This is a genomic window from Dactylosporangium sp. CA-139114 (genome assembly GCF_050955725.1).
Lineage (GTDB): Bacteria > Actinomycetota > Actinomycetes > Mycobacteriales > Micromonosporaceae > Dactylosporangium.
Genome location: NZ_CP192080.1, coordinates 7835503 through 7946891, shown reverse-complemented (window position 1 = coordinate 7946891; position 111389 = coordinate 7835503). Strand labels below are relative to the sequence as shown.

Sequence of the window (111389 nt, the reverse complement as noted above, 5' to 3'; positions counted from 1 at the left end):
TCGCGCGACCTGGAGGAGCTGCGGGCGGTGAAGGTGCGCGGGGCGTACCTCATCCCCGAGGACGGTGAGCGGGCCCTGCGCCCGGCCGAGGAGGCGCCGACGCGGCTCGTCCGGCTGCTGCGCGAGCTGCTCACCGGCGTCGACTGCTCCGGCAACCTCGTCGTGCTGCGCACCCCGCCCGGGGCCGCGCAGTTCCTGGCCAGCGCGATCGACCGCACCGGCCTGCCCGACATCGTGGGGACCATCGCGGGCGACGACACCATCCTGGTCGTCGCCCGCGAGGCGCCCAACCCGTCCGGCGCCGGCGAGGTCCTCGCCGCCAAGCTCAGTGAGTGGGCTCAGCTCGGTTAGCTCGTCAGGGTGATCACGCCCTATGGAAGGATCGTCGCGTGTCTTCTGAAACTCCTACCCGCCTCTGGGGCGGGCGCTTCGCCGGTGGCCCCGCCGAGGCCCTGGCGCGCCTGTCCGTGAGCGTGCAGTTCGACTGGCGCCTCGCCCCGTACGACATCGCCGGCTCCCGCGCCCACGCCCGGGTCCTGGCCCGCGCCGGGCTGCTGGACGCCGACGAGCTCGGCCGCATGCTCGCCGCCCTCGACGACCTCGAGTCCGCCTGCGCGGCCGGCGACTTCCGCCCGACGGTCGACGACGAGGACGTGCACACCGCGCTCGAGCGCGGCCTGCTCGAGCGCCTCGGCACGCTCGGCGGGAAGCTGCGGGCCGGCCGTTCGCGCAACGACCAGGTCGCCACCGACCTGCGGCTCTACCTGCGCGACCACGCCCGCGGCGTCGCCTCCCGCATCGTCGAGCTCGCCGACGCGCTCATGGAGCAGGCGGCCCGCCACGTCGACACGCCCGCGCCCGGCTTCACCCACCTGCAGCCGGCCCAGCCGATCTCGTTCGGCCACCAGCTGCTCGCCCACGTCCAGGCGCTGCTGCGCGACCTCGACCGGCTGCGCGACTGGGACACCCGCTCCTCGGTGAGCCCGCTCGGCGCCGGCGCGCTCGCGGGCTCGTCGCTGCCGCTCGACCCGACCCAGGTGGCCAAGGAGCTCGGCTTCGACCACGCCGCGCCCAACTCCATCGACGCCGTCGCCGACCGCGACTTCGTCGCCGAGTTCCTCTTCGTGGCCGCGCTCACCGGCGTGCACCTGTCCCGCCTCGGCGAGGAGGTGGTGCTGTGGACGACGCCGAACTTCGGCTGGGTGCAGCTCGACGACGCGTTCGCGACCGGCTCGTCGATCATGCCGCAGAAGAAGAACCCGGACATCGCCGAGCTCGCCCGGGGCAAGTCGGGCCGGCTCGTCGGGCACCTCACGGGCGTGCTGACGATGCTGAAGGGCCTGGCCCTCGCCTACGACCGCGACCTGCAGGAGGACAAGGAGCCCGTCTTCGACGCCGTCGACACGCTCGAGCTCGTCCTGCCCGCGCTGGCCGGCATGATCTCGACCATGACGGTGCGGGTGGACCGGCTCGCGGCGCAGGCCCCGGTCGGCTACACCCTCGCCACCGAGGTCGCCGAGTGGCTCGTCCGCCAGGGCGTGCCGTTCCGGGAGGCGCACGAGATCACCGGGAAGCTCGTCGTCATCGCCGCGGCGCGCGAGGTCGGGCTGGACGAGGTGAGCGACGAGGACCTGCAGACGGTGAGCCCGCACCTGACGCCGGCCGTGCGTGAGGTCTTCTCGGTGCACGGCGCGCTCGCGGCCCGGATCACGCCCGGCTCGACCGGGCCCGGGCCGGTCTCCGACCAGCTCGCGGTGGCCGCGGACAAGCTGGACCGCTGGCGCGACTGGTCCGGGGAGCAGGTCATCCCGCGCGACTGAGGTCGCGGGGTCTTGCTGCGCGGGTGCGGCCGTCATCGCCCGCACCCGCTGCGGCGGGTGGCCGGCTTGGGCCGCTTCCGTTTCCGCTCGTGCTGCGGCGGGTGGCCGGCTCGGGCCGCTTCCGCCCCCGCTCGTGCTGCGGCGGCTGGCCGGCTCGGGCCGCTTCCGCTTCCGTTTCCGCTCGTGCTGCGGCGGGTGGCCGGCTCGGACCGCTTCCGCTTCCGTTTCCGCTCGTGCTGCGGCGGGTGGCCGGCTCGGACCGCTTCCGCTTCCGCTTCCGCTTTCGCTGCGGCGAGCGGTTGGCTCGGGCCGTTCCCGCTCTCGCTGCGGCGGGCGGCCGGGTCGGAACGCGTCCGCTGTGGCGAATCGCCCGTGGGGTTCCCGGATATTTGGGACAATTCGGGCATGTTGAAGATCGCGCAGGACGTGCTCGGGGGGCCGGAGGTGCTCCGGGTCGTCGAGGCGGACGTGCCGGTGCCCGGGCCGACCGAGATTCTGGTCGAGACCCGCGCGATCGGCGTGAACCCGGTCGACTGGAAGACGCGGACGACCGGCGGCTCCCTCGGCGAGCCACCGTTCACCGTCGGCTGGGAGGTCGCCGGGGTGGTCGCCGCGACCGGCCCCGGCGTCACGCGCTTCGCGGTCGGCGACGAGGTCTTCGGCCTGCCGTGGTTCCCGCGGGAGGCGGGGGCCTATGCGCAGTACGTGACCGGCCCCGCCCGCCACTTCGCCAGCAAGCCGCCCGGCCTCACGTTCGAGGAGGCCGGCGGCCTGGCCCTCGCGGGCCTGACGGCGCTGCAGGTCCTGTACGAGACCGCCGTCGTCCTGCCCGGCCAGCGGGTCCTGATCCCGGCCGCGGCCGGCGGTGTCGGACACCTGGCGGTGCAGCTGGCCAAGCTGCGCGGGGCCTACGTCATCGGCACCGCCTCCGCCGCCAAGCACGACCTGGTCCGCTCGCTCGGCGCCGACGAGGTGCTCGACCACCACACCGAGGACTACTCGGCGCTGCGGGACATCGACGTCGCCGTGGCCACCGTGCCCGGCCAGATCCCCGAGCTGGCCGCGACCCTGCGCCCCGAGGGGCTGGTGGTGGCCCTCAACGGCGAGGACGAGCGGGCCGTCACCGACGTCGAGGGCGTGCTCATGCTGGTCGAGCCGGACCGGGCGGGCCTGGACGTGCTGGCCGGGCACGCGCTGGAGCGGGAGATCCGGGTGCTCGTCGACCGCGTGTTCCCGCTGGCCGAGGCGGCCGCGGCGCACGAGCTGGGCGAGGCCGGCCACACGACGGGCAAGCTGATCCTCCGCCCCTGATACCGGCGGATCCCCCCGTCAGGGTATAAATCCGAAAAGTCCGATCACGAAGTGTCGGACTTTTCGGGGTTTTGGCGTTTTCGCGCGATGCGGGGCCGTCTCTGCGCGGCGTGGGCCTGGCTTTCCGCGTGGCCCAGGGTCGACTTTCCGCGCGTTTTTCTGGGCGCTTTCCGCACGTCGGCTTTTCCACGCGCCCACGTTCCTGTGCACCGGCCTTCCGTGCGCCGGCTTCTTCCGTGGGCCGGCTTTCTTGTGCACCGGTCTTTCGCGCGCCGGCCTTCCACGCGCCGGCTCCTTCCGTGGGCCGGCTTTCTTGTGCACCGGTCTTCCGCACACCGGCCTTCTTGTGTGCCGGCCTTCCATGCGCCGGCTTTCTCCGTGCGCAGGCTTTCCGTGCGGCGCCTTCGCGGTGGCTTGAGCCGGGGCGGGGCCGGGCGATCAGGGCGTCGCGCGGCGCAGGGCCAGCCAGGAGCCGCCGGCCAGGAGCAGCACGAGCAGCAGGGGCCATCCCACCGCGAGCGCGACCACGCTCGTGTGCGTCAGCCAGTGGCCGACCGCCGGCCACGCCTCGTAGTGGCCGATCAGGGCCGCGGTGCCGCCGAACAGGAGCATCAGCACGGTCACGGCGCTGAGCAGGCCGGTGGCGCGCCAGCGCAGGTACAGGGCGCCGGCCGTCGTGCCGGCCAGGGTCATCGCGAGCATGGGCACGGCGTAGACGAGGAACTGCACCGGGATCGAGTGCCGGTCGACGAAGCCGAGGCCGAAGAAGTGCAGGCGCATGCCCCAGCCGCCGGTCGCGTGCTCGATGGACTGCAGGATGACGAGGAGGGTGGAGTACACGACGACCTGGACGAGGCCGAAGAGGCTCAGGCCCGCGACGAACTCGCGGCGGGTCACGCTCAGGCCCAGGGCGAACGGGAAGTGCTGGTTCACGGCCACGGCGCCGAAGGCCAGCGCCGCGACGTAGATGCTCGCCAGGGCGCCCGTGACCGGGTCGGCCCCCATGGCGTCGGAGGGGATGGCGGCGAACATGACGACGTTCACGGTGAAGGCGATGGCGAGGATGGCGACCGGCCACACCAGCGCGTCGCGGCGGCCGAGGGCGTGCAGGCGTGCGACTGACACGATGCGGTTCACGACGCGGGCTCCTTGGCGGCGGTGGCGGTGGTGATGCGGACGACCAGCTGCTGCAGCGACACGGCCTGGAGCTCGACGCCGGCGGCGCGGGCCTCGTTCGCCTCGACCCGGCCGCGGATCGTGGCGCGGGTCAGCGGGCCGAGGCGCTCGCGGTGCAGTTCGTCGGCGTTGGCGGTCAGGGTGTCGACGGCGCCGGCCGGGCCGGTCAGGGTCATGACCTGGCCGCGCAGGGACTCGGCGCTCTCGTCGAGCACCAGGCGGCCGCGCTCGAGGAGCAGCACGTGCTCGATCAGGTCGCTGACCTCGTCGATGAGGTGGGTGGAGAGCACGACCGTGCGCGGGAACTGCGCGTAGTCGGCGAGCAGGCGGTCGTAGAAGAGCTGCCGGGCGACCGCGTCCAGGCCGAGGTACGGCTCGTCGAAGAAGGTCAGGGGAGCGCGCGCGGCCAGGCCCAGGGTCACGCCGAGGGCGGAGAGCTGGCCGCGGGAGAGCTTCTTGACCACGCGCCGCTCCGGCAGGCCGAAGTCGTGCACGAGGGCGCGGGCGAAGGGCTCGTCCCAGTGCGGGAACAGCAGCCGTCCGGCCGCGAGCGCGTCGCGGACGCGGAAGTTGTCCGGGTACCGCTGGCTCTCCTTCACGAACGCGATCCCGGCGAGGACCTTCGCGTTCTCGTAGGGCCGGCCGCCGAGCACCTCGAGGGTGCCCGAGGAGGGGATCTGCTGGCCGGTGAGGACCTGCATGAGGGTGGTTTTGCCGGCGCCGTTGCGGCCCAGCAGCCCGTAGATGCCGTTGCGCCGCAGCTCGAAGCCGACCCCGTCGAGGGCGGCGACGCCATGGAAGCGCTTGGTCAGGCCCTCGGCGCGCACCATCGCGCTCATCGGTGCATCCCCTTCGCGAGGTGCTGCTCGATCATGGACGTGAGCTCGTGGCCGTCGATGCCGAGCTTCGCCGCCTCGGCGAGCAGGGGCTCGACGTACTGCTCCGCGAACTGGTCCCGGCGGCGCTGCCGCAGCCGGGTCTGCGCGCCGGGGGAGACGAACATCCCGATGCCTCGCTTCTTGTAGAGGGTGCCGTCGTCGACGAGCTGGTTGACGCCCTTGGCGGCGGTGGCCGGGTTGATGCGGTGGAAGGCGGCGAGCTCGTTCGTCGAGGGCACCTGGGACTCCTCGGGCAGGCTGCCGTCGATGATCGAGGTTTCGATCTGCTCCGCGATCTGCAGGAAGATCGGCCGCCCTTCCTCCATCAGTCACCCATGTTCGTTGGTTCATTACTCATGTAACTAACCATGCAACCGACGAACCGCGATGTCAAGCGCTATGTTGCTGACATGACGACAGTGGGCTTCGGGCCGAAGATGGCGTGGCTGGCGGTGGCGGCCGAGCCGGCGGATGTGATGGACGCGCTGGAACTGCGCGACCTGGGGGAGGTCGAGCCGCGCACCGGTCTCGACCTCGCGCACTTCACCGACGACCGGGTGGTGGTCGCGGTCGTGGACAAGTGGTGCCTGGTGGCGGGGAAGTGGCTGTTCGGCTGGAACGGCATCGCGGCGCTGTCGATGCGGCTCGGGGCCGAGGTGCAGTACTTCGCGACCGACCGCAGCCTGGTCATGCACCGCTGGGCGCGGGCCGACGGCGCGGACGTGACCGTCTCCGACGAGGACGCGCTCATCGACGAGCAGGACGTGTTCCGCACGGCCGCGCAGTGGAGCGTGGACCCGCGGTCGCTGCCGGTGGCGTCGGTACATATCGCGGCGGTCCCTGTTCACAAGTAATCTACCGCGCGCCGACATTTACGAGCGACGATGTCGGCCATGACGAAGATGCTGAGCCGTCTCGCCGTGGCCATCGTCCTGCTGACCGGGTTGCTCGTCGCGCCGGCGACCGCCGCCGACGCGTCGGTCTACTCCTCGTGCACCATCTCGGGCTGCGCCGAGGCGCGCACGGCCCGCTCGGGGTGGGCGAGCCTGGGCTTCCCGACCACGCGGGCCTGGTACGCCTGGCCCTACGGCAAGTACAACTACGCCGGTGGCCAGTACTACAACCGCGAGGGTGAGCTGCCCTCGGGCGCGACCTACTACGAGTACGACGTGATCGCCCGCAACAAGGGCGCGGCGCGCGACGCGAAGCGCATCATCATCAACCGCAGCACCGGGGTCACCTGGTACTCCCCGAACCACTACACGGACTTCTACCGCCTGTAGGGGGGCCAGGAAGGGGGTGGGTGCGGTCCGTGAAGGCCGCACCCACGACGATCGGAGGGAGCGGGAAGCTCAGCTCCGCTTGCCCTTGCTGCGCCACGAGAAGGGGCCGGGCAGGTCGTAGCGGTGGGCGCGCGTGCGCGAGTTCCACGACCACTTCCCGATCTTGATGCTCCAGGAGGAGAAGCCCTTGGGCGTGAAGTTCAGCACCAGCGGGCCGATGCGCAAGGCCTTGCGGAACAGGATCGGCAACTCGTCCTCCGGCGTTATCGGGCGGCGTAATGCAGGATCACGTTGTGGATGTGCTGCGTCTTCTCGACGCCGCGAACGTCCACTTCGTACGTATGCGTGCCGACGTGCACGGCGATGGTACCGCTGCTGAAAAAGCTGCCCGCCCATGACTTGTTGCTCACCACGGAGACGGCCGTCACCTTCCCGTAGGGAATCGACGTGATCGCCACCCGCTTGCCCACGAACGAGCGGTCCTGCATGATGACCCGCTTGTCGGTCAGGCCGATGAAGCCGGTGCCCACGCCGACGGCGTCGTAGACGGCGATGATGGTCTCTCCCGGCAGCAGTCCGGATGCGATCTGCTCGTACTGTTCCCGACGGTCGTATTTCGCCTGCTGCGCCATGACCTCAAGATAGTCGGCGGCTTCAACCCGCCTTGCCGTCCATCGTTTCGGCCCGGCCCGGGCCGAATGCGCGACCCGTCGTGACGGCGCAATTGCTATAGGTTGCTCTCAATCTACCGTGGCGGCCACGGTGCGAGTCCGGCTGCTCGGACCGGTCGATGTGCTGGTCGGCGCCGCGCCGCCGAACGCGGCCGCCGGCGGCCGGCGGCGCGGAGATCCTCGGCGGCGGTGCGAGCCATGCTTCCGGGCGACTACCCCGCTACGGTGAGGGGATGACGGCGCTGGACACCTTACGGGCGGAACTGTCGGCCGCCGCCCCGCGGATGCGAGACGACCTGGCCGAGCTGATCGGCGTCGAGTCCCCGTCGTCCGATCCCGACGCCCTGGCCCGCAGCGCCGACGTGGTCGCCGCGCTCGGCCACCGCCTGCTGGGCGCGGCCCCCGAGCGCATCGTCGTGGCCGACCGCCCGCACCTGCGCTGGCGCTTCGGCGGCGGGCCGGCCCGGGTCGTGCTCGTCGGGCACCACGACACCGTCTGGCCGCGCGGCACCCTGGCCCGCTGGCCGTTCAGCGTCGACGGCGACCGCGCCACCGGCCCGGGCGTCGTGGACATGAAGGGCGGCCTGGTGATCCTGTTCCACGCCCTCGCCGCCTGCGCGGACCTCGACGGCGTGGCGGTGGTCGTCAACGCCGACGAGGAGATCGGCTCGCCGACCTCGGCCGCGCTCATCCAGGACACCGCCCGCGGCGCGGCCGGCGCGCTGGTGCTGGAGGGCAGCTCGCACGGCCGGCTCAAGGTCGCCCGCAAGGGCATCGCGCACTACACGGTGCGGGTCACCGGCCGCGCCGCGCACGCCGGCAACGCCCCGCACCTCGGCATCAACGCCGGCGTGGAGCTCTCCCACCAGATCCTGCGCATCGTGGAGCTCAACGCCCCCGAGCGCGGCACCACCGTCACGCCGACCGACGCGGTCGCGGGCACCACGAGCAACACGGTGCCGGCCGCCGCCCGGGTCAGCGTCGACGTGCGCTCCTTCGACCCCGAGGAGCTGCGCCGGGTCGACGCGGCCCTGCGCGCCCTCGAGCCCGTGCTGCCGGGCGCGGAGCTCGAGGTGGAGCTGGGCCCGGCCCGCCCGGCGATGCCGGAGACGGCCGCGACCGAGCTGTTCGCGCTGGCCCAGCGGCTCACCGCGCGGCTGACGGGGCAGATCGCGGTCGGCGAGGCGGTCGGCGGCGGCTCGGACGGCAACCTCACCGCCGGCGTCGGCGTGCGGACCCTCGACGGGCTGGGCGCGATCGGCGGCAACGCCCACGCCGAGGGGGAGTGGATCCAGCTGTCCAGCATGCCGGAGCGGGCCGCGCTCGTGAGCACGCTGGCGGCGAGCATCGGGCGCTGCGAGTGAGCGCTCGGGCCGACGCCGAGGCCGCCGCCGGCCGCGTCGGGGTGCGGGTGCGCGAGCTCGCCACGACCGCCGAGCTGGCCGGGTGCTCCCGGCTGCTGCAGCGCGTGTGGCGGGCGGAGCACCCGGCCGAGATCGCGTCGCCGTCGATGCTGCGCACGTGGGTCCACTCCGGCAACTACGTGTCCGGCGCCTACCGCGGCGACGTGCTGGTCGGGGCCGCGGTCGGGTTCCTCGGGCTCGACGGCGAGCACGTCCACCTGCACTCGCACCTGGCCGGCGTCGAGCGCGGCGGGCACGGCCACGGCGTCGGCTACGCCCTCAAGCTGCATCAGCGCGCCTGGACGCTGGAGCGCGGGCTGGCGGAGGTGCACTGGACGTACGACCCCCTGATCCTGCGCAACGCGTACTTCAACCTGCGCAAGCTCGGCGCGGCCGCGGTCGGGTACCTGCCCGAGTTCTACGGCGCGATGACCGACGGCATCAACAGCGGCGACCTCACCGACCGGATCCTCGTGGTGTGGCGGCTGGACCGGCCGCCGGGCCCCGCGGCGGCCCCGGACGCCGGGGCCGCCGTGCCGCTGGTCTCCCGCACGGCGGACGGCCGCCCCGAGGCCCACGACGCGCCGGCGTGCGCGGCCGTACTGTCCGTAGCGGTCCCCACCGACGCCGAGGGCCTGCGCGCGGCGGACCGGCAGGCGGCTCTGGCCTGGCGGGTCGCGGTGCGCGACGCGCTCATGGACCGGCTCGCGGCCGGCTACCGCATCACCGCCGTGACCCGTGACGGCCGCTACCTGCTGGAGCGTGCGGCATGACCGGACGGCTCCAGGGGCTCGAGCTGCGGCGGGTGGCGATGCCGCTCGTGTCGCCGTTTCGCACCTCGTTCGGCACCGAGCACGAGCGCGACGTGCTGCTCGTGCGCGCGGTCACGGCCGAGGCCGAGGGCTGGGGCGAGTGCGTCGCGCTGTCCGGGCCGCTCTACTCGCCGGAGTACGTCGACGGCGCCCAGGCGTTCATCAAGCGGTACCTCATCCCGCTCCTGCGCCGCTTCGACGGCCACGTGTACGCCCTTGAGCCGCTCTTCGAGCCGCTCAAGGGCCACCCGATGGCCAAGGCTGCGGTGCAGACGGCCGTGCTCGACGCGCAGCTGCGCGCGGCCGCCCTGCCGCTGGGGGCCTTCCTGGGCGCGACGAAGCAGCGCGTCCCGGCCGGCGTCTCGGTCGGCATCATGGACTCGGTCCCGGCGCTGCTCGACGCGGTCGCGGGCTACCTCGCCGCCGGGTACCTGCGGATCAAGCTCAAGATCGAGCCCGGCTGGGACGTCGAGCCGGTCCGGGCCGTGCGGGAGCGCTTCGGCGACGACGTGCTGCTGCAGGTCGACGCGAACACCGCGTACACCCTGACCGACGCCGAGCACCTGGCCCGGCTGGACCCGTTCGGGCTGCTGCTCATCGAGCAGCCGCTGCCGGAGGACGACATCCGCGGGCACGCCCGGCTGGCCACGATGATCCGCACCCCGATCTGCCTCGACGAGTCGATCGTCAGCGCGCGGGCCGCGGCCGACGCGATCGCCCTGAACGCCTGCCGGATCGTGAACATCAAGCCGGGCCGGGTCGGCGGCTACCTGGAGGCCCGCCGCATCCATGACGTGTGCGCGGCCAACGGGGTCGCGGTGTGGGCCGGCGGGATGCTCGAGACCGGCCTCGGGCGGGCCGCGAACGTGGCGCTCGCCGCGCTGCCCGGGTTCACGCTGCCGGGGGACACCTCGGCGTCGGACCGCTACTACGCCCAGGACATCACCGAGCCGTTCGTGCTGCAGGACGGTCACGTGGCCGTGCCGGCCGGCCCCGGCATCGGCGTCGAGCCGCTGCGCGACGTCCTCGACAGTGTGACGACCGAGACAGAGTGGCATAACTTTACAGGCGTTAGCTGACGGCTATAACCTTACGGGCGTTAGCAAACGTCTGTAAGGGAGTCCGTCATGTCCGAGTACCCGCGTCGCTGGGCCGCTCTCGCGGTGCTCAGCCTGACGCTCGTCGCCGTCACCCTCGACAACTCCGTGCTCAACACCGCGCTGCCGTCGCTCGCCCACGCGCTGCGGGCCGGCACCGCCGACCTGCAGTGGATCACCGACGCGTACACCCTCGTCTTCGCCTCCGCCCTGATCCTCGCCGGCAGCCTGGGCGCCCGGCTCGGCTCCCGCAACGCCCTGCTCGGCGGGCTCGTCGTCTTCGGCGGCGGCTCCGCGGTCGCGGCCCTGTCGGACTCGCCCGGGCAGCTCATCGCCTGGCGCGCGGTGATGGGCCTCGGCGCCGCGTTCGTCATGCCGGCGACCCTCGCGATCATCACCCGCATCTTCCCCGCCCACGAACGGCCGAAGGCCTTCGGCGCCTGGTCCGCCGCGGCCGGCATCGGCGTGCTCGTCGGCCCCGTCACCGGCGGCGCCCTGCTCGAGCACTACTCGTGGAGCAGCGCCTTCTGGATCAACGTCCCGCTCGTCGCCTTCGCCGTCGCGGCCGTCCTCGCGGTCGTGCCCGCCGTCCCCGCCGTGCGCGGCGGCCGCCTCGACGTGCCCGGCGCGGTGCTGTCCACCGCGGCGGTCGCGGCCCTGGTCGACGCCGTCATCCAGGCCCCCACGCGCGGCTGGACCGGCGCCGGCACGCTCGCCGAGTTCGCCGCCGCCGCCGTCCTCGCCCTGGTCTTCGTGCTGTGGCAGCGCCGGGCCGCGTTCCCCCTCGTGCGGCTCGACCTGTTCACCAACCGCACCTTCGCCGTGGCCGCGCTCTCCCTCGCCGTGGTGTTCTTCGTGCTCTTCGGGACGCTGTTCGAGCTGTCGCAGTACCTGCAGCTGGTGCACGGCTACAGCCCGCTCGTGGCCGGCCTCGGCGCGATGCCGTTCGCCGCGGCCATGGCCGCGACCTCGGCCACCTCGCCGCTCGTCACCCCCCGGCTCGGCACCCGCGGGACCCTCGCGCTCGGGCTGTTGCTGGTCACCGCCGGCCTGCTGGCGCTCGCCACCACGGGCGTGCACACCGAGTTCTGGAGGATCGCCGCCGGCACCGCCGTCATCGGCCTCGGCATGGGCATGATGATGGCCCCGGCCGGCCTGCAGATCAGCGGCTCCGTCCCGCCCGCGTTCGCCTCCATGGCCAGCGCCCTCAACAGCGTGATCCGGGAGCTGGGCGGCGTGCTGGGCATCGCGGTCCTCGGCACCGTGGTCTCCTCCGCCTACCGTTCCTCCGTGGCCACCGGCTCCCCGGCCGGTCTGGACCTGGGACCCGCCGGCACCGACCTGCCCACGGCCCACCGGTTCGCCGCGACCCTGCCCGCCCCGGCCGCGCAGCACGTGATCGCCGTCGCGGACCACGCCTTCACCCACGCCATGTCCCGCGGCGCCCTCATCGCCGCCGGGATCTCGCTGCTGATGGCCCTGACCGTGCTGATCGTCCGCCCGCGCCGGGTGGCCCCGGACGAGGTCCGCTCGCCGGAGCTCGTCGCGCGGACGGCATGATGAACGGTATGAAGTCGGACTCCGCGGGTTCGGCCGGTGGCGGCCGGACCCGCAACCGGCGCGGCGAGGGGGCCCTGCTGCGCGACGAGATCGTGGCCGCGGCCGAGCGCCTGCTCGAGCGCGAGGGCAACGAGGACGCGCTGACCCTGCGCTCCGTCGCCCGCGAGGCCGGGATCTCGGCGCCGTCGATCTACACCCACTTCGCCGACCGCGACGCGATCCTCGACGCGGTGCTGAACATCGCCTTCGAGCGCCTGCGGCTGCACGTGCTCGACGCCGCCGAGGGCGTGAGCGACCCGGTGGAGCGGCTGCTGGCGGGCTGCCATGCGTATGCCGACTTCGGCATGCAGGACCCCGCCCGCTACCGGGTCCTCTTCGGCCGCCGGCGCGCGGAGCGCCCCCGGGTGGACCGCGCCACCGACGTGACCGACCTGCCGGCGGTGTGGCAGGACCGCCTGGAGGCCTTCTCGGTCCTCGTCGAGGGCATCCGCGAGTGCGTGGCCGCCGGCCGCTCGAGCAGCACCGACCCGTTCGCCGACGCCTCGACCCTGTGGACCTCGCTGCACGGCGCGATCGTCATGCGCCAGTTCGTCCCCGGCTTCCCGCTGCCGCCGCTGGACCGGACGGTCGACGACCTCGTCCGGCGCATCGGCCTGATCACCTCGTGAGCCTCGCCGACGCCCTCACCGCCCCGGTCGAGCAGGCCGCGCGGGCCCTGCTCGGCTGCCGGCTCACCGCCGGCGGGGTGACGGTCCGGCTGACCGAGGTCGAGGCGTACTCCGGCACCGGCGAGGACCCCGCCTCCCACGCCCACCGCGGCCGGACCCCGCGCAACGCCATCATGTTCGGCCCGGCCGGCTACGCCTACGTCTACTTCACCTACGGCATGCACTACTGCATGAACGTCGTCACGGGCACCGAGGGCACCGCGTCGGCCGTGCTTCTGCGCGCCGGCGAGATCGTCGGCGGCGTGGACGTGGCCCGCGGCCGCCGCCCCGCCGCCCGCACGGACGCCGACCTGGCCCGCGGCCCGGCCCGGCTGTGCAGCGCACTCGCGATCGGCCGCGACTTCTACGGCACCTACCTGCTCGACGGCCTGCTGAGCGCCCCGGCCGCCCCGGTCGGCGAGATCTCCGCCGGCCCGCGCGTCGGCGTGACCGGCGCCCACGACGTGCCGTGGCGCTTCTGGCTGACCGGGGACCCGACGGTGAGCGAGTACCGCCGCCACGTTCCGAAACTGCCGAGACTGCCGAGACTGCCCCGGGCGTGACGCAGGCCCGGACCGCCGGCGGTCCGGGCCTGCCGTGTCACGCTTGGGTTCCCGTGGTCACCAGGTGGGTTCCCGGGTCGCGACCCGGTCCTCGTCGGGGAGGCGGATCGCGGTGGACTGGGGCGGGCGCGCGTACTCGGCGTCGCTCACCTGCTCGCCCCACTCGGTGCCGGGCCCGTCCGGGTCCGTCTCGTGGGTCGACACCACCGCGACGAACGTGGTCGGGGCGGCGCCGTGCCAGTGCCACTCGCCCGCGGCGACCACGACCGTGTCGCCCGCCCGGACCTCGTGGACCGGGCCGCCCCGGCGCTGGACGCGGCCGATGCCGTGCAGCACGTGCAGGACGCGGCCGTACGGGCAGCGGTGCCAGGCCGTGCGCGCGCCCGGGTTGAACTGGGCGTGGAACGTGGCCAGGCGGGACGGCTCCAGGGCGACGACGTCGCGGCCGATCCAGGCGACTCCCGAATACCGCTGCTGCGGCGCCGGACGGCTCGTGCTGGGTGCGCGGATGACCTCCATGCCGGGCTCCCCTCAGGCTTTCGTGTACTCGGACCAGGGCAGGTCCCACGCCGTCCAGCCGTCGCCGGGGTCGAGACCGACCTCGGTGCCGCGGGTGACGACCGGGTCGCCGACGAGGACCTGCTCGTAGAGCCACCGGGCGTTGTCGGTGGACACGTTGGTGCAGCCGTGCGAGACGTTGCGCTTGCCCTGGTCGGAGACGGACCAGGGGGCGGCGTGGATGTACTGCCCGCCCCAGGTGAGGCGCATCGCGTACTGCACGGTCGTGGTGTACTCCGGCGTCTTGAACAACGCCGTCGGCTCGCGGGACATGATCACCGTGGTGCCGCTCGACGTCGGGGTCGACGCCTTGCCGAGGCTCACGGGCATGCTGCGCACGACGGCGTCGTTCACCGACACCTGCATCGTCTTGGTGCTGTTGTCGATGTCGATCGTGAGCTTGCGGCCGATCGTGACGGTCGCGCTGAGGTCCTCGTCGGCGTGCCCGTTGCCGATGGCGACCCCGTTGAGGGCCTTGCGGGCCGTGATCTTCGTGCCGGGCTGCCAGTAGTGCTCGGGCCGGAACATCACCTGCCGCCCGCCGAACCAGTGCCACGCCCCCGGCTGCGGCGGGTCGCTCGTCACGAACAGGCGCTGCTGGACGGCCGCGCGGTCCTGCTGCGGTACGTCGGAACCGAACTCGACCACGATCGGCATGCCGACGCCGTAGGTCCCGCCGTTGGTGAGCATCAGGTCGCTCGTCACGGCCGAGCCGGACGGTTTCGCGGCCGTGTGGAAGGTCGTCACCTGGGTGACCGGGTGGTTGTCGGCACCGACGGCGGTCACCTTCGCGGTGTACGAGGTGTCGTACCGCAGGGACGCCGCCGGCACCCAGGTGGACCCGTCATCGCGGGGCGCCCCCGGGATCGGTTGTCCCGCGGCGTCCGCGAGCGACACCGAGGTGATCTTGCCGTCGGTGACGCTGGTGCCGATCTCGGCGCTGATCGGCACCGCGCCCGCACCCGACGCCGGTGTGATGCTCAGTGCCGCCGGCTTGAGCGGCGGCGGCTTCGGCTTCGCGGCGGCCTTCGGCGGGTCGCCGTGGCAGGCGGTCAGCCCGGCGGCCGCGAGCGCCAGGGCCGCAACAGTAGTTCGTGTGCGCATGCGGGCATCGTGCGACCCGGCCGGGCGAGACCGCTTGGCCTTCGGGGTGATATCAAGGGCTCACATGGTCGCGTCGGCGATCTGCGTGGCGAGGTCCTCCCACTTCGCGTACGCGTCCGGGAACGCCGAGCCCTGCACCATCTGGGCCGCGACGGTCACCGCGTAGTCGCCCCAGCCGGGGATGCGCGTCAGCGCCGAGTAGAACCGCCGCGCGGACTCGTGCGGGTCCATGAGCTGGTCGACGGAGCCCCAGTTCGGCCGCTGCTGGAACAGCCCGACGGAGTCGTAGTCGTAGCCGACGCCCTGGTTCGGGTGGCCCAGCGAGGCCGGGACGTTCGGGTTGGCCAGGTTGCGCAGGTGGCTCTCCTGCAGCGCGGTGGCGAGCGCGACGATGGCCGCGCGCTTGGGCAGGTTCTCGCGCTTGGCCACGTCGACGATCGCGATGGCGTTGTCCATCTCGGCGCGGCTGAGCCCGCCCACGGGGGCGACGACGGCCGGTGCCGTCGGCGTCGGGATGGGCTTCGGCGCTTCCGCGCGCTGCTCGCCGCGGGACGCCTTCGACGGCTCGGCCCGCGCGGTGGTGACCTGGGCCGCCTGCGCCTGCGGCGGTGGCTGCGCGGGCCCCGAGCCGCGGCCGGACATGACGGCGATGAGCGCGAGGGCGGCGAGCGAGGCCGCGATGCCGGCCCGGATCGGCTGCTTCGGCTCCCAGAACGGCGGCATGACCCGGCGCTGCGGCGCGCCGAGGCCGGGAATGGCCGCGGCCGCGGCCGTGATGCCGGAGCGGACCGGCTGCGTGCGCTCCCAGAGTTGTCGTGTCGGCTCCCAGAGCTGCGTCCGCTCCCAGGACGGCGCCGTCGCCCGGACCTCCGGTCGGCCCGGCGACTGCCCGGCGTGGCGGAACCGGCGGGTCCGAAGGTGACGCGGACCGCTCGTGAGCTGTTGATTTTCGTCTTGGCCGGCGAGCATGGGGCGAGACTAGGACCGGGTCGAGCAGAGGGTGATTTCAGGGATGAAATTCGGCGCCCGGGCGAGCTGCCCCGAGGCGCCCGAGCCCTGGGCGAGTGGCCCGCTGGCCGTCTCACCCAGGGGGTGAGACGGCCTTTGAGCGGCGCATTTAGGTTCGTTCCCCGTGTCGTACCTCTACCGATCCCGTCATGCGCAACGCATCCTCAGAGCGCGGCGGCTGCCGGTCGCGGTGACGTCGGCGGTTGTCGCGCTGGCGGCCGGCCTCGGCGTCGTGGCCGCCTCGAACGCATCTGTGCCGAGTGCGCCTCCCGCCGCCGCGGCCGAAGCCGTGGTGCCCCGGGAAAGCCCGTCGAAGGCCGACCGCGCCAAACGCCCGACCCCGGCCCCGACCCAATCCCAAACCCAGGCCCAGACGCAGACCCAGACCTCGGCGCCGGCCGCGCCCGTGGCCCCCGCCCAGCTGGACCTGCGGTACCAGTTCGCCTGGCAGGAGAACTACTACTTCTGCGGCCCGGCGGCGACCCGGATCGCCCTGACGGCCCGCAACCTGTTCCCGTCCCAGTCCCAGGTCGCGCAGGCCCTGGGCACGACGGAGAACGGCACGAACTCGTCGGATGACACGACGCGGGCCCTGAACGCGTACACCGGCAGCAACTTCTACACCGCCCACTTCATCCGCGGCCAGTCCGCGTCGGCGGCCGACACGGCGGAGCTGAAGCAGTCGGTCGTGCACGCGATCAGCCAAGGCTACGCCGTGGTCGCGAACATCTCCGGGTCCACAGTGGACGATGCTGGGCACAGCCACGCGTACCCGGGCGGCCACTACCTGACGATCGTCGGCTACTCCAGCAACGGCGACACCGTGCGGATCGCGGATCCGGCGGACGCGCTGGGCGTGGGCTCGTACACCCTGAGCATCCAGCGGATGGCCGACTGGATCGCCTTGCGCGGCTACGCGGCGTAGTAGCGTTCCGGCTACGACGGACAGGCCCGGTGGCCTCGCGGGGCTGTATCGCGCGCAGGCCATCGGCTCCGGCCACGCGCGCAGGCCCGGCGCGGGTTACGTGCCGAGGGCTCGCGCGCGCGACGGGGCCGGGAAAGCCTGCGCCGGCTGGCCCCGCAGCGCCGCGACCATGGTCAAGGCCACCGCCTGGTTCACGGCGCTCGACACGCCCCCGCCCACGTAGTCGTTCGGGTTGTCCGCGTTCACCGCGATCCCCGCCGCCGCGACCTGCGGTGTGAAGCCGGCGAAGGTCTCGGTCGCGTTGTTCTCGGAGCTGCCCGTCTTGCCCGCCACCGGGCGGCCGCCCAAGATCCCGGAGACGTTCTCCGCGGTGCCGCCGTCGCACTTGCCGTAGGCCGAGCCGCGGCCCACCGGGCAGCGCGCCGCGTCCGTCGCCGCCGCGGCCACGTCCGGGTCGACGACCTGGCGGCACTCGGGCGAGCCGGCGTCCAGCGACACCCCGTCGGGGTCCTTGATCGACAGGACGGGCAGCGGGGCGCAGTAGAGGCCGCCCGCCGCCACCGCGGCGTACGCGTTGGCCAGGTCCAGCGGCGTCGTCTGCGCCACGCCCAGGGTGAAAGATCCCCATTTATCGGCATTCGCGGCCAGGCTCTGATCCAGCTGCCCGCGGAACTTGATGCCCAGCCGCTGCGCCATGTCCACCGCCCGCCGCGCGCCGATGCGCTGCTCCAGCCACACGAAGTACGTGTTCACCGACCGGCCGAACCCGTTCCACATCGTGCGGTCCCCGTCCATCCACGACGGGGTGTCGTTGGCGGGGCACCAGTGGCCGCCGCAGCTGGCCGAGGCGCTGCCCGGCCAGATGGTCGTCAGGCGGGCCGGGGCGTTGAAGTGGGTGTTCAAGGGCAGGCCGCCGTCGAGCGCGGCCAGCATCGTGAACATCTTGAACGTCGAGCCCGCCTGGTAGCCCTCCACCCCGGCGCCGCCCGCGATCAGCTGGTTGACGGTGTTCTCCCGGCCCGGCGCCAGGCTGTAGTGCCGGTTCACCGCCATGGCCAGGATGCGGCCGCTGCCGGGCGTCACGACGGCCAGCGGGAGCGAGCGCGCGTTGCCGTAGCCGTAGACGCCGAGGGACTGGCTCATCGCCGCGGACTGCACGTTCGGGTCCAGCGACGTGACGATCGTGTACCCGCCCGTGCGCAGCCGCTCGTCGCGCTCGGCCGGGGTCGTGCCGAACTCGGGGCGCTCGTTCCACCACTCGCGGAAGTAGTCGCAGAAGAAGCCCCAGTCGTTGTGCTCCTGGGGCACCCCGGTGCAGTCGTTGGGCGGCCGCAGCTCGGTCAGGTGCAGGTCCGCCGTCGCGGCCGCCGCGGCGTCCTGGGCGGAGATCGTGTGCATCTTCGCCATCGAGGCCAGGGTGTACTCGCGGCGGTTCATGGCCGCCGTCCGGTCCCCGGTGAGCGGGTTGTCGATGTCGGGGGACTGCAGCAGACCGGCGAGCATGGCGGCCTCGGGCAGGGTCAGGTCGGCCGGGGACTTGCCGAAGTACGTCTGCGCGGCCGACGCGATGCCGTACGCCCCCGCGCCGAAGTAGGCGATGTTCAGGTACCGCCGCAGAATCTCGGCCTTCGAGAACTTCTTCTCGATCGCCTGCGCGTACCGCATCTCGCGCACCTTGCGCGCCGGGGTGTCGGAGAGGGCGTCGACGTGCTGCTGCGGCGTGAGGCCCGGGTCGTTCTTCAGGACGTTGCGGACGTACTGCATGGTCAGCGTCGAGGCCCCCTGCTGCGCCCCGCCGCGGCTGTTGGACACGAACGCGCGCGCCACGCCGCGGATGTCGACGCCGTGATGCTGGTAGAAGCGCGCGTCCTCGGCGGCGACGACGGCCTGTGCCATCACCGGGGCGATCTCGTCGAGCGCGACGTCGCGCCGGTTCTCGTCGTAGAACGCGGTGATGAGCGTCTTGCCGTCGTTCGCGTACACGTAGGAGGTCTGCGCGGCCCGGGGCGTCGCCAGCTGCGTCGGCAGCGACTCCCACGTGTCGCCGCCGGCCTTGGCCGCACCGCCGCCGGCGATCGCGACGGGCAGGGCCGCGGCCGCGAGCACCACCCCGCCGAGCACTCCGCACACCAGCAGCCGCACAACCCTCAGGAGCATGGCGCGCGGCTACCCGGCGCCCGGACCGCTAACCGCCCCGATGGTCAGATCACCCCGCGCCGCCCGTTGTGGCCGGGAAACGCCCAGGTTACCCCGGTCGCCGAGCCCGGGGGAGTCGTGGGATGGACGGCCCGGCATCGGCCCCGGGGCGGGCCCGGGCGGTGATCGGCTGACTGGTATGTGCGGCTTCCTGATGTACACCACCAACGACATCATCACCGCGGCGACCCTCGGCGCGATGGAGCGCCGGCTCGCCCTGCTCGAGCACCGGGGCCCCGACGACCTGGCCCTGGAGCGGCTCGGCCCCGGCACGGCCGCCGGGTTCGCGCGTCTGGCCGTCATCGACCGGCAGGGCAGCCGCCAGCCGCTGCGCTACGCCGACCGCTGGACGCTCGTGTTCAACGGCGAGGTCTACAACTTCGAGGCGCTGCGCGAGGAGCTGATCCGCGACCACGGCGCCACGTTCGCGACCGACGGCGACACCGAGGTGGTCGCGGCCGCGTTCCACGTCTGGGGCGAGGCCGCCCTGGACCGGCTGCGCGGCATGTTCGCGTTCGCGCTGTGGGACGAGGAGACGGACACGCTCTACGCGGCGCGCGACCCGTTCGGGATCAAGCCGCTCTACTACGTGGTGACCCGCGACGGCGTCTGGCTCGCCAGCGAGAAGGCGCCGCTGCTGGACTGCGCCGCCGAGGACCTCGATCCGACCGCGGTGTCGCTGTACCTCACGATGCAGTACGTCCCCGAGCCGTACACCCTCCATCGCGACATCGCCCGGCTGCCCGCCGGCGCCCTGCTGACCAAGCAGCTCGGCCGCGCCCCGGAGATCCGCCGCTGGAACCGCCCCGCGTTCCGCCCCGACCCGGCCGCCGAGGAGGCCGCCGTCGTCGCCGACCTGCGCGAGGCCCTGCGCGACAGCGTCAAGGCGCACATGCGCGCCGACGTCCCGGTGGGCGCGTTCCTGTCCAGCGGCATCGACTCGACCGCGATCGTCGCCCTGGCCGCCGAGCACCATCCGCACCTGCGGGCGTTCACCGCCGGCTTCGAGGCCGGCAACGACGAGGTCGAGATCGCCGAGCGCTCGGCCCGCGAGCTCGGCGTGGAGCTGATCCCGTCGATCGTGAGCCCGGCCGACGTCATGGAGGCGCTGCCGCGGATCGTCTGGCACCTGGGCGACCCGGTCGCGGACCCGTCGATCGTGCCGCTGTACTTCCTGTGCCGCACCGCCGCCGAGCACGTCACGGTCGTCCTGTCGGGCGAGGGGGCGGACGAGCTCGCCGGCGGCTACGCGATCTACCGCGAGCCGCAGTCCCTCGCGCCCGTCTCCCGCCGGGGCCCGTCGATCCAGCGGGCGCTGCGGCGGGTGGCCCGGGCGATGCCGGAGGGGATGCGCGGCAAGAGTTACCTGGAGCGGGCGACAACGCCACTGCGCCGGCGGTACTTCGGCAACGCCCGCATCCTCTCCGACGCCGAACGGTCCCGCCTGCTGCGCGGCGCCCCCGCGGTCGGGCACGCGCACGTGACCGCGGCGCTCTACGCGGAGGTCGAGGACCTGGACCCGGCGACGACCATGCAGCACATCGACCTCAACACCTGGCTGCCCGGCGACATCCTGACCAAGGCCGACCGCATGTCGATGGCGCACTCGCTGGAGCTGCGCGTGCCCTACCTGGATCGCCGGGTCTTCGAGGTGCTCTCGGCGCTGCCCCCGCACCTGAAGCTCCCGCGCAAGGGCAACACGACGAAGTACGCGCTGCGCCAAGCGGCCGAGGGCATCGTGCCGGCCTTCATCAAGGACCGCCCGAAGCTCGGCTTCCCGACTCCAGCCAAGGCCTGGCTGCGCTCGGAGCTCAACGAGTGGGCCCACCACGTGCTGTCCACGTCCGGCGCGAAGGCGCTGCTGGACCTCGACTACGCCCACGACCTGCTCAAGGCGCACGAGCGCGGCCAGGCCGACCACGCGCGGAAGCTCTGGATCGTCCTGAGCTTCTGCCTCTGGCACAGCATCTTCGTCGAGGGGACGGTCAGTCCAGCTCCGCTAGGGCGTCCAGGATCTGCTGCCCGAACTTAGCCAGCTTGTTCTCCCCGACACCGTTCACGGCCGACAGCTGCGCCAGCGTCCGCGGCCGGCTCGTGGCGATCTGCCGGAGGGTGGCGTCGTGGAAGATGACGTAGGCGGGCACGGACTGCTCCTTGGCTGTCGCCGCCCGCCAGGCCCGCAGGTGCTCGAACACGGGCGTCGCCGCGGCGGGCAGGGCGGCCGCCGCGTCCTGGCGTGCCGTCTTCGCGGTCTTGGCGGCCGAGATCGCGCGTTCGGGTTCGCGGCGCATCATGACCGTGCGGCGGCGGCCCAGCACCTCGGCGCTGCTCTCCGTCAGCACCAGGGTGCCGTAGTCGCCCTCGACGGACAGCAGGCGCTGCGCCAGCAGCTGCCGGATCACGGCCCGCCACTCGTTGTCGCGCAGGTCGGTGCCGACGCCGAACACGCTCAGCTCGTCGTGGTGCCACTGCACGACCTTGTCGGTCTTCTTGCCGAGCAGGATGTCGATGCACTGGCCGGCACCGAACTTCTGCCCCCGCTCCCGCTCGAGCCGGTAGACGGTCGAGAGCAGCTTCTGCGCCGCGATCGTGCCGTCCCACGACTCGGGCGGGGCCAGGCACGTGTCGCAGTTGTCGCAGGGCTTGCCGAGCTCCTGGCCGAAATATGCCAGGAGCTGCCCGCGCCGGCACTCGACGGTCTCGCACAGCGCCAGCATCGCGTCGAGGTGCCGGCCGAGGTTGCGGCGGTGGGCGGCGTCGCCCTCGGAGGTGTCGATCATCTTGCGCTGCTGCACGACGTCCTGCAGGCCGTAGGCCAGCCAGGCGACCGACGGCTCCCCGTCGCGCCCGGCCCGGCCCGTCTCCTGGTAGTAGCCCTCGATGGACTTCGGCAGGTCGAGGTGGGCGACGAACCGGACGTCGGGCTTGTCGATGCCCATCCCGAACGCGATGGTCGCGACCATGACGAGCCCGTCCTCGCGCAGGAACCGGTCCTGGTTGGTGGCGCGGGTCCGGGCGTCGAGGCCGGCGTGGTAGGGCAGGGCGGGGATGCCGTTGTCCTTGAGGAACTCGGCGATCTTCTCTACCGAGTTGCGGGACAGGCAGTAGACGATCCCGGCCTCGCCGCGGTGCTCCCCGCGCAGGAACTCCAGCAGCTGCCGCCGCGGGTCCTGCTTGGCCACGATGCGGTATTGGATGTTGGGCCGGTCGAAGCTCGACACGAAGTGCCGGGCCTCGTCGAGGCCGAGCCGGGTCGCGATCTCCTTGTGCGTGGCGCTGGTCGCGGTCGCGGTCAGCGCGATGCGCGGCACGTCCGGCCAGCGCTCGTGCAGCATCGACAGGTTGAGGTAGTCGGGGCGGAAGTCGTGGCCCCACTGCGAGACGCAGTGCGCCTCGTCGATCGCGAAGAGCCCGATCTTGCCGCGGTCCAGCAGCCGCATGGTGCTCTGCGAGGCGAGGGCCTCGGGGGCGAGGTAGAGCAGGTCGAGCTCCCCGCCGGCGAACTCGGCCTCGACCGTGCGGCGGGTGTCGAAGTCGAGGGTGGAGTTGATGAACCCGGCCCGCACGCCCAGCTCCCGCAGCGTGTCGACCTGGTTCTGCATGAGCGCGATGAGCGGGGAGATCACGACCGCCGTGCCCGGCCGGACGATGGCCGGGATCTGGTAGCACAGCGACTTGCCGCCGCCCGTCGGCATGAGGACGAGGGCGTCGCCGCCCGCGATCACGTGCTCGATGATCTCCTGCTGGCTGCCCCGGAACGCGTCGTAACCGAACACCCTGCGTAGAACATCGAGTGCACTCTCCATGGCCGCGATTCTACGGACCACCACCGACAAAACGGCGGCGGCCGATCCGCCCGGTGACGGATCGGCCGCGGCTCGGACACGCTGGGTCACTTCTCCTGGGTGTGCACGATGGCGCGCACCTCGATCGCGTTCCACTTGGCATCCGGGATCATGGCGGCGAGCTCGCACGCGCGGTCCCGGGACTCGCACTCGACCAGGTAGAACCCGGCGAGGAACTCCTTGGCCTCGACGTAGGGCCCGTCGGTGACCGTCGCCGCGCCGGAGCGCACCCGCACGACCGCGCTCTGCTCGGGCCCGCCGAGCGCGTCGGTGCGGATCAGCTCGCCGGACTCGGTGATGGTCTTGATGAACCGGTCGTGCCCGGACATCACCTCGTCGATGTCGGCCTGGGTGAGCGTCGACCACACGTCGGGGTTCATGTGGATCAGCAGCAGGTACTTCATCGCAGAAGATTCCTCTCAGGAAAGGCGTCACGAGGTGGTCGGAGCCGTCGGGTCGGTCTCTACACGACCGCCGGGCGGGGCGCGTGAACTTCCCGGAGTCGTTCGTCCTAGAGCTTGGTGGACGCCGGCAGGGGCAGCGCCTTCGTGATGTTCGTGAGGGTGGCGGCCGCCTTCGCGAACTGCGAACCATCCGGGTGTACCGACAGCACGGCCACGATGTACCGGTCGTTCTCCCCGACGGTGCCCGTGGTGTGCAGCACCTCGCCCATCATGTCGGGCGCGTTCGGCCCGGCCGCGGCCGGCACGAACCGCGCGCCGCCGTCGTAGCCGGCGCCGGCCACGCACGGGGTGGCCGGGTCGTCGCCGAAGCCCGACCAGCCCTGCTTGGCCGAGCGCGGGGCCTTGAACGCGCTCGGGATGCCGAAGGACTGGTCGTAGTGGTCGGTCCCGCACTTCGTGGTCTGGTGCAGGTTGCCCATGATGAACTCGCGCACCGGGGCCGGCGCCTCGTCGAGGATGTACTGGTACACCCGCACCAGGTCGCCCGCGCTGATCGCCGTGTAGCCCCAGTACCCCGGCTGGCTGACCGGCGGGGGTGCGGTGTCGCGCAGCCCGAGCCGCTGCACCATGCGGCTGACGATCTCGCGCTGCCCGTCGGCCTTCCACAGCCCGGTCGCGGCCGCGTCGTCGCTGCTGCGCAGCATCACCTGGAGCTTGGGCTGGTCGGCGGCCGGCACCGGGTAGGCGGGGCCCTTGTTCCAGAAGTAGTCGAGCGCGATGAGCAGCTTGACCAGCGACGCGGAGCGGAACCGCCAGCTCGGCTTCTGCTGCAGGACGTACGCGTTCGTCTGCCGGTCGTAGATCACGATGCCCGCGGTGACGCCGGCCGGGACGGCGACGGGGGCGGCGCTGGTGGGCGCGGCCGGCGGGGCGGCGCTGGACGGGGGCGGGGCGGAACTCGGCTGCGCGGAACTCGGCTGCGCGGCCGAGACCGGGGCGGAGGCGAACTGCGGCACGGCGGCCGGCGGGGCCTCCTTGCCGCCGCAGCCGGCCACGGCCAGGAGCAGGACCGCGGCCGCCAGGAGCAGCCGAAAGGGGCGCGCAGAGGGCATGCCCCATCATGCCCCGCCCGCGTAGCGTTGACCCGGTGCGGGGGCGCGGCTGGTGGCTCGGGCTCGCCGCCGCGGTACCGGTCGGGCTGCCGCTGCTCGGGCGCTGGCCCGCGGCCCTGGCCTTCGCCGGCATCACCGCGGCCGCGGTGGGCCCCGTGCTGCTGGCCCAGTGGTGGGCGCGTCGCCGGCAGCGGGCCGCGCACGCCGCCGGCGCCCTGCGCTGGTTCGGCCGCGTGCCGCTGGAGCGCGCGGCGCTCATCTGGGAGCTCGGCCCCGGCCTCGCCCTGCTGTTCGGCGGCGGCGTGCCGGTGTGCATCACGACCGGCGACGACGGCCTGACGCTGCGCCCGCGCGGACTGTCGCCGCGTCGTCACCCGTCCGTGACGGTGCTCTGGACCGACATCGCCGGGGCGCGGGCCGAGCCGGCCGGGCGGCTGACCGCCCACGGCCGGGTCGCCGCACTCCCGCTCACCGCCGTGATCCTGGATCTGCCAGGGGATACGGGCGGCCCGCTGACGGTGACCACGCACGCGGCCGGGGGACTGGTCGAGACGGTCGCCGCGCGCCACATAGCGCAGAGTGATGATCACTGAGGGTAAAACGGGGATCGGGTGATGGATTCGGCACCCAGCGTGGCTGAGTTGCGCCCATTTCCGCCGGTTCCGTAGGTTGGTCTTCCATGGCGGAGTTGATCGAGGTTGGTGTCTGGTACGAGGCCCGGCCGATCACGGTTGACCAGGGTGTCGACCGTTACGAGGCGTTGCGGCGCGGCGACGCGGAATGGGCGATCGTCGATCCCGGCGTAGAGCGCTTCGACCGCGAGGTGCGGACGGGAGTCGATCCGGCGCTGTGGGCGGAGCCGGTCGTCGGCGAGGGCACGCACGTGCTGCTGGTGCTGCACCGGGACGCGCCCGGCGAGGCGCTGCAGTTCATCCACAAGCTGGCCGACGAGTGCGAGCTGCTGTGTTTCCAGCGGCCCGGTCGCCATCAGCCTGCGGCGCTCTGGCAGCCGCGGCGGCTGCTGCGGGTGCCGGTGCCGAGAATGACGACCGAGGACGGGTCGCTGGCCCATCATCCGACCGGGGACGACATCCGCGACTTGATCGGCCGGCTCGACGAGGACAACACGTCGGCCGAGCTGTGGCGGGAGGACGGCGCCTCGATCCGGGTCGCGATCGTGCCGGGGCAGCGGCGCTGGCGCGTCTCGACCCCGGACGGCTCGTCGCACGAGCAGGAGCACCTGACCGGGGTGGCCGAGCAGTTCGAGGCGTTCGCCGCGTCCGCGTAGCGCCCCTCACTCGCCGGCGAGTATGTCCATATGCCGGCTGGTGTGGCTGTCCACGCGGACGTTGCGGGCCTACCGGGAGTCGGTCTGGCCGCCGGCTGCGATCTGGCGGCGGTGGTGGCGGCCTGCGACGACCTCGTCGAGCAGTGCCGCCGCCAGCGCCGCGTAGGTGTATCCGCCGTCACCGCTCGCCACCAGCTCCATCGGCGGGGTGACGACCACCCAGTCGACGGGCCCCTCGTAGCGGTGCAGCACCGCCAGCTCCGCGCGGCGCGCCTCCACGAACGGCCGCCAGGCGGCCGGGAAGTCCTCGGGCAGCGGCCCGAGCGTGGGGGCGAGCCCGACGACGAGCAGCCGGTGGACGCCGGCCCGCTCCAGCCCCTCGAGCAGGTGTTCCATCGCCGCCGCGTAGTCGTGCTGATCCGCGCTGTACACCGTCACGATCGCCGTGTCGTGCCCGTGCGCCGCGCGGGCCACGAGCGCCGCGTCGGTGACGTCCCCGGCCACCGCGTGCTCCAGGTCCGGGTACCTCCCCGGATCCCGCACCACCGCGGTCGCCGTGACACCGCGCCGCCGCGCCTCCGCCAGCACCGCACGACCGGCCCGCCCACCCGCTCCGAACACCACTGTCCTGGTCATGCCCGGGACCGTAGAACGGGAGACCCCGGTAACTGCAACGTAACCGGGGCGCGCGTTACCGTGAGCGCATGCGCGCACCGCTGCCGCCGGACCTGTTCGACCCGGCCTGCCCGTCGTCCGCGACGCCGTTCCAGATCGGCGACAAGTGGGCGGGCATGGTCCTGACCTGCCTGCGCGACGGCACCCCCCGCCGCTTCACCGAGCTGCGCGTGCCGCTGCGCCGCGTGTCGGCGAAGGTGCTCGCGGAGACCCTGCGCGCCCTCGAGCGCGACGGCATGATCACCCGGGCCGCCTACGACGAGCTCCCGCCGCGCGTCGAATACGCCATCACGGACCTCGGCCGCACCCTCTTCCCGGCGATGGACGCCTGCCGCGCCTGGGCGGCCGAGCACCTGCCGACCGTCGAGTCGGCCCGCGCCGCCTACGCCTCGCGCACGTCATGACGAGGGTGTACCGCCGATACGTCGCCATCGGCGACAGCACCACGGAGGGCATGGACGACCCGGACGGCCGGGGCGGCTACCGAGGCTGGGCGGACCGCTTCGCCGAGCACGTGGCGCGGTCGCAGTCCGGCGGCGGGCCGGTCCTGGAATACGCCAATCTGGCCATCCGCGGCCGCACCACGGCCCGGATCCGCGCCGAGCAGCTGGCCCCCGCGGTGGCCCTGGAGCCGGACCTGGCCACCGTCGTGGCGGGCATGAACGACATCCTCCGCGGCTCCTTCGACGTGTCCGCGGTGGCCGCCGACATCTTCGCCATGCAGGACGCCCTGGTCTCCTCGGGCGCGACCGTCCTCACCTTCACGCTGCCGGACCCGGCCCCGGTGATGCCCATCGCCAAGCCCCTGCGCGGCCGCGTCCTGGCCCTCAACGAGGCCATCCGCAAGGTGACCGCGGACAGTGGCGCGATCCTGCTGGACCTCGGCGCGCACCCGGTGGCCTCCGACCCGCGCCTGTGGAGCGACGACCGCCTGCACGCGAACAGCGCCGGTCACGAGCGCATCGGCCGCGCCCTCGCGTACGCCCTCGGCCTCCCCGGCTTCGACGACTCCTGGAACGCGTCGCTGCCGCCGCCGGTGCGCCGCCCCCGCCACCGGGCGATCACCGCGGAGCTGGCCTGGATGCGCCGGCACATGCTGCCGTGGGCCGCCCGCCACGTGATGGGCCGCAGCTCGGGCGACAACCGGGTCTGCAAGCGGGCCACCCCGGCCCCGGTGGACCTCGGCCCCTGAGCCGGCGCTCCCCGGCCGGCACTCCCCGGCTGGTGGTCTGGTGGTCCGGCTGGTGGTCCGGCGCTCCCGCCGGGTGCGCCCGAACCGCACGGCAGCGTGATCGCGTCCAGTTCGGCGTAGCCGGTGCCACCCGCGAAGGACGGCGCGCCCGTTCCCGGGCTCCCGCCCGGTTGCTCTAGCTCCCCCCGGCGGCCGGCTCCCGGGCTCGCGGCGGGGCGGTCAGATGGTGATGACGATCTTGCCGCGGACGTGGCCGGACTCGCTCAGGTCGTTCGCGGCCGCGGCCTCCTCCAGCGGGAACGTGCGCTCGACCGGCATCGAGAAGCGACCCGCGGTGTAGAGGGCGGCGACCTCGTGCATCGTCTGGTACGCGCGGCCCTCCGAGCCGTCGGTGACCCGCGCCCCGAGCTTCGGCGCGTCGAAGTCGGCGATGCTCACCACGTCCGCGGGCGTCGGGGTGAGCGTGACGAGCTCGGCGACGGCCCCGCGCCCGGCCGTGTCCAGCGCCCGGTCGACCCCGTCCGGCGCGAGCGCGCGGATGCGGTCGGCGAGCCCCGGCCCGTACGTCACCGGGATTACCCCCAGCCCCCGCAGGAAGTCGTGGTTGCGCTCGCTCGCGGTGCCGATGACCGTGGCCCCGCGAGCGATGGCGATCTGCACCGCGGCGATCCCGACCCCGCCGGCGGCGCCGTTGACGACGAGCGTCACGCCCGCGGCGGGCTGCGCGTCGTCCCGGCGGGCCGCACGCTCCTCGCGACCCGATTCACCGCTGGTTGCTGCGCCGCCTGGTACGCCGCTGGTTGCTGTGCCGCCGGCTGGCGCAGCGGCAGTGGTGGGTGTCGGGGAACTGGGGGCCGCCGATGCGCCGGTCCTGGCGTCGCCCGTGCTCGCGGCGTCGCCCGTGCTCACCCCGCCGTGCGCGGTTGCCCCGCCGTGTGCGGTCGCGGGCGGCTGGGGCCGGCCGAGGCCGAGCAGGTCCAGGGCGCGGCCGGCGGTCTCGACCACGTTGGGCAGACCCGCGGCCTCGGTGAAGCTCAGGGCCCGGGGCTTCGCCGTCCAGTGGCGCAGGATCGCGTGCTCGGCGGCCGCGCCGCCCTCGGCCACCCCGAACACCTCGTCGCCGACCGCCACGCCCTCGACGCCCTCGCCCAGGGCCTCGACGACCCCGGCCGCGTCCGAGTGGGGGATCATCGGGAGGCGCTGCGGAGCAGTGCCGAAGGCGCCGCTGCGCACCTTCCAGTCGAAGGGGTTCACCCCCACGGCCCGTACGGCGATGCGGATGCGCCCGGCCGGCGGCTCCGGCTCGGCGCGCTCGACGATGTGCAGGACGCTCGACGGCCCGTACTCGGAATACTGCAACGCCTTCACGCTGTGCCCCCCGATCTGTCGGTGGTCGCCCGGCCGCGCTCGCCGGGCCGGGATGCGGGCCGGCAGCGCCACGCGGCCGGGCCTGAGTCTGAGTCTGGGCGGGTCGGACGGGTCATGCCGGAGTCGCGCACGGGCGGCGGCGGGTGCGCGGTCGGCCCGCGACGCCCGTGGCGGCCGTGGTGTCAGGTGTTCAAGGGGCGGCGGGCGACCAGCAGGACGTGGGTGTCGGGCCAGTCGAGCGGGTGGCCGTCCAGTGTGGACAGCCGGGCGTAGGGGCGGATGCGGTGCTCGACGATCCAGTCGTTGCGCCAGGAGTGCGACGCCGGGTCGACCTCGAAGCCGACGTCGGTCAGCAGGGCCTTCCAGTCGGCGAACTCCAGGCCGCAGAACTGCTCGTGGGCCTCGGAAAGCCAGTTGTCGGGGTAGTCCTTGTGGGTGAGGAACTCCATGGCGTCGGACAGGGCGATCTCGACCGCGCCGGGGTCGGAGGGGTCCTCGAGGTCCTTGTAGGGCAGCGGGAAGTGGAAGTCCGCGGCGAAGCGGTCCAGCCGCGCCCGGGTGGAGAGGGCCTCGACGTGGGCCGCGATCTCGTCCCGGCTCAGCTCGTCCAGGGCGGCGGGATCGGGCTGCGCCGTGGGCGCCGGCGGGCTGCCCTGCAGCGACAGGCGGACCCGCAGCGCGCGGTTGTCGGGGCCGCAGACGTCGGAGTTGATCCAGACGCCGCCGGGGACCGTGTGGTCGTAGATGGCCTGGGCGAACGCGCGCAGCGAGTCCATCTGGTGCCCGTAGGACCAGATCTCGTGCGTCAGCGCGAACGTCAGGGTCGTGTCGATCGAGCGCGGCGGGAAGACGGCGCCGCCGAGGACGTTGCGGCAGTAGAAGTACACGTTGGGGTTGGTGAACCAGCCCTGGGCCTTGCGGTGCACGCACTCCTCGTAGAGGTGGCGGGCGACCTCGACGCCGATCAGGTCGCTCTCGCGCAGGGCCGGCTCGCGGTCGGCGAGGGCGAGCACGGCGCCCGCGCCGCAGCCGACGTCGACGATCCGGCCGGGGCGGACGTGGCGCTTGACGAGGTCCCACTTGCGCTCGGCGCTGGCCTCGAACGCCTCGGCGTAGGTGCGGTAGTCGCGGGTCGTGGTCAGCCCGCCCTCCTCGCCGACGACGGGGTCGTTCACCACGAGGGCGACCTGCTCGCCGAGGCGGTAGCGGTCGTAGACGTCCAGCGTCGCCGGGTGCGCCGCCTCGCGCCAGGACGGGTCGCCGCCGGCCAGGCGCAGGAGCACGTCCCACGGCCGCTCGGGCACCGCGGCCGGGTGAGGCTCGGGCGAGCCTTCGGTGCCTTCGGAGCCGGGCGTGTGGACGCTCGCGGTCGGCCCAGGCTCGTCGGGCGTGTCGACGGCGGCGGCGGGCCCAGGCTCCTCGGGCGTGTGGACGGCGGCGGCGGGCCCAGGCTCCTCGGGCGTGTGGACGGCGGCGGCGGGCCCAGGCTCCTCGGACGAATGGGCGGTGGCGGTGGGACCGGCCTGCGCGGGCGAGGTGGCGGCGCGCTCGGGGCCGGGCGGCGTGATGGTGGCGATCGGGCCGGCCCCCGGGGGCGAGGCGGTGAACGCCGTGTCGGCCTCCACCGGGGCGATGGGGAAGCCGAGGGCCGAATACAGCGCGGCGACCTCGGGCGTCGAGCAGGCCACCACGGTGTCGTCCGGCGTCAGACGGTGACCCAGGACCGACTCGACGCTCTTGAGCGTGACTTCGGCGAAGCGATCGGTGGGCGCGGTGTCGAAGACCGGCACGACCAGCGAGCGCAGGCCCTCCTGGACGCTGAAGCGCTCGATGGCGGCCTCGCGGCGGTCATACGACACCGGATTGCGCTTGGTGTTCTGGTGGTTGGCGCTCGTCACCGCCCAGACGATCGTGGGAGGCGAGGCGGCGGATTCACCGGCAGTACCGATGCCGTCCTCGCTCTTCACCAAGGCTCGCAGGTAAGCCGCCTGGAAACGGGTCAGCAGGTGATGGCGGCCGGGGAAGAGGACGAAGCGCGCCATGGTCAGTCCCGCGGGTCCGCGTGCTCGACGACCTCGAACTCCAGCAGGCTCGCGCCCGTCGCGACCGGGCGGCCACGCTCACCCGCGTGGGCCTCGCGGGCCGGGCCGCTGGACCAGGCCTGGAAGTGCTCCTCGGACTCCCACTTCGTGTAGACGAAGTAGCGGGTCTCGCCGGCCATTGGACGCAGCAGCTCGAAGCCCAGGAAGCCCGGCTGGCCCTCGACCGCGCCGTGCCGGGCGGCGAACCGGCGCTCCAGCTCGGGGCCGGCGCCCTCGGGAACCTCGATCGCGTTGATCTTCACGACTGCCATGCCCCAACCCTAGCGACCGGGTACGACAAAACTCCTTCACCCTGGCCGGACCGAATGCAGTGGGAGCCGCCCGGGTGCTGGTGGGACAATCGCGCCCATGACCGATGTGCTCGAAGATCTGCAGTGGCGCGGCATGATCGCGCTCTCGACCGACCTCGACGAACTCCGCAAGGAGATGGCGAAGGGGCCGATCACCTATTACTGCGGGTTCGACCCCACGGCGCCGAGCCTGCACATCGGCCATCTCTTCCAGGTGCTGACGGTACGCCGGCTGCAGCTGGCCGGGCACCGGCCGCTCGCCCTCGTCGGCGGCGCGACCGGCCTGATCGGTGACCCGCGACCGTCCGCCGAGCGGCAGCTGCACTCGGTCGACCAGGTCGCGGAGTGGGTCGAGAAGCTGCGTGGACAGATCGAGCCGTTCCTCGACTTCACCGGCAGCAACGCCGCCCGGATGGTCAACAACTACGACTGGACCGCGTCCATGTCGGCGATCGACTTCCTGCGGGAGATCGGCAAGCACTTCCGGGTCAACAAGATGCTCACCAAGGACGCGGTGAGCGCACGGCTCAACTCCGATGCGGGGATCAGCTACACCGAGTTCAGTTACCAGATTCTCCAGGGAATGGATTTCCTGGAGTTGTACCGCCGGTATGACTGCCGTCTCCAGACCGGCGGCAGCGACCAGTGGGGCAACCTCACGGCCGGCACCGACCTGATCCATCGCGTGGAGGGCGCCTCCGTGCACCTGCTGGCCACGCCGCTGCTGGTGAACTCCGCGGGGGAGAAGCTCGGCAAGTCCACCGGCGGCGGCAGCCTCTGGATGGACGCCGAACTGACCAGCCCCTACGCGTTGTACCAGTACTTCGTGAACCTCGAGGACGCCGTCGTCGGCAGCCTGTTGCGCAAGCTCACGTTCCTGGAGCGCGAGGAGATCGAGGCCATCGAGAAGGAGACCGCGGAGCGACCCGCGGCCCGGCTCGGGCAACGGCGCCTCGCGGAGGAGATGTCCAAGATCGTGCACGGACCCGGGGAGACCGCGCAGGTGATCGCCGCGAGTCAGGCGCTGTTCGGCCGGGGCGCACTGGGCGAACTGTCGGCGTCGACGCTGCGGGCCGCGCTGAGCGAGGCCGGCCTCGTGCAGGCCCCGCCCGGCTCGACGGTTGCGGACCTGTTCATCGCGGCCGGGCTGGCCTCCAGCCGCAACGAGGCACGGCGCACGGTGTCGGAGGGCGGTGCGTACGTGAACAACGAGCGCGTGTCCGATCCCGAGGAGGTCGTGGCCGCGGAGCGGGCCCTCGCGGGCGGGCTCCTGGTGCTGCGCAAGGGGAAGCGCACGTTCGCCGGCGTCGAGCTCGCCGGCGGATGACCTCGATTTGACTCCCGCGCCGGGCGCCGCGTAGCTTCTGTCCTCGCTACAGGCGCCCGGCGCGCCCGTCAACACCGAAGAGAGCGATCGATTTGGTGGAGATCGGAAGGCCGGGTAGGGTAGAGGACCGGCAGGGAAACGGACGAGATAGCGGAGCGCCAGTCGCGCCGCGGCGGTCGTCCTGTCGAAACCAAATCGATCATAAAACCGGGTGACCGGCGAGTGATCGTGCCCGCAAAACGGCCGGCAGACACGATTTGGATGTTGGCCGAGGAGCGGGTAAGGTTCTTCCTCGGCAGGGAAACGGACGAAGACCGCGGGTCGCGAGAGTGAGCCGCAGCGGACGTCTTGCCGACAGCCTACGACACTCGGCCGGGTATCCGGAAGGGTTGTTGTGCGTTCGTGAAACTGGACAAAGTCCCGTAAGACGGACTTGACACAACGAAGCGGACATGCTAGACTAGAATGGTACGAAATGCCCCGGGCGGGCGGTGCTGGAAACGGTGCGGCTCGGCGGTGTGTGTTGGTTGTTTGAGAACTCAACAGGGTGCTTGTTAAGCCAGTGCCAAATGATTTTTACCCCGTGGCATGGGCGCGCTTCTTCGGGAGTGTGTTGCGTGTCTGGGATTCCTTTGGTGACAACATGTTTGTTGCCGGGTGATTGATTCACCAACGTAGGTTTTGTTGGAGAGTTTGATCCTGGCTCAGGACGAACGCTGGCGGCGTGCTTAACACATGCAAGTCGAGCGGAAAGGCCCTTCGGGGTACTCGAGCGGCGAACGGGTGAGTAACACGTGAGTAACCTGCCCCAGGCTTTGGGATAACCCTCGGAAACGGGGGCTAATACCGAATATTCATGCCCTACGGCATCGTGGGGTGTGGAAAGTTTTTCGGCTTGGGATGGGCTCGCGGCCTATCAGCTTGTTGGTGGGGTGATGGCCTACCAAGGCGACGACGGGTAGCCGGCCTGAGAGGGCGACCGGCCACACTGGGACTGAGACACGGCCCAGACTCCTACGGGAGGCAGCAGTGGGGAATATTGCACAATGGGCGGAAGCCTGATGCAGCGACGCCGCGTGAGGGATGAAGGCCTTCGGGTTGTAAACCTCTTTCGACAGGGACGAAGCGCAAGTGACGGTACCTGGAGAAGAAGCGCCGGCCAACTACGTGCCAGCAGCCGCGGTAAGACGTAGGGCGCGAGCGTTGTCCGGATTTATTGGGCGTAAAGAGCTCGTAGGCGGCTTGTTGCGTCAGCTGTGAAAACCCGCAGCTCAACTGTGGGCTTGCAGCTGATACGGGCAGGCTTGAGTTCGGTAGGGGAGACTGGAATTCCTGGTGTAGCGGTGAAATGCGCAGATATCAGGAGGAACACCGGTGGCGAAGGCGGGTCTCTGGGCCGATACTGACGCTGAGGAGCGAAAGCGTGGGGAGCGAACAGGATTAGATACCCTGGTAGTCCACGCTGTAAACGTTGGGCGCTAGGTGTGGGGGGCCTCTCCGGTTCTCTGTGCCGCAGCTAACGCATTAAGCGCCCCGCCTGGGGAGTACGGCCGCAAGGCTAAAACTCAAAGGAATTGACGGGGGCCCGCACAAGCGGCGGAGCATGCGGATTAATTCGATGCAACGCGAAGAACCTTACCTGGGTTTGACATGTACGGTAATCCGGCAGAGATGCCGGGTCCTTCGGGGCCGTTCACAGGTGGTGCATGGCTGTCGTCAGCTCGTGTCGTGAGATGTTGGGTTAAGTCCCGCAACGAGCGCAACCCTTGTTCGATGTTGCCAGCGGTTCGGCCGGGGACTCATCGAAGACTGCCGGGGTCAACTCGGAGGAAGGTGGGGATGACGTCAAGTCATCATGCCCCTTATGTCCAGGGCTTCACGCATGCTACAATGGCCGGTACAAAGGGCTGCGATACCGTGAGGTGGAGCGAATCCCAAAAAGCCGGTCTCAGTTCGGATCGGGGTCTGCAACTCGACCCCGTGAAGTCGGAGTCGCTAGTAATCGCAGATCAGCAACGCTGCGGTGAATACGTTCCCGGGCCTTGTACACACCGCCCGTCACGTCACGAAAGTCGGCAACACCCGAAGCCGGTGGCCCAACCCTTGTGGAGGGAGCCGTCGAAGGTGGGGCTGGCGATTGGGACGAAGTCGTAACAAGGTAGCCGTACCGGAAGGTGCGGCTGGATCACCTCCTTTCTAAGGAGCACCTTCGGTCGAAAGACTGTAAGGAGCCCGCGCCAGCCGAGTGTGCTGGTGGGGTGCTCAATGGCGGAGACACTGGCGACATTCCTGGTTGGCAACGGCCGGCTCGTTAGTACTGCTGCAGTGATGTGGCGTGGAACGCGTGGTTGGTGCGGCGGCTGGGGAGTATAGGCACCCTGTTGGGTCCTGAAACAACCAACGGTTTGTTTCGGACATGGATCCTGGACGGTTCCGAGGACCGCGGTCGTGGGTGGCCGGAGGCTTGGGCTGATACGACGTTCAGGGTTTGGTGTTGGTTGAGAATTGCACAGTGGATGCGAGCATCTTTATTGCTTTGTGGTCAAGTTGCTGAGGGCGTACGGTGGATGCCTTGGCACCAGGAGCCGATGAAGGACGTGGGAGGCCGCGATAGGCCTGGGGGAGCTGTCAACCGAGCTGTGATCCCAGGGTGTCCGAATGGGGGAACCCGGCACCAGTCATGTGGTGTCACTCCTGCCTGAACACATAGGGCAGGTAGAGGGAACGCGGGGAAGTGAAACATCTCAGTACCCGCAGGAAGAGAAAACAATTGTGATTCCGTGAGTAGTGGCGAGCGAAAGCGGATGAGGCTAAACCAGGCATGTGTGATACCCGGCAGGGGTTGCATGTCTGGGGTTGTGGGGCGTGTCTGCACTGGTCTGCCGGCTGGTGGCACAGTCAGAAAATCGTGGGTTAGTCGAAGTCCGCTGGAAAGCGGCACCGTAGACGGTGAGAGTCCGGTAGGCGAAAACTTGCGGTCTGTGTTGGCGTGTTCCCGAGTAGCGGCGGACTCCTGTAATCTGCCGTGAATCTGCCAGGACCACCTGGTAAGCCTAAATACTCCCTGGTGACCGATAGCGGACGAGTACCGTGAGGGAAAGGTGAAAAGTACCCCGGGAGGGGAGTGAAATAGTACCTGAAACCGTGCGCCTACAATCCGTCGGAGCGTCCTGGCTTTATGTCGGGGGTGACGGCGTGCCTTTTGAAGAATGAGCCTGCGAGTTAGTGATACGTGGCGAGGTTAACCCGTGTGGGGGAGCCGTAGCGAAAGCGAGTCTGAATAGGGCGTTCAGTCGCGTGTCCTAGACCCGAAGCGGAGTGATCTAGCCATGGGCAGGCTGAAGCGCGGGTAAGACCGCGTGGAGGGCCGAACCCACCAACGTTGAAAAGTTGGGGGATGATCTGTGGTTAGGGGTGAAAGGCCAATCAAACTCCGTGATAGCTGGTTCTCCCCGAAATGCATTTAGGTGCAGCGTCATGTGTTTCTTGCCGGAGGTAGAGCACTGGATGGCCTAGGGGGCCCACAAGCTTACTGAAGTCAACCAAACTCCGAATGCCGGTAAGTGAGAGCGTGGCAGTGAGACTGCGGGGGATAAGCTTCGTAGTCGAGAGGGAAACAGCCCAGATCACCAGCTAAGGCCCCTAAGCGTGTGCTAAGTGGTAAAGGATGTGGGGTCGCATAGACAACCAGGAGGTTGGCTTAGAAGCAGCCACCCTTGAAAGAGTGCGTAATAGCTCACTGGTCAAGTGGTTCCGCGCCGACAATGTAGCGGGGCTCAAGCACACCGCCGAAGCTGTGGCATTCACACGTGTACCAGGCCTTTGTGGTCCAGGTGTGTGGATGGGTAGGGGAGCGTCGTGTCACCGGTGAAGCGGCGGAGTGATCCAGCCGTGGAGGTGACGCGAGTGAGAATGCAGGCATGAGTAGCGAAAGCAGGGTGAGAAACCCTGCCGCCGGATGACCAAGGGTTCCAGGGCCAGGCTAATCCGCCCTGGGTGAGTCGGGGCCTAAGGCGAGGCCGAGAGGCGTAGTCGATGGACAACGGGTTGATATTCCCGTACCCGCGTAGAAGCGTCCATGCTGAACCTGCTTGTACTAACGTCACAATGGTCTGAACCTTTCGGGGGGATGGCCGGCGTTTCGGAACTCGGGTGGTAGTAGGCAAGCGATGGGGTGACGCAGGAGGGTAGCTGGGCCCGGCCGGTGGTTGTGCCGGGGCAAGCGTGTAGCCCGTGCTGTAGGCAAATCCGCAGCACATGAGGGTGAGGCGTGAAGCGGAGCCGTTTCAGGTGAAGCCAGTGATCCCATGCTGCCGAGAAAAGCCTCTAGCGAGTTTCGAGCGGCCCGTACCCCAAACCGACACAGGTGGTCAGGTAGAGAATACCGAGGCGATCGGGCGAACTGTGGTTAAGGAACTCGGCAAATTGCCCCCGTAACTTCGGGAGAAGGGGGGCCACCGATGGTGAGACCACATGCTGGTGGAGCGGTTGGTGGCCGCAGAGACCAGGGGGAAGCGACTGTTTACTAAAAACACAGGTCCATGCTAAGTCGTAAGACGACGTATATGGACTGACGCCTGCCCGGTGCTGGAACGTTAAGGGGACCTGTTAGTCCTTCGGGGCGAAGCGGAGAACTTAAGCGCCAGTAAACGGCGGTGGTAACTATAACCATCCTAAGGTAGCGAAATTCCTTGTCGGGTAAGTTCCGACCTGCACGAATGGCGTAACGACTTCCCCACTGTCTCAACCACAGGCCCGGCGAAATTGCACTACGAGTAAAGATGCTCGTTACGCGCGGCAGGACGGAAAGACCCCGGGACCTTCACTATAGCTTGACATTGGTACTCGAATTCGATTGTGTAGGATAGGTGGGAGCCTATGAAACCCTCACGCCAGTGGGGGTGGAGGCAAGCTTGAAATACCACTCTGTTGGATTTGGGTATCTAACCTTGGACCGTGAGCCGGTTCAGGGACAGTGTCTGGTGGGTAGTTTAACTGGGGCGGTTGCCTCCTAAAATGTAACGGAGGCGCCCAAAGGTTCCCTCAGCCTGGTTGGCAATCAGGTGTTGAGTGCAAGTGCACAAGGGGGCTTGACTGTGAGACTGACAGGTCGAGCAGGGACGAAAGTCGGGACTAGTGATCCGGCACTGGCAGGTGGAAGCGGTGTCGCTCAACGGATAAAAGGTACCCCGGGGATAACAGGCTGATCTTCCCCAAGAGTCCATATCGACGGGATGGTTTGGCACCTCGATGTCGGCTCGTCGCATCCTGGGGCTGGAGTAGGTCCCAAGGGTTGGGCTGTTCGCCCATTAAAGCGGTACGCGAGCTGGGTTTAGAACGTCGTGAGACAGTTCGGTCCCTATCCGCCGCGCGCGTAGGATACTTGAGAAGGGCTGTCCCTAGTACGAGAGGACCGGGACGGACGAACCTCTGGTGTGCCAGTTGTTCTGCCAAGAGCACGGCTGGTTGGCTACGTTCGGAAGGGATAACCGCTGAAAGCATCTAAGCGGGAAGCTCGCTTCGAGATGAGGTATCCCACCCCTTGAGGGTTAAGGCCCCCAGCGAGACCACTGGGTTGATAGGCCGGAAGTGGAAGCCTGGTAACAGGTTTGAGCTGACCGGTACTAATAGGCCGAGGACTTGACCTACAACATCAAGCTGTAAAGACTTGCATCCACTGTGTGATTCTGAACCAACACCGAACGCACCCCAATGGCGGGAGACCGTCTGGGTGTGCGGGGTTGACAGGTTCATAGTGTTACGGCGGCCATAGCGGAGGGGAAACGCCCGGTCCCATTCCGAACCCGGAAGCTAAGCCCTCCAGCGCCGATGGTACTGCACCCGAGAGAGTGTGGGAGAGTAGGACGCCGCCGGACAATCATTCGATCAAGGGCCGCCCGTCTGGGCGGCCCTTGATTCGTTTTACCGGGTCGAACGCATACGGCGTACCCCGGTCGGGAAGGATGAAGTCGTGAACATGCCACACGACGGCGACGGCCAGGAGCGCCGGCCGCGCCGGGATGACTCTCGCTCCCACGGCGGTGATCGGCCGCGGGGGAACGCTCGCGACGATCGGGCCGGCGGCCAGTCGCGGGATGACCGCGGCCGGGGTGATTTCCGGGGTGGGCGTGACGGTGACCGTCCGTTCCGGGACCGCGGCGAGCGGCCGAATCGTGACGGCGGCGGGTACCGCGGGGACCGGCCCAGCGGCGGCGGTTTCCGTGACCGTGACCGGGGCGACCGCCCGACCGGCGGTGGGTTCCGCGACCGGGGCGACCGCCCGACCGGTGGCGGCTTCCGTGACCGTGACCGGGGTGACCGGCCCACCGGTGGCGGGTTCCGCGACCGTGGTGACCGGCCCACCGGCGGTGGTTTCCGTGACCGTGACGGTGGAGCTCGTGGGGAGCGGCCGTCCGGCTTCCGGGACCGCGATGGTGGCCCGCGTGGGGATCGGTCCGAGCGGCCGTACCGCGGGGATCGGGACGGTGGCGGGTACCAGCGGCGGGACCGTGACGGGGACCGGCCCACCGGTGGCGGCTTCCGCGACCGCGATCGCGGCGACCGGCCGGCCGGTGGTGGGTTCCGTGACCGGGGTGACCGGCCCACCGGTGGTGGGTTCCGTGACCGGGACGGTGGCGGGTACCAGCGGCGGGACCGTGACGGCGACCGGCCCAGCGGTGGCGGGTTCCGCGGCGACCGTCCGAGTGGCGGCGGGTTCCGCGATGGCGGGGACCGGCCCAGTGGTGGCGGGTTCCGCGATCGTGGGGACCGGCCTGAACGGCCGTACCGCGGGGATCGGGACGGTGGCGGGTACCAGCGGCGGGACCGTGACGGGGACCGGCCCAGCGGTGGCGGCTTCCGCGACCGCGACCGTGGAGACCGGCCTACCGGTGGCGGGTTCCGTGACCGGGGTGACCGGCCCACCGGCGGTGGGTTCCGCGACCGTGGCGACCGGCCCACCGGCGGTGGGTTCCGCGACCGTGGCGACCGGCCGAGTGGCGGCGGATTCCGTGACCGCGATGGCGGGCCGCGCGGGGATCGGCCGTTCCGGGATCGGGACGGTGGCGGGTACCAGCGGCGCGATCGTGATGGGGATCGGCCCTCGGGATTCCGGGACCGTGACCAGGGTGACCGTCCGAGCGGTGGCGGCTTCCGCGACCGTGGCGACCGTCCGAGCGGCGGCGGGTTCCGTGACCGTGGCGACCGGCCCAGTGGCGGCGGGTTCCGCGATCGGGGCGAGCGGCCCAGCGGTGGCGGGTTCCGCGATCGGGGCGAGCGGCCCAGCGGTGGCGGGTTCCGTGACCGTGACCGTGGCGATCGTCCCACTGGCGGCGGGTTCCGCGACCGGGGCGAGCGGCCCAGCGGTGGCGGGTTCCGTGACCGTGACCGTGGCGATCGTCCCACTGGCGGCGGGTTCCGCGACCGCGGTGACCGGCCCAGCGGTGGCGGCTTCCGTGACCGTGACCGTGGCGACCGTCCCACTGGCGGAGGCTTCCGCGACCGGGGAGACCGGCCCAGCGGTGGCGGGTTCCGTGACCGGGATCGCGGGCGGGACACCGGCGATCGGGCCGGCGGGTTCCAGCGGTCCGAGGGGCTGCGGCGCAGCGATGCCGGTGGGTATCGGCCGCGCAGCAATGACCCCGGCTTCGTCAGCAGCGAGGACAGTGGCGACGAGGCCGTCAGCCGCGTTGCGGACCCGGTGCTGGCCGACGACATCGACCCGTCGGAGCTCGACCGTGAGGTGCGTTCGGAGCTCAGTTCGCTCGCCCGCCCGGTCGCCGAGGAGGTCGCGCGCCGGCTCGTTGCCGCCGGGCAGCTGATCGACGACGACCCGGAGCTGGCGCTCGCGCACGCGCTCGTCGCGCGGCGGAAGGCGTCGCGGATCGCCGTCGTGCGGGAGGCCGCGGGGCTCGCGGCGTACCACGCGGGCGAGTGGCAGACGGCGCTCGGGGAGCTGCGGACGTACCACCGGATGACGGGCAAGCAGACCCACATCGCGGTGATCGCGGACTGCGAGCGGGCACTCGAGCGGCCGGAGAAGGCGATCGACCTCTTCCGGACGGCGGATCGGGAGCGGCTCTCGGCCGAGGAGATCGTCGAGCTGCTCATCGTCGCCGCCGGGGCGCGCGGGGACCTCGGGCAGACGGACGCGGCGGTGGCGATGCTGCAGGTGCGCGAGCTGACGTCGGCGCCGGATGCGCCGTGGGCGGCTCGGCTGCGGTACGCGTACGCCGATGCGCTGCTGCGCGCGGGACGGCGGGAAGAGGCGCGGGAGTGGTTCGCCCGGGCCGCGGACCTCGACGAGGACCTGCGCACCGACGCGGCCGAGCGGCTGCTCGAGCTCGACGGGATCACGCTCGACGGCGACGCCGACGCGGATGACGACGAGGAGCTCGAGGGCGGCGAGGGCGGTGCGGCCGGCCGCGACGGCGACTACGACGCGGACGACGATGACGACCGCGACGATGACGACGCAGACGACGACGGTTACGACGACGAAGACGATGAGGACGACGACCTCGACGACGAAGACGACGAGGACGCGGACGACTACGACGACGAAGAAGACGACGACGTAGACGACGAAGACGACTACGACGACGACCTCGGCGACGATGAAGACGGCGATGAAGACGGCGACGAGGACGACTACGACGACGAGCCGGACGGTGACCACGACGACGCCGGCCAGGCGGCCGCGGACTCCGAGGACGCCGCCGGTGACGACGACGATGACGATGATGAGGTCGACGGGGACCACGACGGTACGGACGAGCAGGAGGCGGCCGGCAAAGACTCCGGCGGCTCCGACGCGGACGACTCCGGCACCAAGGGCGGGGACACCGGCGGCGGGAAGGGCCGGGCGTGAGCGACGCGCAGGCGGGTGATCTGGTCGGGCACTACGACCTGGTGATCTTTGATCTCGACGGGGTGCTGTACCTCGTCGACCAGGTCATCCCCGGCGCGGCGGAGGCGTGCGCGAAGCTGCGCGAGCGGGGGATCCCGAGCGCGTACGCGACGAACAACGCCTCGCGGCTGCCCGGCGACGTCGCGGCGCTGCTCACCCGGATCGGCATCCCGGCGCAGACGCGCGAGGTCGTCACCTCGGCGCACGCGACCGCGCTGCTCATGGCGGAGCGGTTCGAGCCCGGCACACCGGTGCTGATCCTCGGGGCGCCGGCGCTGCGCGAGGAGATCGTCGCCGTCGGGCTCACGCCCGTCACGGAGGCGGAGCAGGCGCGGGTCGTGGTGCAGGGGTACGGGCCGGACGTGCGGATGCGCGATCTCGGCGACGCCGCCGTGGCGATCCGCGGCGGTGCGGCCTGGATCGCGACCAACGCCGACAAGACGCTGCCCTCGCCGCGCGGGCCGGTGCCCGGCAACGGGTCGCTCGTGGTGGCGATGGCCACGGCGCTGGGGCGGCAGCCGGACACGATCGTGGGCAAGCCGGACCCGGCGCTGTTCGTGGAGGCGGCCCGGGAACGGGGGGCCCAGCGCCCGCTCGTGGTCGGGGACCGGCTCGACACGGACATCGAGGGCGCGTACCGGGCAGGGATGGACAGCCTGCTCGTGCTCACCGGGGTGTCCGACGCGGCGGAGCTGCTCGCGGCTCCGGTCGAGCGGCGCCCCACGTTCGTCGCCGAGGACCTCGGCGGGCTGTTCGAGGACGCGGCGGCTCAGCCGTCGGGATGGCGGGTCGAGGATCGTGACGGGCAGTGGCGGCTGTCGGGTGACGGCCGTCGCGTGGACGCCCTCAACGCACTGTGCCAGGTGGCTTGGGCGGCGGGGGAGGTGCGGCCGATCACCGGGGAGGGTGAGGCCGCGCAGGCCGCGCTCAAGTGGCTGAAGCTGGGGTAGGACGAGCTGTGACCGGCCGGGCGCGGGCGCCGGGCCGGTCGGGGCATGCCGGCTCAGAGGAGCTTGCGCAGCTTCAGCAGGTCCATCATGCCGGCTTCGATCTTGATGCGGCCGCTGGTCCAGGCCTGCATGGCGTTGAGCCGGCCGTTGACGAGCGCGACGAGGTCGTCGCCGGTCGAGGTCAGCTTGATCTTCGCGCGCGGGTCGTCGCCGTCGGTCAGGTCGGTGATCTGGCCGTCCTGGAGCCGGCCGTGGAAGGCCACGTTCAGGTCGGTGACGCGGCACGCGAGGGTCCGGTCGAAGTCGAGCTTCTGCCGGGCCTGGGCGGCGTTGGCGGCCAGCCGTTCCGCGAGCTTCTCCAGAGCGGCGCGACACTCTTCAACCGTTGCCATGCGCGAAAACCCCGCCTTTCGCCGGTGCTGTGGAATGTGACGGTACCGTACGGCTTCGCGGCACGCCCGGTAGCGTGATGGCGTACACCACTTGGAGGAGAGACGCAATATGGCGCAGGAAGCATGGCGGGCGTACCTGGAGCTCGCCTACGGCATGACCGAGGCCACCACGAAGAAGGCGACGAAGACGGTCCGGCGCCTGGTCGGCAAGAGCGGCGCGACCGCCGAGCAGCTGCAGACGATGGCCGAGGACCTGCTCAAGGCCGGCTCGGCGAACCGTGATGCGCTGACGAAGCTGGTGCGGTACGAGCTGGATCGGGCTCTCGGCGCTGTCGGACTGGCCACCGCGGACGAGGTGTCGGCGCTGACGTCGCGGGTGCACGAGCTCGAGGCGCAGCTGAAGGAGGCGACGATCGCCGCGGTCGCGCCGTCGCACGAGCCCGCGCCGCCGGTCGGCGCCGAGGCGATCGCGGAGGCTCCGGCCGTCGCCGCCGCGCCTGCGACCGTCGCCGAGCAGGCCCCGGCGGCCCCGGCGAAGGTCGCGAAGAAGACGGCGGCGAAGAAGGTCGCGCCGGCGGCTCCGTCGACGCCGCCCGCGAAGGCCGCACCGGCGAAGAAGGCGGCGGCGAAGAAGGCGATCGAGACCGTCGCGGCGGCCTCTGAGGTCGGGCCGGCGTCGGACAAGCTGCCCGTGAAGAAGACCACTCGCGCGCCCCGGAAGAGCACGTCGTGACCGCGCCCGTGCCTGGTCCCGGCCCCGCGCCGGTGCCCGGGCCGTTGCCGGGGCCGCCCGGTGCCGGGGTGCTGGGCCGGGTCGAGGCGGCGGTTGCGGCGTTGGGCGAGGTAGCGTCGCTTCCGCTGCGGCAGCAGGTTTCGGTGTACACCGATGCCCATCGCACGCTGCAGGAGACGCTGGGCACGATCGAGGAACGCTGAGCTTTCAGGGAGCTGCTGGCAGATGGCCCGCCGGAACCGACTCGACGCGGAGCTCGTGCGCCGGGGCCTGGCCCGCTCCCGGGAGCAGGCGGCGGCGCTGATCGCCGCCGGCCGGGTGGAAGTGCGGGGTACCGCCGCCGGGAAGGCCGCGGCCCAGATCGACCCGGCGGACCCGGTGCGGGTGCTGGAGGCGGCGGAGGACGAGTACGTCTCGCGGGGCGGGCACAAGCTCGCCGGGGCGCTGGACACGTTCGCCGGGCTGCCGGTGGCGGGCCGCCGCTGCCTCGACGCGGGCGCGTCCACGGGCGGGTTCACCGACGTGCTGCTGCGCCGGGGTGCGGCCACGGTCGCCGCCGTCGACGTCGGCTACGGCCAGATCGCGTGGTCGCTGCGGACCGACGAGCGGGTGACGGTGATCGAGCGGACGAACGTGCGGACGCTGGAGCCGGAGCAGATCGGCGGGGTGTGCGAGCTGACGGTGGCCGACCTGTCGTTCATCTCGCTGAAGCTGGTGCTGCCGGCGCTGGCGGCGTGCACGGCCGCGGACGGGGATCTGGTGCCGATGGTGAAGCCGCAGTTCGAGGTGGGCCGGGAGGCGCTGGGCGAGCGGGGTGTGGTGCGCTCGCCGCAGCTGCGGACCGCGGCGGTGCTCGACGTCGCCGCCGCGGCCGCCGGGCTCGGTCTCGGGGTGGCCGGGGTCGCGCGCAGCCCGCTGCCGGGGCCGCAGGGCAACGTGGAATTCTTCCTGTGGCTGCGCCGCGACGCGCCGCCGGTCGACCCGGCCGTGGTGCAGCAGGTCGTCGAGGGGGTTGGGGCATGAGCGGTGGTCGTGAGGCGCTTCTCGTCGCGCACACGGGCAAGGCCAGCAACAATGATCATGCCCGGACCGTGGCGGCGGATCTGCTCGACAACGGTTTCACGGTACGGGTCCTGGCCGACGAGGCTCCCGAGCTGGCCATCCCGCGGGCCGTGCCGGTCAGCGGGGAGGCGGCCGCGGAGGGCGTCGAGATCGTCTTCGCGCTCGGCGGGGACGGCACGCTGCTGCGCGCGGCGGAGCTGGCCCGCCCGGCGAAGGCGCCGCTGCTGGGTATCAACCTCGGCAAGGTCGGGTTCCTGGCCGAGGCCGAGATCGGCGACGTCGACAAGGCCGTGCGGGAGATCGTCGAGGGCACGTACACGGTCGACGAGCGCCTCACCATCGACGTGACCGCCGAGCACACGGGGCGCCTGGTCGGCAACTCCTGGGCGCTCAACGAGGTGACCGTCGAGAAGGGCGCCCGGGAGAAGATGCTGGAGCTGCTCGTGGAGGTCGACGGGCGGCCGTTGTCGCGGTACGGCTGCGACGGGGTCGTCTGCGCGACGCCGACGGGCTCGACGGCGTATGCGTTCTCGGCCGGCGGGCCGGTGGTGTGGCCGGAGCTGGAGGCGCTGCTGCTGGTGCCGATCTCGGCGCACGCGCTGTTCAGCCGGCCGCTGGTCATCTCGCCGGACTCGACGATCACGGTCAACGTGGAGCCGTTCACGAGCTTCGCGCTGCTGTCGTGTGACGGCCGGCGGGTGATGGATCTCGCGCCCGGCTCGACGGTGACGGTACGGCGCGGAGCCCTCCCCGTCCGGGTGGTCCGGCTGCGTGAGCGTCCGTTCACGGATCGGCTCGTGGCGAAGTTCGGGCTGCCCGTGGAGGGCTGGCGGCACAACAAGCGCCACAGCTGACGCGCCTGCGTGCTGCGCCTGAGTGAGCTTCTGTTCACGCACCGTAGTGAGTGGGCCGCGGCCACAACAAACGGCACGGCTGACGGCACGGCTGAGTGGAGAACTGTCGTACCCCGCAGCTAGTGTTCCTTCCGTGCTGGAGGAACTCCGCATTACCGGACTCGGCGTGATCGAAGACGCCACCCTGCCCCTCGGCCCGGGCCTGACGGTCATCACGGGCGAGACCGGCGCGGGCAAGACCATGGTCGTGACGAGCCTCAACCTGCTCTTCGGCGGCCGTGCCGACGCGGGCCGGGTGCGCGCCGACCCGGGCCGGGCCACCGTCGACGGCCGGTTGACGCTGCCCGCGCACGTGCGGGCCGCGGTGGAGAGCCGCATCGCCGACGCGGGCGCCGGGGTCGACGACGACGGCACCCTGCTCATGAGCCGCACGCTGACCGCCGAGGGCCGTTCTCGGGCGCACGTCGGCGGCCGGACGGTGCCGGTGTCGCTGCTGTCGGAGGTCGGCGAGCGGGTGTTCGCCCTGCACGGGCAGTCGGACCAGCTGCGGCTGCTGCGCCCGGCCGAGCAGCGGGCGTCGCTGGACCGGTATGCGGGCCCGGAGCACGAGAAGCTGCTGGGGCAGTTCGCGGAGCTCTACAACCGCTGGCGGGCCGTCGAGGACGACCTGGCCGACCGGCGGGCCAACGCCCGGCAGCGCAGCCAGGAGGCGGAGCTGCTCAAGCTCGGCCTCGACGAGATCACGCGGGTCGACCCGCAGCCCGGCGAGGACGAGCTGCTGCGCGAGGAGGCGCAGCGGCTCGAGCACGTCGAGGGGCTGCGCTCGGCGGCGCAGCTGGCGCACGTGGCGATGTCCGGCACCGGCGACGGCGGCGACGAGGTCGCCGACGTGCTGAGCCTCATCGCGACGGCCCGGCGCACCCTGGAGGCCCAGGCGGGCGTCGACCGGGTGCTGGGCGAGCTCGCGGCGCGCCTCGACGAGGTCGCCACCCTCGCGGGGGACGTCTCCACCGAGCTCGGCACCTACCTGGCGTCCCTCGACGCCGACCCGGGCCGGCTCGAGGAGGTCTACGAGCGGCGGGCGGCGCTGCGGGCGCTGACCCGCAAATACGCGGAGGACGTCGACGGGGTGGTGGCCTGGGCCGATCACGCCCGGACCCGGCTCGCGGAGCTGGACACGTCCGACGAGCTGCTCGAGGAGCTCGACCGGGAGCGGCAGCGGCTGCACGGCGAGGTCGCGGAGCTGGCGGCGGTGCTGTCGGCGGCCCGGCACGAGGCCGCGGGCCGGTTCGCGGCGGACGTGACCGTGGAGCTGGCCGGGCTGGCGATGCCGCACGCGCGGATCGAGGTCGTGGTGGGGCCGAAGCCGGCCGGGAGCGGGCCGAGCATCGCGACGGCGGCCGGGACGGACATCGGGGTCGGGCCCGACGGGGCCGACGACATCGAGCTGCGGCTGCTGCCGCACCCGGGGGCGCCGTCGCAGCCGCTGCAGAAGGGCGCGTCGGGGGGCGAGCTGTCGCGGGTCATGCTGGCGATCGAGGTCGTGTTCGCCGGGGTCGGCGGGCCGCCGACGCTGGTCTTCGACGAGGTCGACTCGGGCGTCGGTGGCACGGCCGCGGTGGAGATCGGCAAGCGGCTGGCCCGGCTGGCGCGTGACCATCAGGTCCTGGTGGTGACCCACCTGCCGCAGGTCGCGGCCTTCGCGGACCGGCATCTGGTGGTCGCCAAGGACACCGGGGGTGCCGTGACGACCAGTGGCGTGACGGTCGTGGAGCACACGGACCGGGCGCGGGAGCTGGCGCGGATGCTGGCCGGCCTGCCGAACTCCGATCTGGGCATCGCCCACGCCGAGGAGCTGCTGTCGGTGGCGGACCGGGAGAAGGCGCAGGCCTAGGTTTTCACCCGTGCCGCCGCGGCGCTGCCGCTGGTCGCCGCCGAGGCGCTCCGGAGGCGGTCAGCCGCGGCCGACCAGGAGGTTGACGCGGGTGCCGACGGGCGCGACGGTCAGCGCCAGGGTGGACTGCTCGAGCACGATCATGGCGCCGGCCGGGCCGATCTCGCGGACCACGCCGAGCTCGAGTCCGGCGGCGCGTAGGGCGGCTGAGGCCTCGGCCGGGGTCTTGCCGGCGAGGTTCGGCACGCGGGTCAGGCGGATCGACGACAACATCCCCATCGGGTGGCCCCCTCGGTTTCCTGCGGTGCAGACGAGAGGGGTCCGTGGGGGTCGTAAATACGCGCCCGGAGTGTCGGGTGGGCGACATTCGTCGCGGACATCGAGGGTGACCGGCGTCACGCGGAAACGTGAAATAGGGCGTACCACCTGCTCGTGGACATGTCGTGCGCGCCTTTCGGCGGCCGTCCATGCCAGGATGGTGCTGATGCGACTTCCAACCTTGCGCCGCACCCGGGCCGCCGAGCCGGGTGCCATCGCCGGCGTCGTGCGGCTGGATCGGCGGACGAAGCGCCTGGTGGGGCGGCTGCGGCCGGGTGACATCGCGGTCATCGACCACGTGGACCTGGACCGGGTGGCGGCCGACTCGCTGGCCGCATCCGGGGTGGCGGCTGTGCTCAACGCGAAGCCGTCGGTCTCGGGGCGGTACCCGAACCTGGGGCCCGAGGGGCTGGTCAAGGCCGGTATCCCACTCGTCGACGACCTCGGCGAGGAGCTGTTCGACCGGCTGCGCGAGGGCGACTCGGTGCGCATCGAGGGCGACACCGTGTTCGTCGGCGAGGAGGCCGTGGCCAAGGGCGTGCGGCAGGACGCCGAGACCGTCGCCGAGTCGATGGCCGACGCCCGCGAGGGGCTGTCGGTGCAGCTGGAGGCCTTCGCGGCCAACACGATGGAGTATCTCAAGCAGGAGCGGGCGCTGCTGCTCGACGGTGTCGGCGTGCCGGAGATCCAGACGCAGATCGCCGGGCGGCACTGCCTCATCGTGGTCCGCGGCTACGACTACAAGGCCGACATCGACGTGCTGCGGCCCTACATCCGCGAGTACAAGCCGGTGTTGATCGGGGTCGACGGCGGCGCGGACGCGCTGGTCGAGGCCGGGTACACGCCGGACATGATCATCGGCGACATGGACTCGGTCAGCGACGACGTGCTGCGCTGCGGGGCCGAGATCGTCGTGCACGCCTACCCCGACGGACGGGCCCCGGGTCTGGCCCGGGTGCAGCGCCTCGGGGTGGAGGCGATCACCTTCCCGGCCGCGGCGACGAGCGAGGACATCGCGATGCTGCTCGCCGACGAGAAGGGGGCGTCGCTGCTGGTCGCGGTCGGCACCCACAACACCCTCATCGAGTTCCTCGACAAGGGCCGCGGCGGGATGGCCTCGACCTTCCTGACCCGGCTCAAGCTGGGCGGCAAGCTCGTCGACGCGAAGGGGGTCAGCCGGCTGTACCGCCAGAGCCTCTCCGGCTCCTCGCTGGTCCTGCTGCTGGCCTCGGCGATCGCCGCGATGGCCGCGGCGCTCGCGGTCACCACGATCGGCCGGGCGTATCTCAGCGTCATCGCCGAGTGGTGGGACAACCTGATCTTCACGCTGTTCTCGTAGACGGGGCTCGCTTTGATCAACTTCCGGTACCACGTGGTGTCGCTGGCGGCGGTGTTCCTGGCCCTGGCCATCGGCCTCGTCGTCGGCACCGCGGCGGCCAACGGCCCGTTGACCGAGAACCTCAACGAGCAGGTCAACACGCTCACCGACGACAAGCAGCAGCTGCGCGACGACCTGGAGCAGTCGCGGGCGGAGCTGAAGAAGAACGCCGACTTCGCCAGCGAGGCCGCGCCGGCGCTGCTGGCCGGGAAGCTCCCGAACAAGAACGTGCTGCTGGTCAAGCTCGACGGCAGCGACGGCAGCGACGTGAACACCGCCACCGACGGGATCGCCGCGATGCTCGGCACGGCCGGCGCCAAGGTCGCCGGGACGGTCACGATCAAGGACAAGTTCACCAACCCGGCCACCAGCGCGCTGCTGCTCGACACCGCCGAGTCCTCGGCCCCGGCGGGCGTCAGCGGCGCGCTGCCGAACCAGTCCAACCCGGTGGACACCGCGTCGGCGCTGCTCGCCGCGGTGCTGTTCGGCAAGGCCGGCACCCCGCAGGTCGAGGGCACCCGCACGGTGCTGTCGGCGTTCGAGAGCGGCGGGTTCATCGGCCTCGACGGCGACTTCAAGGCCCCGGCCGAGGCCGCGATCATCATCGCCGGGGCGCCCGCGAGCGGCAAGGACGCCAAGGACCGCAACGCCGCCGTGCTGGCCCTCGCCACCCGCTTCGACATCTCCGCCCGGGTGGTCGTCGCCGGCCTGTCCGCCAACGGCCTGGTCTCCACCGTCATCGGCGACGCGACCGTGGCCAAGTCGATCTCGACTGTGGACAACGCCGTCACGGCCTACGGCCAGGTCGCGGCGGTCATGGCCCTCGCCGAGCGGATCGGCGGCAAGAACGGCCACTACGGCAGCGGCACCGGCGCGACCAGCCTGCTGCCGAAGACGGCGAGCGTGACCAATGGCTCGTAGGGTCATCCTGGGCGCCCTGGCCGGGCCGGTCGGCGGCGGTGTCGCCCGGGCGGTGCTGCGCGCCCTGCAGGGCCACCCGACGCTGGCCCGCACCAACTTCCGCGGCCGCGGCGTGTCCCTGGCGGGCGGGCCGGCGCTGGCCGCCGGGGCGACCGCCGGGGCGATCGTGCACCGGCCCGAGCACGCGGCCGCGAGCGCGATCGCGGGGCTGGGGTCGGGGGCCGTCGGGCTCTACGACGACCTGGTCGGCGGCCGGCCCGAGCACGCGGCCAAGGGCTTCCGCGGCCACCTCGGCGCGCTGCGGGAGGGCCGCGTGACCAGCGGCCTGGTGAAGATCGCCGGGGTCGGCGTGGCCGGGCTCGCCGCCGCCGCGCTGCTGCCCCGCAAGCGGGCCGTCGACGTGGTGCTCGGCGCCGGCGTGATCGCGGGCGCGGCCAACCTGTTCAACCTGCTGGACCTGCGGCCGGGGCGGGCCATCAAGGCCGGCATCGCCGTCGGCACCCCGCTGGGCGCGTCCGGCCCCCTCGGCGCCGCCGGGGCGCTGCTGCCCGCGGACCTCGACGAGGAGATCATGCTCGGCGACGCCGGGGCGAACGCGCTCGGCGCGCTGCTCGGGGTGGCGTACACGGCGCGGACCGGCACGCTCGGGCGCCTCGCGGCCCTCGCCGGGATCGTGGCCCTGACGGCCGCCAGCGAGAAGGTCTCGTTCACCAAGGTGATCGAGGCCAACCCGGTGCTGAACCGGATCGACCAGTGGGGCCGCCGGAAACCCTCCCCGTATCCCCGCTCGCGCGGGTGACGAGGAGCAGGATCTTCGGGGCGGCGGCACTCGTCGCGGGCCTCACCCTCCTGAGCCGGATTGCCGGATTTGCTCGCATTCTGGTGTTCAACGCGTCCGTCGGGCCGACCCGGCTCGGCGACGCGTACCAGGCCGCCAACACGATCCCGAACATCATCTTCGAGCTCGTCGCCGGCGGCGCCCTGGCCAGCCTCGTCGTGCCGATGCTCGCCGGCCGGGACAAGGCGGCCGTCGAGCGGACGGTCGGGGCCCTGCTCACCTGGGTCGTGCTGATCCTGACCCCGATCGCGCTGGTCGTCGCCCTGCTCGCGCATCCGCTGGTCGGCCTGCTCACCAGCGGGCAGCCGGCCGAGGTCGTCGACGCCGGCGCGAGGATGCTGCGGGTCTTCGCGCCCCAGCTGCCGCTCTACGGTGTCGGGATCGTGCTCACCGGGGTGCTGCAGACGTACCGCCGCTTCGCCTGGCCGGTCATCGCGCCCCTGCTGTCGAGCCTCACCGTGATGGCCGTGTACGTCGCCTTCGGCGTGCTCGCCGGGCGCGGGGCGGCCCTGTCGAGCGTGAGCGGCCCGCAGCTGCTGCTGCTCTCCGGCGGTACCACCCTCGCCGTCGCGGTGCTGTCACTGTGCCTGGTGGCCCCCGTGAGCCGGCTCGGGCTGCGCATCCGGCCCACGACCCGCCTCGACGTCGGCGCGATGGCCACCCTGCGGCCGCTGGTCGTCGCCGGGATCGTCACCGTCGGCACCCAGCAGCTGGTGCTGGGCCTGGCCATCAACCTCGTCAGCTACAGCCCGCAGGACGGGGCCATCGTCGTCTACAGCCTCGCCCAGACGATCTTCCTGCTGCCGTGGGCGGTGCTCGCGGTGCCGGTGGCCACGACGGCGTACCCGGCGCTCGCCGAGCACGGCAAGGCCGGCGACCGGGCCGGGTTCGCCGCGGCCCTCGCCCCGGCCGTGCGGGCCGTGGTCCTGCTGTGCAGCCTCGGCGCCGCCGCGCTCATCGTGCTCGCCCGGCCCATCGCGGTCCTGCTCGCCGCCGCCTCCTCGCACCCGCCCGCCGTCGGGCCGCTCGCCGACGGGATCGCCTGGTTCGCGCCCGGGCTGCTCGGCTACGGCCTGTTCGCCCTGCTGTCGCGGGCCCTCTACGCGGGCGGGAACGCGTACCCGGCGGCCGTGGCCACCGCCGTCGGCTGGGCCGCGACCGCCGCCGCGGCCCTGAGCCTGGCGAGCGCGCTGCCGATCGAGCGGCGCATCGCCGCCGTGGCCGCCGCGAACTCCATCGGCATGCTCGTGCTCGGTGCCGCGCTGCTCGTCGCCGTCGGCCGCCGGGCCGGGCGCGCGGCCCTCGCCGGCACGGCACGCACGGTATCGATCGGCGTCGCCGCCGCGGCCGTCGCCACCTGCGCCGGGCTGGTGCTGCGCTCCCACCTGGTAACCCCGGGTGCGGGCGGGGCCGTCGTGCAGGGCATGCTGTGCGGAGTCGTGGTGGCGGTGGTATTCCTCGCCGGGGCGGCCCTCGCGGACCGGCAGACCCTGCGGCGGCTTGTCAGACGAAGGGATGGGTAGTGGGCGCCCGCATCGCGTTGGTCCTGGCCTCCAGCACGGGCGGCATCGGCCGGCACGTCGGCATGCTCGCCGAGGGCCTGGTCGCACGCGGCCACGAGGTCAGCGTGCACGGCCCGGCCGCGACCGAGGAGGCCTTCGGCTTCGCCGCCCGCGGCGCGCGGTTCGTGCCCGTGGAGATCCCGGCCAGCCCGCAGCCCGGCGACGTGCTCGCCGTGCGCGCCCTGCGCCGCAGCGTCCGCGACGCCGACGTGATCCACGCCCACAGCCTGCGCGCCGGGCTCGTCGCCGCGCTCGCCCGCGCCGACGCCACCCCGCTCGTGGTCACCTGGCACAACCTCGTCCTCGCGACCGGCCTGCGGGCCCGGCTCTACCACCCGCTCGAGCGCCGCGTCGCCCGCGCCGCCGACGTCACCCTCGCCGTGTCCAGCGACCTCGCCGCCCGCGCCACCGAGCTCGGCGGGCGCGACGTGCGGCTGGCGAAGGTACCGGCGCCCAAGCCCCGGCCCGTCGCCCGCACCCCGGAACAGGTCCGCGAGGAGCTCGGGGCCGAGCCCGGGCAGCCGCTGATCCTCGCGGTCGGGCGGCTGCACCCGCAGAAGGGCTTCGAGACCCTCGTCTCCGCCGCGGCGCGCTGGCGCGACCGGGACCCGGAGCCGTTCACCGCGATCGCCGGCAGCGGTCCGTCCTACATGTCGCTGGCCCAGCGCATCTCCGTCGAGCACGCCCCGGTCCACCTGCTCGGCCACCGTGACGACGTGCCCGACCTGCTCGGCGCGGCCGACCTGGTCGTGGCGACCAGCGTGTGGGAGGGCCAGCCGCTGTTCATCCAGGAGACCCTCGCGGCGGGGGTACCGCTGGTGTCGACCGCCGTCGGCGGCGTGCCCGAGGTCGTGGGCTCCGCCGCGCGCCTGGTCGAGCCGGCCGACGTCGACGCCGTGCACGACGCGGTCGTCGAGCTGCTCGCCGACCCCGAGGCCCGCGCCGAGCTGGCCCGCCGCGGCCTGGACCGCGCGGCCGGCTGGCCCACCGAGCGCGACACGATCGACCAGGTCGAGGCGGTGTACGCCGAGCTGCGCGCCGCCCGCGGGGCGAGCTGATGCGCCTCTGGCTGCACCGGTTCTCCCCGGCGCTGCTGGCGCTGCTGGCCGGCCTCGCCGGCGTGGCCGGACTCATCCCGCGCCCGGCCGCCGCCCCGGCCCAGCCGACCGCGGACTACGTGATCGTCGTCGGCGTCGCCGGGCTGCGCTGGGACGACGTGAACGCGTCCGACACCCCGGCGATGTGGCAGATGGCCCAGGGCGGCGCGATCGGGGCGCTGTCGGTGCGCTCGGCCCGCCGGATCACCTGCGCCGGCGACGGCTGGCTGACCCTCGGCTCGGGCAACTTCGCGATCTACACCCCGGGCGCGGTCACCCCCGTCTGCCCCGCGCTCAACGTGTCGATCAACCAGAACGTGACCAGCGCGACGCTGCCCGACCAGAGCGACATCGTCGCCCGCAACCGCAACCTGCACTGGGGCGCCCAGCCCGGGGCCCTGGCCGAGGGCGTGCGCTGCACCACCGCGATCGGGCCGGGGGCGGCCCTGGCGGCGGCGCGACCGTACGGCCGGATCGACAAATACTCCGAGGGCCTCGACGACAGCCTGCTCGACGCCTGCGCCCTGACGATCGTGGACCTCGGCGAGATCGCCGGCGACGACCCCGTCTCCCGGGCCACCGACGCCCGCCGCGCCGATGCCGCGCTCGCCGGCATCCTCGCCGCCCGCCCCGAGCACTCGGTGGTCGTCCTCGCCGGGCTGTCCGACCTCGACGCCACGAGCCGGCTGCACGTCGCGATCGCGCAGGGGCCCGGGTTCACGGGCGGCTGGCTGACCTCGCCCTCGACGTCGCGGCCCGGGTACATCCAGGTCGTCGACCTCGCCCCGACCGCCCTCGCCGCCCTCGACCGCCCCCTGCCCGGGCGGCTCTTCGCCGGCGGTGCCGCCTCGACCAGCGCGAGCGGCCGGCCGTCGGACGTCGCCGCGGCCGTGAGCCGGCTCGCCGACGCCGACCGCGAGGCGAGCGTCCAGCGCCGGGTCGGCACCAACTTCTTCACCACCCTCGTCGTCGCCGAGCTGCTGCTATTCCTGGCCGTGGTACCGCTGCTGCAGCGCGCCCGCCGCCCCGCCGGCCCGCTCACCCACAAACCGATCCCGCGCGCGGTCGTGCGGGCGGCCGAGGTGCTGCTCATCGCCGCGTCCCTCGCCGTGCCCGCCGCGCTCGTCGCCGACCTGCTGCCCTGGTGGCGCTGGTCGCGGCCGGGCCTGGGCTTCGGCGGGGTGACCCTCGCCGCGACCGGCGTGGCGACGTTCGCGGTCGCGTTCCTGAGCCGCCGCAGCCGCGCCATCGCGCCGCTGGGCGGGGTCGCGGCCGTCGCCGCGCTCGCCGTCGCCTTCGACGTGCTGACCGGGTCGCGGCTGCAGCTCAACGGGGTGGCCGGCTACTCGGCGGTGGTCGGCGGCCGGTACGCCGGCGTCGGTGTCATCGGCCTGGGCCTGCTCGTGACCGGCGCGCTGCTCGGCGGGGCCGCGCTCGCCCAGCGCTTCGAGCGCCGGTGGCGGCCGTTCGTCATGGCCGTGATCGGGGCGGTCGGGATGGTGGTGATCGGCAGTCCGTACCTCGGCGCGGACGCGTCCGGCGCCGTGGCCCTCGCCGCCGGCATGTGCGTGGCCGCCGCCATGGCCGTCGGCGGCTGGCTCACCATCACACGCCTGCTCTGGGCCGCGGCCGCGGCGCTCTTCGTGAGCTCGGGCTTCGCGATCCTGGACCTGTTCCGGCCGGAGGAGCAGCGCAGCAGCGTCGGACGCCTGCTGGTGCGCACCCAGGACGGGACCGCCGGCTTCATCGCCCGGCGCATCGCCGAGGCGGACGTGGTCACGACGGTCACCAGTCCGCTGACGGTGCTGGTGCTCGGGTGCGTGCTGTATGCGACGTTCGTCCTGCTGCGCGACTGGGGCGGGCTGCGGCGGCTGCTGGGCGTCTTCCCGCCGGTCCGGGCCGCCCTTTCGGGGCTGGTGGTGGCGTGCCTGCTGGCCGGGGTCGTGGAGGGGGTGTCGTTCAACGTGCTCGGCGCCGCGCTGGCCACGGCGCTGCCGCTGGTGGTGCTGTCGTGCCTGCGGGTTCTCGAGCACGCCGACGACCGGACTCCGGCGCCGCGCGTGTCTGAGGCGGCACTGGAGAGCTGAGGGCCGGGCGTGCCGCGTGTCGCGTTCGGGCATTCCCGATATATGTCGGGCGCTCCGCGCCGCGACCGCTCCGGCATTCCCGATGTGTCGGGCGCTCCGCGCCGTGACCGGTCGGGCATTCCCGATGTGTCGGGCGCTCCGCGCCGTGACCGGTCGGGCATTCCCGATGTGTCGGGCGCTCCGCGCCGTGACCGGTCGGGCATTCCCGATGTGTCGGGCGCTCCGAACCGTGACCGCTCCGGCATTCCCGATGTGTCGGGCGCTCCGCGCCGCGACATATCGGATTTATCGCCTGACCGGGTATAAATGCGAAATGTCCGATCGCGGAGCGTCGGACATTTCGAGCAACCGTCAAGCGCCCAGGATCGGGCGGGTGGAGCTGCGCGAGCGGCCGCGGAACTCGGCCAGCACCGTCCCGTCCGCTCGGCTGACCGTCACGTCGTAGAGGCCCGAGCGCCCCCGCCGGCTGCGCTCCACCGCCGTGGCCGTCAGCTCGTCGCCCGCCCGCGCCGGCTCCAGGAAAGACACGTCCGCGCCCGCCGCCACCGTCACGCGGTCGTAGGTGTTGCACGCGAACGCGAACGCGGTGTCGGCGAGCAGGAAGACGTAGCCGCCGTGGCCGATGGCGTGGCCGTTGAGCATGGACCCGGTCACCGTCATCCGCGCCGTGGCGCGGCCCGGGGCCACGCCGCCGATCGTGATGCCCAGCGACCGCGAAGCGGTGTCCGTGGCGAACAGGGCGGCGGCGCAGGCCTCGGCGAGCTGCTGGGGTGTCACTCGGCGTCGGTGGCGGGGCGCAAGGTCTTCCAGTCGCGGGCGCGGCCCTGGGCGGCGCCGAGGACGCCGATCACGCACGCGGCGTTGGTGATCTCGCCGGACAGGGCCATCGTCACGGCCTCGTCCAGGTCGATCCAGTGCAGCTCCAGGTCGGCCTCTTCGTGGGTGCGCTCGTAGGTGTCCGAGTCCGGCTTCGGGCCGACCTCGCGCGCCAGGAAGATGCGGATCTTCTCGTTGGAGCAGCCGGGCGTGGTGTGCACCTCGGCCAGCAGGTCCCACCGGGCCGCGACCAGGTCGGCCTCCTCGGCCAGCTCGCGGGCGGCCGCGTCGACCAGGGCCTCGCCGGGCACGTCGATCAGGCCGGCCGGCAGCTCCCAGAGGACCTGGCGGACGGCGGGGCGGTACTGCCGCACGAGCGCGACCCGCCCCTCGCCGTCGAGGGCCACGACGCCGACCGCGCCGACGTGGACCATGTAGTCGCGGTCGGCCACCTCGCCACCGGGCATCTCCACGGCGTCGGTGACGACGGAGAAGACGCGGTTGCGCAGGCGCTCGGTGTGCGAGTGCACGTCGTAGGCGCTCACGCGTCCACCGTCTCCAGCTCGACCGGCAGGCGGTCGGCGGCGTTGTAGGTCACCGCGGCGCCGACGAACGCGGCGAACAGCGGGTGCGCCCGGGTCGGGCGGCTCTTGAGCTCCGGGTGGGCCTGGGTCGCCACGAAGAACGGGTGCTGCTCGCGGTCGAGCTCGACGAACTCGACCAGCCGGCCGTCGGGGGAGGTGCCCGAGATGCGCAGCCCGGCGCCGGTCATGGCGTCGCGGTACGCGTTGTTGACCTCGTAGCGGTGCCGGTGGCGCTCGGAGACCTCGGTCTCGCCGTAGGCCTCGGCGGTCAGCGTCCCCGGGGCGAGCACAGCCGGGTAGGCGCCCAGCCGCATGGTGCCGCCGAGGTCGCCCTTGCCGGCCACGATGTCGTGCTGGTCGGCCATGGTCGAGATCACCGGCTCGCTCGCCTCCGGGTCGAACTCCAGCGAGTTCGCGCCCTTGATCCCGGCCACGTTGCGCAGCACCTCGATCGTCATGCACTGCAGGCCCAGGCACAGGCCGAGGGTCGGGATGCCGCGCTCGCGGGTGTACTGCGCCGCGCCGATCTTCCCCTCGATGCCGCGCACGCCGAAGCCGCCCGGGATGATGACGCCGTCGACGCCCGCGAGGGCCTGGGCCGCGCCGGCCGGGGTGGTGCAGGCGTCGCTGGGCACCCAGCGGATCTCGACCCGGGCCCGGTGCGCGAAGCCGGCGGCGCGCACGGCCTCGGTGACCGAGAGGTACGCGTCGGGCAGGTCGACGTATTTGCCGACGATCGCGACGGTGACCGTCTGGCGCGGGTGGTGCACCCGGTCGAGCAGGTCGTCCCACTTCTTCCAGGCCACGTCCCGGAACGACAGGCCCAGGCGCCGGACCACGTAGGCGTCCAGCCCCTCCTCGTGCAGCACCCGCGGGATGTCGTAGATCGAGGGCGCGTCGGGGGCGGAGACCACGGCCTCGGCGTCGACGTCGCAGTACAGACCGAGCTTGTTCTTGGTCTTTTCCGGGATCTCCCGGTCGGAGCGGCAGACCAGCGCGTCGGGCTGGATGCCGATGCTGCGCAGGGCCGCGACCGAGTGCTGCGTCGGCTTCGTCTTCAGCTCGCCGCTCGGGGCCAGGTAGGGCACCAGCGACACGTGCAGGAAGAAGCAGTTGTCGCGGCCGATGTCGTGCCGGACCTGCCGGATGGCCTCGAGGAACGGCAGCGACTCGATGTCGCCGACGGTGCCGCCGACCTCCGTGATGATCACGTCGGGCGTGACGCCGTCGGCGTCGGGGGCGGACATCGCCCGGATGCGCGCCTTGATCTCGTTGGTGACGTGCGGGATGACCTGGACGGTGTCGCCGAGGTATTCGCCGCGGCGCTCCTTGGCGATGACCGCCGAGTAGATCTGGCCCGTGGTCACGTTCGCGTTGCGCGAGAGGTCCTGGTCGAGGAAGCGCTCGTAGTGGCCGATGTCGAGATCGGTCTCCGCGCCGTCCTCGGTGACGAACACCTCACCGTGCTGGAAGGGGTTCATCGTGCCGGGGTCGACGTTCAGGTAGGGGTCGAGCTTCTGCATGACGACCCGCAGCCCGCGAGCGCTGAGCAGGCTGCCCAGGCTGGACCCCGTGAGGCCCTTGCCGAGTGAGGAGGCGACGCCCCCGGTGACGAAGATGTGCTTAGCCTGACGGCTGGCACCGGTCCGAGCTACAGAGGACAAAGCCTGCTCCCGTGGGGTCTGTCACGCTGCCGAGTCAGCGATCCACGGGAGTCCAGCCTAACAGCAGGTAAACGGCGGTGCAGAAGGCGCACCGGACGTCACACGCGTCACACGACCGAGCGTGTCCGTCCGGTCACTGGGCCGCGGCGATGTCGCGGCTCTCCCAGACGCGCCGATCCGGGCGGGTGCGGGCCACGACGAGCATCGCCCGGCCGAGCTGGTCGGTGCTCGTGGCGATGCCCGGCGCGAAGCGGACCAGCAGCGCGGCGAGCGGGGCGAGGGCGGTGTAGGCGATGCGGTACCACCGCACGCGGGACTGCGCGCCGTGGCGGGGCTGGATGAAGCCGGGGCGGAACGCGTAGCCGGTCAGGTCCAGCGCGGCGACGTCGTCCTCGGTGCGGCCCTTGACCCGCTGCCACATCTGCCGACCGGCGCGGTTGGTGCCGGCCCCGGAGACGTAGACGAAGACCATGCCCGGGCTCTGCGCGGCCATCCGCCGGGCCGCGGCCAGCGTGAAGTCGTAGGTGATCCGGGTGTACCGCGCCTCGTCCATGCCCACGGAGCTCGCGCCCAGGCAGAAGAAGCAGGCGTCGTACCCGCTGAAGTCCACGGATCCGAAGTCCGCGAAGTCGGCGTGGACCACCTCGCGCAGCTTGGGGTGCGTCACGCCGGTCGGGGTGCGGGTCACCACCAGGACCTCGGACACGTCCGAGGCCAGCAGGCACTCGTGCAGCACGCCCTGGCCCACCATGCCGGTGGCGCCGAACACGATCACCTTCATGCCCATCATTGTGCCTTGATCGCCGAGAGGGTCGCGTTCTCCAGCGTGGTGTAGAGGTCCGAGTCGGTGAAGCCGGGGCCCGTCTCCTCGCCGATGTACACGTCCACGTGCTTGTCCCCGCCGAGCCCGGGAGTGAACTCGTCGACGATCGTCCACGTCGGCGCCTTGAGCTTCGCGCACACCTCCGCGGTCACCTCGGCGGTGCCGCAGCGCTGGACGGTGAACCGGCTGCCGGCCTTGAGCGCGCCGGCGTCGGCGGCGGCCGAGATCCAGGGGCGCAGCGGGCGGCCGGCGGTGTCGCGGGGGGCGGTGTCCATCCAGTAGCCGGTGTCGTAGGACCAGTTCAGGTACCGGCCGTCGCTCGTGCGGCCCGTGCCCTCGTCCTTGACCGCCTTGACGAACGAGGCCGGGAAGGCGCCGAGCCGCTGCTGGTTGCGATTCTTCCCGCAGTCGATCGTGGGGCAGCCGGTGACCTCGGTGCTCGTGTCCGTGTGCAGGCTCTCGACCGCCGTGTAGTAGACGGTCACCTCCCAGCCGGTGAGCTCGACGGTCCGGCCGGTGACCGCCGGGATCGGCGGCGCGCTCGACTCCCCGGGGTAGGCGCCGGTCTCGGGGGGATGGCCGGGCGGCTCGCTCGCCAGGGCCGCGGGCTGCTCGTCACCGCCGCATCCGGCCAGCAGGAGGGCGATGAGCGGAATGAGCAGTTTGCGCATCACATCCGGATTTTGTCACTCTTCGGGTGGGCGGCGTTGCTGCTTGCGCCGGGCCGTGTGCCGCTTGGCCTCCAGGCGCCGCTCCACCGCGCCCTTCGACGGCTTTGTCCGTTTGCGCGGCCGGGGCGGCGGGGCGATCGCGGCCGCGATGGCCGCGACCAGGCGCTCCTCGGCCGCGTGGCGGTTCTGCAGCTGCGAGCGGTGCTCCGATGCGGTGATCGACAGGACGCCGTCGACGAGCCGGCCGGCCAGGCGCTCCAGGGCCCGCGCCTTGAGCGGCTCGGGCAGCGCACCCGTCGCGAGCAGGTCGAAGCGGACCTCGACGCGCGAGTCCGTGGTGTTGACCGACTGGCCGCCGGGGCCGCCGGAGCGGCTGAACCGCCAGCTCAGCTCGGCCCGGGGCAGCGAGATGTCGTCCGTCACCCGCAGGTCGTCATCCATGGCTCCAGCATGCGTGTCGCGAGATGCACCTTGCACCCCAGGGTGACTTGACCGCGGGCCGCCGGAAGCTCGATGTACGCTCAGCGAGGCGAGACGCAGCGGAAAGGTGACACCGTGGCTGAAGCCGTTCAGACGACGGCGCTGCTGGTCGAGGACTTCGACGTCGCACTGATCACCCCTGTGCGTCACGCCGTGAACCGCGGCGCCGCCGCAGCGGGGCTGACCGGGCAGCGGCTCGAGGACTTCGTGCTCGCGGTCAACGAGATCGTCACCAACGCCGTGCGCCACGCGGGCGGGGGCGGCACCCTGCGGATGTGGGTGGCCGACGGGGTGCTCGTCTGCGAGGTCGTGGACAAGGGCGCCGGCATCCCCGAGGAGCGGCTCAGCGGCGAGGCCGCCCTGCCGCCGAGCAGCGCGATCAGCGGCCGCGGGCTGTGGCTGGCCCGGCACCTGGTCGACGACGTGCTCGTGACGACCGGCGAGGCCGGAACAATTGTGCGGCTGAGCAGTGCGGTGTCCGACTAGGCTGCGCGGGTGCTGCGACCCGACTACCCGATCCGGACCGAGCGGCTCACGCTGCGCCCCTTCGCCGACGGCGACTACGACGACCTGCACCTGATGACCGGCGACCCCGAGGTGGTGCGCTACCTCTACTGGGAGGTGCACACCCCGCAGGAGACCCGGGCCGCGCTCGAGCGGCGCAAGGGCCAGGCCGCCCTGACCGAGGAGGGCCAGTGGCTGACGCTGGCCATGCAGGCCGAGCCGGAGGGGCGGCCGCGGGTCGTCGGGCAGGTGGTGCTGCGCTGGGCCAGCGTCGCGCACCGGCAGGGCGAGCTCGGCTTCACGCTCAGCCCCGCCTTCCAGGGGCGCGGCTACGCCCGCGAGGCCTGCGAGGCGATGCTGCGCCTGGGCTTCGAGGGCCTCGGCCTGCACCGGATCTACGCCGCCTGCGACACCCGCAACACCGCCTCGTGGGGACTGCTCACCCGGCTCGGCATGCGCCGCGAGGCACACTTCGTCGAGGACGAGATCTTCAAGGGGGAGTACGGCGACCAGTACGTCTACGCCATGCTCGACCGCGAGTGGCGCAGCCGTCAGACCTCGTCCACGTAGCGCCAGGCCCCGCCGACCTTCTCGAACCGGCTCCGGTCGTGCATCTTGCCCGGCCGGCCGTCGGCGACGAACCGCGCCTGGAACTCCACGATGCCCTCGGTGTCGAACAGGCCGCCGCCGGACCGGTCGAGGATCGTCAGCCCCTGCCAGTTCTGGTCGGCCTCCAGCGTCAGGGCCCGCGGCCTGGTCTTCTCGCTCCACGTGCGCAGCAGGAACCGGCGGTCGCCGACGACGTAGGCCGAGTACCGGGCCCGCATCAGCAGCTCGGCGCTCGGCGGCTCCGCGCCGCGGTGGTACTTCCCGCAGCACTCGTCGTACGGCTCGCCGAGGCCGCAGGGGCAGGTGTCGGGCAGGCCGCCCGGGCCGGTCGAAGTCATGCCGAACATTGTTCCCGATGGGTCTGGGGCGACACCCCGCGGACACGCTTGAACGCGGCGCTGAGCGCGAACGCGCTGCCGTAGCCGACCCGCCGGGCGACCGCGGCGAGCGTCGCGTCCGGCTCCAGCAGCAGGTCCGCGGCGAGCGCGAGGCGCCAGCCGGCCAGGTAGGCCATCGGCGGCTCGCCGACGAGCTCGCCGAAGCGCCGGGCCAGCAGCGCCCGGGAGACGCCGACCTTGGCCGCGAGGCCGGCGACCGTCCAGGACAGGGCCGGGTTGTGGTGCAGCAGCCGCAGGGCCGGGCCGACGATCGGGTCGGACTGGGCGCGGTACCAGCCCGGCGCCCCCGAGCCCGGCCGGGCCAGCCAGGTGCGCAGCGCCGTGATGAGCATGAGGTCCAGCAGCCGGTCGAGCACCGCCTCCTGCCCGGGCCGGTCCTTGGCGATCTCGTCGGCCAGCAGCGCCACCAGCGGCGTGTCCCACTCCTCCCGGGCCACCACGAGCACCCGGGGCAGGGCGGTGAGCAGCCGCCGGCTCACCTCGCCGGCGAGCTGGTAGGCGCCGGTGAGGATGAGTGTCGGGCCGTCGGGATCAGTACCCCACGTGCGCACCCCGAGATGCATCTCCTCGGCCAGGTCCACGCCGCCCGGGGTGGTGCAGCGCTGCCCGGGGTGGATCACGATCTGCGGGGCGGTGCCGGGCGGCTCGGCGACCGTGTACGGCTCCGGGCCGCGGATCACCAGCACGTCCCCCGGCCCGGCGAGCGCGATCTCGCCGTCGTCGCCGACGTAGGAGGCATTGCCGCGCACCACTGCCGCGACGGTCAGCGCGGCCTCGTCCCGGATGCGCAGCGACCACGGCGGCGTCAGGACCGAGCGGAGCAGGAAGGCGCCGCGGGCCCGGGGCCCGTCGAGCAGTGCGGTGAGCGCGTCCATCCGGTCACCGTAGACGGTGGCGCATGCATCGGCGCGTCTCGGCCATGGTGCGTCTCGGCCCGGGCCGATGCACTGGAATGCATGCGAAACGTCCTCCTCGCCGCCACCACCGTGCTCGTGGGCCTCTCCGCCGGCGTCTTCTTCGCCTACTCCACCTCGGTCATGCTGGCCCTGCACCAGGTCGAGGACCGGACCTTCATCGACGTGATGCAGCGGATCAACCGGGTCATCCTCAACGGCTGGTTCATGACCGCGTTCCTCGGCGCGCTGCTGCTCGCCGTCGTCGCGGTGCTGCTGCACCTGTCGCCCGGCCACCGGGGACCGCTGCCCTGGCTGGTGGCGACGGCGGTGCTGTACGCCGTCACCGTCCTCGTCACCGTGGCGCTCAACGTGCCGATGAACACCACGCTCGAGGCCGCCGGCCCGGTCGCGCGGATCGCCGACCCGGCCGCGGTGCGCCAGGCCTTCGAGGGCCCGTGGACGGGCTGGAACCTGGTGCGCACCGTCGTCTCGGCCGGCTCCCTGCTCACGCTCGCGCTCGCCCTGCTGCGGGCGTGACGGCCCGCGCTCAGCCGAGGGGCTGGAACTTGTAGCGCTCGTCGGCCTGGCCGTTGCAGTCGAAGATGCGCGCGACCGCGCCCGGCTGCGGGTTGCCCCCCTCGATCGTCAGGCAGCGGTTGCTGTTGGGGTTGAGCAGGCGGTACCCGCCGTTGTCGGGCACCAGCTTCCACAGCTGGCCGATGTCGGCGTGGCAGTCCCACAGCCACACCTGGGCGAAGTTGTCCTTCGAGTTGTTGCTCACGCTCAGGCACCGGTTGTCGGCCGCGTTGACGAACTGGAACGTGTCCTGTGAGCCGCCGATCGCCTGCGGCACCCACATCTCGGTCGGGTTGTTGCCGTCGCAGCCCTGCTGGGTGGTGTTGCCGCCGTTGCCCCCGTTGGCCTGCAGGCACAGCTGCGAGTGGTCGGGGCGGATCAGCGACGGCTTCGCGGCCAGCAGCGCGGCCTTCGGCGGCGTCGGTGACGGCGTCGGGCTCGCGGTGGGGCTGGGCGGGGGCGCGGCCGAGGGCGGGGGAGCCGGGGCGGAGGAGTCCTCGCCGGCGCTCAGCGGGGCCTGCGTCGCGCCGGCCGCCTGGGGATCGTCGGACATGAACGCCCGGGCCCCGAGGATGATGCCCACGATGACCGCCAGCACGGCGATCGCGGCCGCGCCGAGCAGGACCTTGTCGTGCTTCGGCCCGGGCAGCGAGGGGCGGGGCCCGCCGTAGACGGTCATGGCCGCACAGCATAGATCACCGTCCGCCCCGGACAACCTGTCAATCCCGCTGCTCAGGAGTTCACACTGTGCGGCCGACGGGTAGTGGGAGAGGGCCATAAACTCCGCCTTGGACACACAGTGCAATGACGCGCTGCGTGGAGAGGGGTCAACGTGAAGGTCGCAATTCCGCGCGAGGTCAAGAACCACGAGTACCGCGTGGCGATCACGCCCGCCGGCGTCCACGAGCTCGCCGCGAACGGGCACGAGGTCTTCGTCGAAACCGGGGCCGGCGAGGGCTCCACGATCACCGACCAGGAGTTCCGCGGGGCCGGCGCCACCATCCTGCCGTCCGCGGACGACACCTGGGCCGAGGGCGAGCTCGTGCTCAAGGTCAAGGAACCCATCGCCGAGGAGTACCACCGGATGCGCGCCGGTCAGGTGCTCTTCACCTACCTGCACCTGGCCGCGTCCAAGGCCTGCACCCAGGCCCTCGTCGAGCGCAAGGTCACCGGCATCGCCTACGAGACCGTCGAGCTGGCCGACCGCTCACTGCCGCTGCTCGCCCCGATGTCCGAGGTCGCCGGGCGCCTGGCTCCGCAGGTCGGCGCCTACCACCTCATGCGCGCGGGCGGCGGGCGCGGCGTGCTGCTCGGCGGCGTCCCCGGCGTCCACGCGGCCAAGGTCGTCGTCATCGGGGCCGGCGTCTCCGGGCTGAGCGCGGCCGCGATCGCGCTGGGCATGCACGGCGAGGTGCTGCTGCTCGACAAGAACATCGCCCGGCTGCGCGGGGCCGACGCCATCTACCAGGGGCACCTGCAGACGATCGCGTCGAACGGGTACGAGATCGAAAAGGCCGTGCTCGACGCCGACCTCGTGATCGGCGCGGTGCTCGTGCCCGGGGCGAAGGCGCCCAAGCTCATCAGCAACGAGCTGGTCAAGCGCATGAAGCCGGGCAGCGTGCTCGTCGACATCTCGATCGACCAGGGCGGCTGCTTCGAGGACTCGCGCCCGACCACGCACGACGATCCCACCTTCCGGGTGCACGACTCGGTCTTCTACTGCGTGGCGAACATGCCCGGCGCGGTGCCGCACACCAGCACCTACGCGCTGACCAACGTCACCCTGCCCTACGCGCTGGAGCTGGCCAACCGCGGCTGGCGCGAGGCCCTGCGCCGCGACCCGGCCCTGGCCCTCGGCCTCAACACGCACGACGGGCACGTCACCTACGGCCCGGTCGCCGACGCGCACGGCATGGAGCACGTCGCCCTGCAGGACGTGTTGACAGGGAACCCGGCATAGGACGCATGGTGGACCCGCGCCGCGCCGTCGACTCATACCTCGACCACCTCACGGTGGAGCGGGCGCTGGCCGCCAACACCCTGGCGTCGTACCGCCGCGACCTCGACCGGTATGTGGACTGGCTGGTCGCGGCGGGCATCGCCGACCTGGCCGACGTGACCACGCGCGACATCGCCGCCCACGTCGCCGACCTGCGCGCGCCCGCCGGGGACGCCGTGGCGCTCTCGGCCTCCTCGGCCGCGCGCGCCGCCAGCGCCGTGCGTGGCCTGCACCGCTTCGCCCTGCTCGAGGGCCTCACCCCGAGCGACCCGTCCCGCGAGGTGAAGCCGCCCGCGCTGCCCAAGCGGCTGCCGAAGGCGCTCGACGTCGACCAGGTCGCGCGGCTGCTGGCCGTGCCCGGGGCCGCCCTCGGCGGGCCGCTCGACCTGCGCGACGCGGCGCTGCTGGAGGTGCTCTACGGCACCGGCGCCCGCATCTCCGAGGCGGTCGGGCTCGCCGTCGACGACCTCGACCTCGACGCCCGGCCGGGGATGGCGACCCTGCACGGCAAGGGCGGCAAGACCCGGCTCGTGCCCATGGGCAGCTACGCGCGCTCGGCGCTGGACGCCTACCTGGTCCGCGCCCGCCCCGCCCTCGCCGCCCACGGCACCGGGGCGCCGAACGTGTTCCTCAACGCCCGCGGGGGAGCGCTGTCGCGGCAGAGCGCCTGGACGATCCTGCGCAAGGCCGCCGATCGGGCCGGGCTGCCGGTGGACGGGCCGTCGGGGGTGTCGCCGCACACCCTGCGGCACTCGTTCGCCACGCACCTGCTCGACGGCGGGGCCGACATCCGGGTCGTGCAGGAGTTGCTCGGGCACGCCTCGGTCACCACGACGCAGGTGTACACGCTGGTGACCGTCGACCGCCTGCGCGAGGTGTACGCCACCGCCCACCCCCGCGCCCGGTGACTTGGAGGCCAACGCTTGTTGGCCTAAGGTCGCGGCTGTGACCGTTCGCCGCTCGGATGCCACCCGCGCCGCCATCCTGCACGCCGCCCGGGTCCGCTTCGCCGAGGACGGCTACCAGCGCGCCACCATCCGCGCGATCGCCGCCGACGCCGCCATCGACCCGTCGATGGTGATGCGCTACTACGGCAGCAAGGAACGCCTCTTCGCCGCGGCCGTCGACATCGACCTGCGCATGCCCGACGTCTCGGCCATCCCGCCGGAGCGGCTCGGGCCGGAGCTGGTGCGGCACTGGGTGCGCCGCTGGGAGGAGGACCCGACCGGCGACGTGCTGCTGACCCTGCTGCGCTCGGCCGCCACCGACGAGACCGTCGCCGAGCGGGTCCGCGGCGTCTTCGCCGAGCAGATCGTGCCCATCGTGCGCCGGCTCTGCGGCGGCGACGAGGCCGAGGCGCAGCAGCGGGCCGGGCTGCTCGCCACCCAGATGCTCGGGCTGGCGATCTGCCGGCACATCCTGCGCATCCCGCCGGTCGCGCACATGCCGGTCGAGACGGTGGTCGAGCGGATCGGGGCGACGGTGCAGCAGTACCTCACCGGCGCCCCGTGACACCCTCGCTCACTTGTGGCGGTTGTACATCCTCGGCGCCTGCGGGTTGCCGCCCTTGCCGATGCCCCGGCCGCCCCGGCCGCCCCCGGTCGGGAACGTGCGGTTGGCCTGGGCCCGGCGGATCGCCTCGAGCGGGTTGGCCGGCTGGTCCTCGGGACTCTCGGCGGCGGTTGCGGCCTCGGTCGCCTCGGTGGTGGTGTCTTCCGGTTCGTGGTTCACGGCAGGCATGAGCGTCTCCTTCGCGGACGGCGGGCTGGCTGGGTGGGCAGACTGCGGCCGCGCGACGAAGCGGGAAGAGATGAACCCACAACGGGGGCCGTCCGGCTGGACCGGCTCAGGCGGTCAGCGGCGGCACGCGCGGCGTCGATGGGCTCAGAAACGCATGGACCAACGGTAACAGCACCCCGGCCGCGCGCGCACGCGCTTTTTTCCGCGGCCGGGGTGCCGTCATGACCGGCTCAGTTCGCGAACACCTTCGCGGCGGGTGGCCAGGTGCCGCTCTCGCCGAGATCGCCCTCGAGCCTGATGCCGAGCGCCAGCTGGGTGAGCGGGGCGCTGAGCTTCGTGTTGCCGGCCTCGGCGTAGACGTAGGTCTTGCCGGTGTCGGCCACCTTCGTGCAGCGGATCTGCCCGTCGCAGTCGAGCCGGCCCGCCAGCTTCGGCCCCGCGTCCGTGTGCCCGGCCGCCAGGGTCAGCACCGGCAGGTCGTCGAAGACGTACGGCTGGTAGATCGGCAGCGCCGGGGGCTTCGCGGTCAGCCGTGCGGCCGAGACCACCTCGTCGCCGGTGACCACGTCGCCGCCGTAGCTCACGGACAGCAACTGGTAGCCCCGCGGTACCGTCGCCGGCTGGAACGCCACCGGGAACTGCCGCGGCACCGAGGGCGTGAGCCCGTCGGCGATCGCGAGCAGATGCTCGCGGTCGGGCACGTTCTCCCACGCCGACCAGTAGATCGCCGCCCAGGCGTCGCCGGTGTACTGCCAGGCGAGCGTCGGCACCAGGCCCGCGCGCCCGGCGATCGCCTGGTTGCCCGGCGTCACCGGCGGCGCGTTCACGGTCCCGGCGTAGGCCAGCAGCCCGGAGCCGCCGTCGCGCAGCCGGACCTTCTCGCCGCCCTTCTCGAACAGCAGCGGCTCGAAGGCGCCCGGGCGGTACACCACGAGGATCCCGCCGGCGGGGATGTCCCTCGCCTTCGCCGCCGCGCCCGGACCGGCCGAGCGCACCGGGTTCGCCGCCTCGGCCGACTCCGACTCCGACGGCGTCGGGCCGGCGCCGGGCACCGTCGCGATCGTGGACTGCTGGTAGGCGTTGGTCACCAGGTCGGGGTCGCCGACCTGATACGGCCCGGCCTTGTAGCCCTGGTAGGTCGTGCTGAACGCGGCCGCCTCGACGAACGCGGTCGGCGCCGGCGCGACGGGGCTGGCCAGCACGCTCGGGTCCACGGCCGGGGTCAGCGCGCGGGGCGAGCCGGTGAGCATCAGCACCGCGGTGAGGGCCGCGACCGCGGTGACCGCGCCGCCGCCGACGGAGGAGAGCAGGGTCAGCCGCCGTCGGCGCCGCACCAGGTGCCGGCCCGCGGCGGTGATGTCGTCAACGCTGAGCCGCGGTGGCGGCGCGTCGTCCCGGACCGACGTCAGCAGCGTGTGCAGATCCTGTTCCATGCCCTTCCCTCCCGTCCTGCTCGCGGCCGATGCCGACACCACCCGCTGGAGTGCCCTGCGCAAGGTCGTCGCGGACACGGAGCTCGTCCGTGCCCAGGAGCGCGCGGAGCGCGGCGAGCCCGCGGGCGGTCTGACTCTTGACGGTCCCCGGCTGGCGGCCGAGCACCTCGGCGGTCTCCTCAACGCTCAGCCCCTCGTAGTACCGCAGGACCAGCACGGCGCGCTGGCCCGGTGCCATACGGGCGAGCGCGGCGCGAATCCGGAGCCGCTCGTCGACCTGATCGGCGTGGTCGGGCCCGGGCAGCTCGGGCAGCGCGTAGCCGGCCGACCGCTCGCGGCGCCGCCAGGGCCGCCGCGACTCGTCGACCAGCGCGTGCACGATCGCCCGCCGCACGTACGCCAGCGGGGTGTCGACCTTCGTCCAGCGCACGTACAGCTTGGCCAGGGACGCGGCCACCGCGTCCTCGGCGGCGTGCCAGTCCCCGCACGTCAGGTAGGCGAGGGAGCGAAGCCCGTCGAATCGCGCGGTGACGAATTCGCGGAAGTGCGCCTCGTCGTCTTGGTTCACCCGTTCGGGCTCCCTTCGTTCGGGGGTAGACGCAAGCGCCCCGGGAAGGGTTGCACACGATCGAAGGAATTTTCGTCGCCTATTTGTCCGGATTCGGCCCCGGTTCAGCGGTTGTCAGGCCCCGCGGTTGCCCGCGCCGTTGCCCGCGCCGTTGCCGCCGGCGTTCGTCGCCTCGGCCGAGACCGGGGGCGGGGTGGCGGCGTCCGTGGTCGGCGGGGGCGGGGTGGTGGTCCTCGTCACCGGCGGGGCCGAGGACACCGGGTTGTTCCCGGGCGCGGGGGAGCTGGGCGGGGCCGTGTTCGTCGCGCTGGTGGCCTCGGCCGAGGCGCCCGGGGTCGGGTTGTGCGACGCGATCGGGACGCCGGGGGCCTTGGCCGTCTCCGAGGCCGCCGGCGTGGCCGACACGGTGGGGCGGGCGTCCGGGAAGCTCGGGTCGAACGCCTTGCGCGACAGCGCCACGACCGCCAGGATCACGCCCGCGACCAGGGCGATCACGGCGGCGGTGGCGGCGATCGGCATCCAGACCGGCCGGCCGGGGACGTCCCCGTCGGCGGGGGTGGCGCCCGGCGCGGCGATCACCGTGGTGGGCGCGGAGGCGCGGACCGCCGGGGCGAGCGCCAGGTCCTCCGCGGTGCCGTCGCGCGCGGCGCGGGCCGCGGCCGCCATCGCCGCGGCGGTCGGGAACCGGTCCGCGGGGTCCTTCGCCATCGCGCGCTCGATCAGCGCCCGGGTGGCCGGCGGGAGGGTGGCGGGCAGCGGCGGCGGCTCGTCCTGCAGGTGCTTGATGGCGATCTCGAGCGGAGAGTTGCCGGTGAACGGCGGGGCGCCGGTGACGCAGTGGTACGCCACCACGCCCAGCGCGTAGATGTCCGCCGACGGCGAGATCGGGTGGCCCGAAGCCTGCTCCGGCGACATGTACAGCGCGGTGCCGATCACCGCGTTGAGCTTCGTCACCGCGGTCACCTGGGCCGAGCGGGCCACGCCGAAGTCGACCAGCGTCACCGCCCCGTTCTCGCCGACCAGGAGATTGCCGGGCTTGACGTCGCGGTGGATGATCCCCATCTCGTGCGCGGCGTGCAGCGCGTCGGCCGCCTGCGCCACGACGTCGAGGGTCTCGCCGACCGACAGGGTGCCCTCGGCCGCGATGCGCTCGCCCAGGGGCCGGCCGTCGACGAACGCCATGACCAGGAACATCGTGCCCTCGGGGGTCTCGCCGTAGTCGTAGACCCCGACGACGCCCGGGTGGCCGATCGAGGCCATGATCCGCGCCTCGGAGCGGAAACGGCTGCCGAACTCGTCGTTGCTGCCGTGGCCCGGGAGCAGCACCTTCACCGCGACGGTACGGCCGAGCGTCTTGTCGGTGGCGCGGAAGACCTGCCCCATGCCGCCGCTGGCGACGAACTCATCGAGGCGGTACCGGTCGCCGAGCACGTCCCCTGGTCCCAACACGGCAATGACCGTACCCAACGATGAGCTTCGCGACACGCCGGGCGCGCGGCGCGGTATGTACGCTGCAGGGACGGTAGAGTCGGGCAACGGCTGACTCGCTCCCCCTGAAGACCGGACGCCGATTTCGGTCCCCGGGGCGGAGACAACGCCGCCGGGAGGGGCGAAGACAGCGATGACAGGCATGGGCGACCAGGCGGAGTCGTGGACCACCACGATGCGCGCCGAGCAGGCCTCGCTTGACCTCGGTGCGGAGCTCGGGCCGGCGGACCCGACCGCGTACACGATGCGCAAGCCGATCCCCGAGCCGATGCCGATGGACCGGCACGGCCCGGCGCGGATCATCGCCATGGCCAACCAGAAGGGCGGCGTGGGCAAGACCACGTCGACCATCAACCTCGGCGCGGCGCTCGCGGAATACGGCCGGCGGGTGCTGCTCGTCGACTTCGACCCCCAGGGCGCCCTCTCGGTCGGCCTCGGCGTCAACCCGCACAACCTCGACCTCACGATCTACAACATCCTGATGGACTCCGACGTGACGGTCGAGGACATCCGGATCAAAACGGACATCGCCGGGCTGCACCTGCTCCCCGCGAACATCGACCTCTCGGCGGCCGAGATCCAGCTCGTCACGGAGGTCGCGCGCGAGATGGCGCTGGCCCGCGTGCTGCGGCCGGTGCTCAAGGAATACGACTTCATCCTGATCGACTGCCAGCCGTCGCTCGGCCTGCTGGCGATCAACGCGCTCACCGTCGCGCACGGCGTGATGATCCCGCTGGAGTGCGAGTTCTTCTCGCTGCGCGGGGTGGCGCTGCTGCTGGACACGATCGACAAGGTGCGCGAGCGGCTCAACTTCGACCTGGAGCTCGAGGGCATCCTCGCGACCATGTACGACAGCCGGACCACCCACTGCCGCCAGGTGCTGCAGCGCGTGGTGGAGGCGTTCGGCGACAAGGTGTACCAGACCGTCATCACGAAGACCGTGAAGTTCCCGGAGTCGACGGTCGCGGGCGCGCCCATCACCACGCTCGACCCGGCCTCGTCCGGCGCGCGCAACTACCGGCAGCTGGCGCGGGAGGTCATCGCGCAGCAGGCCGAGCGGCGTCTCTAATAGGGGCTTTTCGCTGTTCGTGCGCTAGGTTCTTCGCGTGACTGAGCCGGTTGTGGAGTCCTCGGCGCCCGCGGTGGTGGACGCCGAGGCGCCGGTGCTCGCGGACGCGCCGGCTCCCGACGAGCCGGCTCCCGACGCGCCGGCGCCTGAGGCGCCCACACCGGACGTGCCGCCGGCGACGCCGGCCCCCTCGGGCTTCCAGGTGAAGCTGTCCAACTTCGAGGGGCCGTTCGACCTGCTGCTGCAGCTCATCGGCAAGCACAAGCTCGACGTGACCGAGGTCGCGCTGCACACGGTCACCGACGACTTCATCTCCTACATCCGCGCGATGGGCGACGACTGGGACCTCGACGAGACCTCCGAGTTCCTCGTGATCGCGGCCACGCTGCTGGACCTGAAGGCGGCCCGGCTGCTGCCGTCGGCCACGGTCGAGAACGAGGAGGACCTCGCGCTGCTCGAGGCGCGGGACCTGCTGTTCGCGCGGCTGTTGCAGTACAAGGCGTTCAAGGAGGCGGCCGCGCACATCCAGGGGCTCGAGGCCATCGGGGCGCGGCGGTACCCGCGCGCGGTCTCCCTCGAGCCGCAGTATGCGGAGGCCCTGCCCGACCTGGTCCTCGGCATCGGTCCGAAGCGGCTGCTCAAGCTCGCCGTCCGGGCGTTCACCCCCAAGGTGCCGCCGGTGGTCTCGGTCGCGCACATCCACCAGGTGCGCGTCAGCGTCCGGGAGCACGCCAACCTGCTGCGCGACCGGCTGTTCGAGCGCCGGGTGGCGACCTTCGCCGAGCTCTGCGCCGACTGCGAGACGACCCTCGAGGTGGTGGCCCGCTTCCTGGCGCTGCTGGAGCTGTACCGCGAGAACCTCGTCGGCTTCGAACAGGTCCAGGCCCTCGGCGAGCTGATCGTGCGCTGGACCGCGGCCGAGGACGCGAACGTGGAGATCCAGGTCGAGGAGTACGAGGGGTCGCCGGCGCCGCCCGCCAAGGAGCCGGAGCCGGGCGACGCCGCAGAATCCCTGGACGATGCCGCCGGTTCGGTGGAAGCTTCGGAGTCGCCGGGGGCGGAGCGCGCTTCGGCTGCGGCGGACGTGGAGCTTGCTTCGGCTGCGGCGGACGTGGAGCTTGCCGCGGCCGCGGCGGACGTGGACAACGAGGTGGACGAGTGAACGAGGACGACAAGCCCGCCGGGTCGTTGGCCGACCAGGCCGCGAGCTGGGTGCCGCCGTGGGCGCGTCCGAAGCCGGAGCCGCCGGCCGCTCAGTCGTTTCCCGAGCTCCAGTGGCAGTCCGACGAGGCCGAGCCCTCGCCTTCAGCTGCGCCGTCGGCTGCGCCTTCGCCGTCGCCATCACCATCGTCTGAGCCTTCGCCTGAGCCTTCGCCCGAGCCTGAAGCTGAGGGCGAGGTTGAGCCTGAAGCTGAGGTTGAGCCCGAGCCGGTCGCCGTTGAGCCTGGGCCCGAGGCGGAAACGCGGCCCGTGCCCGAGGCGGAAGCCGAGTCGGTCGTCGCTGAGCCTGGGCTCGAGGCGGAAACGCGGCCCGTGCCCGAGGCGGAAGCCGAGTCGGTCGTCGCTGAGCCCGAGGTTGAGGTAGAGCCGGAGCCGCAGCCCGAGGCGGAAGCCGAGCCGGTTGTCGTCGAGTCTGAGCCCGAGGTTCAGGCCGAGCCGGAGCCGCAGCCCGAGCTGGAGACGCAGCCTGAGTCCGAGGTGCAGCCTGAGTCCGAGGTGCAGCCTGAGTCCGAGGTGGTTGCTGACACGCTGCCGGGGCTTGCGGTGCCGGTCCCCGAGGCGGCCACGGAGCCCGGTGCCGGGGACGCCAAGCCCGAGATGGGTGACGCCGAGCTGCGTGGGGCCGTCGAGGCCATTCTGCTCGTCGTCGACGAGCCGACCAGCGAGGTCACGCTCGCCCAGGTGCTCGACCAGCCCGTCGAGCGGGTGGTCGGGGCGCTGGAGGAGGCTTCAGCGCAGTACACGCGGCTGGGTTTCGGGTTTGATCTTCGGCGCGTGGCCGGGGGCTGGCGGCTCTACACCCGGCCCGAGTATGCGGCCTATGTCGAGAAGTTCGTGCTCGACGGGCAGCAGATCCGGTTGACCCAGGCGGCGTTGGAGACACTCGCCGTGATCGCGTACAAGCAGCCGGTGACGAGGTCGCGCATTTCCGCCATCCGGGGTGTGAACTGTGACGGCGTGGTCCGTACGCTGGTAACGCGGGGCCTGATCGAGGAGATCGGCAGCGAGCCCGAGAGCGGCGCGTTCCTCTACAAGACGACCACGCTGTTCCTGGAGAAACTCGGCCTGGACAGCGTCGAGCAGCTGCCCCCGCTCGCCCCGTTCCTGCCCGACGACATAGATGAGATCGCCGATGCCCAGCGTTGACCCGTCCGTTGACTCCGCCTCCGTGCCCGCCCCCGGGTTCGCCGGACCCGAGTTCGAGGGCTCAGCCTTCGACGCCCCGCCCGACGCCGAGGCGCCGCGGCGCGAGGAGCGGCTGCAGAAGATCCTGGCCGCCGCCGGGCTCGGGTCGCGCCGCGCCTGCGAGCGCATGATCGACGAGGGCCGGGTCACGGTCAACGGCCGCGAGGCGAGCCTCGGCGACAAGGCCGACCCGAGCCGCGACGCCATCCACGTCGATGGGCAGCGCCTGGTGACGGACACCCGGCTGGTGTACATCGCGCTGAACAAGCCGCGCGGCGTCGTCTCCACGATGGACGACGAGAAGGGCCGCAACGCGATCTCGGACCTCGTGCCCAACATCGAGTCGCGGGTGTTCCACGTGGGCCGGCTCGACCAGGACAGCGAGGGCCTGATCCTGCTCACCAACGACGGCGGGCTCGCGCACAAGCTCATGCACCCGTCCTACGAGGTGGCCAAGACCTACCAGGTGGAGATCCCCGGCCCCGTCCCGCGCGCGATGGGCCGCGAGCTCAAGTCCGGCGTGACCCTCGAGGACGGCCCGGTGAAGGTCGACTCGTTCCGGGTCGTGGACGCCTACGGCAAGGTGGCCCTCGTCGAGGTGGTCCTGCACGAGGGTCGCAACCACATCGTCCGGCGCATGTTCGACGCCGTCGGCTTCCCCGTGCAGCGGCTCATCCGCACCCAGATCGGCCCGATCCGCCTCGGCGACCTGCGGCAGGGGCGCACGCGGCACCTGTCGCAGGCCGAGATCGGGGCGCTCTTCAAGGCGGTCGGGGAGTAGTTTTCCGCGTTCGCCGCGGGCCAGGATCCCGCGTCCGCTGCGGGCGGGGATTCCGTGTTCTGTCGCGGAGGTGGATGCCGTGTTCGCCGCGGGCCGGAATTCCGTGTTCTGTCGCGGGCGGGGATTCCGTGTTCTGTCGCGGAGCGGGATGCTGTGTTCGCTGCGGGCCGGGATTCCGTGTCTGCCGCGGAGCGGGATGCCGTGTTCGCCGTGGGCCGGGATGAGGACAGCCTCTGTCCTGTACGCGGGCAATACTGAGCCCATGCTCGAAACCTCGGCGCGACTGCTGGCCCTGCTGTCCCTGCTGCAGGCCCGCCGCGACTGGCCCGGCCGGACGCTCGCCGAGCGGCTCGAGGTTAGCCCGCGCACGGTTCGCCGGGACGTGGACCGGCTGCGCGAGCTGGGCTACCCGGTGCAGGCGACGCGCGGGCCGGACGGCGGCTACCGGCTCGACGTCGGCTCCGAGCTGCCGCCGCTGCTGTTCGACGACGACCAGGCCGTGGCCGTGGCCGTCGCCCTGCAGACGGCGACGATGTCGGTCCAGGGCGTCGAGGAGGCGGCGCTGCGGGCCCTGGCCACGGTGCGCCAGGTGATGCCCGCGCGCCTGCGCCACCGCATCGACGCCCTGCAGGTGACGCGCGTGACGAAGACCTCCTGGCGCGAGGGCGACATCGACGCCGGGCACCTGCTCGCGATCGGCGCGGCGGTTCGCGCGCGCGAGGTGCTGCGCTTCGACTACGAGGGCCGCCGCGAGCTGATCGAGGGCCCGGACGACCAGCGCCCGCCGCGCCGCACCGAACCGCACCACCTGGTGACGTGGGGCGGGCGGTGGTACCTGATCGGCTGGGATCTCGACCGTGCGGACTGGCGCACGTACCGCGTCGACCGCATGACCCCGCGCACCCCCAACGGCCCCCGCTTCCAGCCGCGGGAGCTGCCGGCCGCGGACGTGACCGACTTCGTGGCGCAGCGCTTCGAGCGCCAGGACCTGTCCCCGTGCAGGGGCACGGCGATCCTGCACGTCACGGCCGCGGCGGCGAACGAGTGGGTTCGCGGGCAGGCCCTGGTCGAGGACGTCGGCCCGGACCGCTGCCGGGTGACGGCCGGCTCGTGGTCGTGGACGGGGCTGGCCGCGTGGTTCAGCATGTTCGGCACGGACTTCGAGCTGGTGGGGCCGCCGGAGCTGATCGAGGCGGGGGCGGCCCTGGCCGGGCGGTTCGCGCACGGCTCGGGCCGCACCAGCACGTCGCCGAACTAGTGTGCCGCGCCACAAGTTCGCCTTATAAATAGGTGTAGGGTGATGGGATGCCGAGGACCGGGCGTCCCACCCCGCCGCTGGTGTTGTCCGACGAGGAGCGCGCGACGTTGGTCCGCTGGTCGCGGCGGGCGAAGTCGGCGCAGGTCCTGGCGATGCGGGCGAAGATCATTCTGGCGTGCGCCGAGGGCACGTCGAACACTGATGTGGCCACGGCTTTGGGTGTGCATCTGTCCACTGTGGGCAAGTGGCGGCGGCGGTTCCTGGCCGAGCGTCTGGACGGGCTGATCGACGAGCAGCGGCCGGGCCGGCCGCCGTCGATCAGCCTGGACCGGGTGGAAGAGGTGGTGGTGGCCACCCTGGAACAGACGCCGCGCAACGCTACCCACTGGTCGCGCACGTCGATGGCGCAGCGGTCGGGGCTGTCGAAGTCCACGATCGGACGGATCTGGCGGGACTTCGGGCTGAAACCGCACCGGGCGGACACGTTCAAACTGTCGACCGACCCGCTGTTCATCGAGAAGGTCGTTGACGTGGTCGGGCTCTATCACAACCCACCGGAACGGGCGGTGGTGCTCTGCGTTGACGAGAAGTCCCAGATCCAAGCGTTGGACCGTTCGCAGCCGGTGCTGCCGATGATGCCGGGCATGCCCGAGCGGCGTACCCACGACTACGCCCGTAACGGGATCACCAGCCTGTTCGCCGCGTTCAACGTGGCTGACGGCACTGTGATCAGCCAGCTGCACCGCCAGCACCGTGCCGCCGAGTTCCAGAAGTTCCTGGTCGCGATCGACAAGACCGTGCCGGCGGAACTGGATGTGCATCTGATCTGCGACAACTACGGCACCCATAAGACCCCGGCCATCCGGGCCTGGCTGGCCCGCCACCCCCGCTTCCACATGCACTTCACCCCGACCGGCTCGTCCTGGATCAACCAGGTCGAACGCTGGTTCGGGTTCCTCAGCGAGCAGAAGATCCGCCGCGGCGTCCACAAGAGCGTCCAAGCCCTGGAAGCGGACATCCGGGCGTGGATCGCTGACTGGAACAGCAACCCACGCCCGTTCATCTGGACCAAGACCGCCGAGGAGATCCTGGAGTCACTCGCTCGATTTTGTAGGCGAATTTCTGACGCAGGACACTAGCTCGTCGCGTCCACGAGTTGCGCATCGCCCCGGCGCAGTAGCACGGACCCCTTGCCGCGTCGGCGCTTGCTGCGTCGCCCCTTGCCGCACCGGCGCTTGCTGCGTCGCCCCTTGCTGCCTCGGCGCTTGTGGCGTCGACTGTTCCTGCCTCGGCGCTTGTCGCGTCGACCCTTCCTGCACCGAACAGTCGAATCGGATATGTCGGGCGCTGGCGCGCCGCGACATATCCGACATTTCGTATATACGAGCTAGGCGGCCTTGCGGACGGTCGCCAGGGCCTTGCCCCACGCGATCGTCTGGTCGAGGACCGTGGTGAGCGAGGACTCGTGCTGCGGGCCCGGCTTGAAGACCGAGAAGTTCTCGAAGTCGGTGAAGAGCGACAGCGCGACCTGGGCGCGTACGTCGGCGATCTGCAGCTCGCCCGCGATCAGGCGCAGGTGCTCGACGGCGCGGGTGCCGCCCGCGGAGCCGTAGCTCACGAAGCCGGCCGCCTTGTTGTTCCACTCGGTGTAGAGGAAGTCGATCGCGTTCTTCAGCGCGCCGCTGGTCGAGTGGTTGTACTCGGGCGTCACGAAGATGTAGGCGTCGAACTCGGCGATCTTGGCCGACCACTGCTTGGTGTGCTCGTTGGCGTACTGCCCGAAGGACGGCGGCGCGGCCTCGTCCAGGTGCGGAAGGTTGTAGTCGAGCAGGTCGACCAGCTCAAACTCCGCGTCCGAGCGACGGCTCGCGATGTCGTAGACCCACTTGGCCACGGCCTCGCCGTTACGGCCCGGACGCGTGCTGCCGAGGATGATTCCGACCTTGGTCACAGCGTGGTTCCTCTTTCTGGGTGGCGCCACCCGGAAGGGTGACGTGTCACCAAGACGATAGCTCACGGCAAAGGTGATGTGTCACCCACGCCCGTAGACTTCCGGTGTGACGGACGCACGGTGGCTGGACGAGCGGGAGCAGCGGGCGTGGCGCGCGTACCTCGCCCTCAACGCCGAGGTTCAGCGCCGCACGGCCCGGCAGTTGCTGCGGGAGACGGGGCTCACGATCGCGGAGTACGCGGTGCTGGCGAGCCTGTCGGAGGCGCCGGGCGGGCGGCTGCGCGTGTTCCAGCTGCGCGTCGCGGCCGACTGGGAGAAGACACGGCTCACGCACCAGATCACGCGGATGACGGCGCGGGGGCTCGTGGCCCGGGAGCCGTGCGCCGACGACCCGCGCGGGGCGTTCGTGGTGCTGACCGAGGCCGGCTGGCAGGCGGTGGCCGCGGCGGCGCCCCGGCACGTGGCGCACGTGCGGCACTGGTTCTTCGACGCGCTGGCGCCCGAGCAGGTGGACGCGCTGCTGGGCATCGCCGACTCGGTGCTGTCACGCCTGCCCGAGGCCGACCGCACGATGGGCGAGCCGTGCACGAGGCGCCCCGTTTGCGCGGCCGAATCCGACATTTCGGAAATGACGGAATGCTCGCCCGGCGAGAGCGGGATGACGGCATGCCCGCCCGGGGAGGATGACGGAACGCTCGCCCAGGGAGAGTGAGATGACGGCATGCTCGCCCGGGGAGACCGAAATGTCGGAATGCCCGCCCAGGGGTGACGCACGCGTGATCCGGCGACGCTGAGGCCGTCGGCAACAAGATGTGCCCCGCGGCATGGCTGTGGCCTTCGCAACGACAAGCAGCACAGCTGTGACCTCGCAAAGACAGGATGTGCCACACGGGACAGCTGTGGCCTTCGGCACGAACTGTGCGGTGTGGCCTTCCGGAAGCGACGCGAGCGTGCGCTGTGCCATCCCAGTGGAAGAGAGCGTGCGCTGTGCCATCCCAGGGAAACCGGATGTGACGGCGGCCTCCCGTGGGCGGGCGGCATCGGTGGGTCAAGTACTGTTTTGCAGGGCTTCATCGAGGCAGAGGAGACGGGCGTGCACGACGAGGGCCGGCAACTGGTGATTGCCGTCGACGGGCCGTCCGGCTCCGGCAAGTCCACCATCTCCCGCCGAGTTGCCCAGGCGCTCGACGCGCGTTACCTGGACACCGGCGCCATGTATCGCGCGGTGACGTACGCCGTGCTGCGCGACAACGTCGACCTGGGCGACGCCGACAAGATCGCCGCGGTCGCCGACGGTGTCGAGCTGGTCGTCGGCACGGATCCGGCGAGCCCGCACGTGAGCGTCGACGGCGTCGGTGTCGACCGGGAGATTCGCGGACCGGAGGTCACCCGGGCGGTGTCGGCCGTCTCGGCGGTCCCGGCCGTGCGCGCCCGGCTCGTCGCCCAGCAGCGCGCGATCATCGCCCAGTCCGCTCGGATCGTCGTCGAGGGACGCGACATCGGCACTGTCGTCGCGCCCGAGGCCGACCTCAAGGTCTACCTCACCGCCGACGCCGAGGAGCGCGCCCGCCGCCGCAGCAGCGAGAACGCGACCGATCGGGCCGCGACCGCCGCCGACCTCGCGCGGCGTGACCGGCTCGACTCGACCCGCGCCGCCGACCCGCTGCGCCAGGCCGACGACGCGGTGGTGCTCGACACCACCGCGCTCGGCATCGACGAGGTGGTCGAGCGGCTGCGACGCATGCTCGACAAGGTGACGGCGTGAAGGCAACGCCCGCGGACGTCTCCCGCGAGGTTCTCGACGAGAGCGACGAGAGGGACATGGAGATCAGCCTGCCGATCGTCGCCGTGGTCGGCCGCCCCAACGTCGGCAAGTCCACGCTGGTCAACCGAGTCCTCGGGCGCCGCCAGGCGGTCGTCGAGGACGTCGCCGGGGTGACCCGGGACCGGGTCGCCTACGACGCGGAGTGGACCGGCCGCAACTTCACGATCGTCGACACGGGCGGCTGGCTGCCCGACGCCCGCGAGCGGGCCAAGGCCATCGCGACGCAGGCCGAGATCGCCGCGCAGACCGCCGACGTGGTGCTCTTCGTCGTCGACGCCACGATCCCGCCGACCGCCGACGACGAGGCCGCGGTGCGCATGCTGCGCCGCAGCGCGAGCAAGGTGATCCTCGTCGCGAACAAGGTCGACAACGACCGGATCGAGGGCGAGATCGCCAGCCTGTGGGGGCTCGGGCTCGGCGAGCCGTTCCCGGTCTCGGCGCTGCACGGCCGCGGCTCCGGCGACCTGCTCGACAAGATCCTCGAGCACCTTCCCGCGGCCCGGCCGGTCGAGCCGCGCGAGGCCGGTCCGCGCCGCATCGCGCTCGTCGGGCGCCCCAACGTGGGCAAGTCCAGCCTGCTCAACAAGCTGGCGAAGGAGGAGCGCGCGGTCGTCGACTCGGTCGCGGGCACCACCGTCGACCCGGTGGACAGCCTCGTGGAGTTCGGCGGCGAGACCTGGCACCTGGTCGACACCGCCGGCCTGCGCAAGCGCGTCTCGCACGCGAGCGGCACCGAGTACTACGCGTCCCTGCGCACCAACGCGGCCATCGAGGCCGCCGAGGTCGCGATCGTGCTGCTGGACGCGAGCGAGGTCATCTCGGAGCAGGACCAGCGCATCATCACCATGGTGATCGAGGCCGGCCGGGCGCTCGTGATCGCGTTCAACAAGTGGGACCTGGTCGACGAGGACCGGCGCTACCAGCTCGGCAAGGAGATCGACCGCGAGCTGCGCCGCGTCCCGTGGGCCGTGCGGGTGAACGTCTCGGCACTGACCGGGCGCGCGGTGGACAAGCTGGCGCCGGCCCTGCGCACCGCGCTGACCAACTGGGAGCGCCGGGTGCCGACGGGCCAGCTCAACCAGTGGCTCACCGCGCTCGTGCAGGCGACCCCGCACCCGGTGCGCGGCGGCCGTGCCCCGCGCGTGCTGTTCGCGACCCAGGCCGGCGTCTCCCCGCCAAAGTTCGTGCTGTTCACGACGGGCGCGCTGGACCCGGGCTACGTCCGCTTCGTCGAGCGCAAGCTGCGCGAGGAGTTCGACTTCACCGGCACGCCGATCCACATCACGGTGAAGCCGCGGAAGAAGAACAAAAAATAGAACAAGGAACAACGCGGCGGAGGAAGCAGCAGCAGTAGCGTCAGGGGCGTTCGGTGTGGAGGCGATCGGCCAGCACCGTGAGCCGTTCGGCGTGGTGCTCGATGGCCCGGATCATCCGCCGGTCGTCGTCGCCGCTCACGCGGTCGCCGAGGATCTCCGCGTAGCCGCGGATCGGCGCCAGCCCGGAGCGCAGCACGAACGAGAGGTCCTCCGGCTCGGCGACTTCGGGGGCGGGGCGGTTGCGCCGGGGGAGCAGCGCCTCGGCGCCGGCGGCGAGCACCACGAGTACCACGAACACGGTGAGTCCCAAGGTGCGCTCCCTGTCGAAGTCCGGCCGGATCCAGGGCTGACTTCGGCGTGCGCGGGGCATCCGTGAGCGCCGGGCACCGGACCGCACCCGGCTGACCCCCGAGATCAGTCGGCTGACGCCTCGGTCAGTCGGCCAGGGCGAAGATCTCCGCGTGCATCTGGGTCTTGGGCACGCCCAGCTTGCGCAGCGATGCGAGGACCGTGTCCGTCATGGCCGTCGGCCCGCAGACGTACACGTCGCGCCGGCGGATGTCGGGCACCAGCGTGGTCAGGTGCTCCGGGCTCAGCGGCGGCGGGTTCGTGTCCTTGGTGCGGCCCACGACGAGCATCAGCGTCGCGCGCTTCGCGCGCGCGAGGTCGCGCAGCTCGCTCAGCAGCGTGGCGTCGGCCTCGGAGCGGACGCGGTACATGAGCACGATCGAGCCCTCGAGCACCTCCAGCAGCGACCGGATCGGGGTGATGCCGACCCCGCCCGCGATCAGCAGCGTCGAGGACTTCGTGCGGTGCTTGGCGGTGAACGCGCCGTAGGGGCCCTCGACGAAGACCCGGGTGCCGACGCGGAGCTTGCGCAGGCCCGCCGTGCCGTGCCCGACGGCCTTGGCGGTGAGCCGCAGGGTCCGACCGTCCGGCGCCTGCGACAGGGAGAACGGGTTGACCTGCCACCAGCGGCCCGGGGTGAGGAAGCGCCACAGCATGAACTGCCCGGCCTCGGCCGGCATGCGGTCCAGGCCCCGCCCGGTGACGTAGACCGAGGTCACGTCGTCGGACTCGGCCACGACGGCGGACACGCGCAGGCCGTGGCGGAGGTTGCGCCACAGCGGCAGCGCCATGCGGCCGAGCACGAACAGCCCGATCGCGACCGTCCACAGGACCCACCAGTAGACCTTCGCCCACGTGGCCGGCTGGGAGATCGGGTTCTCGATGGTCTGGTGCACGATCGCGAACCCGACGACCGCGTAGGTGCCCAGGTGGACGAGGTGCCACAGCTCGTACGGCAACCGCCGCCGCACCGCCCGGGTGGAGGCGAGCACGACGAGGAACAGCAGGGTGCCCGAGATGACGCCGGCGAGGGTTCCGAGCGAGCCGAGCCACTTGTCCGCGAGGGTGCCGAACGGCCAGTGGTTGATGCGGGCGTACGCCCACGAAGCGAGCGTCGCGTGCACCACGATCGTCCAGGCGAGCCCGATGCCGACCCAGCGGTGCCAGGCGGTGAGCTGGCCGAGCCCGAGCCGCCGGTCCAGCCACGGCACCCGGGCCACGAGCACGAGCTGCAGCGCGAGCAGCACCGCGGCGTGCAGGCCGAGGAAGCGCCCGGCGGCGAGCATGGCGCTCGGCGCGCCGGTCGCGGTGAAGAACAGCGCCTCGACCACGGCCGCGTTGGCGAGCGCGACGGCGACGAGCGCGAACGTCGCCCGCTGGGGCCCCGTCCCGCCGCGCGGCCGCCGGTGCCGCTGCACCCGCTCCGAGACGGCGGCCCGGGGGTCGTGCATCCGGATCGGCGCTTCCACGCTGCTCGTGGGGGTGCTCATCAGGCCTCGAATCGCTCGGAAAGGGCGTAGCGCAGGAGCACCACGTCGTCCATCTGCCGCACGTCCACCACCGTGGCGCGGTGGCCCGGGTGCCACGGGAAGCGGCCGTCGCCGACGAACCGCGGGGCCCGCCCGTCGCCGACGAAGAACGGTGCGATCACGAGGTGCAGCTCGTCGACGAGCCCGGCGGTGAGGAACATCGTGTGGATCGTGCTGCCGCCCTCGACCAGCAGGCGTCCCACCCCGCGGGCGGCGAGGTCCTCGAGCACGAACGCGGCGTCGACGGGCTCGCCGCCGTCGACGACCTCGGCCCGGCCGCCGAGCCGGGACCGGTTGTGGCGGGCGGTCGTCGTCGCGCAGTACACGATCTTCTCGGTATCGCCCTCGGTGAAGAAGCGCGAGCCGGGGTCGACGTCGCCGTGGCCGAGGATCGCGACCTTCGCCGGGGGCGGCAGCCCGTCGCCGGCCCGCCGCTCCCGGCGCTCGGCCGCGCGCACGAGCAGCCGCGGGTTGTCGCGGCGGATGGTGTTGGCCCCGACCAGGATCGCGTCGCAGCCGGCCCGCATCGCGTCGACCCGGTCGAGGTCCTCGCTGTTGGAGAGCACCAGCCGCTCGTCGGTCGCGTCGTCGAGGTAGCCGTCCAGCGACATCGCGCAGCTCACCAGCACGTAGGGCCGCGCCCGCGAAGTCTGCACGGCCGCATTGTCCCAAGGGGCGAGCGTCGCCTCACCGAGCGGCGGCACGGCTCGCCTTTGCCGCGAGGTACCCCGCGTTGGCCGGGCTGAGGAACACCCCGGTCGGCACCGAGTCGGCCACCGTGATCCCGAGCCCGCCGAGCTGGTCGGCCTTGTCGGGGTTGTTGGTCAGCAGCCGGATGCGGTCCACGCCGAGCGCGTCGAGCATCTGGGCGGCCGCGGAGTAGTCCCGCTCGTCCTCGGCGTGCCCGAGCGCGATGTTGGCCTCGAAGGTGTCCAGGCCGGTGTCCTGCAGTGCGTACGCGTCGAGCTTCGAGTACAGCCCGATGCCCCGTCCCTCCTGCCGCAGGTACAGCAGAAAGCCCCCGGCCTCGGAGATCCGCTCGATCGCCTCGCGCAGCTGCGGCCCGCAGTCGCAGCGCTCACTGCCGAAGATGTCCCCGGTCAGGCACTCGCTGTGCAGGCGGACCAGCGGCGCGGCGCCCCCGTCGCCGCTGCGGCGCAGCGCGCCGGCCCAGTCGCCGAGGCCGAAGGCGACGTGCTCGCGGCCGTCGACCAGGCCGTGGAACGTGAACAGGCGGGCGGTGGTGCGGTACCCGTCGAGGAGCCGCAGCGGCACGGTCACCTGCGTGCGCATGGTTGCCCCAGGCAGTGTTTCGAACATCCCTCTCCTTCAGCTGGCCACGGTGCGTCGGCGGAACAGCAGGACCGCGACGCCGGGAAGGCTCGACACCAGCACCAGTACCCCATAGACGGTCGCCGTCGCGACGCCTTGCGCGGCGGTCAGCCCGGCGGCGGCGAACGCCCAGGCGGCGACGCCCTCCCGCGGCCCGAACCCGCCGATGTTCGCGGGCACCCCCATCGCCAGCAGCGCCAGCAGCGTCAGCGGCAGCAGCTGCCCGGCCGGCGCGGTCAGGCCGGCGGTGCGGGCGGCGACGATGAAGGTGACGAGATGACCGGCGACCGCGACGGCGGAGAAGAAGACGACCCCGGGCCAGATCCGCCGGGCGAGCAGCACCTCGCGGACGTCGGCCCGGGCCGTGCGCACGGCCCGGCGCCACCACTGCGGCCCGCGCCGGCCGGCGACGAGCGCGAGCACGACCACGACCAGCGCGAACGCGGCGGCGACGGAGGCGATCCGGGGCATCAGCGGGCGCACCGGCGAGGGCAGCGCCCAGAGCAGCCCGGCGGCGAGGGTGAGCTGGACGACCTGGCCGGCGGTGCGCTCCCACACCACGGCGCGGATGCCGCGGCCGACGTCGCCGTCCTCGCGCCCGTGGCCGACGGCGCGGTCGACGTCGCCGAGCACCCCGCCCGGCAGCGTGGAGTTGATGAGCACGGCCCGGTACAGCTCCGCGACCGCCGTGTGCAGGGGCAGCCGCAGGCCGAGCCCGCGGGCGACGAGCCGCCAGCGCCAGGCGCACGCGACGATCGTGGCCGCCCCGACGCCGACGGCGGCGACGATCGCCCACGCGTCGATCATGCGCAGCCCGGCGAGGAAGGGGCCGCTGCCGACCCGCCAGACGAGCACCGCGAGCACCGCGAGGCCGGCCAGGGTCCGCACGAGCCCCCAGTTGATCGCCCGGCGACCCGTCGTGGGTACGGCGACGGTGGCGTTGGCCATGGGGGCTCCCTTCCGGACGATCTCTCTTGTCATACGCCGTCCGGACCGATCGGGTTCAGTCCACCGCCGCGTGTCGGAAAACCGCCTCGATCGCGCGGGCGGTGTCGTCCCACCCCGTGAGCGTGGCCCGGCGGGCGAGCGCGGCGGTTCGCAGCCGCTCGCGCAGCGCCGCGTCGTCGAACCAGTTCCGCAGGGCGCCGGCCAGGGCGTCGGGGTCGCCGGGCGGCACCAGCCAGCCGGGCGGCGCGGCGGCCCCGATCGCGTCGGGCAGCCCCTGCGCGGTCGTGGCCAGGACGGGGACCCCGCGGGCGAGGGCCTCGGCGGCGACCATGCCGTAGGTCTCGCCCCGCGACGGGTGCACCAGCAGGTCCGCGGCCGCGTACAGGCCGCCGACGGCGCGCGGGCCGGCCAGCTCGATGCGGGAGCCGAGACCGAGCGCGTCGATGCGCTCGCGCAGCGTGGCGACGAAGTCCGCGTGGTGGTCGAGGGAGCCGGCGCAGACGCACGTCCAGTCCCGGTCGGCGACCCGCGCGAGGGCCTCGACCAGCACGTCGTGGCCCTTGTGGGCGCCGACGACGGCGACGCACAGCAGCGACCCGGCGCCGCCCGAGCCCTCCGCGAGCGGTGCCGGATCGACGCCCGGGGTCGCCACATGCACGTCGTCGGGGCTCAGGCCGTGCAGCTCGATGAGCCGGCGACGGGTCCAGCCGCTGGTCGCGATGACCCCGCTCGCCGCGCGCAGCGCCCGGGCCTCGGACGCTCGGAGGTCGTCGAAGGGCATGTGGACCAGCACGACCAGCCGCAGCCGGGCCGTGTGCGCCTCCAGCACCGCGGGCGCGCACGACGCGACCAGGCCGTCGATCAGCACCGCGGAGCCGTCCGGAATCCCGGTCAGGAGGGTGCCGAGCGCCGCGAGCTCCGCGGCGCTCGGCTCCGGCCACGCACCGAAGGCCGGTCGTTCGAGGACGGTCAGCCGGTCGCAAATTTCGCGGTCGTACCGGTTGCCGCCGCTCGGCGAGCCGGGGTCGTCGATGTCGTTGGGCAGGACGGCGAAGATCACAGAGCGCGCTCGTACGTGGCCCAGGCGACGTGGGACTCGCGCAGGGTCACCGACAGCCGCTCCAGCCCGGCCCCGCCCGCCCCCAGCGCCCCGGCGGCGACCCGCTCGGCCAGCCGGTCGGCGACCACCGCGGCGAGCATCTCGGTCGACGTGTTGACGCCGCTGAAGTCGGGCTCGTCGTCGAGGTTGCGGTAGTTGAGCGCGGCCAGGACGTCCTTGAGCTCCTGCGACGCCAGCCCGATGTCCACCACCAGGTTGTCGGCGTCGAGCTGCCGGCGGAAGAAGGTCACGTCCACGACGTAGGTCGCGCCGTGCAGACGCTGGGCGGGCCCGAAGACCTCGCCGCGGAAGCTGTGGGCGATCATCATGTGGTCACGGACGGTGAGGCTGTACACGCGGCATGCTCCTGTTCAGTAGGTGATCACGTGGCCGAGGGCCGGCAGCGTCCCGTCGGCGAGCCGGGGCAGCACCGCCGGCAGCTCGGCGAACGGGGACTCGCCGGTGATGAGGGCGTCGAAGACGGGGTCGCGCAGCAGGCGCAGCGCCAGGGCCATCCGGTCGGCGTAGGTGCGGGTGGCGGCCCGGGCCGGCGAGACGGTGCCGACCTGGCTGCTGCGGATCGTGAGCCGGCCCGAGTGGAACGCCCCGCCCAGCGCGAGGGTGACCGGGCGGTCGCCGTACCAGCTCAGCTCCACCACCGTCCCCTCGGCGGCCAGCAGCCCGAGCGCCGTCTGCAGCCCCCGCTCGGACGCGCTCGCGTGGACGACGAGGTCGCGGCCCCCGGCGGCCTCGTCCGGGCCGGCGAACGCGACCCCGAGCGCGTCCGCGACGGCCCGGCGGGACGGGTCGGTGTCGACCAGCTCGACCTCGGCCCCGGGCAGGCGGCCCAGCAGCGCGGCGACGCTGCAGCCGACCATCCCCGCGCCGACCACGCTGACCCGGTCGCCGATCAGCGGGGCCGCGTCCCACAGCGCGTTCACGGCCGTCTCCACGGTGCCGGCGAGCACGGCCCGGCGCGGCGGCACCCCCTCGGGCAGCGGCACCACCGACGCGCGCGGCACCACGTACTCGGTCTGGTGCGGATACAGGCAGAACACCGCCCGGCCGCGCAGGTCGGCCGGGCCCGCCTCGACCACGCCGACGTTGAGGTAGCCGTACTTCACCGGGAACGGAAAACCGCCCTCCTGGAACGGCGCGCGCATGGCCTCGTGCTGGTCGGGCGGCACCCGCCCGGCGAACACGAGGGTCTCGGTGCCGCGGCTCACGCCGGAGTACAACGTCCGGACCAGCACCTCGTCCTCGCCCGGCGCGGGCACCTCGACCGGGCGGATCTCGCCCCCCGACTCGGTGGTCCAGAACGCGTACGCCACTGGCATGCGAAAACTCCCTGGAATCGTGCAGATCGAACCGTCACGCCCGAATGCGCGTATGCACTGTCGGGTCCATGGTCAGCAAGCACAGCCTCGTACACGGAGCGACGATGCCGAAGGTTCGAACCGGTCCGGTCATTGGACTGATCTTCCATGTTGCCGTGCTCGGCGTCCTCTCGGGGACGGTCGGGCTGGGCACGGCGGGCTGGGCGGTCGGTCTCGCCGGTGGCCTGGTCGTCTCGATCGCACTCGAGGCGGGCCTGCAGCGCTGCGGGGCCGAGGCCTTCGGCGCCGCGAACTGGGTGACGCTGACCCGGGCCGGGCTCGCCGGGGGCGTGGCCGCGCTCACCGCCGACTCCTTCACGCGGCCCGTGTCGATCCCGGTGCTGTGCGTGCTCACCGCGGTCGCCCTCGCCCTGGACGCCGTGGACGGCAACGTCGCCCGGCGCACCGGCGGGGTCACGCCGCTCGGCGCGCGCTTCGACATGGAGACCGACGCCTGGCTGATCCTCGTGCTCAGCGCGTTCGTGGCCGAGTCCGTCGGGCCGTGGGTGCTCGCGATCGGGGCGATGCGCTACGTGATCGGGGTCGCCACGTGGCTCGTGCCCTGGCTGCGCGGGCCGGTCCCGCCCCGCTACTGGCGCAAGGTGGTCGCCGCGATGCAGGGCGTGACCCTCGCCGTCGCCGCGTCCGGGGTCCTGCCGCTCGCGGTCACGACCACCGTCGTGGCCATCTCGCTGCTGTTCCTCGTCGAGTCGTTCGGCTCCGAGGTGCTGTGGCGCTGGCGCCGGCAGTCGCTGCGGATCGCGGTGTCATCCTGATGTCCGTGCTGACACCCGACGTCGAGACCTCCGCGCCGCCGTCGCCCCCGGCGCGGCGGTCCCGGCTGCGCACCGCCCTGGTGTGGGCGGGCACGCTGCTCGGGGCCGCGGTGGTGCTGTTCACGCTGGTCACGCCGGATCGGCTCACGCAGTACTCCTCCGGGGCCTTTCTGCGGATCCCGATCGAGGGTCTGCTGCTCGTCGCGCTGTTCCTCGCCGTGCGCGGCCGGGCCCGGACCGTGGTGCTCTGGGTCGCCGGAGTCCTGCTCGGCGCGCTGTTCATCATCCGGCTGTTCAACCTCGGCTTCTACACCGCGCTGTCGCGCCCCTTCGACCCGGTGCTCGACTGGGTGCTGCTCGACCCGGCGTACGGCCTGGTCAAGTCCTCGCTCGGGCAACCGGCCGCGATCGTGATCACGGTCATCCTCGGCCTGGTCGCGCTCGGCGTGCCCGTGGTGATGACGCTCACGCTGCGCCGGCTCGCCCGCCTGGCCGTGCGGCACCAGGTGGCCACCACCCGCGCCACCGCGATCCTGGCCGCGGCCTGGGCGGTGTTCGCGGTCTTCGACGTGCAGGCCGCGAGCGGGGTGCCGGTCGCCTCCGACGGGGCCGTCGGCGCGCTCGGGACCCAGGTCTCGCTCGTGCGGCGCGACCTCGACGACAGCGAGAAGTTCGGCCGGCAGTCGCAGGTCGACGCGTTCCGCGACGTGCCCGGCTCGCAGCTGCTCACCGCGTTGCGCGGCAAGGACGTGCTGCTCACGTTCGTCGAGAGCTACGGGCGCGACGCGGTGCAGAACCCGCAGTACGCCCCCCAGGTCGGCGCGGTGCTCGACGACGGCACGACGCGGCTGGCGGCGAAGGGCTTCCAGGCCCGCTCGGCGTTCCTGACCTCCCCGATCACCGGCGGCGGCAGCTGGATGGCGCACGAGACGCTGCTGTCGGGCCTGTGGGTCGACAACAACCAGCGCAGCTCGTCGCTGCTGGCCGGCGACCGGTTCACGCTCAACGCCGCGTTCCGCCGGGGCGGCTGGCACGTCGGCGGGATCATGCCGGCCAACGACCGCGACTGGCCCGAGGGCCGGTTCTTCCAGTACCACGACCTCTACGACTCGCGGAACATGGGCTACAAGGGCCCGAAGTTCAGCTACGTGCCCGTGCCCGACCAGTTCACGCTCGCGGCCTACCAGCGCCTGCTGCGAGCGCCGGGCCACCGGCCGACCTTCACCGAGATCCCGCTCGTCTCCAGCCACGCGCCCTGGACGCCGATTCCGCAGCTGGTCGGCTGGGACGAGGTCGGCGACGGCAGCGTCTACCGCTCGATGAGCACCGAGGGCGACCCGCCGGACTCCGTGATCCGCACCTCGGAGAAGATCCGCACGGCCTACCGCAACGCGATCGTGTACTCGCTGAGCTCGCTGATCTCCTACGTGGAGACGTACGGCGACGACAACCTCGTGGTCGTCTTCCTCGGCGACCACCAGCCGTCGCCGGTCATCGTCGGGGACACCGCGAGCCACGACGTGCCGATCACGATCGTCGCCCGCGACCCCGCCGTGCTCGCGAAGATCTCGGGCTGGGGCTGGCAGGACGGCCTGCGGCCCGCGGACGGCGCGCCAGTGTGGCGAATGGACCAGTTCCGCGACAAGTTCCTGACCGCCTACCGCTGACGGCGCTTGCGTATCCTCGACGGATGTCGAGAGGAACGCGCCGGATCGCCGAGCGGGGGCGGATCGGGCCGTTCCCGGTGTGGGCGGTCATCGCGGCGGCCGTGGTGGTGCTGGTCGGGGCCGGAGTCGCCTTCGCGGTGTCCGGGGGCGACGGCTCCCCGCCGCCGGGGGCGGTGGCGTCCGAGGGCGGCTCGGCGCGTGCGAGCGCCGCGGCGCCGGCGTCGTCCGCCGCCGCGGGGTGCGCCGAGTCGGTGGTCGCCAAGCTGCCGCTCGAACTGCAGGCGGCCCAGTTGCTCATGATCGGCACGCCGCTGAGCTCGCCGCTCGGGGCGACGCAGACGCTGCGGCAGTACAAGCTGGGCGGTATCTTCCTCGCCGGGCGCTCCTCGGCCTCGGCGGCCACGCTGCGCCAGCAGATCGCCCAGCTCCAGGACGCGGCCCGGGCCGGCGGCGGGCTCGCGCTGCAGGTCGGCATCGACCAGGAGGGCGGCCAGGTCCAGACGCTCAAGGGCGACGACTTCCCGGCCATCCCGACCGCGGTCAGCCAGGGCCGGCTCGACGCCTCGACGCTGAACAGCCGCACCGCCGAGTGGGCCGGGCGGCTCAAGGGCGTCGGGATCACGATCGACCTCGCGCCGGTCGCCGACGTGGTGCCCGCGGACGTGGGCAAGAGCAACCCGCCGATCGGGGGATTCGAGCGGCAGTACGGCTCGACGCCCGGGCCCGTCGCCGAGGACGTGGCCACGGTGGTGACCGCGATCCAGGGCGCGGGTGTGCAGACCACGCTCAAGCACTTTCCCGGCCTCGGCCGCGTGCGCGTGAACACCGACACCTCGGCGGGCGCGCGCGACGACCTGACGACCGCGGACGACGCGGTGCTGCAGCCGTTCGTGAGCGGCATCAAGGCCGGGTCGGCCGCGGTGATGATCTCCTCGGCGACGTACCCGAAGCTCGACTCGAAGAACGTCGCCGCGTTCTCGGCGCCGATCGTGACCGATCTGCTGCGGGGGAAGCTCGGCTTCGACGGGCTCGTGATGTCGGACGACCTCGGCGCGGCGGTCGCGGTGTCCTCCGTCCCGGTGGGGCAGCGGGCCGTGAAGTTCGTGCAGGCCGGCGGCGACATGCCGCTGAGCGTGCGGCTCTCCGACGCCGGGCCGATGACGGATGCGCTCGTCACCGCGGCGAAGGCCGACCCGGCGTTCGCCCGGCGCGTGAGCGAGTCCGCGACCCGCGTGGTGCGCAGCAAGGTCCGCGCCGGGCTCGTGACCTGCGGCTGAGGCCCGTCTCACCCCAGGACCCGGCCCGGGTCGTCCGCGACTCGGTGTGCACAAGCGGGTTCAGTCGAGGTCGACGACCTCGCGGCCCAGGGGCCAGAACGCGGCCGGCACGAGCTTGAAGTGCGCGATGCCGAACGGGATGCCGATGATGGTGACGCACAGGGTGATGCCGGCCGAGATGTGGGTCAGGGCGAGCCACCAGCCGGCGAGCACCACCCACAGCACGTTGGCGAGGCCGGTCGCCACGCCGGAGCCGCCGGACCGCGCCCGCACCGTCCGGCCGAACGGCCACAGGGAGTACACCGCCAGCCGCCACGACGCGATCGCGAACGGGATCGTCACCACGAGCACGAGGCAGATGAGCGCGGCCAGGGCGTAGCCGAGGAACAGCAGGAGCCCGCCGCCGAAGATGACCCACAGGACGTTGAGAACGAAGCGAACCACGCCTCGATCATGACGTAGCGCCGCAACCGCGCACAAAGTCACCGGGCCCAGAAGGACGTTGCGCGCCGGTCGTCCGGCCGCCTTCGAGCATCTCGGGCTTCTCGGGTTCCGTCATCGGCCGGACACTACGCGCGGGCCGCCGGACCCATCCGATGTTCCGCGGCGAGGGTCCCGTGCGCGGCCTTCGTGGCAGTTTTCCGATCAGATTTCCGACTTGAGTAAGGATCCTTTGTTGCCGTACGACAAGGTCAACGCAATGTGATCATGGCAGCGCGGAATGTGAATTTCCACGCAGCCCCGGGCCGTAGGCGCTCAGTGATCCACACCGATACACTTCGCGGCGACATTTATCACATTGACTATCGTGGCCGGATCGCATCCGGCCCGTCGAAGCCTTGGAGAGCGCGCCGCGATGCGTCCTTCCGCTACACCCGTGCCCGCAACCCGGAACAACTCCACTGTGGACGGTGGGGTCCGGTGACGACGCAAGGACTCACCCGCCGCAAGATGAGCGGCGGGGGTGTGTGGCTCTTCCAGGTCGGCGCGAGCTCGCCGATGGCCGTGCTCGCCGGCGGTATCGTCGCCACCTACGCGGCCACCGGACTCGTCGCCACCCCGCTGACGTTCCCGCTGCTGGGCGTCATGCTCGGGCTCCTCGCGGTCGGATACGTGGCCATGTCGCGCACGGTGCCGCACGCCGCACCGGCCTACGCGCTGCTCGCGCACGCCTTCGGGCCGGTGGCCGGGCTCACGGGCGGGGCGCTCGCGCTGGTGTTCTACTCGGCCATCCAGATGAGTCTGTACGGCCTGATCGGCGTCACGATCGCGGGCCTGGTCGGCGGAGCGTGGCTGATCTGGGCCGCGGTCATCTGGCTCGTCGTGGCCATCTGCGGACTGCTGCACGTCTCGCTGTCGGCGTTCGTCGTCGGCAGCGTGCTCTGCGTCGAGCTCGCGGTCATCACGCTGTTCGACATCGCGAGCTTCACGCACCCGTTCGGCGGGTCGATCACCACGGCGCCGATCACCCTCAGCGGCCTGTGGGCGCCCGGCATCGGCGGTGCCTTCGCGCTCGGCATCGCGGCGTTCATCGGCTTCGACACGGCCCCGGCCTACTCCGAGGAGGTCCGCACGAGCCGGAGCATCGGCCGCTCCACGCTGGCCGCGGTGCTGTTCATGGCCCTGTTCTACGGGGTCTCGGCCTGGGCGCTCGCGGTGGCCGTCGGCGACCGGCAGATCGGCGCGACCGCGGCCAACCCGGACTCGGGCCTGCCGTTCTCGCTGTTCGACCAGTGGTACGGCAGCGGCCTGAGCCTGCTCGCGACGCTCCTGCTCGTCACGAGCGTGACGGTGGCCATGCTGTCGTTCCACAACACGATCGCGCGCTACCTCTTCGCCATGGCCCGCGAGGGCGTGCTGCCGGCGTGGCTGGCCCGCACCGGCACCAGTGGCCGGGCCCAGGGCGCGCCGACCGGCGGCTCGCTCGTGCAGAGCATCTCGGCCCTGCTCGTGGTCGGCCTCTTCGCCGCGGCCGGGGCGGACCCGATCGGCGTCATCTTCACCTGGTTCTCCGCGGCCGGCGCCGTGGGCATCCTGGTCATGCTCGTGCTCATCTCGACGGGCGCGATCCGCTTCTACCGCCGCGGCGGCGGGAGCACCGAGGGCCTGTTCGTCGCCACGGTGCTGCCCTCGCTCGGCGTGGTCGGCGGCCTGGTCGTGCTCGCGGTCATGGTGTCGCACCTGTCGTCGCTGCTGCAGATCGCCGAGAGCTCGCCGCTGCAGGCGATCATCCCGGCCATGGTGGTGCTGACGGTCGTCGTCGGCATGGTGTGGGGCTTCGCGCTGCGGGCCCGCAAGGCGCCGGTGCTCGCCGAGGTCGGCAAGGGCCGGCCGGACCCGCTGCGGGTGCTCGACCAGCGGCTGCAGGACCTCGATGTCTGACCCGCGCATCAGCCCCCCGCCGCCCCCCTCCTCGCCCGTGCCCTGGTGGGCGCTCGAGCGCACGAGCGAGGGGCCGACACCGCCGCCGGGCCACCCGCCCGAGCCCGAGACCCGCGCGCCCGGCCCGCGGCACATGCAGAGCGTGCCGACCGGCCCCGAGGCGGGACCGCCGCCGAGCGTGGACATCACGCCGACGTATCGGGGTGCGGTCGTGGCGCGGCTGCGGCGCTTCTCGTTCCTGCACGCGCGGCACGCCTGGGAGCGTCGCCGCCGCGATCCGCTCGCCCCGCACGGGGTGGCCCTGTTCTACAGCGAGCCGGAGCGCCGGTTGTACGACCAGCTGCGCACGGCCACCCGGATCTTCCTCGCCGACGACGAGGCCGCCTCCCTGCCGCACCTGCTGTACGGCATGGCCCAGCACGCCCGCGAGGGCTACGCCGCCGATCCGCGCTTCGATCCGCGCACGGCCATGTGCAACAAGACGGACTCGATGTCGGGCCAGGCCGTGTTCGCCGGCATCGGGGTCGTCACGCTCGACACGCAGTACGGCGACTGGGCCACCGCCCAGCGCACCGCGCGCAGCGAGGCCGACCTGCCGGGCCGCTGCTACGCCCGGCTCATCGACGGCACGATGCTGGTGCTCGACCGCGGCGGGGAGCTGCAGTTCAACGCGCTCACCGTGGACTGCTCGGTGCGGGACGGCAACACGCAGTACGGCACCCCGAGCATGCACTGGCGCTGGAACCCGGCGCTGGCCGAGACGCCCGAGTCCGACCCCATCTACCACGTGTGGCGGTGGATGGGCGAGATCGGCCGGATCGTCGACCACGGGTCGCGGCCGCGATGACCCCGGGGTCTCCGGCCGACCCGACGGTGACGGGCCGGCTGGACCAGCTGCACGCCGACCTGCTCCAGCACCGCGACTACGACCTCGGCTTCCCGGGCGCGACCGACCTGCCGGACGTGAGCGCCCTGGTGCCGTTCGAGCGCCTGCTGCTCAACAACGTCGGGCACCCGTTCGCGCCCGGCGGCGCGTACCGCCTGCACACCAAGCACCTCGAATACGAGGTGGTCGGGTTCCTGGCGGACCTGTTCGGGGCGCCGCTGGACAACCGGCACGGGTACGTCACCACCGGCAGCACCGAGAGCACCCACTGGGCGCTGTGGCAGGCGCGGCGGCAGCTCGCGGCCGCGACCGTCTACTGCTCCTCGTCGGCGCACTACAGCGTGGCCAAGGCCGCGGAGCTGCTGCGGCTGCGGCTGCGCGAGATCCCGGCCGACGAGCGCGGGGAGATGCGATACGAACTGCTCCACGCGGCGGTGAGCCGGGACTCGCGGCACCGCCGCGGCACCGGTGTCATCGTGGTGGCCTCGATCGGCACGACGATGACCGAGGCGGTGGACGACGTCGCCCGCATCGGCACGGCCCTCGACGCCGCCGGGGTCGAGCCGCGGCGGCGCTGGATCCACGCCGACGCCGCGCTGGCGGGCGTACCGCTGGCCCTGGACGAGGCCGTCGGCCGCCCCGCGTTCATGTTCACCGACGGCGCCCACAGCATCGCCGTCAGCGGGCACAAGTTCATGGCGGTGCCGTTCCCGTGCGGGGTGGTCGTGGCGCTCGCGGACCGGCACACGGGCCGGGGCGACATCACGTACACGGCCGCGCCCGACAGCACCATCACCGGCTCGCGCTCGGGGCACGCGCCGCTGTGGCTGTGGTACCTGCTGCGGCACTGGGGCCCGGCCGGCCTGCGGGCGCGGGCGGAGGGGGCGCGGGCGCTGGCGCGCTACACCGAACAGCAGCTGCGCGGCGTCGGCTGGCCGGCCTGGCGCGCCCAGCCGCGGGCCTTCACCGTGGTGTTCCCGCGCCCGCCGCAGCCGCTGCTGGACCGGTGGCCGCTCGCGACCGACGAGCGCGGCAACGCCCACGTCGTGCTGATGCCCGGCGTCCCGCCCGAACGCGTCGACCGCTTCGTCGCCGACCTGCGCGAGACCGTCGCCGCCGCGTCCGGGCTGCTGCCGGGCGCCCTGGCGAGCTGAGTCCGTCAGTCTGAGCGGCGCCGACCCTCCGGCCCGGGCGCCCGCACCCGAGACGGCGCCGCTGTCACCTGAGGCTTCGGCCCGCCCCTTGCTACTCGTCGAGCCAGGTGATCGTGCGCGGCCGGGGCTTCGGCGCGAGCGGCTTGAAGATCGGCCGCGGCGCGGGCCGGGGCACGGGCGGCCGGGGCGGCTCCGGCGGCGGCTCGGTGCACCAGGGCGCGGCGGTCTCGAACTCGAACCCGTCGATCGGCACCGGCTCGACCCGGATCGTGGTGACGGCCGGCGCCGGCTCCCGCAGCGGCCGCACCGACAGGTGCGGCGGCGGAGGCTCCGGCTCGTGCCGCGCCCCCGGTGGCTCGGGCGGGATCGCGGGCGTGATCCGGGGCGCGATCGTGGGCGGTGGGCGGCTGAAGAGCCCGGCGGCGGTCTCGCGGTTGGCGTAACGATCCCCGGCGGCTCCGGGCCCGGGGTCGCGGTCCGCGTCCGCGGCGCGTCTGCTGAATCGGACCACGTGCGGCACCTCCTCACCCCGGTGTACGGAGCGGAGGCGGCCCGGGATCAGTGCAGCCCGGTTCGGTCAGCCTGATTCGATCAGCCCGGTTCGGTCAGCCTGGTTCGGTCAGCCGGCGGGCGTAGGCGGCCATCGACCGCTGGTAGCGCGGCAGGTGCGCGGCGAGCGCCGCGACCGCCACCGAGACGGCCTCCCGCTCGCGGCCCGTGTCGACCAGGCACAGGGCGAGGGTCGCGCTGATGGCGTCGGCCAGGCCGCGCGTCGGCTCGTCGAGCCCGGCCGGGTCGAGGGCCCGCTCGGCCTCCAGTAGCGTCACCGCCGTGCCGGCCTGGCCGATGTTGCGCAGCGAGCTGGACATCTGGATCACCGCGCGGCGCCGCCGGTAGCCGGTGAGGCCGTGCTCGAGCGCGAAGCGGTAGAGGGGCACGGCCCGGTCGGAGTGCCCGGTCGAGTCCCAGGCGCAGGCCCGCTCGAACGCCGCGACCGGATCGTCCGCGGGCAGTTCGTCCGCGAGCGCGTCGATGCGGGCCCGGAACGCGTCCTGCCGGCCCTCGTAGTCGTCGATCGCCGCCCAGGCCGCGCCGATGCGCCGCTCCCAGTCGCTCACGCCGATTCGGTCGGGGCCGCCGCCGTGTCGAGGGCGGCCCGCAGCCGGCCCAGCCACTGCGCGAACGCCTCGACGCCGTCGAACGTGCGGGTGGCGACCTCGAGCAGGTCCGGCGGCGTCTCCGGGCCGTGGGTCACCACCAGCGCGTGACCGCCGCCGGCGACCGCCGCGCGCAGGGCCGGGAGGTCCCCGAGGTCGTCGCCGGCGTAGACGACGCGGGCCAGCCCCAGCCGCTCGACCAGCCGCGCCAGCGCGGTGCCCTTGTCCTGCCGGACGGGCGGGATCAGCTCGACGACGAGCTTGCCGGGCTCCGCGACCAGGCCGGTGCGCTCGGAGATCTCACGCACGGCCGACGCCACGGCCGCGGCGGCCGCGGTGCGGTCCGGGGCCAGCCGCCAGTGCATCGCGACCGAGACGGCCTTGTCCTCGACCTTCACGCCGTCCTCGTTGTCGAACTCCCGGTGCAGCCGCGCGCTCGCCTCGTGCACCGCGGGCAGCCAGGCCTCGATGGCCGGCTCGGTGTGGGTGACGCCGTCGCGCAGCTCCTCCAGGCCGTAGGAGCCCAGGAGCGCCACGCCGTCGACCGGCGCCCGGTCGCGCAGGAACGCCAGGGGCCGGCCCGAGATCAGGGCGACGAGGTCGAGGCGCCGGGCGAGCCCGGCGAGCAGGTCGTTCGTGCCGTCGAGCAGACGGCTCGAGGCCGGGTCGGTGACGATCGGTGAGAGCACCCCGTCGAAGTCCATCACGAGTCCGGCGCGCCCGGGCGCCGCGGTCAGGAGCTCGATCGTGGCGTCCGGTTCCGTCATCTGGACCTCACATCCGTCGGTCGCCATCGCGCCATTTTAGATCGCTTTCGTGTCGAGCAGGGGCACAGCGGCATCGGTGGCGTGCAGCAGGTCGGTGAGCTCGGCCACGCGGGCCGCGACGTCCGTCAGGTGGGCGTTGCGGCCGAAGGAGCGCGGCCGGGGGATGTCGACGGTGATGATGCGCTGCACCCGGCCCGGGCGGCTGCTCAGCACCGCCACGCGGTCGGCCAGCAGCACCGCCTCCTGGATCGAGTGGGTCACGAAGATCGTGGTCGGGCGCAGCTCCATGTGCACCTGCTGCAGCTGCCCCGCCAGCTCCTCCCGGGTGAGGGCGTCCAGGGCCGAGAACGGCTCGTCCATGAGCAGGACGCTCGGGCGCTGGATGAGGGCGCGGCACAGGGCCACGCGCTGCTGCATGCCGCCCGAGAGCTCATGGGGCAGGCGCCGGTGGAAGCCCGCGAGGCCGACCGCGTCCAGCAGGGACTGCGCGCGGGCGCGGTCGGGCGGGCGGACCCGGCCGCGCAGCTCCAGCGGCAGCAGGACGTTGCCGAGCACCGAGCGCCACGGCAGCAGGGCCGGGCGCTGGAACATCAGGGCGACGTCGGGGCGGGGGCGGGTGACCGGGGCCGCGCCGACGGTGACGCGCCCCGCGGTCGGGGCCAGCAGGCCGGCCACGAGCCGCAGCAGGGTCGACTTGCCGCAGCCCGAGCGGCCGATGACGGCCAGGAACTCGCCGGCCGCCACGGTCAGGTCGATCGCGCGCAGCGCCTCGACGTCGCCGGAGCGGGTGCGGAAGACCCGGGACACCCCGTCCAGCTCGATCATGACCCCTCCAGGAGAACGCGGGAACCGCTAGGCGGAGATCGCGCGGGCCCAGGGCAGCAGCAGCCGCTCCAGGCCCACGACGAGGTAGAACAGCGCGATGCTCAGGATCGCCAGCAGGGTGATGGCGGCGAACGCGAGCGGGGTGTCCAGCGAGGTGCCGGAGAGCACGACGACCGCGCCGAGGCCGCCGTTCGGGTTGCTGATCTCCGCGACGACGGCGCCGATGACGGCCAGCGAGATGCCGAGCTTGAGCCCCACGAACACCTGGGGGAGGGCCCAGGGCAGGCGCACCTTGAGGTACGCCTGCCACCACGACGCCGACAGGGACGTGGCCAGCTCGCCGAGGTCGGCCGGGGTCGAGGACAGCCCGGCGGCCGCCGACACCGCGATCGGGAAGAAGCTGATGAGCACGATCATCACGATCTTCGGGCCGGGGCCGTAGCCGAGCCACACGATCAGCAGCGGCGCGAGGGCCACCTTCGGGATCGAGTTCAGGGCGACCAGCAGCGGCAGGGTGGCCCGTTCGACCGCCCGGGACATGGTCAGCAGCATCGCGATGAGCAGCCCCGCGACCAGCGCGATCAGGAACCCCAGGGCCGTCTCGCGCAGCGTCGCCCCGGCCTCGGCGAGCAGGTACCGCGGCTGCGCGCGAAACGCCGAGACGACATCCGGGGGCGAGGGCAGGAAGAAGGACCGGATGCCGAAGAGCGCGGTCGCACCCCACCACAGCCCGACGGCCACCGCCGCCCCGGCGAGGGGCAGCGACAGCCCGGCCCAGCGCGAGCTCATGACCCGTCCGGTCGCCGGCCGATGGTCGAATACGTGAAATGGCTCCGGACGACCAGGCGGGGATCCCGCACGGCGGAGTACAGCTGCCGGATCCGCTCCGGCGTGAACCCCGCGGCGATGAAGTCCTCGCGCAGCTGGGCCACGTTGACCGCGATCAGCACCGCCCCCGGGCTGCCCCCGGGCCAGGCGGCGGCGTTGATGACGGTGTCGACCCCGGTCAGCCCGTGCGCGAGCATCACGGCGTGCACCCGCGCGGCCCAGGTGGGGTCGTTGCCGCGGGCCGGGAGCACCCGGTTCACGAGGATGTCGCGGTACTCCTCGATGAGCTGCGCCGTCTCGCGGTCCGGCGCGGCCAGGCACAGGTTGCCGAACTCCGTCGCCCAGTCCTCGATCACGAGCGCCCCGCCCGGGGCCAGCGCGGCCGCGAGCCGTTCGAGGACCGCCTCGCGCTCGGGGATGTGCAGCAGCACGAGCCGGGCGTGGATGAGGTCCCACGGCCCGTCCGGCACCGGCTCGCGCACCAGGTCGTGCCGCAGCACCCGGAACCCGGCGCCGAGCGGTAGGTGCCGGACGTTGAGGTCGGTGGCCAGCACGTCCGCGCCCCGCTCGGCGAGCCAGCGGGCCACGCTGCCGCCGCCCGCACCGACCTCGAGGCAGCGCCGACCGGCCAGGTCGCCGAGCGAGCCGAGGCGCTCGAAGGTGAACGGGTCGAGGATGTCCGACAGGTGACTGTGCCGGCCGACGGACTCGGGGTCGTCGTTGTCGAACGAGTAGCGCGACGGGCCGGGGTCGATGAATGTGCTCACGGCTCAGGCCTTCGGGGTGAGCGAGAAGTCGACGACCGCGTCCGGGGTCAGGCCGGCCGGGATGAGCCCGGCGGCCTGGAGGGTGGCGATCGCCCGGGCGACCCGCTCCTGCTCCATCACGCCGATCGCGCTGCCGGAGCTGACGTACGGCGTCATGAGCGTGATCTCGCCGACGGCGGCGGTGACGTCCGCGGCCGGCTGCGCCTTCTTGAGGATCTGCGCGGCCTCGTCGGGGTGCTCGATCGTGTACCTGAGCGCCTTGAGGCACGCGTCGCGGAACCGGCGGGCGAGGTCCGGGCTGTCCTTGGCGATCTTCGCGGTGGTGATGATGCCGTTGCCGTACAGATCGCCGAGGTACTTGCTGTAGGGCAGCACGACGGCCTTCTTGCCGCCGGCCGCCTTCTCGATGCCCTTGGACCCGATGAGGAACGTGCTCAGCGCCTGCACCTGACCGCCGGCCAGCAGCGCGGGGAGCTGGGCGGGCTGGGCGTTGACCCACTGGATCCTGCTCGGGTCGATCCCGGCCAGCTTGGCGTAGCCCGGGAACAGCAGCTGGTTCACCGAGCCGGTGGCGGCGCCGAGCTTCTTGCCCTCGAGGTCCTTGGGCGCGGAGATGCCGGAGCCCTCCAGCGCGATGATGGACACGAGGGTCTGCTGGTGGATCGCGGCGATCGTGCGGAAGTCCTTGTACTCGCCCTTGCCCGCGAGGATCCAGGCGCCGATCAGGTCGAGGTTGGCGAACTGCGCCTGCCCGGAGGCGAGGCCCTTGAGGTTCTCGCCCGTCGCCGCGCCGAGCTGGATGGTGACGTCGAGGCCGGCCTCCTTGAAGTACCCCTTGTCCTGGGCCACCCACGCGAACGCGTCGCGGCCGACCGCGCCGAACGCCGTCAGGTAGGTGACCTTGTCCGCCGGTCGCCCCGCGTCGGCCGCCCTGGGCTGCGGCTGCGAATCCGATGAGCACCCGGCCGTGCCGATCATGACGATGGCGAGCGCCGACACGAGCAATGTGCGATAACGCCTCACTGCCTGGACCCCCAAATTGAGTTTTCGAAAACTGATCTAGCCGAGCAGACGCCACCGGCCGCCGCGCGCCTCGAGCATGGTCAACGATTGCGGCGTGAACCCGGAATGATTGTCTGGCGTAAATCGAATGGAGCCGCTGAGCCCGTCGGTCTGCGCCGATTCCAGCCGGGCCCGCAGGGTGGGCCCGTCGAGCGATCCGGACTGCACCACCGCATTCGCGATGAGTTGTAAGGCGTCGGCCGCGAATGAGGCATGACCGTGGTAGGTGCCGTAGCGGGACGTGTAGTCCTGAAACCATTGCCGCCGGGCCGCCTTCGCGGGCGTGGTCGCGATGACGTCGTCGATGGCGAGCGTCGGCGTGAAAACCAGGGCGGTGGCGTCGGCGCCGGCGAACGGGCCGCCGAGGAAGAGCTCGCCCGCGGCGGCGGCGTCGAGGTAGACCTGGCCGTGGTAGCCGGCGTCGCGCACCGCCCCGAGCGCGAGCGCCGCCTGGGACGGAAAGCCCCAGATCACGACCGCGTCCGGGCCGCCGGCCAGCGCCGAGCGCGCGGCCTTGCCGAGGTCGGTGCCGGCCGGCGCGAACTGGGCGCGGCCGACGACCTTCGCGCCGATCTTGCCGGCCTCGCGGGCCGTCGCGTCGGCGCCGTATCGGCCGTAGGCGTCGTCGCTGCTCAGCAGCGCGACCTTGCGCTGGCCGGCCCGGCCGAGCTCGCCCGTCAGCACGACGGCGTCGTCCTCGGCGCCGGGGGCGAGGCGGAAGATGTACCGCCGCTCGGCCGGCGGCGCGATGACGTCCGCGACCGGCGACAACGCGATCGTCGGCACCCGCCGCTCCTCGATCGCCCGGGCCGCCCCGGCGGTGCACTCGGCGCAGGTCCCGGTGACGATCGCGGTCACGGCCGGGTCCGCGGTGAAGGCCGTGAGCTGGCTGAGCGCGGTCGCCGGGTCGCCCCGGTTGTCCTTGATCCGCACCGTCAGCCGGCGCCGCCCGAGCAGCCCGCTCGCGTTGATCTGGGCCGCCCGCAGCTCCAGCGCCCGCTGGTAGGCCACGCCGACGTCGGCCGCGCTGCCCGACAGCTCGAGGCTCGCCGCGACGAGGATGCCGGCCTCGGTCCTGGCGTTGGCAGGCGTGCACGCGCTGGTCGATATCAGGGCCACCGCCAGCATCGCCGCAACATAGCGCCAGCGCCGCAAGTCGATTCCCCTCGATCGAATCCCCGTGCATTCGGATGCACACCTTGCCAACTCGCGCCAGGTCGGTCAAGTGGGTCGAAATGCGCCGTGTTAACTTCTCCGACATCCTTCATGTAGTGGTAACAATGAATGCGCTGGTTACGCTGGTGATCGACATTGCTCGCTTGATCAACAATGTGCCCGATGGGCTTGCCGGGGTTTCCGAGATCGTGCCGTTCATGGTGGAATGCCGTGTCCTGCGCCCCGGCACCCGCTCATTGGCGGCCACGAGTACGCGGAGAACTCGCGCATGCCCGTATCGAACAGGCCTGCCGGTGGTGGGTTTCGCATCCGCCGGCCGCGGCTGGCCAACGCCCGCATCCGCTCGAAGCTCGGCCTGATCCTGCTGATCCCGCTGCTGGCGATCGTCACGCTGGCCGCGCTGCGGCTGCACGACGCGGCCGCCCGGGCCAGCGACGCCGACACGGTCGGGGCCCTGACCCGGCTCTCCGCCGACGTCTCCGCCCTCGCCCAGGAGGTGCACCTCGAGCGCATGGCCGCCGCGGCGCTGCTGTCCGCGCCCGATGCGAAGCCGGACGCGTACAACCGCCAGATCGAGCGCACCGACGCCGCCGTCGCCGCGTACACCAAGCGCCGCGACTCCCTCGGCGCCGTGCCGGCCGGTGTGCGGGACCGCCTGGAGCGCATCGACGCCCAGCTCGACGTGCTGGCCGCGATCCGCAAGGACGTCGGCGGCGGCCGGGGCGCGTCGGTCGCCGAGGTGCTGCTGCGCTACGGCGTCGTCGCCGACGACCTCGTCTCCTACCGGGAGGCCGTCGCCCAGGTCCGCACCGACCAGGCGCTCGCCGACGAGCTGCGGGCGGCCGCGGCGTTCTCCAAGGCCAAGGCGCGGGTCGCCGAGCAGGAGGCGGTCTGCTTCGCCGCCCTGAAGACCGGCTCCCTCGACGCCCATCAGCTCTCGGCGCTGCTGGCCACGCTCACCGGCCAGCAGGAGGCGTTCGTCGCGTTCTCGCTCTCGGCCAGCGTGCCCCAGCGCCGCATCGTCGAGTCCGCCATCGCCGGAGACGCGACCCAGATGGCCGACGACCTGACGAGCACCCTGCGGCGCACGGCCGGCCAGCCGCGCACGGTCGGCGCCGAGGACGCGCGGGCCGTCTTCGGCGCCGTCAACGACCTCATGCGCTGGACCGAGGCGCGCCTCGACGACCAGCTCGTCGGCGACGCCAAGGCCGTCGGCTCCACGGTGCGCCGCCAGGTCGTGCTCGAGTCCGCGGTGCTCTTCGCGATCCTCGCGCTCGTGGCCGGCCTGGCCTTCGTCACCGCCCGCTCGATGGTCCGCTCGCTGCGGGGGCTGCGGCAGACCGCGCTCGGCGTTGCCGAGCACGAACTGCCCGAGCTCGTTCTGCGGCTGCGCGACGCGCGGACCGTCCAGGAGCGCTCGCCCCGCCAGATCGCCGCCGAGATCCGCAACCCGGCCGGGCTCGACCGCCGCGACGAGATCGGTGAGGTGGTGCGCGCCTTCGACACCGTGCACCGCGAGGCGGTCCGGGTCGCGGCCGAGCAGGCCGTGCTGCGCGACAGCGTCTCGGCGATGTTCCTCAGCGTCGCCCGCCGCAGCCAGACCCTCGTGGACCGGATGATCGGCCAGCTCGACCGGATCGAGCGCGGCGAGGACGACCCGAAGCGGCTCGCCCAGCTGTTCCAGCTCGACCACCTCGCCACCCGGATGCGGCGCAACGACGAGAACGTGCTCGTCCTGGCGGGGGCCGACACCGCGCCGCCGCGCCGCCAGGACGCGCCGCTGCTCGACGTGATCCGGGCCGCCCAGTCCGAGATCGAGCTCTACGAGCGGGTCGAGTTCGCCGAGACCGACGCGGACGTGCTCGTCGCCGCCCCCGCCGTCAACGACGTGGTGCGGCTGCTGGCCGAGCTGCTGGACAACGCGACCCGCTTCTCGCCCCCGCACGCCCCCGTCGTGGTCTCCGGCCGGCGCATCGGCGACCGCACGATCGTGCGCGTCGAGGACCGCGGCCTCGGCATCGACCCCGCGGCGCTGAGCGACCTCAACCGCCGCCTGGCCGAGCCGGCGCCGGTCGACGTCGGCGCGTTCCGGCTCATGGGCATCGCGGTCGTCGGCCGGCTCGCCGCCCGGCACCGCATCACGGTGCGGCTGGGCGACAACGCCGGCGGCGGGACCGTCGCCGAGGTGGTGCTGCCCGCCGGCGCGCTCGTGCGGCGGCGGGACGAGCGGCGCACGGCGCTGCCGACCCGGCGCCCGGCCGCCCCGCCGCCCGAGCCGCCCGCCGCCGGGCCGCGGCAGGTGGAGTGGCGGGAGGAGCGCCGGGCGGATCCCCTGGGCGCAACCGCGGGGCCGTCGGCCGGCGATGACACCACGGAGCTGCCGATCTTCCGGGCGATCGAGGACACCTGGTTCCACGAGCACGGCCACAGCGCGCTCACCGGACCGCCGCCCGCGCCCGCCGCGGCACCCGCCGGCGGTGCGGCCAGGGGCGGCTGGCGGACGCGGGCCGACGAGGGCTGGCGGGCGGCCGCCGCGGCGCAGCACCCGCGCACCGACGCCAGCACCCGCTCCGGCCTGCCGATCCGCTCGCCGCAGGCCCAGCTCGTGCCCGGCGGCGTGCCCGCGCGCCCGGCCAAGCTCAAGCGGCCCAGCGCCGAGGAACTGCGCGGGCTGTTGTCGTCGTACCAACGGGGAGTCCAGCGCGGACGTCAGGCCGGTGCGGCCGCGACGGACCACGCCCAGCCAGCGGAGGAGAACCACAGATGAGCGGGTCCGGCGCACTGGAGAGCCTGAGCTGGCTGCTGGACAGCTTCGCCCAGCCCCTGACCGGGGTCGCGCACGTCATCGCCGTCTCGGCCGACGGCCTGCTGCTGGCCGCGACCGGCGACCTCCCGCCGGACCGGGCCGAGCAGCTCGCCTCGATCACGGCCGGGCTGGTCAGCCTCACCTACGGCGTCGGCCGGCACTTCGAGGGCGGCCGGGTGCGGCAGACGATCGTGCACATGGAGGCCGGCTACCTGATCCTCATGGCGATCAGCGACGGCTCGTCGCTCGTGGTGCTCGCGGCCCGCGACTGCGACGTCGGCCACGTCGGCTACGAGATGGCGCTGCTGGTCGAGCGGGTCGGCAAGTCGCTGGTGTCACCGCCGCGGGAGACGGTGGCCCCGTAGATGGTCCAGGGCGGCGATGAGGACCCGCGCGGAGCCCTGGTGCGTCCGTACGCGGTGACCCGCGGCCGGACCGAGCCCACGCGCGAGATCGCGATCGAGGCGGTGCTGCTCACGGTGCGGCAGGGGGCGGAGGCGAGCCGGTACGCCGGGCGGGAGTGGCGGCTCATCGCGAACCTGTGCGCCGACCGGCCGCAGTCGCTGGCCGAGGTCGCGGCGTGCCTGCGCGTCCCGCTCGGCGTCGCCCGGGTCCTGGTGGCCGACATGATCACCGAAGGGATCCTGACCCTGCACGAGCCGCTCGAGGCGGGCGACTCGCAGGAGCGGATCCATGTCCTGGAAAGGGTTCTCGTTGGACTCCGCAACCTCTGAGCGCCGCCGCCCGGGCGCGAGCCGCGTCACCGCCGTGAAGATCCTCATCGCGGGAGGGTTCGGCGCCGGCAAGACCACGCTCGTCGGCGCGATCTCGGAGATCCCCCCGCTCACCACCGAGGCGATCATGACCGCGGCCGGCGTGGGGGTCGACGACACGGGCGGCGTGCCGGGCAAGAGCACCACGACGGTGGCGATGGACTTCGGGCGGATCACGATCGCCGAGGACCTGATCCTGTACCTCTTCGGCACCCCCGGCCAGAACCGCTTCTGGTTCATGTGGGACGAGCTGGCCCGGGGCGCCCTCGGCGCGGTCGTCATCGTCGACACCCGCCGCATCGAGGACAGCTTCGCCGCGCTCGACTTCTTCGAGCACCTGGGGCTGCCGTACCTCGCCGCCGTCAACTGCTTCGAGGGCGCGCCGCGCTACGACGCCGAGGAGGTGCGCCAGGCGCTGGCGATCGCCGGGCACGTGCCGCTCGCCCTGTTCGACGCCCGCTCGCGGGACTCGGTGCGCCAGACGCTGATCGCCGTCGCCGAGCACGCGCTGCGGACGCTGACCGCGGGCCGGCCCCGTCCCTGACGGAGCCGGCCCGCGGGTGCGGGTCAGGCGGCCGGGTCGAACGGGATCCCGGTGGGCTTGGACGCGGTGAGCAGCGGCACGAACCGGCCATCGTTGATCTTGATGGTGGCCGAGCCGAAGTCGGCGGTCATGAGCCGGTCGCGCAGCGCCGTGCTGGGCCAGCCGTTCCAGTCGACCAGCGGCGGGTAGCGCCAGGTGTGGTAGTGGTTCTCCGGCGGCTCGTCGTTGCCGTTGGCGAGCCGGAAGAAGTGGGTCGAGGCGCCGTCCTTGTGGTAGACGGTCTTGGGGTGCGAGCCGTCGAAGCGGACCTGCGAGCGCGGGTAGGTCACCTGGCTGCTGTGCTGCGTCGTGGTCACGTACTCGACCTGGTTGGTCGCCTGGTTGACCCAGGAGATGACGTGCTCCCAGTCGTGCCGGTGGCCGCCCAGGCTGATGCCGGGCAGCGCCTGGTCCTTCTCGAAGTAGCTGGCGTAGACGATCGCGCACCAGCCGTTGTTGCACTTCGAGCGGGCGTAGGTCTGCGAGCGGTCGAGGTCGGACTGGTCCCGGCAGTTGCCGTTGAGCGCGCCGGTCGGGTTGAGGCCCGGGTTGAGGGTGCCGGTGGGGCTGATGGCCGCCACGGCGTAGCAGCCGTCGGTGTCGTAGTCGTAGGCGGGGGAGAACGACTGCTCGTACCCGCCCGCGTTCTGCGGCAGGTTCGGCAGCGAGTCGGCGAAGGCCGCGGTCGCGGGCAGCAGGACGACGAGTGCGGCCAGGCCGGCCACGATCATCGACGCGCTACGACGATGCCTGGGTTTCAATGCTTCCCCTTCGTGGGTCGTCAGGTACGCCCAAAATATTGATGCAGGCGAGTATCTCGCGCGACCGGCCGGGTGTGAACATCGAGGCGTTCCCGGGTGAACCGCGGACGGGCGGACGGCGCGGTTCCGCGGCCGTCCGGTCACGGTGGGCAACCGAAACGACGACGTTTTCGTGACGCGGGGCCGTATTGGCCGGGCCGGGCCAAGCGGATCGTTCGCCGCGGCGGCGCGCTTGCCTGGTCAGGGCCGCGAGACCGCGAAACCTCTCACCGGCTCACGGGCACGGCGAATCATGTCGGCCGGGTGACGTACGGACGTCCGGCACCGGGCAGCGTTGGCTTCGCGACATATCCACGCACGGGCGACACGGAGGCACACATGACCGCAGGCACCGCTGAACGATCCCGACAGCAGACCCAGGGTCAGGAAGGAGAGGGCGAAGAACAGAGCATGCTTCCCCTCCTGCTGATGGCGCTGATGGCGCGCCGGCAGCGGCAGGGCGAAGGCCTGATCGAGCACCCGCTGCTGCTCGCGGCGCTGGCGAATCGGCGGCAGGAGGGCCGGAACATCTTGGAGAACCCGCTGTTCATGGCCGCGCTGATGCGCAACCGGCAGGAGAGCGGCGAGGAGGGTATCGAGCACCCGCTGCTGCTGCTCGCGGCGCTGGCGAGCCGGCGGCAGGAGGGCCGGAACATCTTCGAGCACCCGCTGTTCATGGCCGCGCTGATGCGCAACCGGCAGGACGGCGGCGAGGAGGGTATCGAGCACCCGCTGCTGCTGCTCGCGGCGCTGGCGAATCGGCGGCAGGAGGGCCGGAACATCTTCGAGCACCCGCTGTTCATGGCCGCGCTGATGCGCAACCGGCAGGAGAGCGGCGAGGGCATCGAGCACCCGCTCCTGGCCGCGGCCATGATGGCCGGCCGCTGACGGCTCGGCACGCGATCCGCCCTTCGGCCGCGGGTGTTGGGCGGGATCGTGCCGAGTCCGATTCGAGTCCCGACAAACGCTGAGGAGTCATCGTGGCCGAACGAGGGTCGAAGGAAGAACCCGCGCACGAGTCACCCGAACCGATCGAGTCGCTGATCGACGACGCCATCCGGGAGATCCTCGAGGAGGCGGGCACGCCCGGGGCCGCGCACGCCAGGTCCACGGCGCCGCTGCTCGACGCGATGGTGTCGACGACACGCGCGCGCGGCGGGCAACGGGGATCGGTGATCGAGCGCGTCCTGCTCGCCGAGGCCTTGGCGGGCGCCCTGGCCGACGCGCTGGCGCCCGCGCTGGCCGCGGTCCTCGCACCGAGGATCGTGGACATGCTCGAAGGCGGCGGGCAGGACGCCGAACCGCCGCACCGGGAGCAGGCGGCGGCCGGCCGCACCCGCAAGTCCGACAGCAAGTGACACCAGCTCGCCGGCCTGCGCGCGGGTAACGGCGCTCGCCGGTCACCCGCGCGCCCGCATGGCGTCTGCGCCGTCCGACGCCACCGAACCACATTGCCGTCGCCCCCTCCGGTCACGCAGGCCCGCAGACCGTTCACACGACGCGGGCTAACCCACAACCATCAGCGTCGAACGCCGGGCGCCGCGGGTCATCCTTCTTTGAAGATGAAACCGTCACCCTGCGTACCCGCCGCGGCGACCCGCGCTTGTGGCCGGCGCCGAACCATGCCCCGAGGGTGAGGCGCGGCACGTCCCGACCGGCGGAGGGTGATTTTGAAGTCCGCCGCGCGTGATGCGGGCGAATCCGTTCGGAGGTGGACGATGACGACCACGCACTGGTATCAGCGCCGCGCCTGGAGGCACTCCGGTTCGGCCACCGCGGCCGAGCCCGTCTGGCAGGTGATGATCCTTGGAGCCGTCACGGTGTGCTTCGGCATCGTCGTGCTCGTCTGGCCGGGGGAGACGCTGCGCCTGCTCGGGCTGGCCACCGGAGTCTGGCTCATCGTCGCGGGCGCGACCCGTGCGTTCGCCGCGTTCGACCGGGACCGCGGCGCGACGCATCGGGTGCTGGCCGCCGTCGTCGCGGTGATGCTGGTCGCGGCGGGCGTCGCGTGCCTGCGCAGCGCCGAGGGCGGCGAGCGTGTGCTGGCCGCGCTCATCGGGCTGTCCTGGCTGGTGAGCGGCTTCGTCCAGCTGACGGTCGCGATGCTTGCGAGCGGCCCGGTCCGCACCTGGCTCGCCATCCTCGGCGGTGTCTCGGCCGTGGCCGGCCTCGTGTTCATCCTGTGGCCCGGCCCGTCGCTCATGGCGCTGATCCTGCTGACCGGCATCAGCGCGCTGCTGATCGGGGCCGGCGAGATCGGATTCGCGCTGCGACTGCGGTCGGGCGGCAAGCACGCGGTGTCCGAGCTGACGGGGTCCTGACGCCTGGGGTGCCGGTCGGGCGCTTGTCGCCCGACCGGCGTTGTGCGTCCAAGGGCGCGGACGCCGTGCCCCCGGGGCCGGGCGGTCGCTAGATCTGGCTCGCGCCGCCGTCCACGTAGATCTCGGCGCCCGTCATGAACGCGCTGGCGTCCGAGGCGAGGAAGACCACGGCGTCGGCGATCTCCTCGGGCCGGCCGAGCCGGTTCATCGGCACCCCGGCGGCCAGGCTCTTCAGCAGTTGCTCGGCCGAGCCGGGGTCGCCGGCCAGGCCGCTGAGCCCGGGCGTCTCGATCGGGCCGGGCGCGATGGCGTTGACCCGGATGCCCCGGCCGACCAGCTCGGCGGCCCAGCTGCGGGTGAACGAGCGCAGGGCCGCCTTGCTGGCCGCGTAGACGCTGAACGACGGGGCCCCCTTGACGTCGATGTTGGAGCCGGTCAGCACGACCGACGCGCCCCGGTTGAGCAGTGGCAGGACGGCCTGGACGGTGAACAGCGTGCCGGCGACGTTGGTGTTGAACGTGTCGGCGTAGTGCTGCCAGGTGATGTCGCCCAGCGCGGCGAACTCGCCGCCCCCGGCGTTGGCGAACAGGATGTCGAGCCCGGCGCCGCGCTCCCGGATGGCGGCGGCCACCCGCTCGAGGTCGCCCGCGTTCGCGACGTCGGCGCGGATCCCCGTGGCGTTGCCGCCGAGTCCGGCGACGGCCTCGTCGAGCGCGTCCTGGCGGCGGCCGGTGAGGAACACGTGCGCGCCCTCGGCGGCGAGCCGCTTGGCCGCGGCCAGGCCGATACCCGAGGTGGCTCCGGTGACGAGGGCGGTCTTTGCGGTGAACATGGTTCCTCCTGAGCGAGCTAGTTCTGTACCGTTCGGTAAATAAATGGAACGCTAGCATCGTGGAGATATTTCTGTACCGACCGGTTGGATGAGGTGTGTCACCATGACCCCAGCGCCGGGCCGGCCTCGCGGCTTCGACGCCGACGCGGCCCTCGACCGGGCGATCGAGGTGTTCTGGCGCCACGGTTACGAGGGTGCCTCGCTCGCCGACCTCACCGAGGCCATGGGCATCAACCGCCCCAGCCTGTACGCCGCCTACGGCAACAAGGACGAGCTGTTCCGCCGCGCGGTCGCCCGCTACGCCGAGGCCGACATGGCCTACGCCCGCCGGGCCCTGGCCGAGCCCACGGCGTACGCCGTCATCGAGCGCTTCCTGCGCGACAACGCCGACGCG

At 72.4% G+C, this 111389-nt stretch carries 112 protein-coding genes and 3 rRNA genes (2 of these 115 only partly in view); 63 read left to right on the top strand and 52 right to left on the bottom strand.

What is annotated here, in order from left to right; all coding sequences use genetic code 11:
* From argR to ACQP2P_RS35410, 3 genes are all read left to right on the top strand, one after another.
* Window positions 1–351, top strand: the 3' portion of a protein-coding gene (argR, locus tag ACQP2P_RS35420; RefSeq protein ID WP_433608418.1) for an arginine repressor. The gene continues 135 nt to the left of window position 1, outside the view; only the last 351 of its 486 coding nucleotides appear in the window; the start codon falls outside the window, past its left edge; the stop codon is at window positions 349–351.
* 38 nt (window positions 352–389) lie between these two features.
* A complete protein-coding gene (gene argH, locus ACQP2P_RS35415; protein ID WP_433608416.1) occupies window positions 390–1820 on the top strand; it encodes an argininosuccinate lyase in 1431 nt (476 codons plus the stop codon).
* 405 nt (window positions 1821–2225) lie between these two features.
* Window positions 2226–3131, top strand: a complete 906-nt coding sequence (locus ACQP2P_RS35410) for an NADP-dependent oxidoreductase (RefSeq protein WP_433608414.1) — start codon at window positions 2226–2228, stop codon at window positions 3129–3131.
* Window positions 3132–3569: 438 nt separating this feature from the next.
* Here ACQP2P_RS35410 and ACQP2P_RS35405 read toward each other — a convergent pair whose 3' ends face one another.
* Genes ACQP2P_RS35405 through ACQP2P_RS35395 form a run of 3 tightly spaced genes read right to left on the bottom strand, consistent with a single transcriptional unit; the run spans window position 3570 to window position 5511 of the window.
* Window positions 3570–4256 (bottom strand): hypothetical protein, encoded by a 687-nt coding sequence (locus tag ACQP2P_RS35405; protein ID WP_433608412.1) that lies wholly within the window; start codon window positions 4254–4256, stop codon window positions 3570–3572.
* A gap of 8 nt (window positions 4257–4264) precedes the next feature.
* Window positions 4265–5146, bottom strand: coding sequence for an ABC transporter ATP-binding protein (locus ACQP2P_RS35400; RefSeq protein ID WP_433608410.1), 882 nt, complete (start codon window positions 5144–5146; stop codon window positions 4265–4267).
* The gene (locus ACQP2P_RS35395) at window positions 5143–5511 is read right to left on the bottom strand and encodes a GntR family transcriptional regulator (protein ID WP_433608408.1); all 369 of its coding nucleotides are present in this window, start codon (window positions 5509–5511) and stop codon (window positions 5143–5145) included. The genes ACQP2P_RS35400 and ACQP2P_RS35395 overlap by 4 nt, the downstream gene beginning before the upstream one ends.
* A gap of 84 nt (window positions 5512–5595) precedes the next feature.
* On the opposite strand from ACQP2P_RS35395, the gene ACQP2P_RS35390 reads away from it, so the two are divergent.
* Both ACQP2P_RS35390 and ACQP2P_RS35385 read left to right on the top strand, forming a co-directional pair.
* Window positions 5596–6039, top strand: a complete 444-nt coding sequence (locus ACQP2P_RS35390; RefSeq protein ID WP_433608406.1) for a hypothetical protein — start codon at window positions 5596–5598, stop codon at window positions 6037–6039.
* 39 nt (window positions 6040–6078) lie between these two features.
* The gene (locus tag ACQP2P_RS35385; protein WP_433608404.1) at window positions 6079–6468 is read left to right on the top strand and encodes a ribonuclease domain-containing protein; all 390 of its coding nucleotides are present in this window, start codon (window positions 6079–6081) and stop codon (window positions 6466–6468) included.
* A gap of 69 nt (window positions 6469–6537) precedes the next feature.
* Here the strand turns inward: ACQP2P_RS35385 and ACQP2P_RS35380 are convergent, their stop codons facing one another.
* Window positions 6538–6717: a DUF4236 domain-containing protein gene (locus tag ACQP2P_RS35380; RefSeq protein WP_433078112.1), complete on the bottom strand. Its 180-nt coding sequence runs from the start codon at window positions 6715–6717 to the stop codon at window positions 6538–6540.
* Window positions 6718–6731: 14 nt separating this feature from the next.
* Window positions 6732–7100: a PH domain-containing protein gene (locus ACQP2P_RS35375; protein ID WP_433207543.1), complete on the bottom strand. Its 369-nt coding sequence runs from the start codon at window positions 7098–7100 to the stop codon at window positions 6732–6734.
* A 272-nt stretch (window positions 7101–7372) separates the two neighbouring features.
* Between ACQP2P_RS35375 and ACQP2P_RS35370 the strand changes: the two genes are divergently transcribed.
* Genes ACQP2P_RS35370 through ACQP2P_RS35345 form a run of 6 tightly spaced genes read left to right on the top strand, consistent with a single transcriptional unit; the run spans window position 7373 to window position 13281 of the window.
* Window positions 7373–8503 carry a M20 family metallopeptidase gene (locus ACQP2P_RS35370; protein ID WP_433608401.1) on the top strand — a complete coding sequence of 377 codons (1131 nt, stop codon included), beginning with the start codon at window positions 7373–7375 and terminating at the stop codon, window positions 8501–8503.
* Complete coding sequence (locus ACQP2P_RS35365) at window positions 8500–9315, top strand: GNAT family N-acetyltransferase (RefSeq protein WP_433608399.1); 816 nt, start codon at window positions 8500–8502, stop codon at window positions 9313–9315. The genes ACQP2P_RS35370 and ACQP2P_RS35365 overlap by 4 nt, the downstream gene beginning before the upstream one ends.
* Entirely contained in the window at window positions 9312–10433 is a 1122-nt protein-coding gene (menC, locus tag ACQP2P_RS35360; RefSeq protein ID WP_433608397.1) for an o-succinylbenzoate synthase, read from the top strand. Before ACQP2P_RS35365 ends, menC begins: the two co-directional genes overlap by 4 nt.
* A 48-nt stretch (window positions 10434–10481) precedes the next feature.
* Window positions 10482–12011: an MFS transporter gene (locus tag ACQP2P_RS35355; protein WP_433608395.1), complete on the top strand. Its 1530-nt coding sequence runs from the start codon at window positions 10482–10484 to the stop codon at window positions 12009–12011.
* 8 nt (window positions 12012–12019) lie between these two features.
* A complete protein-coding gene (locus tag ACQP2P_RS35350; protein WP_433608393.1) occupies window positions 12020–12679 on the top strand; it encodes a TetR/AcrR family transcriptional regulator in 660 nt (219 codons plus the stop codon).
* Window positions 12676–13281, top strand: coding sequence for a DNA-3-methyladenine glycosylase (locus ACQP2P_RS35345; protein ID WP_433608391.1), 606 nt, complete (start codon window positions 12676–12678; stop codon window positions 13279–13281). The genes ACQP2P_RS35350 and ACQP2P_RS35345 overlap by 4 nt, the downstream gene beginning before the upstream one ends.
* 57 nt (window positions 13282–13338) lie before the next feature.
* Here the strand turns inward: ACQP2P_RS35345 and ACQP2P_RS35340 are convergent, their stop codons facing one another.
* From ACQP2P_RS35340 to ACQP2P_RS35330, 3 genes are read right to left on the bottom strand one after another with little or no spacing between them, the layout of a single operon-like run.
* A complete protein-coding gene (locus ACQP2P_RS35340; RefSeq protein ID WP_433608389.1) occupies window positions 13339–13800 on the bottom strand; it encodes a cupin domain-containing protein in 462 nt (153 codons plus the stop codon).
* Between the two features lie 12 nt (window positions 13801–13812).
* A complete protein-coding gene (locus ACQP2P_RS35335) occupies window positions 13813–14943 on the bottom strand; it encodes an Ig-like domain-containing protein (RefSeq protein WP_433608387.1) in 1131 nt (376 codons plus the stop codon).
* Between the two features lie 60 nt (window positions 14944–15003).
* On the bottom strand, window positions 15004–15912 hold the full coding sequence (locus tag ACQP2P_RS35330) for a hypothetical protein (protein WP_433608385.1): 909 nt from the start codon (window positions 15910–15912) through the stop codon (window positions 15004–15006).
* Between the two features lie 163 nt (window positions 15913–16075).
* Between ACQP2P_RS35330 and ACQP2P_RS35325 the strand changes: the two genes are divergently transcribed.
* Window positions 16076–16876: a C39 family peptidase gene (locus tag ACQP2P_RS35325; protein WP_433608383.1), complete on the top strand. Its 801-nt coding sequence runs from the start codon at window positions 16076–16078 to the stop codon at window positions 16874–16876.
* Window positions 16877–16972: 96 nt separating this feature from the next.
* Here the strand turns inward: ACQP2P_RS35325 and ACQP2P_RS35320 are convergent, their stop codons facing one another.
* The gene (locus ACQP2P_RS35320) at window positions 16973–19033 is read right to left on the bottom strand and encodes a transglycosylase domain-containing protein (protein WP_433608381.1); all 2061 of its coding nucleotides are present in this window, start codon (window positions 19031–19033) and stop codon (window positions 16973–16975) included.
* Between the two features lie 178 nt (window positions 19034–19211).
* Here ACQP2P_RS35320 and asnB point away from each other — a divergent pair, with 178 nt between their 5' ends.
* Entirely contained in the window at window positions 19212–21104 is a 1893-nt protein-coding gene (asnB, locus tag ACQP2P_RS35315) for an asparagine synthase (glutamine-hydrolyzing) (RefSeq protein WP_433608379.1), read from the top strand.
* On the opposite strand, the gene recQ is transcribed toward asnB, so the two are convergent.
* From recQ to ACQP2P_RS35300, 3 genes are all read right to left on the bottom strand, one after another.
* On the bottom strand, window positions 21058–22878 hold the full coding sequence (recQ, locus tag ACQP2P_RS35310; RefSeq protein ID WP_433608377.1) for a DNA helicase RecQ: 1821 nt from the start codon (window positions 22876–22878) through the stop codon (window positions 21058–21060). The genes asnB and recQ overlap by 47 nt on opposite strands.
* An 86-nt stretch (window positions 22879–22964) precedes the next feature.
* Window positions 22965–23321, bottom strand: coding sequence for a YciI family protein (locus tag ACQP2P_RS35305; RefSeq protein WP_433608375.1), 357 nt, complete (start codon window positions 23319–23321; stop codon window positions 22965–22967).
* Between the two features lie 107 nt (window positions 23322–23428).
* Window positions 23429–24433 (bottom strand): hypothetical protein, encoded by a 1005-nt coding sequence (locus tag ACQP2P_RS35300; protein WP_433608373.1) that lies wholly within the window; start codon window positions 24431–24433, stop codon window positions 23429–23431.
* A gap of 35 nt (window positions 24434–24468) precedes the next feature.
* Here ACQP2P_RS35300 and ACQP2P_RS35295 point away from each other — a divergent pair, with 35 nt between their 5' ends.
* Both ACQP2P_RS35295 and ACQP2P_RS35290 read left to right on the top strand, forming a co-directional pair.
* A complete protein-coding gene (locus tag ACQP2P_RS35295) occupies window positions 24469–25026 on the top strand; it encodes a hypothetical protein (RefSeq protein ID WP_433608371.1) in 558 nt (185 codons plus the stop codon).
* A gap of 86 nt (window positions 25027–25112) precedes the next feature.
* Complete coding sequence (locus ACQP2P_RS35290) at window positions 25113–25721, top strand: hypothetical protein (RefSeq protein WP_433608370.1); 609 nt, start codon at window positions 25113–25115, stop codon at window positions 25719–25721.
* 69 nt (window positions 25722–25790) lie between these two features.
* On the opposite strand, the gene ACQP2P_RS35285 is transcribed toward ACQP2P_RS35290, so the two are convergent.
* The gene (locus ACQP2P_RS35285) at window positions 25791–26357 is read right to left on the bottom strand and encodes an NAD(P)-dependent oxidoreductase (protein ID WP_433608368.1); all 567 of its coding nucleotides are present in this window, start codon (window positions 26355–26357) and stop codon (window positions 25791–25793) included.
* Window positions 26358–26425: 68 nt separating this feature from the next.
* Here ACQP2P_RS35285 and ACQP2P_RS35280 point away from each other — a divergent pair, with 68 nt between their 5' ends.
* Window positions 26426–26800, top strand: a complete 375-nt coding sequence (locus ACQP2P_RS35280) for a winged helix-turn-helix transcriptional regulator (RefSeq protein WP_433608366.1) — start codon at window positions 26426–26428, stop codon at window positions 26798–26800.
* The gene (locus ACQP2P_RS35275; protein ID WP_433608364.1) at window positions 26797–27588 is read left to right on the top strand and encodes an SGNH/GDSL hydrolase family protein; all 792 of its coding nucleotides are present in this window, start codon (window positions 26797–26799) and stop codon (window positions 27586–27588) included. The genes ACQP2P_RS35280 and ACQP2P_RS35275 overlap by 4 nt, the downstream gene beginning before the upstream one ends.
* A gap of 219 nt (window positions 27589–27807) precedes the next feature.
* Here ACQP2P_RS35275 and ACQP2P_RS35270 read toward each other — a convergent pair whose 3' ends face one another.
* The 3 genes from ACQP2P_RS35270 to ACQP2P_RS35260 all read right to left on the bottom strand — a co-directional run bounded on the left by ACQP2P_RS35270 (window position 27808) and on the right by ACQP2P_RS35260 (window position 31309).
* The gene (locus tag ACQP2P_RS35270) at window positions 27808–28947 is read right to left on the bottom strand and encodes an NADP-dependent oxidoreductase (RefSeq protein ID WP_433608362.1); all 1140 of its coding nucleotides are present in this window, start codon (window positions 28945–28947) and stop codon (window positions 27808–27810) included.
* 191 nt (window positions 28948–29138) lie between these two features.
* On the bottom strand, window positions 29139–30998 hold the full coding sequence (locus ACQP2P_RS35265) for a class I SAM-dependent methyltransferase (protein ID WP_433608360.1): 1860 nt from the start codon (window positions 30996–30998) through the stop codon (window positions 29139–29141).
* A 2-nt stretch (window positions 30999–31000) separates the two neighbouring features.
* On the bottom strand, window positions 31001–31309 hold the full coding sequence (locus ACQP2P_RS35260) for an antibiotic biosynthesis monooxygenase family protein (RefSeq protein ID WP_433608358.1): 309 nt from the start codon (window positions 31307–31309) through the stop codon (window positions 31001–31003).
* Between the two features lie 97 nt (window positions 31310–31406).
* Between ACQP2P_RS35260 and tyrS the strand changes: the two genes are divergently transcribed.
* The 4 genes from tyrS (at window position 31407) to rrf (ending at window position 38551) form a co-directional block, all read left to right on the top strand.
* Window positions 31407–32675, top strand: a complete 1269-nt coding sequence (gene tyrS / locus ACQP2P_RS35255; RefSeq protein ID WP_433608356.1) for a tyrosine--tRNA ligase — start codon at window positions 31407–31409, stop codon at window positions 32673–32675.
* A 681-nt stretch (window positions 32676–33356) separates the two neighbouring features.
* Window positions 33357–34871 (top strand): 16S ribosomal RNA (locus ACQP2P_RS35250).
* Window positions 34872–35215: 344 nt separating this feature from the next.
* Window positions 35216–38323: ribosomal RNA gene (locus tag ACQP2P_RS35245) — 23S ribosomal RNA — on the top strand.
* Between the two features lie 111 nt (window positions 38324–38434).
* Window positions 38435–38551, top strand: a 5S ribosomal RNA gene (rrf, locus tag ACQP2P_RS35240).
* Together the 16S, 23S and 5S rRNA genes form the textbook arrangement of a ribosomal RNA operon.
* Before the next feature lie 2 nt (window positions 38552–38553).
* On the opposite strand, the gene ACQP2P_RS35235 is transcribed toward rrf, so the two are convergent.
* Window positions 38554–40527: a hypothetical protein gene (locus ACQP2P_RS35235; protein ID WP_433608354.1), complete on the bottom strand. Its 1974-nt coding sequence runs from the start codon at window positions 40525–40527 to the stop codon at window positions 38554–38556.
* On the opposite strand from ACQP2P_RS35235, the gene ACQP2P_RS35230 reads away from it, so the two are divergent.
* Together ACQP2P_RS35230 and ACQP2P_RS35225 are read left to right on the top strand one after the other, a co-directional pair.
* Window positions 40417–41544, top strand: a complete 1128-nt coding sequence (locus ACQP2P_RS35230) for a hypothetical protein (RefSeq protein WP_433608352.1) — start codon at window positions 40417–40419, stop codon at window positions 41542–41544. The two genes, ACQP2P_RS35235 and ACQP2P_RS35230, sit on opposite strands and share 111 nt — an antisense overlap.
* A complete protein-coding gene (locus tag ACQP2P_RS35225) occupies window positions 41541–42533 on the top strand; it encodes an HAD-IIA family hydrolase (RefSeq protein WP_433608350.1) in 993 nt (330 codons plus the stop codon). Before ACQP2P_RS35230 ends, ACQP2P_RS35225 begins: the two co-directional genes overlap by 4 nt.
* Window positions 42534–42586: 53 nt before the next feature.
* On the opposite strand, the gene ACQP2P_RS35220 is transcribed toward ACQP2P_RS35225, so the two are convergent.
* The gene (locus ACQP2P_RS35220; protein WP_433608348.1) at window positions 42587–42925 is read right to left on the bottom strand and encodes an SCP2 sterol-binding domain-containing protein; all 339 of its coding nucleotides are present in this window, start codon (window positions 42923–42925) and stop codon (window positions 42587–42589) included.
* 109 nt (window positions 42926–43034) lie between these two features.
* Here ACQP2P_RS35220 and ACQP2P_RS35215 point away from each other — a divergent pair, with 109 nt between their 5' ends.
* The 5 genes from ACQP2P_RS35215 to recN all read left to right on the top strand — a co-directional run bounded on the left by ACQP2P_RS35215 (window position 43035) and on the right by recN (window position 47468).
* Complete coding sequence (locus ACQP2P_RS35215; RefSeq protein WP_433608346.1) at window positions 43035–43658, top strand: phasin family protein; 624 nt, start codon at window positions 43035–43037, stop codon at window positions 43656–43658.
* Window positions 43655–43861: a hypothetical protein gene (locus tag ACQP2P_RS35210; RefSeq protein ID WP_433078046.1), complete on the top strand. Its 207-nt coding sequence runs from the start codon at window positions 43655–43657 to the stop codon at window positions 43859–43861. The genes ACQP2P_RS35215 and ACQP2P_RS35210 overlap by 4 nt, the downstream gene beginning before the upstream one ends.
* A gap of 22 nt (window positions 43862–43883) precedes the next feature.
* A complete protein-coding gene (locus tag ACQP2P_RS35205; protein ID WP_433608344.1) occupies window positions 43884–44681 on the top strand; it encodes a TlyA family RNA methyltransferase in 798 nt (265 codons plus the stop codon).
* The gene (locus ACQP2P_RS35200) at window positions 44678–45574 is read left to right on the top strand and encodes an NAD kinase (RefSeq protein WP_433608342.1); all 897 of its coding nucleotides are present in this window, start codon (window positions 44678–44680) and stop codon (window positions 45572–45574) included. The genes ACQP2P_RS35205 and ACQP2P_RS35200 overlap by 4 nt, the downstream gene beginning before the upstream one ends.
* Window positions 45575–45707: 133 nt before the next feature.
* Window positions 45708–47468, top strand: a complete 1761-nt coding sequence (recN, locus tag ACQP2P_RS35195) for a DNA repair protein RecN (RefSeq protein WP_433608340.1) — start codon at window positions 45708–45710, stop codon at window positions 47466–47468.
* A gap of 60 nt (window positions 47469–47528) precedes the next feature.
* On the opposite strand, the gene ACQP2P_RS35190 is transcribed toward recN, so the two are convergent.
* Window positions 47529–47747, bottom strand: coding sequence for a PASTA domain-containing protein (locus ACQP2P_RS35190; RefSeq protein WP_433608338.1), 219 nt, complete (start codon window positions 47745–47747; stop codon window positions 47529–47531).
* Window positions 47748–47952: 205 nt separating this feature from the next.
* Between ACQP2P_RS35190 and steA the strand changes: the two genes are divergently transcribed.
* Genes steA through ACQP2P_RS35160 form a run of 6 tightly spaced genes read left to right on the top strand, consistent with a single transcriptional unit; the run spans window position 47953 to window position 55669 of the window.
* Complete coding sequence (steA, locus tag ACQP2P_RS35185; RefSeq protein WP_433608336.1) at window positions 47953–49125, top strand: putative cytokinetic ring protein SteA; 1173 nt, start codon at window positions 47953–47955, stop codon at window positions 49123–49125.
* A 12-nt stretch (window positions 49126–49137) separates the two neighbouring features.
* Entirely contained in the window at window positions 49138–50085 is a 948-nt protein-coding gene (locus ACQP2P_RS35180; RefSeq protein WP_433608334.1) for a copper transporter, read from the top strand.
* On the top strand, window positions 50075–50884 hold the full coding sequence (locus ACQP2P_RS35175; RefSeq protein ID WP_433608332.1) for a hypothetical protein: 810 nt from the start codon (window positions 50075–50077) through the stop codon (window positions 50882–50884). Before ACQP2P_RS35180 ends, ACQP2P_RS35175 begins: the two co-directional genes overlap by 11 nt.
* The gene (gene murJ / locus ACQP2P_RS35170; protein WP_433608330.1) at window positions 50881–52446 is read left to right on the top strand and encodes a murein biosynthesis integral membrane protein MurJ; all 1566 of its coding nucleotides are present in this window, start codon (window positions 50881–50883) and stop codon (window positions 52444–52446) included. The genes ACQP2P_RS35175 and murJ overlap by 4 nt, the downstream gene beginning before the upstream one ends.
* Window positions 52446–53543, top strand: coding sequence for a glycosyltransferase family 4 protein (locus tag ACQP2P_RS35165; RefSeq protein ID WP_433608328.1), 1098 nt, complete (start codon window positions 52446–52448; stop codon window positions 53541–53543). Before murJ ends, ACQP2P_RS35165 begins: the two co-directional genes overlap by 1 nt.
* The gene (locus ACQP2P_RS35160) at window positions 53543–55669 is read left to right on the top strand and encodes a hypothetical protein (RefSeq protein WP_433608326.1); all 2127 of its coding nucleotides are present in this window, start codon (window positions 53543–53545) and stop codon (window positions 55667–55669) included. The genes ACQP2P_RS35165 and ACQP2P_RS35160 overlap by 1 nt, the downstream gene beginning before the upstream one ends.
* Window positions 55670–56020: 351 nt before the next feature.
* Here the strand turns inward: ACQP2P_RS35160 and paaI are convergent, their stop codons facing one another.
* The 6 genes from paaI to arfB form a co-directional block, all read right to left on the bottom strand.
* On the bottom strand, window positions 56021–56446 hold the full coding sequence (gene paaI, locus ACQP2P_RS35155) for a hydroxyphenylacetyl-CoA thioesterase PaaI (protein ID WP_433608324.1): 426 nt from the start codon (window positions 56444–56446) through the stop codon (window positions 56021–56023).
* Entirely contained in the window at window positions 56443–57030 is a 588-nt protein-coding gene (locus ACQP2P_RS35150) for an NUDIX domain-containing protein (protein ID WP_433608322.1), read from the bottom strand. Before ACQP2P_RS35150 ends, paaI begins: the two co-directional genes overlap by 4 nt.
* Window positions 57027–58733, bottom strand: coding sequence for a CTP synthase (locus ACQP2P_RS35145; RefSeq protein ID WP_433608320.1), 1707 nt, complete (start codon window positions 58731–58733; stop codon window positions 57027–57029). The genes ACQP2P_RS35150 and ACQP2P_RS35145 overlap by 4 nt, the downstream gene beginning before the upstream one ends.
* Before the next feature lie 133 nt (window positions 58734–58866).
* The gene (locus tag ACQP2P_RS35140) at window positions 58867–59514 is read right to left on the bottom strand and encodes an epimerase (RefSeq protein WP_433608318.1); all 648 of its coding nucleotides are present in this window, start codon (window positions 59512–59514) and stop codon (window positions 58867–58869) included.
* 5 nt (window positions 59515–59519) lie between these two features.
* Entirely contained in the window at window positions 59520–60227 is a 708-nt protein-coding gene (locus ACQP2P_RS35135) for a hypothetical protein (protein WP_433619385.1), read from the bottom strand.
* A gap of 15 nt (window positions 60228–60242) precedes the next feature.
* Window positions 60243–60668, bottom strand: coding sequence for an alternative ribosome rescue aminoacyl-tRNA hydrolase ArfB (arfB, locus tag ACQP2P_RS35130; protein ID WP_433608316.1), 426 nt, complete (start codon window positions 60666–60668; stop codon window positions 60243–60245).
* A gap of 114 nt (window positions 60669–60782) precedes the next feature.
* Between arfB and ACQP2P_RS35125 the strand changes: the two genes are divergently transcribed.
* Both ACQP2P_RS35125 and ACQP2P_RS35120 read left to right on the top strand, forming a co-directional pair.
* Entirely contained in the window at window positions 60783–61193 is a 411-nt protein-coding gene (locus tag ACQP2P_RS35125; protein ID WP_433608314.1) for an ATP-binding protein, read from the top strand.
* A 9-nt stretch (window positions 61194–61202) separates the two neighbouring features.
* Complete coding sequence (locus ACQP2P_RS35120; protein WP_433608312.1) at window positions 61203–61781, top strand: GNAT family N-acetyltransferase; 579 nt, start codon at window positions 61203–61205, stop codon at window positions 61779–61781.
* On the opposite strand, the gene ACQP2P_RS35115 is transcribed toward ACQP2P_RS35120, so the two are convergent.
* On the bottom strand, window positions 61763–62158 hold the full coding sequence (locus ACQP2P_RS35115; protein ID WP_433608310.1) for a YchJ family protein: 396 nt from the start codon (window positions 62156–62158) through the stop codon (window positions 61763–61765). The genes ACQP2P_RS35120 and ACQP2P_RS35115 overlap by 19 nt on opposite strands.
* A complete protein-coding gene (locus tag ACQP2P_RS35110; RefSeq protein WP_433608308.1) occupies window positions 62155–63093 on the bottom strand; it encodes an AraC family transcriptional regulator in 939 nt (312 codons plus the stop codon). The genes ACQP2P_RS35115 and ACQP2P_RS35110 overlap by 4 nt, the downstream gene beginning before the upstream one ends.
* An 81-nt stretch (window positions 63094–63174) precedes the next feature.
* Here ACQP2P_RS35110 and ACQP2P_RS35105 point away from each other — a divergent pair, with 81 nt between their 5' ends.
* The gene (locus ACQP2P_RS35105; RefSeq protein WP_433608306.1) at window positions 63175–63651 is read left to right on the top strand and encodes a DUF1772 domain-containing protein; all 477 of its coding nucleotides are present in this window, start codon (window positions 63175–63177) and stop codon (window positions 63649–63651) included.
* Window positions 63652–63661: 10 nt separating this feature from the next.
* Here ACQP2P_RS35105 and ACQP2P_RS35100 read toward each other — a convergent pair whose 3' ends face one another.
* Window positions 63662–64369: an RICIN domain-containing protein gene (locus ACQP2P_RS35100; RefSeq protein WP_433608304.1), complete on the bottom strand. Its 708-nt coding sequence runs from the start codon at window positions 64367–64369 to the stop codon at window positions 63662–63664.
* 153 nt (window positions 64370–64522) lie between these two features.
* Here ACQP2P_RS35100 and ald point away from each other — a divergent pair, with 153 nt between their 5' ends.
* The 3 genes from ald to ACQP2P_RS35085 are packed head-to-tail and all read left to right on the top strand — an operon-like array spanning window position 64523 to window position 67201.
* Complete coding sequence (gene ald, locus ACQP2P_RS35095; RefSeq protein WP_433608302.1) at window positions 64523–65650, top strand: alanine dehydrogenase; 1128 nt, start codon at window positions 64523–64525, stop codon at window positions 65648–65650.
* Between the two features lie 5 nt (window positions 65651–65655).
* Window positions 65656–66597 carry a site-specific tyrosine recombinase XerD gene (locus ACQP2P_RS35090; RefSeq protein WP_433608300.1) on the top strand — a complete coding sequence of 314 codons (942 nt, stop codon included), beginning with the start codon at window positions 65656–65658 and terminating at the stop codon, window positions 66595–66597.
* Window positions 66598–66634: 37 nt separating this feature from the next.
* Window positions 66635–67201, top strand: coding sequence for a TetR family transcriptional regulator (locus ACQP2P_RS35085; protein ID WP_433608298.1), 567 nt, complete (start codon window positions 66635–66637; stop codon window positions 67199–67201).
* 9 nt (window positions 67202–67210) lie between these two features.
* Here the strand turns inward: ACQP2P_RS35085 and ACQP2P_RS35080 are convergent, their stop codons facing one another.
* The 4 genes from ACQP2P_RS35080 to ACQP2P_RS35065 form a co-directional block, all read right to left on the bottom strand.
* The gene (locus ACQP2P_RS35080) at window positions 67211–67429 is read right to left on the bottom strand and encodes a hypothetical protein (RefSeq protein ID WP_433608296.1); all 219 of its coding nucleotides are present in this window, start codon (window positions 67427–67429) and stop codon (window positions 67211–67213) included.
* A 230-nt stretch (window positions 67430–67659) separates the two neighbouring features.
* Window positions 67660–68862: a hypothetical protein gene (locus tag ACQP2P_RS35075; protein WP_433608294.1), complete on the bottom strand. Its 1203-nt coding sequence runs from the start codon at window positions 68860–68862 to the stop codon at window positions 67660–67662.
* The gene (locus tag ACQP2P_RS35070; RefSeq protein ID WP_433608292.1) at window positions 68792–69430 is read right to left on the bottom strand and encodes a SigE family RNA polymerase sigma factor; all 639 of its coding nucleotides are present in this window, start codon (window positions 69428–69430) and stop codon (window positions 68792–68794) included. The genes ACQP2P_RS35075 and ACQP2P_RS35070 overlap by 71 nt, the downstream gene beginning before the upstream one ends.
* Window positions 69431–69544: 114 nt before the next feature.
* Window positions 69545–70879 (bottom strand): protein kinase domain-containing protein, encoded by a 1335-nt coding sequence (locus ACQP2P_RS35065; protein ID WP_433608290.1) that lies wholly within the window; start codon window positions 70877–70879, stop codon window positions 69545–69547.
* A 172-nt stretch (window positions 70880–71051) separates the two neighbouring features.
* Between ACQP2P_RS35065 and ACQP2P_RS35060 the strand changes: the two genes are divergently transcribed.
* The 6 genes from ACQP2P_RS35060 (at window position 71052) to ACQP2P_RS35035 (ending at window position 77571) form a co-directional block, all read left to right on the top strand.
* The gene (locus tag ACQP2P_RS35060) at window positions 71052–71987 is read left to right on the top strand and encodes a ParA family protein (RefSeq protein WP_350621314.1); all 936 of its coding nucleotides are present in this window, start codon (window positions 71052–71054) and stop codon (window positions 71985–71987) included.
* Window positions 71988–72060: 73 nt separating this feature from the next.
* Window positions 72061–73149 (top strand): segregation and condensation protein A, encoded by a 1089-nt coding sequence (locus ACQP2P_RS35055; RefSeq protein ID WP_433619383.1) that lies wholly within the window; start codon window positions 72061–72063, stop codon window positions 73147–73149.
* The gene (gene scpB / locus ACQP2P_RS35050; protein WP_433608288.1) at window positions 73146–74354 is read left to right on the top strand and encodes an SMC-Scp complex subunit ScpB; all 1209 of its coding nucleotides are present in this window, start codon (window positions 73146–73148) and stop codon (window positions 74352–74354) included. The genes ACQP2P_RS35055 and scpB overlap by 4 nt, the downstream gene beginning before the upstream one ends.
* Window positions 74341–75174: a pseudouridine synthase gene (locus ACQP2P_RS35045; protein WP_433608286.1), complete on the top strand. Its 834-nt coding sequence runs from the start codon at window positions 74341–74343 to the stop codon at window positions 75172–75174. The genes scpB and ACQP2P_RS35045 overlap by 14 nt, the downstream gene beginning before the upstream one ends.
* A gap of 262 nt (window positions 75175–75436) precedes the next feature.
* The gene (locus tag ACQP2P_RS35040) at window positions 75437–76432 is read left to right on the top strand and encodes a helix-turn-helix transcriptional regulator (protein WP_433608284.1); all 996 of its coding nucleotides are present in this window, start codon (window positions 75437–75439) and stop codon (window positions 76430–76432) included.
* A gap of 47 nt (window positions 76433–76479) precedes the next feature.
* Window positions 76480–77571 carry an IS630 family transposase gene (locus tag ACQP2P_RS35035; RefSeq protein ID WP_433608031.1) on the top strand — a complete coding sequence of 364 codons (1092 nt, stop codon included), beginning with the start codon at window positions 76480–76482 and terminating at the stop codon, window positions 77569–77571.
* Window positions 77572–77819: 248 nt separating this feature from the next.
* Here the strand turns inward: ACQP2P_RS35035 and ACQP2P_RS35030 are convergent, their stop codons facing one another.
* Entirely contained in the window at window positions 77820–78383 is a 564-nt protein-coding gene (locus tag ACQP2P_RS35030) for an NADPH-dependent FMN reductase (protein ID WP_433608282.1), read from the bottom strand.
* Window positions 78384–78489: 106 nt separating this feature from the next.
* Between ACQP2P_RS35030 and ACQP2P_RS35025 the strand changes: the two genes are divergently transcribed.
* The 3 genes from ACQP2P_RS35025 (at window position 78490) to der (ending at window position 81524) form a co-directional block, all read left to right on the top strand.
* Entirely contained in the window at window positions 78490–79095 is a 606-nt protein-coding gene (locus ACQP2P_RS35025) for a MarR family winged helix-turn-helix transcriptional regulator (RefSeq protein ID WP_433608280.1), read from the top strand.
* Between the two features lie 381 nt (window positions 79096–79476).
* Window positions 79477–80148, top strand: coding sequence for a (d)CMP kinase (cmk, locus tag ACQP2P_RS35020; RefSeq protein WP_433608278.1), 672 nt, complete (start codon window positions 79477–79479; stop codon window positions 80146–80148).
* A gap of 56 nt (window positions 80149–80204) precedes the next feature.
* Window positions 80205–81524, top strand: coding sequence for a ribosome biogenesis GTPase Der (gene der, locus ACQP2P_RS35015; protein ID WP_433619381.1), 1320 nt, complete (start codon window positions 80205–80207; stop codon window positions 81522–81524).
* A 40-nt stretch (window positions 81525–81564) separates the two neighbouring features.
* Here der and ACQP2P_RS35010 read toward each other — a convergent pair whose 3' ends face one another.
* The 8 genes from ACQP2P_RS35010 to ACQP2P_RS34975 all read right to left on the bottom strand — a co-directional run bounded on the left by ACQP2P_RS35010 (window position 81565) and on the right by ACQP2P_RS34975 (window position 88117).
* Window positions 81565–81834, bottom strand: a complete 270-nt coding sequence (locus ACQP2P_RS35010; protein ID WP_433077978.1) for a hypothetical protein — start codon at window positions 81832–81834, stop codon at window positions 81565–81567.
* A gap of 124 nt (window positions 81835–81958) precedes the next feature.
* Window positions 81959–83362: a ferredoxin reductase family protein gene (locus ACQP2P_RS35005; protein ID WP_433608275.1), complete on the bottom strand. Its 1404-nt coding sequence runs from the start codon at window positions 83360–83362 to the stop codon at window positions 81959–81961.
* Window positions 83362–84012 (bottom strand): RibD family protein, encoded by a 651-nt coding sequence (locus tag ACQP2P_RS35000; protein ID WP_433619379.1) that lies wholly within the window; start codon window positions 84010–84012, stop codon window positions 83362–83364. The genes ACQP2P_RS35005 and ACQP2P_RS35000 overlap by 1 nt, the downstream gene beginning before the upstream one ends.
* 76 nt (window positions 84013–84088) lie before the next feature.
* Window positions 84089–84721, bottom strand: coding sequence for a GTP cyclohydrolase II (locus ACQP2P_RS34995; protein ID WP_433608273.1), 633 nt, complete (start codon window positions 84719–84721; stop codon window positions 84089–84091).
* Between the two features lie 9 nt (window positions 84722–84730).
* A complete protein-coding gene (locus ACQP2P_RS34990) occupies window positions 84731–85681 on the bottom strand; it encodes a lysylphosphatidylglycerol synthase transmembrane domain-containing protein (RefSeq protein ID WP_433608271.1) in 951 nt (316 codons plus the stop codon).
* 55 nt (window positions 85682–85736) lie between these two features.
* A complete protein-coding gene (locus tag ACQP2P_RS34985; protein ID WP_433619377.1) occupies window positions 85737–86738 on the bottom strand; it encodes a glycosyltransferase family 4 protein in 1002 nt (333 codons plus the stop codon).
* Entirely contained in the window at window positions 86738–87136 is a 399-nt protein-coding gene (locus ACQP2P_RS34980; RefSeq protein WP_433608269.1) for a 6-pyruvoyl trahydropterin synthase family protein, read from the bottom strand. Before ACQP2P_RS34980 ends, ACQP2P_RS34985 begins: the two co-directional genes overlap by 1 nt.
* Before the next feature lie 15 nt (window positions 87137–87151).
* A complete protein-coding gene (locus ACQP2P_RS34975) occupies window positions 87152–88117 on the bottom strand; it encodes a zinc-dependent alcohol dehydrogenase (RefSeq protein ID WP_433608267.1) in 966 nt (321 codons plus the stop codon).
* A 104-nt stretch (window positions 88118–88221) separates the two neighbouring features.
* On the opposite strand from ACQP2P_RS34975, the gene ACQP2P_RS34970 reads away from it, so the two are divergent.
* Genes ACQP2P_RS34970 through ACQP2P_RS34960 form a run of 3 tightly spaced genes read left to right on the top strand, consistent with a single transcriptional unit; the run spans window position 88222 to window position 91876 of the window.
* Window positions 88222–88932: a CDP-alcohol phosphatidyltransferase family protein gene (locus ACQP2P_RS34970; protein WP_433608265.1), complete on the top strand. Its 711-nt coding sequence runs from the start codon at window positions 88222–88224 to the stop codon at window positions 88930–88932.
* 5 nt (window positions 88933–88937) lie between these two features.
* A complete protein-coding gene (locus tag ACQP2P_RS34965; RefSeq protein ID WP_433608263.1) occupies window positions 88938–90599 on the top strand; it encodes a sulfatase-like hydrolase/transferase in 1662 nt (553 codons plus the stop codon).
* A 23-nt stretch (window positions 90600–90622) separates the two neighbouring features.
* Window positions 90623–91876: a glycoside hydrolase family 3 N-terminal domain-containing protein gene (locus ACQP2P_RS34960; protein ID WP_433608261.1), complete on the top strand. Its 1254-nt coding sequence runs from the start codon at window positions 90623–90625 to the stop codon at window positions 91874–91876.
* 60 nt (window positions 91877–91936) lie between these two features.
* On the opposite strand, the gene ACQP2P_RS34955 is transcribed toward ACQP2P_RS34960, so the two are convergent.
* Window positions 91937–92320 carry a YccF domain-containing protein gene (locus ACQP2P_RS34955; protein WP_433608259.1) on the bottom strand — a complete coding sequence of 128 codons (384 nt, stop codon included), beginning with the start codon at window positions 92318–92320 and terminating at the stop codon, window positions 91937–91939.
* Between the two features lie 477 nt (window positions 92321–92797).
* On the opposite strand from ACQP2P_RS34955, the gene ACQP2P_RS34950 reads away from it, so the two are divergent.
* From ACQP2P_RS34950 to ACQP2P_RS34940, 3 genes are read left to right on the top strand one after another with little or no spacing between them, the layout of a single operon-like run.
* Complete coding sequence (locus ACQP2P_RS34950; protein ID WP_433608257.1) at window positions 92798–94258, top strand: APC family permease; 1461 nt, start codon at window positions 92798–92800, stop codon at window positions 94256–94258.
* The gene (locus tag ACQP2P_RS34945; RefSeq protein WP_433608255.1) at window positions 94251–95105 is read left to right on the top strand and encodes a hypothetical protein; all 855 of its coding nucleotides are present in this window, start codon (window positions 94251–94253) and stop codon (window positions 95103–95105) included. Before ACQP2P_RS34950 ends, ACQP2P_RS34945 begins: the two co-directional genes overlap by 8 nt.
* Window positions 95102–96298 (top strand): pyridoxal-dependent decarboxylase, encoded by a 1197-nt coding sequence (locus tag ACQP2P_RS34940; protein ID WP_433608253.1) that lies wholly within the window; start codon window positions 95102–95104, stop codon window positions 96296–96298. Before ACQP2P_RS34945 ends, ACQP2P_RS34940 begins: the two co-directional genes overlap by 4 nt.
* A gap of 91 nt (window positions 96299–96389) precedes the next feature.
* Here the strand turns inward: ACQP2P_RS34940 and ACQP2P_RS34935 are convergent, their stop codons facing one another.
* The 8 genes from ACQP2P_RS34935 to ACQP2P_RS34900 form a co-directional block, all read right to left on the bottom strand.
* On the bottom strand, window positions 96390–96809 hold the full coding sequence (locus ACQP2P_RS34935; RefSeq protein ID WP_433608251.1) for a hypothetical protein: 420 nt from the start codon (window positions 96807–96809) through the stop codon (window positions 96390–96392).
* Window positions 96810–96903: 94 nt separating this feature from the next.
* Window positions 96904–97416, bottom strand: coding sequence for a tetratricopeptide repeat protein (locus tag ACQP2P_RS34930; protein ID WP_433608249.1), 513 nt, complete (start codon window positions 97414–97416; stop codon window positions 96904–96906).
* Window positions 97413–98249 (bottom strand): trehalose-phosphatase, encoded by an 837-nt coding sequence (gene otsB / locus ACQP2P_RS34925; RefSeq protein ID WP_433608247.1) that lies wholly within the window; start codon window positions 98247–98249, stop codon window positions 97413–97415. The genes ACQP2P_RS34930 and otsB overlap by 4 nt, the downstream gene beginning before the upstream one ends.
* Before the next feature lie 9 nt (window positions 98250–98258).
* On the bottom strand, window positions 98259–99047 hold the full coding sequence (locus tag ACQP2P_RS34920; protein ID WP_433608245.1) for an ABC transporter ATP-binding protein: 789 nt from the start codon (window positions 99045–99047) through the stop codon (window positions 98259–98261).
* A gap of 27 nt (window positions 99048–99074) precedes the next feature.
* Window positions 99075–99836 (bottom strand): ABC transporter permease, encoded by a 762-nt coding sequence (locus tag ACQP2P_RS34915; protein WP_433608243.1) that lies wholly within the window; start codon window positions 99834–99836, stop codon window positions 99075–99077.
* Window positions 99833–100642 (bottom strand): class I SAM-dependent methyltransferase, encoded by an 810-nt coding sequence (locus ACQP2P_RS34910; protein WP_433608241.1) that lies wholly within the window; start codon window positions 100640–100642, stop codon window positions 99833–99835. Before ACQP2P_RS34910 ends, ACQP2P_RS34915 begins: the two co-directional genes overlap by 4 nt.
* 3 nt (window positions 100643–100645) lie before the next feature.
* A complete protein-coding gene (locus tag ACQP2P_RS34905) occupies window positions 100646–101665 on the bottom strand; it encodes an ABC transporter substrate-binding protein (protein WP_433608239.1) in 1020 nt (339 codons plus the stop codon).
* Between the two features lie 36 nt (window positions 101666–101701).
* Window positions 101702–102832 (bottom strand): ABC transporter substrate-binding protein, encoded by a 1131-nt coding sequence (locus ACQP2P_RS34900; RefSeq protein ID WP_433608237.1) that lies wholly within the window; start codon window positions 102830–102832, stop codon window positions 101702–101704.
* Between the two features lie 316 nt (window positions 102833–103148).
* Between ACQP2P_RS34900 and ACQP2P_RS34895 the strand changes: the two genes are divergently transcribed.
* Genes ACQP2P_RS34895 through ACQP2P_RS34880 form a run of 4 tightly spaced genes read left to right on the top strand, consistent with a single transcriptional unit; the run spans window position 103149 to window position 107003 of the window.
* On the top strand, window positions 103149–105647 hold the full coding sequence (locus tag ACQP2P_RS34895; protein WP_433608235.1) for a sensor histidine kinase: 2499 nt from the start codon (window positions 103149–103151) through the stop codon (window positions 105645–105647).
* On the top strand, window positions 105644–106051 hold the full coding sequence (locus ACQP2P_RS34890) for a roadblock/LC7 domain-containing protein (protein ID WP_433608233.1): 408 nt from the start codon (window positions 105644–105646) through the stop codon (window positions 106049–106051). Before ACQP2P_RS34895 ends, ACQP2P_RS34890 begins: the two co-directional genes overlap by 4 nt.
* A complete protein-coding gene (locus tag ACQP2P_RS34885) occupies window positions 106052–106420 on the top strand; it encodes a DUF742 domain-containing protein (protein WP_433608231.1) in 369 nt (122 codons plus the stop codon). It begins immediately after the preceding gene.
* Complete coding sequence (locus ACQP2P_RS34880; protein ID WP_433608229.1) at window positions 106380–107003, top strand: GTP-binding protein; 624 nt, start codon at window positions 106380–106382, stop codon at window positions 107001–107003. The genes ACQP2P_RS34885 and ACQP2P_RS34880 overlap by 41 nt, the downstream gene beginning before the upstream one ends.
* 23 nt (window positions 107004–107026) lie before the next feature.
* Here the strand turns inward: ACQP2P_RS34880 and ACQP2P_RS34875 are convergent, their stop codons facing one another.
* Window positions 107027–107803, bottom strand: a complete 777-nt coding sequence (locus ACQP2P_RS34875) for an NPP1 family protein (protein WP_433608227.1) — start codon at window positions 107801–107803, stop codon at window positions 107027–107029.
* Window positions 107804–108253: 450 nt separating this feature from the next.
* On the opposite strand from ACQP2P_RS34875, the gene ACQP2P_RS34870 reads away from it, so the two are divergent.
* The 3 genes from ACQP2P_RS34870 (at window position 108254) to ACQP2P_RS34860 (ending at window position 110163) form a co-directional block, all read left to right on the top strand.
* Window positions 108254–108730, top strand: a complete 477-nt coding sequence (locus tag ACQP2P_RS34870) for a hypothetical protein (RefSeq protein ID WP_433608226.1) — start codon at window positions 108254–108256, stop codon at window positions 108728–108730.
* A gap of 92 nt (window positions 108731–108822) precedes the next feature.
* A complete protein-coding gene (locus tag ACQP2P_RS34865; protein ID WP_433608224.1) occupies window positions 108823–109200 on the top strand; it encodes a hypothetical protein in 378 nt (125 codons plus the stop codon).
* A 360-nt stretch (window positions 109201–109560) separates the two neighbouring features.
* Entirely contained in the window at window positions 109561–110163 is a 603-nt protein-coding gene (locus ACQP2P_RS34860) for an HdeD family acid-resistance protein (protein WP_433608222.1), read from the top strand.
* An 88-nt stretch (window positions 110164–110251) separates the two neighbouring features.
* On the opposite strand, the gene ACQP2P_RS34855 is transcribed toward ACQP2P_RS34860, so the two are convergent.
* Complete coding sequence (locus ACQP2P_RS34855; RefSeq protein WP_433608220.1) at window positions 110252–110995, bottom strand: SDR family oxidoreductase; 744 nt, start codon at window positions 110993–110995, stop codon at window positions 110252–110254.
* A 103-nt stretch (window positions 110996–111098) separates the two neighbouring features.
* Between ACQP2P_RS34855 and ACQP2P_RS34850 the strand changes: the two genes are divergently transcribed.
* Window positions 111099–111389, top strand: partial view of a TetR/AcrR family transcriptional regulator gene (locus tag ACQP2P_RS34850; RefSeq protein ID WP_433608218.1) — the start only. 369 nt of this gene lie beyond the right edge of the window; only the first 291 of its 660 coding nucleotides appear in the window; its start codon is at window positions 111099–111101; the stop codon falls past the right edge of the window.

Coding starts and splice junctions, on each gene's coding strand:
- ACQP2P_RS35395 (WP_433608408.1), bottom strand. CDS start 5,511: ATGGAGGAAGGGCGGCCGATCTTCCTGCAGATCGCGGAGCAGATCGAA.
- arfB (WP_433608316.1), bottom strand. CDS start 60,668: ATGGATGACGACCTGCGGGTGACGGACGACATCTCGCTGCCCCGGGCC.
- ACQP2P_RS35320 (WP_433608381.1), bottom strand. CDS start 19,033: ATGCTCCTGAGGGTTGTGCGGCTGCTGGTGTGCGGAGTGCTCGGCGGG.
- ACQP2P_RS34885 (WP_433608231.1), top strand. CDS start 106,052: ATGGTCCAGGGCGGCGATGAGGACCCGCGCGGAGCCCTGGTGCGTCCG.
- ACQP2P_RS35100 (WP_433608304.1), bottom strand. CDS start 64,369: ATGACCGTCTACGGCGGGCCCCGCCCCTCGCTGCCCGGGCCGAAGCAC.
- ACQP2P_RS35260 (WP_433608358.1), bottom strand. CDS start 31,309: ATGGCAGTCGTGAAGATCAACGCGATCGAGGTTCCCGAGGGCGCCGGC.
- ACQP2P_RS35375 (WP_433207543.1), bottom strand. CDS start 7,100: ATGGCGCAGCAGGCGAAATACGACCGTCGGGAACAGTACGAGCAGATC.
- ACQP2P_RS35080 (WP_433608296.1), bottom strand. CDS start 67,429: ATGCCTGCCGTGAACCACGAACCGGAAGACACCACCACCGAGGCGACC.
- ACQP2P_RS34855 (WP_433608220.1), bottom strand. CDS start 110,995: ATGTTCACCGCAAAGACCGCCCTCGTCACCGGAGCCACCTCGGGTATC.
- ACQP2P_RS35090 (WP_433608300.1), top strand. CDS start 65,656: ATGGTGGACCCGCGCCGCGCCGTCGACTCATACCTCGACCACCTCACG.
- ACQP2P_RS34900 (WP_433608237.1), bottom strand. CDS start 102,832: ATGCTGGCGGTGGCCCTGATATCGACCAGCGCGTGCACGCCTGCCAAC.
- ACQP2P_RS35265 (WP_433608360.1), bottom strand. CDS start 30,998: ATGGCGCGCTTCGTCCTCTTCCCCGGCCGCCATCACCTGCTGACCCGT.
- ACQP2P_RS35400 (WP_433608410.1), bottom strand. CDS start 5,146: ATGAGCGCGATGGTGCGCGCCGAGGGCCTGACCAAGCGCTTCCATGGC.
- ACQP2P_RS35275 (WP_433608364.1), top strand. CDS start 26,797: ATGACGAGGGTGTACCGCCGATACGTCGCCATCGGCGACAGCACCACG.
- ACQP2P_RS34960 (WP_433608261.1), top strand. CDS start 90,623: ATGTCGAGAGGAACGCGCCGGATCGCCGAGCGGGGGCGGATCGGGCCG.
- ACQP2P_RS34915 (WP_433608243.1), bottom strand. CDS start 99,836: ATGAGCTCGCGCTGGGCCGGGCTGTCGCTGCCCCTCGCCGGGGCGGCG.
- ACQP2P_RS35355 (WP_433608395.1), top strand. CDS start 10,482: ATGTCCGAGTACCCGCGTCGCTGGGCCGCTCTCGCGGTGCTCAGCCTG.
- ACQP2P_RS35040 (WP_433608284.1), top strand. CDS start 75,437: ATGCTCGAAACCTCGGCGCGACTGCTGGCCCTGCTGTCCCTGCTGCAG.
- ACQP2P_RS35340 (WP_433608389.1), bottom strand. CDS start 13,800: ATGGAGGTCATCCGCGCACCCAGCACGAGCCGTCCGGCGCCGCAGCAG.
- ACQP2P_RS35190 (WP_433608338.1), bottom strand. CDS start 47,747: ATGGGGATGTTGTCGTCGATCCGCCTGACCCGCGTGCCGAACCTCGCC.
- ACQP2P_RS34880 (WP_433608229.1), top strand. CDS start 106,380: ATGTCCTGGAAAGGGTTCTCGTTGGACTCCGCAACCTCTGAGCGCCGC.
- ACQP2P_RS35105 (WP_433608306.1), top strand. CDS start 63,175: ATGCGAAACGTCCTCCTCGCCGCCACCACCGTGCTCGTGGGCCTCTCC.
- ACQP2P_RS34970 (WP_433608265.1), top strand. CDS start 88,222: ATGCCGAAGGTTCGAACCGGTCCGGTCATTGGACTGATCTTCCATGTT.
- asnB (WP_433608379.1), top strand. CDS start 19,212: ATGTGCGGCTTCCTGATGTACACCACCAACGACATCATCACCGCGGCG.
- ACQP2P_RS35135 (WP_433619385.1), bottom strand. CDS start 60,227: ATGCGCAAACTGCTCATTCCGCTCATCGCCCTCCTGCTGGCCGGATGC.
- ACQP2P_RS35215 (WP_433608346.1), top strand. CDS start 43,035: ATGGCGCAGGAAGCATGGCGGGCGTACCTGGAGCTCGCCTACGGCATG.
- ACQP2P_RS35000 (WP_433619379.1), bottom strand. CDS start 84,012: ATGTCGCTGGACGGCTACCTCGACGACGCGACCGACGAGCGGCTGGTG.
- ACQP2P_RS35285 (WP_433608368.1), bottom strand. CDS start 26,357: ATGACCAGGACAGTGGTGTTCGGAGCGGGTGGGCGGGCCGGTCGTGCG.
- recQ (WP_433608377.1), bottom strand. CDS start 22,878: ATGGAGAGTGCACTCGATGTTCTACGCAGGGTGTTCGGTTACGACGCG.
- der (WP_433619381.1), top strand. CDS start 80,205: ATGGAGATCAGCCTGCCGATCGTCGCCGTGGTCGGCCGCCCCAACGTC.
- ACQP2P_RS35350 (WP_433608393.1), top strand. CDS start 12,020: ATGAAGTCGGACTCCGCGGGTTCGGCCGGTGGCGGCCGGACCCGCAAC.
- ACQP2P_RS34940 (WP_433608253.1), top strand. CDS start 95,102: ATGACCCCGGGGTCTCCGGCCGACCCGACGGTGACGGGCCGGCTGGAC.
- ACQP2P_RS35385 (WP_433608404.1), top strand. CDS start 6,079: ATGACGAAGATGCTGAGCCGTCTCGCCGTGGCCATCGTCCTGCTGACC.
- ACQP2P_RS35035 (WP_433608031.1), top strand. CDS start 76,480: ATGCCGAGGACCGGGCGTCCCACCCCGCCGCTGGTGTTGTCCGACGAG.
- ACQP2P_RS34990 (WP_433608271.1), bottom strand. CDS start 85,681: ATGGCCAACGCCACCGTCGCCGTACCCACGACGGGTCGCCGGGCGATC.
- ACQP2P_RS35335 (WP_433608387.1), bottom strand. CDS start 14,943: ATGCGCACACGAACTACTGTTGCGGCCCTGGCGCTCGCGGCCGCCGGG.
- ACQP2P_RS35280 (WP_433608366.1), top strand. CDS start 26,426: ATGCGCGCACCGCTGCCGCCGGACCTGTTCGACCCGGCCTGCCCGTCG.
- ACQP2P_RS35390 (WP_433608406.1), top strand. CDS start 5,596: ATGACGACAGTGGGCTTCGGGCCGAAGATGGCGTGGCTGGCGGTGGCG.
- ACQP2P_RS35060 (WP_350621314.1), top strand. CDS start 71,052: ATGACAGGCATGGGCGACCAGGCGGAGTCGTGGACCACCACGATGCGC.
- ACQP2P_RS34975 (WP_433608267.1), bottom strand. CDS start 88,117: ATGCCAGTGGCGTACGCGTTCTGGACCACCGAGTCGGGGGGCGAGATC.
- ACQP2P_RS35045 (WP_433608286.1), top strand. CDS start 74,341: ATGCCCAGCGTTGACCCGTCCGTTGACTCCGCCTCCGTGCCCGCCCCC.
- ACQP2P_RS34890 (WP_433608233.1), top strand. CDS start 105,644: ATGAGCGGGTCCGGCGCACTGGAGAGCCTGAGCTGGCTGCTGGACAGC.
- menC (WP_433608397.1), top strand. CDS start 9,312: ATGACCGGACGGCTCCAGGGGCTCGAGCTGCGGCGGGTGGCGATGCCG.
- ACQP2P_RS35175 (WP_433608332.1), top strand. CDS start 50,075: ATGGCTCGTAGGGTCATCCTGGGCGCCCTGGCCGGGCCGGTCGGCGGC.
- ACQP2P_RS35160 (WP_433608326.1), top strand. CDS start 53,543: ATGCGCCTCTGGCTGCACCGGTTCTCCCCGGCGCTGCTGGCGCTGCTG.
- ACQP2P_RS34920 (WP_433608245.1), bottom strand. CDS start 99,047: ATGATCGAGCTGGACGGGGTGTCCCGGGTCTTCCGCACCCGCTCCGGC.
- ACQP2P_RS35005 (WP_433608275.1), bottom strand. CDS start 83,362: ATGAGCACCCCCACGAGCAGCGTGGAAGCGCCGATCCGGATGCACGAC.
- ACQP2P_RS35220 (WP_433608348.1), bottom strand. CDS start 42,925: ATGGCAACGGTTGAAGAGTGTCGCGCCGCTCTGGAGAAGCTCGCGGAA.
- ACQP2P_RS35110 (WP_433608308.1), bottom strand. CDS start 63,093: ATGGACGCGCTCACCGCACTGCTCGACGGGCCCCGGGCCCGCGGCGCC.
- ACQP2P_RS35205 (WP_433608344.1), top strand. CDS start 43,884: ATGGCCCGCCGGAACCGACTCGACGCGGAGCTCGTGCGCCGGGGCCTG.
- ACQP2P_RS35075 (WP_433608294.1), bottom strand. CDS start 68,862: ATGGAACAGGATCTGCACACGCTGCTGACGTCGGTCCGGGACGACGCG.
- tyrS (WP_433608356.1), top strand. CDS start 31,407: ATGACCGATGTGCTCGAAGATCTGCAGTGGCGCGGCATGATCGCGCTC.
- ACQP2P_RS35200 (WP_433608342.1), top strand. CDS start 44,678: ATGAGCGGTGGTCGTGAGGCGCTTCTCGTCGCGCACACGGGCAAGGCC.
- ACQP2P_RS34945 (WP_433608255.1), top strand. CDS start 94,251: ATGTCTGACCCGCGCATCAGCCCCCCGCCGCCCCCCTCCTCGCCCGTG.
- otsB (WP_433608247.1), bottom strand. CDS start 98,249: ATGGCGACCGACGGATGTGAGGTCCAGATGACGGAACCGGACGCCACG.
- ACQP2P_RS35300 (WP_433608373.1), bottom strand. CDS start 24,433: ATGCCCTCTGCGCGCCCCTTTCGGCTGCTCCTGGCGGCCGCGGTCCTG.
- ACQP2P_RS35290 (WP_433608370.1), top strand. CDS start 25,113: ATGGCGGAGTTGATCGAGGTTGGTGTCTGGTACGAGGCCCGGCCGATC.
- ACQP2P_RS35305 (WP_433608375.1), bottom strand. CDS start 23,321: ATGAAGTACCTGCTGCTGATCCACATGAACCCCGACGTGTGGTCGACG.
- ACQP2P_RS34995 (WP_433608273.1), bottom strand. CDS start 84,721: ATGTTCGAAACACTGCCTGGGGCAACCATGCGCACGCAGGTGACCGTG.
- ACQP2P_RS34860 (WP_433608222.1), top strand. CDS start 109,561: ATGACGACCACGCACTGGTATCAGCGCCGCGCCTGGAGGCACTCCGGT.
- ACQP2P_RS35330 (WP_433608385.1), bottom strand. CDS start 15,912: ATGCTCGCCGGCCAAGACGAAAATCAACAGCTCACGAGCGGTCCGCGT.
- steA (WP_433608336.1), top strand. CDS start 47,953: ATGCGACTTCCAACCTTGCGCCGCACCCGGGCCGCCGAGCCGGGTGCC.
- ACQP2P_RS34895 (WP_433608235.1), top strand. CDS start 103,149: ATGCCCGTATCGAACAGGCCTGCCGGTGGTGGGTTTCGCATCCGCCGG.
- ACQP2P_RS35410 (WP_433608414.1), top strand. CDS start 2,226: ATGTTGAAGATCGCGCAGGACGTGCTCGGGGGGCCGGAGGTGCTCCGG.
- ACQP2P_RS35115 (WP_433608310.1), bottom strand. CDS start 62,158: ATGACTTCGACCGGCCCGGGCGGCCTGCCCGACACCTGCCCCTGCGGC.
- ACQP2P_RS35370 (WP_433608401.1), top strand. CDS start 7,373: ATGACGGCGCTGGACACCTTACGGGCGGAACTGTCGGCCGCCGCCCCG.
- ACQP2P_RS34870 (WP_433608226.1), top strand. CDS start 108,254: ATGCTTCCCCTCCTGCTGATGGCGCTGATGGCGCGCCGGCAGCGGCAG.
- ACQP2P_RS35140 (WP_433608318.1), bottom strand. CDS start 59,514: ATGAAGGTGATCGTGTTCGGCGCCACCGGCATGGTGGGCCAGGGCGTG.